The organism is Pseudomonas sp. GW821-FHT07F05 (assembly GCF_059418765.1).
On record NZ_JBWKQL010000003.1, the window covers coordinates 513,545 to 628,887 of the forward strand.

Here is a 115,343-nt window from a genome sequence, read left to right on the forward strand (position 1 = left end):
CTGCCGTTTGCCATGGTCTACGGTCAGGCCGTCACACAGATGCCGGTCGACCTGTACATCCCGCCGGATGCGCTGGAAGTGTTCCTCGAAGCCTTCGAAGGCCCGCTGGATCTGCTGCTTTACCTGATTCGCAAACAGAACATCAACATCCTCGACATCCCCGTGGCGGAAATCACCCGCCAGTACATGGGTTACGTCGAGCTGATGAAAACCGTGCGCCTGGAGCTCGCCGCCGAATACCTGGTCATGGCGGCCATGCTTGCCGAGATCAAATCGCGCATGCTCCTGCCCCGCTCGGAAATGGCCGAGGAAGAAGAGGGCGACCCTCGCGCCGAGCTGATTCGCCGCTTGCAGCAATACGAGCGGTTCAAGGCGGCAGCTGAAGGCATCGACCAGCTGTCCCGCGTGGGCCGTGATGTCTTTATACCCAGGCTTGAGGCGCCCGAAGCGCGGGTGCGCAAGTTACTGCCGGATGTTGCCCTCGAAGAGCTGTTGATGTCGATGGCCGACGTGCTGCGTCGTGGCGACATGTTTGAAAGCCACCAGGTCAGCCGCGAGGCGCTGTCCACCCGCGAGCGCATGAGTGACGTGCTGGAGCGCTTGAAAGGCGCGGGTTTCGTGCCCTTTGCCGAGCTGTTCACAGCAGAAGAGGGGCGGCTGGGCGTGGTGGTGACGTTCATGGCCGTGCTGGAACTGGTCAAGGAGCAACTGGTGGAGCTGGTGCAAAACGAAGCCTTCGCCGTTATTCATGTGCGGGCGCGAGCCGAATAAAGAGCAAGAGCTGATCAATGAACCTGAATGAACCCCGCGATCTGGCGCCGTTGCTCGAAGCGTTTCTGCTTGCCTCCGGAAAACCGCAGTCCCTGGAGCGCCTCTACGAGCTGTTCGAAGAGGGCGAGCGGCCCGAACCTCCGGTCTTCAAGAAGGCCCTGACGCTGCTGGCCAAATCCTGCGATAACCGCGCCTTTGAGCTGAAAGAAGTGGCCACCGGCTACCGCTTGCAGATCCGCGAGAAGTTCGCGCCCTGGGTCGGGCGCTTGTGGGAAGAGCGGCCCCAGCGTTATTCGCGGGCCCTGCTGGAAACCATGGCGCTGATCGCGTACCGCCAGCCGATCACCCGTGGCGAGATCGAGGACGTGCGCGGCGTCGCGGTCAATACCAACATCGTCAAGACCTTGATGGAGCGCGAGTGGATCAGGATCGTCGGCTACCGTGACGTCCCCGGCAAGCCGGCGATGTTCGCCACCACCAAAGCTTTTCTTGATCACTTCAACCTGAAAAACCTCGACGAACTGCCACCGCTGGCCGACCTGCGCGAGATGGAAACCGAGCCGGTGCTGGAATTCGACGACGCGCCGGTGCCCGCGCATTTGCAGGCGTTGGCCGACGCCAGTCTGTCGCTCGATGCTGACGCAGAGTCTGGCGCGGAGCCCGAAGCGCCCCGGGATGAGACCAGTTTCCGCAGCCTGCTGGCCGAGCTGGACACCATGGAGCAGGGCCTGAAAATCGACTTTGACGATTTATTGCTCGATGAGGCCGATAAAGAGTCTGAATTGGAAGAACCGCCGCAGGACGATGAAGATCCGCGGTGACGATGGCTGTGGCGGAAATGTCCGCAGCGCCCAATTCCTCACTCAGGCGAACCCATGAGCACCAAGAATCCCTGCATCAGCCTCTGCAAATTCGACGAGGAAATTTGCCTCGGCTGCGGTCGCAGCAAGCGCGAAATCAAGTCCTGGAAGAAGATGGAGAAGGACGAAAAGCGCTCGGTGCTCGCCGAGTCGGCTCTGCGGCTGATCAAACTCAAGGGCGCCAGTCGGCGGAAAAAGAAGTGAGCCTGAATTTTTCATCTAGTCTCTGGTGCGCAACGCGCGTCAGGCGCGTATGATTCGCGACCTTTTGGCGATCCACACGCGCCAGGGATTTCAGTTTTCTGCCCGTTCCGCTTCAGAGTTGTTCTGATCCGGAGCCGCTCTCGTCCAGAGAGCCGGGCCACAGGCCATGCCCACTCGCGCATGCCCTGATTCGACACACCGGGAGGTGCCCAGATGAGTGAACAAGACAAGCAAGACAAAGAGATCGGCCCAGCAGGCGAAAAACTGCAGAAGGTCCTGGCGCGCATTGGCGTCGGTTCCCGTCGCGACGTTGAAGCCTGGATCGGCGAAGGCCGCATCAAGGTTAATGGTGTTCAGGCCACGCTCGGTCAGCGTGTCGACCTGCACGACGCCATCACGGTCGACGGTCGCGTGATCCGCCGCGAAGAAGCCGCCGAGACCGTTCGCCGCGTCGTCATGTACAACAAGCCAGACGGTGAAATCTGCACCCGTGACGACCCTGAAGGCCGTCCGACTGTATTTGATCGCCTGCCGCGCCCGAAAGAAGGCCGCTGGATCAACATCGGTCGTCTGGACATCAACACCACCGGCCTGCTGATGTTCACCACCGACGGTGAACTGGCCAACCGCCTGATGCACCCCTCGTTCGAAATGGACCGCGAGTACGCCGTGCGCGTCCGTGGCGAAGTCGACGACGACATGCTGGCGCGCCTGAAGGCTGGCGTGGTGCTGGAAGACGGCCCGGCGCGTTTCACCGACATTCAGCAGGCGCCGGGTGGCGAAGGCTTCAACCACTGGTACCACTGCGTGGTCATGGAAGGCCGCAACCGTGAAGTTCGCCGGTTGTGGGAATCCCAGGGGTTGGTGGTCAGCCGCCTGAAGCGCGTGCGTTTCGGTCCGGTGTTCCTCAATTCCGATCTGCCGATGGGTCGCTGGCGCGAAATGAGTCAGCAGGAAGTGGACATCCTCAGCGCCGAGGTCGGCCTGACGCCGGTCGCGATGCCGCAGATGACCGCCAAGACCAAAGACAAGCTGGAGCGTTTGCAGCGCCAGTCGTCCCGTCCGTTGGGCAAAGGCGAACGTGTGCGTCAGGTTCGTCCGGCCAAGGATGCGGTGTCCCCGGATCGTCCGGCCCGCGAGCCGCGTCTGGCTGATGGCGAGCGCCCGGCGCGCAAACCTGCCGAAAGCGGTCGTCCGGCGCGCACGCCGCGTCCGGCCATCGGTGGTCGTGGCGACACTGCCCGTGGCGGCAATCCACGTGGCGACAGCGCCCGCAGCGAAAGCGGTCGTGGCACGCCGGTGGCGGAACGTCCGAGCGACATGAACAAGCGTCCTGCCAAGCCGAAGCCTTCGCGTCCCGGCATCGGTCTGGTAGACGACAAGACCCCGTCCGGCAAACGCCGCGGCCCGCCAAGCGGCTCCGGTCAGCGTCCGGGCTTCGGTCGCCGCAAGCCTGAGTAATGCCGTTGTGAAACACTGAAAGCGGTCTGCACTACGAAAAACGCCAGTCGAGAGACTGGCGTTTTTTTATGCCCGCTTGGGAGTCAGACGACGTAGGCGGTCCCGTCGAACACCACACGCTTGTCCACGGCCAGCGATCCGCTGTTGAAGATCAGGTCCATGTGATGGCTGCCCTTGGCGCCGCCGCCCAGGCCCAGATGCAGCCCGCAGTGGCGCTCTTCGAACCCTGCGTTGCGTGCGTACAGCTGACTGACGCCTTCGTTGGTGCCGATCCCCAATTCCTCGATGCGCCGATTCGAAGGATTGGCGTCCAGGTATTTATTGAAGTCGTGCTCCAGACCCGGCACGTCCGTGGCGATGCGGGTCACCACAGAGTTCTCGATCCACAACTCCAGCGGCGATTCGATGATTCCGTATTTGCGCGCGAAGGGGATGGTGCTGAGAAACGTGCCGAGAAACCGCACATGACCGTTGATGGATTCGCTGTGGGTGGCAATCTCACCGGGGGCCAGGTCGTAGTTGCCGACGCCGTTGATGTTGGTCCACTTCTTCAGCTCGCGCAGCGGGGCCTCGAAGTACGAACCGTGGTCGTCGCTGAAGCTGAGGGTCTCGCCTTGGTTCATGGTGTCGATCAGTGCCGCATTCAGCTGCGCGATGCGCTCGGGCTCAACGCTGAAGGCGTCGTAGAAATAGTCGCCGTAATCTTTGAACAGCAGGGATTTCTTCCATTGGGCCGCCATCACTTCCTGCAATTGGCGTATGAACGGTGGCCCCTCCGCGCGAGGATTGGGCAGCGTTGAGGAATCGTAGAACAGGACGAAGAGATCGGAATCGGTGATGGCTTCTGTCAGTTCGCTGATAGGAGACGTGTCCAGCGGCATCGTGCTGAACCGGAAGAAATCCCGCGCCGTAGCGCTTTCGATGATGCCATTGACGATGCTGCGGTATTCCGGGGTATGTGCTAGTAGTACTTGGGGAGTGTTCATGCCGGTGACGGCGGGGTGGCGTTGCAGGTAATACAGGAAATGTTCGATTGCGCTGCTGTTATCCATAGTGCGCTCCGCTCCGAATGCTTAAAACAAGAGGGCGAACGCGTTAGCCACGTTCGCCCTTCAGCTGTTTTAGAACGGCCACATCGCGGTGCCAAAAGGCACGACGGCGTCAGCCTGCATCATTTCCACAGCGGCATCATGAGTCGGTGCTTCAAACCAATCGTCCAATTGCAGTTCTTCTTCCAGAGCCAGTTCAACTGTTTGCATAGGTGAATCTCCTGAGAATGACGTACTTGCCGAATGCAGCGAGGACGAGAGGGCTGTGCCCCGGGTCCTCGTCATGGAAGCACACTGACCTTCGTGGCCAGCAAGCACTGAAAAAACTAGTGCAATAACCGGAGTGTTGCAAAATAAAAAATGGGAGATAAATGCTGGCATTTCGCCGGAATTATCGAAACTTCCTGCGAAAACAACGTTAGGGAGCTTTCGATTTCGGGGAATTTTTTTTGCGACAGAATTGTGTCGGCAGAGTGATTGAGAGCCCAGTCAATAACAGATTCCCGGCTAAAGCCGGTCCTACTCTTCCGCGCAATCCGGTGTGAGCGGTGTACAATGCGCGCCCGTTTTTTCTGTGATCCACCGGCGTATGGACGCCAATCCCTCGGGGTTACCCACTCCGTTTCCCTCCGCCGCGTCATGAGCGCGTCGGGTTCGATTCCGTCACAGACAAGCGCGCCAAGGTGGTTTGCCAATGAGTGAAAACATGTCCCATTCGGGTGACTTGAAGCGTGGTCTGAAGAACCGTCACATCCAGCTGATCGCCCTCGGTGGCGCGATCGGCACGGGTCTGTTTCTGGGCTCGGCAGGGGTGCTGAAGTCCGCTGGCCCGTCGATGATTCTTGGCTACGCCGTCTGCGGCTTCATCGCCTTCATGATCATGCGCCAGCTCGGCGAAATGATCGTCGAAGAGCCGGTGGCCGGGTCGTTCAGCCATTTCGCCCACAAATACTGGGGCGGCTTTGCCGGTTTCCTGTCGGGCTGGAACTGCTGGGTCCTGTACATTCTGGTGGGCATGTCAGAGCTGACCGCCGTGGGCAAATACATCCAGTACTGGTGGCCGGAAGTCCCGGCGTGGGCCTCGGCCGCGGTGTTCTTCGTGATGATCAACGTGATCAACCTGGCCAACGTAAAAGTCTTTGGCGAGGCTGAATTCTGGTTCGCGATCATCAAGGTCGTGGCGATTCTGGGGATGATTGCCCTGGGCAGTTATCTGCTGGTGAGCGGCGAGGGTGGCCCGCAAGCGTCGGTCAGCAACCTGTGGGATCGGGGCGGCTTCTTCCCCCATGGCGTAAGCGGGCTGGTCATGGCGCTGGCGTTCATCATGTTTTCGTTCGGTGGCCTTGAGATGCTCGGCTTCACCGCTGCGGAAGCGGACCAGCCGCGGACCATCATTCCCAAGGCGATCAATCAGGTCATTTACCGGATTCTGATTTTCTACATCGGCTCGCTGGTGGTGCTGCTGTCGCTGACGCCATGGGACGCCTTGCTGATTGACCTCAATGCCTCCGGCGATGCCTACAGCGGCAGCCCGTTCGTGCATGTGTTCTCGATGCTGGGCAGCACAACGGCGGCGCACATACTCAACTTCGTCGTGCTGACGGCGGCGCTGTCGGTCTACAACAGTGGCACCTATTGCAACGCGCGCATGCTGTTCGGCATGGCCGAGCAGGGCGATGCGCCGCAGTCACTGGCGCGGGTCGATGGTCGGGGAGTTCCGGTGCGGGCGATTCTGGTGTCGGCGGCGGTGACGCTGATTGCCGTGCTGCTCAACTACCTGATGCCGCAAAATGCCCTTGAGCTGCTGATGTCGCTGGTGGTCGCCACGCTGGTGATCAACTGGGCGATGATCAGCTACTCCCACCTCAAGTTCCGCCAGCACCTGACCCGGGTCGGCCAGCAGCCGCTATTCAAGGCGCTGTGGTACCCGTACGGCAACTACGTCTGTCTGGCGTTTGTGGTGCTGATTCTCGGGATCATGCTGATGATTCCCGGCATCCGGATTTCGGTCTACGCGATCCCGGTCTGGCTGGCGGCGATGTGGGTGTTCTACCTGATCAAGAACAAGCGTCGGGCCAGTAGCGAGTCAATGGCCCAGCGGACGTCGATCATCAAATAAGGCGAGAGCTGCCGGTGACGTCGCGGCGGCTTCGAACCAGGAGACAGATTGCCATGCTGATCATTTCCAACAACATCCATCTGCCGGACAGCGACGTCGAGCTGACCGCCATCCGTGCCCAGGGTGCGGGTGGTCAGAACGTCAACAAGGTGTCCAGCGCCATGCACCTGCGCTTCGACATCAACGCCTCGTCGCTGCCGCCGTTCTACAAGGAACGCCTGCTGGCGCTGCGTGACAGCCGCATCACCAGCGACGGCGTGCTGGTCATCAAGGCGCAGCAATACCGGACGCAGGAACAGAACCGGGCCGATGCGCTGGAGCGTTTGAGTGAGCTGATCATCAGTGCGGGGAAGGTCGAGAAGAAGCGTCGGCCGACCAAACCGACCCTGGGCTCGAAGACCCGCCGGCTGGAGTCGAAAACCAAGCGCGGGTCGATCAAGGCAGGGCGGGGCAAGGTCGATTTTTAAACAGCGTTGACGGGATCAGCTGGCGACCGGCTTTTCCCGAGTCTTGTTCGCGTGTTTGTACAGATACACACTCAGCCCCAGCCCGCTCAGCGAAGCCAGCGCGGCGAACAGGAAGATCGACGCAAAGCCGAAACCTGCCGCCACGGCGCCCGCCACCGGCCCGGTAATCCCCAGCGACAGGTCGATGAACAGCGAATAAGCCCCGACTGCCGCACCGCGACTGGCGGGCGGCACCAGATTGACTGCTTCGACGCCGAGCGCCGGGAACACCAGCGAGAAGCCGAAGCCAGTCAGCGCCGCACCGGCCAGCGCCAGATTCGGGTTGGGCGCCAGCCACAGCAGCAGCAACCCCAACGTCTCCACTGACAGGCAGGCAATCGCCACGCGGAAGCCGCCGATGCGGTTGATCAGGTTGCCGAACAGCAGGCGTGCGCCGATGAAGCAGGCGCCGAACAGGCTCAGGCACAACACCGCATTCGGCCAGGTGTGGCTGGCGTAATACAGGGTGATGAAGGTCGCGATGGTGCCGAAGCCGATCGAACCCAGCGCCAGCCCGGTGCCGTGGGGCAGCACGCGGCCGAGCACGTGAAGGAAGGGCAAGCGCTCCCCATGCACCAGCGGCGCCGGGGTTTTCTTCCAGGCCAGGGAAATACCCAGCGCCGCCAGCAGCATGATGCTGACGCCCATGCTCCACAGCCCCAGCGCGTTGACCAGCAACACACCCACCGGCGCGCCGATGGCCAGTGCGCCATAACTGGCGATGCCGTTCCATGAAATCACTTTGGCCGTATTGGCGGCGCCAACGCGGCCGATGCCCCAGCCGATCGAGCCTGAGCCAACCAGGCTCTCTGCGCTGCCGAGCACCAACCGGCCCACGAACAAGCTGATCAGGCTCACCATCGGCCAGGCGTCGAGCCAGTCGGCGAGGAGCATGAACACGCCGCTCAACCCGCAGCCGAACAGGCCGATGATCACCGCTTTCTTCGGGCCCCGGGTGTCGATGATGCGCCCGGCGTAGGGGCGGCTGAGCAGGGTTGCGAGGTATTGCACGCTGATCACCAGCCCGGCGGCGACCGCGCCGAAGCCAAGGTCGGTGTGCACATAACCGGGCAATACGGCCAGCGGGATACCGATGTTCAGGTAGCCGATGAAGGTGAACAGCACGATGGAAACAACCTGCAGCGTGACAGCCATAGGACGTTGAGGGGCAGCGCTCGAAGCGTCTGGCATGGGCATAGATCCACGGTTACGACGGAAAAAGAATAGCGAGGGGGCAATCGGTTTGAAGCGTAGACGCTTGAATCCGCGCGAGGGCACATGATAACGAGGCACGGCGGTTCATGGGAGTGGCGGATGGGTGGATCTGGGTCGGAGTGGAGCAGAGGTGAAGCTTGTCGCGAATGATTCAGCCCTTATGGAAATACACCTTGAAGACGCTCTTCCATAGGGGCTGGACAATTAGCCTTCAGCGCGGGCTTTGGGCTTTGCTGCTCTCGTTGCGTTTACCGCTGGCTTTCATCTCGATCGGCTGACCGAGTTCCTGGCGGGCTGCTGCGCTTTGCTGGGTTTGGCTTGGGAAGGGGAAGTTCGGGATTTCATGCATATCGTCGCTCCTCACAAGTGTGTTGCGGCTGAATTGAACAGCGCGTCCTAAAACGCTCAGGGAGGATACAGCAGTACAAATGACAATCAGACTTTTAAATGCGGGCCGCCGGTCATGTAGTGAGGATGGGTTCCTGCAACATCCGCGCGGCCCGCTAAAAGCGTTGAATCGGTGATCGCCTCAGTCTTTGCAGACCGCCGCAAACGCCGCTGCCAGTTCATCCAGCCGCGTGGCATCAATCCCCGCAACGTTGGCTCGGCCCGCCGCCACCATGTACACGCTGTGCTCGTTGCGCAGACGCGCCACCTGATCGTCGTTCATGCCGGTGTAGGAAAACATGCCGCGCTGCACGGCGATGTGGGCGAAACGCTCACCCAGGCCCAGCGGTGTAAGCGCCTCCACCAGCCCGACGCGTAACTGCGCAATTCGGCTGCGCATCTCTTCCACTTCTTCAGCCCACAGGGCTTTCAATTCAGGATCGCCCAGGATCTCGGCCACGACGGCGGCACCATGATCCGGCGGGTTCGACCACAGATTGCGGGCGGTCGCCGACAGCTGACTGCGCACATCCATCAGCTTCTCGGTGGTGTCAGCGCAGACCAGCAAGGCGCCGGTGCGCTCGCGGTACAGGCCGAAGTTTTTCGAGCACGAACTGGTGATCAGCAGCTCAGGCAGTTCGCCGGCAAACAGACGAACCGCCCAGGCGTCTTCTTCAAGACCGTCGCCAAAACCCTGATACGCGAAGTCGATCAGCGGCAGCAGATTGCGTTGCTTGACGATTTCCAGCACCGCGTACCAGTCATCACGGGACAGGTCGAACCCGGTCGGGTTGTGACAGCACGCATGCAGTAGGACAACGTCGCCTTCCGGAATGGTCTTCAACGTCGCCAGCATGGCCTGCACGTTGAGCGTGTTGTCGCTGCCCACGTAGGGGTAGTGACTGACCTTCAGGCCTGCAGCGGCGTAGATGGTTTCGTGAATCGGCCAGGTCGGATCGCTCAGCCAGATGCCTTTGCCCGGCAGGCAGTTGGCAATGAAGTCGGCGCTCAACCGCAGCGCGCCCGTGCCGCCAGGGGTCTGGGTAGCGCCGACGCGTTTGCTGGCGATCAGCGGTGAATCGGCGCCCATGACCAGCTCACAGATCAGCGTGCCGAAACGCGGTTCGCCATGGCCACCGATGTAGCTCTTGGTGGGCTGGGAATCGACCAGCCGTTGCTCGGCGATTTTCACCGCGCGGGGAATGGTGGTCAGGCCCTGCGCATCTTTATAGACGCCCACGCCCAGGTCGAACTTGTTCGGATTCGGGTCTTTGGCGTAGGCCTGAATCAGGCCCAGGATGGGATCGTCCGGTACGCGCTGGATCTGTGAAAAATGCATTTACTTACGGCCCTCGGCGCTTTTGGCCACCTCGTCTGTGCGGGAGGCCATGATGAAATCGTTGCGGTGCAGCCCCTTGATGGAATGGCTCCACCAGGTCACGGTCACTTTCCCCCATTCGGTCAGCAGACCCGGGTGGTGACCTTCGGCCTCGGCAATTTCGCCGACCGCGTTGGTAAACGCCAGCGCAAATTTGAAATTCTTGAACAGAAAGACTTTTTCCAGCTGCATGACGCCGTCACGCACTTCGATGTTCCAGTCCGGGATCTGCTTGAGCAAATCCGGCAGCTCGGCGTCGCTGACTTGTGGGGCGTCGGCGCGGCAGGCTTCGCATTGGGATTGGTTGAGAGCGGTCATTGAAAGATTCCTTGATCGGGTTCGGGCTGCTTTTTTTGGGGCGGCTTTTGTTTTAAGCGGCTTTATTTTTCGGTGGAAATTTCGGCGCGTGCAGCCCCAGTTCAGCCGCCGTGCGGGCCATGCCCATGATGTCTTCATGGGCTAGGTCGAACAGGCGCTTGAGGTCCGGCAGCACAAAATACACCGGCTGCAGAATGTCGATGCGGTAGGGTGTGCGCATGGCCTCAATCGGGTCGAAGGGCTGATGTTCAGGGGTTGTTGACACGCTGTAAACGGTTTCCTTGGGCGAGGAGAGGATGCCGCCGCCGTAGATCTTGCGCCCCTGGGGCGTGTCGACCAGGCCGAACTCGATGGTCATCCAGTAGAGGCGGGCAAGATACACGCGCTGCTCTTTGCTGGCTGCCAGACCGAGCTTGCCGTAGGTGTGGGTAAATTCTGCAAACCAGGGGTTGGTCAGTAAGGGGCAGTGTCCGAAAACCTCGTGAAAGATGTCGGGCTCTTGCAGGTAGTCGAGCTCTTCTTCGCTGCGAATGAATGTGGCGACCGGAAATCGCTTGCTCGCCAGCAACTCGAAGAAGGTTTGAAAGGGGATCAGCGCCGGCACGCGCTCGACTTGCCACCCCGTGGTCGCGCCCAGCACGCGGTTGATTTCGCCAAGCTGCGGAATACGGTCCTGGGGCAGGGCGAGCTGCTCGATGCCATCCAGATACTCCTGACACGCACGACCTTCGATCACCTTGAGCTGGCGGGTGATGAGGGTGTTCCAGATTCTGTGCTCGGCTTCCGAGTAATCAATGAATCCGGTGGCGTCCGGCTCGCGGGCGACGTACTGCGTACTCATGGGGCTCTCCTGATGGTTTGTTCTTATATGGAGCAATGCGATTGGGGGTAAAACTGATGGGGCTATTGATAGCTGATTTGGCGACTCTCAACTGCAAGGCTCCAGCCCGAGTTGCTGAGTCCTGTCCGATAATTCGTAAAGAAATCGTGACGGTTGATCGGGTTCGCCTGAATACATTCACCCTACCGTCTCGTCTGGCCATTGCGCTGTAACGTATTCTTGACGATAAACTCGGGCCAACCCGAAATCGATGCCACCCCGCGAGCCCTCCATGCGTATCAAAGTCCATTGCCAGAACCGCGTCGGTATCCTGCGCGACATCCTCGAGCTACTGGTGGCCTACGGCGTCAACGTCTCCGGCGGAGAAGTCGGCGGTGAGCATGGCGACGCCATCTATCTGCGCTGCCCAAACCTGATCAATCTGCAGTTCCAGGCGCTGGTGCCGAAATTCGAGACCGTCGCCGGGGTATTTGGCGTCAAGCGTGTGGGATTAATGCCCAGCGAGCGTCGGCACATGGAGCTCAATGCATTGCTCGGCGCACTTGAATTCCCCGTGCTCTCCATCGACATGGGCGGCTCCATCGTCGCGGCCAACCGCGCCGCCGCGCAGTTGCTGGGCGTGCGGGTCGATGAAGTGCCGGGCATTCCGCTGTCCCGTTACGCTGAGGATTTCGACCTGCCGCAACTGGTGCGCGCTAACCGCTCACGCATCAACGGTCTGCGCGTGAAGGTCAAAGGCGACATCTTCCTGGCTGACATCGCGCCCCTGCAATCCGAGCACGAAGACAGCGAAGCCATGGCCGGCGCGGTGCTGACGCTGCACCGCGCCGACCGGGTCGGCGAGCACATCTATAACGTGCGCAAGCAGGAGTTGCGGGGGTTCGACAGCATCTTCCAAAGCTCGAAAGTGATGGCGGCTGTGGTCCGGGAGGCCCGGCGCATGGCGCCGCTGGATGCGCCGTTGCTGATCGAAGGCGAAACCGGAACGGGTAAAGAGCTGCTGGCGCGGGCCTGTCATCTGGCCAGCCCTCGCGGCCAGTCCCCGATGATGGCGCTCAACTGCGCGGGGTTCTCCGAATCCATGGCCGAGACCGAGCTGTTCGGCTACGGCCCCGGCGCGTTCGAAGGTGCCCGCGCCGAAGGCAAGTTGGGGCTGCTGGAGCTGACCTCGGGCGGCACGTTGTTTCTCGACGGCGTTGCGGAAATGAGTGCGCGGTTGCAGGCGAAACTGCTGCGTTATTTGCAGGAAGGCTGCTTTCGACGGGTAGGCAGCGACGAAGAGGTTTACCTGGACGTGCGCATCATCTGCGCGACGCAGGTGGATCTTTCCGAACTTTGCGCCCGGGGTGAATTCCGCCAGGACCTCTACCACCGGCTCAACGTGCTATCGCTGCACATTCCGCCCCTGCGCGACTGCCTGGATGGGCTCGCTCCGCTGGTTGAGCACTTTCTCGATCAGGCCAGCCGACAGATCGGCTGCACTTTGCCCCGGCTGGCGCCAGCGGCAATGGAGCGCCTCAGCCAATACGATTGGCCCGGCAATGTAAGGCAACTGGAAAATGTATTGTTCCAGGCTGTTTCGCTGTGCGACGGCAAATGGGTGAAAGCCGAACATATTCGCCTGCCGGATTACGGCGTGCGCCCACCCTTGGGCGACTTCTCTCTGGAAGGCGGGCTGGAAGATATTGTCGGGCGATTCGAGAAGGCAGTACTTGAGCAACTCTATGCGGCACACCCGAGCAGCCGCTTATTAGGCAAGCGATTGGGTGTTTCCCATACAACTGTCGCCAACAAGTTGAAGCACTATGGAATAGGCCAGAGTTGATAGTGGGTGATGACTGCAGAAGTGCGCTTGCCCGCGAATCGGTAATACTGCTGGCGGATATATAAACTCATGCACCGCAATACACGGGCAAGCACGCTCCTGCAAGTAAGCGGCGCGCTCAACTGATCAACAGAGCGTGCTGATCAACCGTTGCTGCACCCGTTACCCATGACCTGATACTCAAGCACGTGGCGTTTGCCCTGCGAGTCTTCGTAAGTCATGTGCTGCGGGACGACCTGGCAGACGTTAGGCACTTCGTCCACCGAAATGACTTTCGCGATATCCAGTTTAGTGGAATAGGTGTACTCCTCGACACGCTGTTGCTGAGCGGCCACTTTTGCGCCGGATTCTTCTGCCATTGCCATGGCGCTGAAACCACAAAGAGCCATTACAACCAGTGCAGCTTTCATTACTCATTTCCTCTAAGTTGCTTCATTCACACTGCGTCGCAAGAACTGCGGTCGACAGGGTGCACAAAACCTTTTTGGGGCTCTGCGTGAAGCGAATCATGACCGGGTAGGTTTAGTTGATTGACAGTCCAGTGTGGGGGGCTGTTGTTTATCAATCATTTGCCGTGTTGGCGGAACGGATTCTATGCCCCTGTTCTGAATTCATATAGAAACCATTTTGATAAAGTCTATTGAGCGAAACGGCAACAATCGCCGTTGTCGGGTTGCGGCCAGGCGTTCGATGGGTTCTTCAGTCGTAGCCGGGACATGAAGATTTGCCTGGAATCGGGCACTGGACCTGCTTTCGGCGCTATGCTCGGAGTCGGTAAGACCATCGTCGAATGGCCTTTACAGCCATCGGCGGATACAACAGGGTCATAAAACAACAACATTTCCACCGAGGTAAGAAAGATGAGTGCGGCTTCCCTGTACCCCGTCCGCCCTGAAGTGGCAGCCAACACGCTGACTGACGAGGCGACCTACAAGGCGATGTACCAGCAGTCGGTGGTCAATCCCGATGGCTTCTGGCGCGAACAAGCCCAGCGCCTTGACTGGATCAAGCCATTCACCACCGTCAAACAGACCTCCTTCGACGACCACCGCGTCGACATCAAGTGGTTCGCCGACGGCACCCTGAACGTTTCCTACAACTGCCTCGACCGCCATCTGGCCGAGCGCGGCGATTCGATCGCGATCATCTGGGAAGGCGACGATCCTTCCGAGAGCCGCAACATTACCTATCGCGAACTGCACGAAGAAGTCTGCAAGTTCGCCAACGCGCTGCGCGGGCAGGATGTCCATCGCGGCGACGTCGTCACCATCTATATGCCGATGATCCCGGAAGCCGTGGTTGCCATGCTGGCCTGCGCGCGCATCGGTGCGATTCATTCCGTGGTGTTCGGTGGTTTCTCGCCGGAAGCACTGGCCGGTCGCATCATCGACTGCAAATCGAAAGTGGTGATCACCGCTGACGAAGGGCTGCGTGGCGGCAAGAAGACCGCGATGAAAGCCAACGTCGACCGTGCGCTGACCAACCCGGAAACGGCGAGTGTGCAGAAGGTCATCGTGTGCAAACGCACCGGTGGCGACATCGAGTGGAACCGTCATCGCGACATCTGGTACCACTCGCTGCTGGACGTGGCATCGAGCACCTGCGCACCGAAAGAAATGGGCGCCGAAGAATCGCTGTTCATCCTTTACACCTCGGGCTCCACTGGCAAACCAAAGGGCGTGTTGCACACCACCGCAGGTTATCTGCTGTACGCCGCGCTGACCCACGAACGCGTATTCGATTACCGTCCGGGCGAAGTGTACTGGTGCACCGCGGACGTCGGCTGGGTCACCGGCCACAGCTACATCGTCTACGGCCCGCTGGCCAATGGCGCGACCACGCTGTTGTTCGAAGGGGTGCCGAATTACCCGGACATCACCCGCGTGTCGAAAATCGTCGACAAGCACAAGGTCAACATCCTTTACACCGCACCGACCGCCATCCGCGCCATGATGGCCGAGGGCACCAAGGCCGTAGAGGGCGCGGACGGTTCGAGCCTGCGTTTGTTGGGTTCGGTGGGCGAGCCGATCAATCCGGAAGCCTGGAACTGGTACTACAACACGGTCGGCAAGAAGAATTGCCCGATTGTCGACACCTGGTGGCAGACCGAAACCGGCGGCATTCTGATCAGCCCGCTGCCTGGCGCCATTGCCTTGAAGCCGGGTTCGGCGACGCGTCCGTTCTTCGGCGTGATTCCGGCCCTTGTGGATAACCTGGGCAACCTCATCGAAGGCGCAGCGGAGGGCAATCTGGTGATTCTCGACTCGTGGCCGGGTCAGTCGCGCAGCCTGTATGGCGATCATGACCGTTTCGTCGACACTTACTTCAAGACCTTCCGCGGCATGTACTTCACCGGTGACGGTGCCCGTCGTGACGAAGATGGTTACTACTGGATCACCGGCCGCGTCGACGACGTGCTCAACGTGTCCGGCCACCGCATGGGCACCGCCGAGATCGAGAGCGCGATGGTGGCTCACCCGAAAGTCGCCGAGGCGGCCGTCGTGGGTGTGCCTCACGATTTGAAGGGGCAGGGCATCTACGTCTACGTCACCCTTAATGGCGGTGAGGTTCCGGACGAAGCGTTGCGTATCGAATTGCGCAACTGGGTGCGCAAGGAGATCGGTCCTATTGCTTCGCCGGATGTGATTCAGTGGGCGCCGGGTCTGCCGAAGACCCGTTCCGGCAAGATCATGCGACGCATCCTGCGCAAGATCGCCACCGGGGAGTACGACGCGCTGGGCGATATCTCGACGCTGGCCGATCCGAGTGTGGTTGCGCATCTGGTGGAGACCCACAAGACCATGACTGCGGCCTGAAAGCCTTTAACGTCAAGAGCGTCTGCCTGGGGGCAGACGTTTCGCCTTCGGCGAGTTACTTTTAAAAAGCACTAAAAGTAACCAAAAGTGCTTGCTCTCGGTTGGGCCCGACTTCGTCGGGTTCCTTCACTCCGGTCCCGCTCCGTGGGCCCGCGCCGAACGGACATCCATGTCCTGACGGCGCTCTCGCGGCATCCATGCCGCTCGGCCCACTCCTCGAGACCTCCGTTCAGCCTGCACCCAAGTCGCGTTTTGCGGTGTCTGGGCTATCGCGTAGAAGATCAACAGCAAAAGCTTCCCGGCTGAAGCCGGTCCTACAGTCGGAGCCGGTCCTACTGACTGAACGCGCTGCTGTCAGTGGGACCGGCTTTAGCCGGGAAGAGGCCAGTCCAGGCGCCAACAATTTTGCTGATCGCACCCCCTCCCTGTGGTAGCGAGCTTGCTCGCGAATGCTGTATTCCAAGCACCGGATACTCGATGGACGTACCAACCCCTTCGTGAGCAAGCTCACTCCCACAAGTCCATGGCGACTGATCCGCCCTCGATCCGCCCTCGATCCGCCCTCGATCTGCCTTTGATCTGCCTTTGATCTTCATACGCAAGAGGTTCTAACACCGCCAATCGCGACTTTGGTGCAGGCTGAACGCAGGTCTTGCGGAGTGGGTCGAGCCGCATGGATGCGGCGAGAGCGCCGTCAGGACATGGATGTCCGTTCGGCGCGGGCCCACGGAGCAAGGCCGGAGTGAAGGAACCCTGACGAAGGAAGGGCCTAACCGAGAGCAAGCACCTTTGGTTACTTGGGGTGCTTTTCCAAGTAACTCGCCGAAGGCGAAACAGTCCGCCCCCAGGCGGACGCTCTTGATCTTCACGTTTCCCAGACTCAGGATTCGGGAAATATCGATTTGTTACCGCACATCCGCCCCGGTAACCTCCCGCCCCGCTGTGGGGCGTTTCCACCCGAAAACAAAGCATTTCATCGCCCCGAATCAACCCGCTCCCACGCTGGACTTGCCGGATCATAAGGCTTTGCCAATAATGGGCGCGTTATTTGCTTCGTTGATAGGTTTGCCAACTCTGGCACTTGCATAAAGCTTTTTGGATGTCAATTGGCCTGATCGCGATTTCATGTGCTTCTGTAACTAGTTGTCGCATTGAAGAAATATCGACTTTCAGCCTGCCGCTAAAATGCCGACCACTCGCCGAAGGCTTGTCGGGTCCAGAGACCCGCCGGCACCTCGCGTCGCAATTTCTGATTCCTCCTGTTCATTGAGCGTCTCGCTCACTGCCATTTGTCGCGTTATACCGATGGAGTTCCAAGAAATGAAAAAGCTCATGCTGCTGGGTGCGCTGGCACTGACCGTATTGGCACAGCCCGTATTCGCCGATGAAAAGCCCATGAAGATCGGCATCGAAGCGGCATACCCTCCGTTTGCCTCCAAGGCGCCGGACGGCAGCATCGTCGGTTTCGACTACGACATCGGCAACGCCCTGTGCGAAGAAATGAAGGTCAAGTGCGTATGGGTCGAGCAGGAATTCGACGGCCTGATCCCGGCGCTGAAAGTGCGCAAGATCGACGCCATCCTGTCTTCGATGTCCATCACCGAAGACCGCAAGAAGTCCGTCGACTTCACCAACAAGTACTACAACACCCCGGCCCGTCTGGTCATGAAGGAGGGCACCGTCGTCAGCGACGCGCTGACCGAACTCAAGGGCAAGAACATCGGCGTGCAGCGTGGCTCGATCCACGAGCGTTTCGCCCGCGAAGTCCTGGCCCCGCTGGGTGCTGAAATCAAACCGTACAGCTCGCAGAACGAAGTCTATCTGGACATCGCCGCCGGTCGTCTCGATGGCACCGTGGCGGATGCCACCCTGCTGCAGGACGGCTTCCTGAATACCGAATCCGGCAAAGGCTACGCATTCGTCGGCCCGGCCTTCACCGACGTCAACTACTTCGGCGACGGCGTCGGCATTGCCGTGCGCAAGGGCGATAAGGCTGATCTGGACAAGCTCAACGCAGCCATCGCGGCCATTCGTGCCAACGGCAAATACAAAGCCATTCAAGACAAGTACTTCGACTTCGACATCTACGGCAAGTAACGTGGTTTGAAGCCGTCAATGGCGCAAGCAGCCGGTCACCGCACCGACTGATTGCGCCATTTTTCTATCCCGCGCTTGAGGGCCAAACAACATGTTGAAAGGTTACGGAGCCGTCATCCTCGACGGTGCATGGCTGACCTTGCAGCTCGCTCTGTGCTCCATGGCGCTGGCGATCGTGCTCGGCCTGATCGGCGTGGCATTGCGGCTGTCGCCGGTGCGCTGGCTGGCATGGCTGGGCGATCTGTATTCCACCGTGATCCGCGGCATTCCCGATCTGGTTCTGATTCTGCTGATTTTCTACGGCGGTCAGGACCTGCTCAACCGCATCGCGCCGCTGCTCGGTCACGACGACTACATCGACCTTAACCCGCTGGTGGCCGGTATCGGCACGCTGGGTTTCATCTTTGGCGCGTACCTGTCGGAAACCTTCCGTGGCGCGTTCATGGCCATCCCGAAAGGGCAGGCCGAAGCAGGCATGGCCTACGGCATGAGCAGTGGCCGGGTGTTCTTCCGCATTCTGGTGCCGCAGATGATTCGTCTGGCGATCCCCGGGTTCACCAATAACTGGCTGGTACTGACCAAGGCCACCGCGCTGATTTCCGTGGTCGGTCTGCAGGACATGATGTTCAAGGCCAAGCAGGCGGCCGATGCCACCCGCGAACCCTTCACTTTCTTCCTCGCAGTCGCGGCCATGTACCTGGTGATCACCAGCGTCTCGCTGCTGGTACTGCGCTACATCGAAAAACGTTACTCGGCCGGCGTGAGGGTGGCAGACCTATGATTTTCGATTACAACGTCGTCTGGGAAAGCCTTCCGCTGTACTTCGGCGGCCTGCTGATCACCCTCAAACTGCTCGCGCTGTCGCTGTTTTTCGGCCTGCTCGCTGCCCTGCCGCTGGGCCTGATGCGCGTGTCGAAAATCGCCTGGGTCAATCTGCTGGCGTGGAGCTACACCTACGTCATCCGCGGCACGCCGATGCTGGTGCAGTTGTTCCTCATCTACTACGGGCTGGCGCAATTTGAAGCGGTGCGTGAAAGCATCCTGTGGCCGTGGCTGTCGAGTGCGACCTTCTGCGCGTGCCTGGCTTTCGCTATCAACACCAGCGCCTACACCGCTGAAATCATCGCCGGCAGCCTGAAATCCACGCCGCCGGGCGAGATCGAAGCAGCGCGGGCAATCGGCATGTCCAAAGCCAAGATGTACCGCCGGATTTTGCTGCCATCGGCCCTGCGCCGTGCGCTGCCGCAGTACAGCAACGAAGTGATCATGATGCTGCAGACCACCAGTCTGGCCTCGATTGTCACGCTGATGGATATCACCGGTGCGGCGCGCGCGGTCAACGCGCAGTTCTACCTGCCGTTCGAGGCCTACATCACGGCGGGCGTTTTCTACCTCTGCCTGACGTTCATTCTGGTGAAACTGTTCAAGCTGGCCGAGCGCCGCTGGCTCAGTTACCTCGCCCCGAGGAAGCACTGATATGCAGCGCATCGATCACGATCTACCGTGGGGCAATCTCGGCACCCAGCGCACCCTGAGTGTGTTCCGTTTCGGTCAGGGCGAGCGCAAGGCCTACATTCAGGCCAGCCTGCACGCCGACGAGCTGCCGGGCATGCGCACCGCCTGGGAATTGAAGAAACGCCTGACCCAGCTGGAAGAACAGGGCCTGCTCAAGGGCGTCATCGAGCTGGTGCCGGTCGCCAATCCGATCGGTCTGGGCCAGTTGCTGCAGGGCAACCACCAGGGCCGTTTCGAGTACGGCAGCGGCAAGAACTTCAATCGCGATTTCACCGAGCTCAGCGAGCCGGTCGCCCAGGCGCTGGCAGGCAAGCTCGGTGACGACCCCCACGCCAACGTCAAACTGATCCGTCAGGCCATGGCCGACGTGCTCGAGCAATTGCCGCCGGCCGGCAGCGAACTGGCCGGGATGCAGCGCGTCTTGCTCAGTCATGCCTGCAACGCCGACGTGGTGCTGGACCTGCATTGCGACACCGACGCTTCGCTGCACATGTACGCCTTGCCGCAGCACTGGCCGCAGTGGCGTTCGCTGTCGGCGCATCTGGGGGTGACCGTCGCGCTGCTGGCCGAAGATTCCGGCGGCAGCTCGTTCGACGAAGCCTGTTCGCTGCCGTGGTTGCGCTTGTCCAAGCAGTTTCCGGACGCGCAGATACCGCTGGCCTGCCTGGCGACTACCCTCGAACTGGGCGGTCAGGCCAACACCGGCAAGGCCGAAGCTGAGGCCTACGCCGAAGGCATTCTGGCGTTTCTGGCCGAGCAGGGGCTGATCAGTGGCGAGTGGCCGCAACCGAGCCACGAAGCCTGCGAAGGCATGCCGTTCGAAGGCACCGAAATGATTTATGCGCCCCATCCCGGCGTGCTGACTTTCTTGCGTCCAGCGGGGGCCTGGGTCGAGCCCGGCGAGCCGCTGTTCGACGTCATCGACCCGTTGACCGATCGCGCCACCACCGTCTGTGCCGGTACCGCCGGCGTGCTGTTCGCCATCGAAAAGCTGCGTTACGCCCAGCCGGGTTTCTGGATGGCCAAAGTGGCCGGCCGCACACCGTTGCGCAGCGGCCGCCTGCTCAGCGACTGATTACTTGTGAGAACCGACATCATGAACAAACTGGAAGTCCAGGACCTGCACAAGTGCTATGGCAGTCACGAAGTGCTCAAAGGCGTTTCGCTGACCGCCAAGGCCGGCGATGTCATCAGCATCATCGGCTCCAGCGGCTCGGGTAAAAGCACCTTTCTGCGCTGCATCAACTTGCTGGAGCAGCCGAAATCCGGCCGCATTCTGCTCAACAACGAAGAGCTCAAGCTGGTCTCCAACAAGGACGGCGGCCTGAAGGCGGCTGACCCGAAACAGCTGCAGCGCATGCGTTCGCGCCTGTCGATGGTGTTTCAGCACTTCAACCTGTGGTCGCACATGACGGCGATGGAAAACATCATCGAGGCCCCGGTGCATGTATTGGGTGTGCCGAAAAAAGAAGCGCTGGAAAAGGCCGAACATTATCTGAACAAGGTCGGCGTCTATCACCGCAAGGACGCCTACCCGGGGCACATGTCAGGCGGCGAACAGCAGCGCGTGGCGATTGCCCGGGCGCTGGCAGTGGAGCCGGAAGTCATGCTGTTCGACGAACCGACGTCTGCCCTGGACCCAGAGCTGGTCGGTGATGTGCTGAAAGTCATGCAGGCGCTGGCTCAGGAAGGCCGGACCATGGTGGTGGTGACCCACGAAATGGGCTTCGCCCGTGAAGTGTCGAATCAGCTGATCTTCCTGCACAAGGGCCTGGTCGAAGAATCCGGCAATCCCCGTGAAGTGCTGGTCAATCCGAAATCCGAGCGTTTGCAGCAGTTCCTGTCAGGGAGTTTGAAGTAACCCGCCTGCCACGTGAGAGCGGTGCGTTTTGCTTCAGAACGGTTCATGCTGCGCGTCATTCAGGCCGCAGCCATTGACTGAAGGTTACAGAATCCCATCGCATGCCAGGCGTGCGACCCCTTTTAGCGACACGTTTCGGATTGCACGCCATGACTGCCCATCGAATCGGATTTCTCATCTGGCCCGGCACCAAAGCCTTGACCCTGGCGCTGGCGGAGGAAGCCCTGCGTGTTGCTCAGCGCGTTCACCCCGAAGTGGTGTACGAACTGTCGTTTCTGCAGGCCGAACCGCCGATTGATGGCAGCGGTTGGCAATTGCCGGGCGAGCCGTGGGTCGGTCGTCTGGAAGGGTTTCAGAAGCTGTTTCTGCTGGCCGACGAGCCACCGGCGCCGATGTCTTCGGCCCTCGGCGGCGCGCTCAAGCAACTGGTCCGCGCCGGTTGCGTGATTGGTGGGTTGTCGGCGGGTGTGTATCCGCTGGCGCAATTGGGCTTGCTCGACGGGTACCGTGCGGCGGTGCACTGGCGCTGGCAGGACGATTTCGCCGAGCGCTTCCCCAAGGTCATCGCCACCAGCCATTTGTTCGACTGGGATCGCGATCGCCTGACCGCCTGCGGCGGCATGTCGGTGCTGGATCTGTTGCTGGCGGTGCTGGCCCGTGACCACGGCGCCGAGCTGGCCGGCGCGGTGTCGGAAGAACTGGTGGTGGAGCGCATCCGCGAAGGCGGCGAGCGTCAACGGATTCCACTGCAGAACCGTTTGGGTTCCAGTCACCCGAAGCTGACCCAGGCGGTGCTGTTAATGGAAGCCAACATCGAAGAGCCGCTGACCACCGACGAAATCGCCCAGCACGTGTGCGTGTCGCGACGTCAGCTGGAGCGCATCTTCAAGCAGTACCTCAATCGGGTGCCGAGCCAGTATTACCTCGAACTGCGCCTGAACAAGGCGCGGCAGATGCTGATGCAGACGAGCAAATCGATCATTCAGATCGGCCTGTCCTGCGGTTTCTCTTCGGGGCCGCATTTCTCCAGCGCCTACCGTAACTTCTTCGGCGCCACCCCTCGCGAAGACCGCAATCAGCGTCGCAGCAGCAGCCCGTTCGAATTGTCATCGGTGCCCGCCGAGCGCGGTTGAAAATCCAGACGGGTCGCCCTGAAGTCAACAGTGCCCCAACCGCACGCCAGTGTTTAAACTGCGCCTTTGTGACGCAATTTGTCGCATTGCCGAAAACCCCGTAAAAAGCCGGTTTGGCGCTATAAGAAGTTGTCGCTTGGCGGCAAGGCCCGGCCCGAATCAGTCCTTACAATCCTTCCATCGCTCGCCAGTTCCAGGCAGGCGTTCCTCTTCAGGAGACTCCGATGTCCGTTGAGCAAGTACCGGTGCAACGTGCCGATTTCGACCAGGTGATGGTCCCCAACTATGCCCCGGCAGCCTTCATCCCCGTGCGCGGTCAGGGTTCTCGCGTCTGGGATCAGTCGGGTCGCGAACTGGTTGATTTCTCCGGCGGCATCGCGGTCAACGTTCTGGGCCATGCGCACCCTGCGCTGGTCGGCGCGCTCACCGAGCAGGCCAACAAGTTGTGGCATGTCTCCAACGTCTTCACCAACGAACCGGCGCTGCGTTTTGCCAAGAAGCTGGTTGACGCCACCTTCGCCGACCGCGTGTTCTTCTGTAACTCCGGCGCCGAAGCCAACGAAGCCGCTTTCAAACTGGCGCGCCGCGTGGCCCACGATCTGTACGGTCCGGACAAGTACGAAATCGTCGCGGCCCTGAACAGCTTCCACGGCCGCACCCTGTTCACCGTGAGCGTCGGCGGTCAGCCGAAATACTCCGACGGCTTCGGCCCGAAAATCACCGGCATCACCCACGTCCCCTTCAATGACCTGGACGCGCTGAAGGCCGCCGTCTCGGACAAGACCTGCGCGGTGGTGCTCGAGCCGATCCAGGGCGAGGGCGGCGTACTGCCGGCCGAACTCGAATACCTGCAAGGCGCGCGCAAATTGTGCGACGAGCACAACGCGCTGCTGGTCTTCGACGAAGTCCAGAGCGGCATGGGCCGCAGCGGTCACCTGTTTGCGTACATGCATTACGGCGTGACGCCGGACATTCTCTCCAGCGCGAAAAGCATCGGCGGCGGTTTCCCGATGGCGGCCATGCTGACCACTGAAAAACTTGCCAAGCACCTGGCTGTTGGCGTTCACGGCACCACCTACGGCGGCAACCCGCTGGCGTGCGCGGTGGGTGAGGCAGTTATCGACGTGGTCAACACCCCGGAAGTGCTGGCGGGCGTGAAGGCCAAGCATGAAATGTTCAAGGCCCGTCTGGAGAAGATCGGTCAGCAATACGGCGTGTTCAGCCAGGTGCGCGGCATGGGCCTGTTGATCGGCTGCGTATTGACCGACGCCTGGAAAGGCAAGGCAAAGGACTTCTTCAACGCCGCCGAGCAGGAAGGCGTGATGGTGCTTCAGGCCGGTCCCGACGTGGTGCGTTTCGCGCCGAGCCTGGTGGTCGAAGACGCCGACATCGAAGAAGGCCTGAACCGCTTCGAACGTGCGGTTGCCAAGCTGGCCGGGGTGTAAAGCCCTTCGCTAATGGACGCATAACCGCTGTAGGAGTGAGCTTGCTCGCGATAACGGTGTGTCAGCGAAACGCTTGGATCAGACACGCCGCATTCGCGAGCAAGGTTGAGCGCCGCTTCAGCTTTTGTTTTTTCCTGTGCCGGACAACCGGCCCGATTTTTTTCTCAAGGAGTGACACCATGCTGGTGATGCGCCCCGCGCAAATGGCGGATCTGAGCGAGGTTCAACGACTCGCGGCAGACAGCCCGATTGGTGTCACGTCCCTGCCGGATGACGCTGGACGTCTGAGTGACAAGATTGCCGCGTCCGAAGCCTCGTTCGCGGCGGAAGTCAGCTTCAATGGCGAAGAGACCTACTTCTTTGTCCTCGAAGACACCGAATCCGGTCGTCTGGTGGGCTGCTCCGGGATCGTCGCTTCGGCGGGTTATTCCGAGCCGTTCTACAGTTTTCGCAACGAAACCTTCGTCCACGCCTCCCGTGAACTGAAGATCCACAACAAGATCCACGTGCTCTCGCAGTGCCACGACCTCACCGGCAACAGCCTGCTGACCAGCTTCTACGTGCTGCCCGAGCTGGTCGGCACGCTGTGGTCGGAACTCAATTCCCGTGGCCGTCTGCTGTTCGTCGCCAGCCACCCGGAGCGCTTCGCCGATTCGGTGGTGACCGAGATCGTCGGCTACAGCGACGACCACGGCGACTCACCCTTCTGGGACGCCATCGGCCGCAACTTCTTCGACATCAACTACGCCGAAGCCGAGCGCCTGTGCGGGCTGAAAAGCCGGACCTTCCTCGCCGAGCTGATGCCCCATTACCCGATCTACGTGCCGCTGCTGCCCGATGAAGCGCAGGAAGCCATGGGCCAGGTTCATCCGCGTGCCCAGATCACCTTCGACATCCTGATGCGTGAAGGCTTCGAGACCGATCATTACATCGACATCTTCGACGGCGGGCCGACCCTGCACGCGCGGGTGTCCGGCATTCGCTCCATCGCCCAGAGCCGCGTCGTGCCGGTCAAGGTCGACACGGTCAGTACCGGTGATGCGGTCAAGGGAGGGCGGCCTTATCTGGTTTCCAACGGCCAGCTGCAGGATTACCGCGCGGTGATGCTGGAACTGGACTGGGTGCCGGGCAAGCCAGTGGCCCTGAGCCTGGCCGCGGCCGAAGCGCTGGGTGTCGGCGAAGGCGCCAGCGTGCGCATTGTCGCGGTCTGAAAGCCGGGCTCGATGGATGAGATGAGTTGACGGTGATGGGCGCTGCAGTCGCAGGCCGACGCCGTAAAGCAGGTTAGCGAGTTCGCCGGCGGTTGCAGAATCACCGGCATGAGGAGAAAGCATGATCGTTCGTCCCGTACGCAGCAGTGACCTTCCGGCGCTGATCGAGCTGGCGCGCAGCACCGGCGCAGGCCTGACCACATTGCCGGCCAATGAAGAGCGTCTGGCGCACCGGGTCGGCTGGGCCGAGAAAACCTTCCGTGGCGAGGCCGGGCGGGGCGACGCTGATTACCTGTTCGTGCTCGAAGATGACGACGAGAAAGTCGTGGGCATTTCCGCCGTCGCGGGCGCCGTGGGGTTGCGCGAGCCCTGGTACAACTACCGGGTCGGCCTGACGGTCAGCGCTTCTCAAGAGCTGAATATCTACCGGGAGATCCCGACGCTGTTCCTGGCCAACGACCTCACCGGCAACTCCGAGCTGTGCTCGTTGTTTCTCCACGCCGACTACCGCAATGGCCTCAATGGCCGGTTGCTGTCCAAGGCGCGGATGCTGTTCATCGCCGAATTCCCGGAGCTGTTCGGCACCAAGACCATCGCTGAAATGCGCGGCATCTCCGACGAACACGGCCATTCGCCGTTCTGGGAAAGCCTGGGCCGACACTTCTTCAAAATGGAATTTAGCCAGGCCGACTACCTCACCGGGGTCGGCAACCGCGCGTTCATTGCCGAGCTGATGCCGAAGTTTCCGCTGTACAGCTGCTTCCTCTCAGAAGCCGCGCGTGAGGTCATTGGCCGCGTACACGTCAGCACCGAACCGGCGCTGGCCATGCTCAAGGCCGAAGGCTTCAGCTATCAGGGTTACGTCGACATCTTCGACGCCGGCCCGGCCATCGAGTGCGAGACCAGCAAGATCCGCGCAGTCCGCGACAGCCAGGCGCTGGTGCTGGCTGTCGGCACGCCGGGCGATGACGCGACGCCATTCCTTATCCACAACCGCAAGCGCGAAGACTGCCGCGTGACCGCTGCGCCTGCGCGTCTTGCCGCCGGCACGTTGGTGGTCGATCCACAGACTGCCAAGCGCTTGCGTCTCAGCGCCGGTGATCAGGTTCGCGCTGTGCAACTGTCGCCCGCTCGGGAGAGTATTTGATGAACACTTTGTACATTGCCGGTGCCTGGCAGGACGGGCAGGGCGACGCATTCGATTCCCTGAACCCGGTGACCCAGCAGGTGATCTGGTCGGGCCAAAGCGCCACAGCTGAACAGGTTGATGCGGCGGTCAAATCGGCCCGTCAGGCTTTTCCGGCCTGGGCGACGCGCAGTCTGGACGAGCGCATTGCTGTGCTCGAAGCCTTCGCCGCTGCGCTGAAAAACCGCGCCGATGAAATCGCCCGTTGCATCGGTGAGGAAACCGGCAAGCCGCTGTGGGAATCGGCGACAGAAGTGACCAGCATGGCCAACAAGGTGGCGATTTCGATTCAGAGCTACCGCGAGCGGACCGGCGAGAAGAGCGGCCCGCTGGGCGACGCCACCGCCGTGCTGCGACACAAGCCCCACGGTGTGGTGGCGGTGTTCGGTCCTTACAACTTCCCGGGTCACCTGCCTAACGGGCACATCGTGCCAGCGTTGCTGGCGGGCAACACTGTTGTGTTCAAGCCAAGCGAGCTGACCCCCAAAGTTGCCGAACTGACCGTGCAATGCTGGATCGAAGCCGGTCTGCCGGCGGGCGTGCTCAATCTGCTGCAAGGCGCGCGGGACACCGGCATCGCACTGGCCGGCCATTCAGGGATCGACGGGTTGTTCTTCACCGGTTCCAGCCGCACCGGCAATTCCCTGCATCAACAGTTCGCCGGTCGCCCGGACAAGATTCTTGCCCTGGAAATGGGTGGCAATAATCCGCTGGTGGTCGATCAGGTCGCGGACGTCGATGCCGCGGTCTACACCGTGATTCAGTCGGCGTTTATTTCCGCCGGCCAGCGCTGCACCTGTGCCCGCCGCCTGCTGGTGCCCCAGGGTGCCTGGGGCGATGCATTCCTGGCGCGGCTGGTTGAGGTGACCTCGACCATTCAGGTCGGCGCATTCGATCAACAGCCGGCGCCGTTCATGGGCTCGGTGATTTCCCTGGCCGCTGCGCAGGCACTGATCGATGCCCAGGAAGTGATGCTGGCCAACGGCGCAGTTGCCCTGCTCGAAATGACCCAGCCTGCCGCGCAATCGGCGCTGCTGACGCCGGGCATCATCGACGTCAGCGACGTGGCGGATCGTGAGGATGAGGAACTGTTCGGCCCGCTGTTGCAGGTGATTCGCTACGCTGATTTTGACGCAGCCATCGAAGAAGCCAACGCCACGCAGTACGGGTTGGCGGCGGGGCTGTTGTCGGATTCCCAGGCGCGCTATCAGCAGTTCTGGCTGCAGAGCCGTGCAGGCATCGTCAACTGGAACAAGCAACTGACCGGCGCGGCGAGTACGGCACCGTTCGGCGGTGTCGGCGCCTCGGGCAACCATCGCGCCAGCGCCTACTATGCGGCGGATTATTGCGCGTACCCGGTGGCGTCGCTGGAGACCGAAACCCTGGCGCTGCCTGCCAGCCTGACGCCCGGCATCACCCTGAACTGACCGCGCTCCTTGATAGCGCAGCGCACGTCGAAGAATGTGCACATAAAAACAGATCCACGGAGCCTCACCGATGAAATCCTGTGAAGTCAACTTTGACGGTCTAGTGGGCCCGACCCACAACTACGGTGGGCTGTCCTACGGCAACGTCGCGTCCCAGAACAACTGCCAGCAATCCTCGAATCCGCGCGAGGCCGCTTTGCAGGGGCTGGCCAAAATGAAAGCGTTGATGGAGATGGGTTTCACCCAGGGCGTGCTGGCCCCCCAGGAACGTCCCGATGTGGCGGGTCTGCGCAAGCTGGGCTTCAGCGGCAGCGACGCACAGGTCATTGAACGCGCGGCCAAAGAGTCGATGCCGCTGCTGGCCGCCAGCTGCTCGGCGTCGAGCATGTGGGTGGCCAACGCCGCCACGGTCAGCCCGAGCGCCGATACCGCCGATGGCCGCGTGCATTTCACCGCCGCCAACCTCAACTGCAAATACCACCGCAGCATCGAGCACCCGACCACCAGCCGCGTGCTCGGCGCAATGTTCGCCGATCAGCAGCATTTCGCCCACCACGCGGCGCTGCCTGCCGTTGCCCAGTTCGGCGACGAAGGCGCGGCCAACCACACGCGCTTCTGCCGCAGCTACAGTGAGCCCGGCGTCGAGTTTTTCGTCTTCGGCCGCGCCGCGTTCGACAGCCGTTTCCCCGCGCCGCAGAAATACCCGGCCCGCCAGACCCTCGAAGCGTCCCAGGCCGTTGCGCGTCTGCATGGCCTGAGCGCCGAAGGCGTCGTCTTCGCCCAGCAGAACCCGGCCGTGATCGATCAGGGCGTGTTTCATAACGACGTGATCTCGGTGGGCAATGGCGAGGTCCTGTTCTATCACGAGGACGCATTCCTCAATACCGAGCCCATGCTCGCCAAACTGCACAACAAACTCGGTCAACGTGGCGGTCGCTTCCAGGCCATTTGCGTGCCGCGCAGTGAAGTAGCCGTGGAAGACGCGGTGCGTTCGTACCTGTTCAACAGCCAGTTGCTGTCCCGCGCCGACGGTTCGATGCTGCTCATCGTGCCGGAAGAATGCCGCAGCAACGAGCGCGTTTGGCATTACCTGCAGCGTCTGCTGGCGGACGACAGCCCGATCAGTGAGGTCAAGGTATTCGATCTCAAGCAGAGCATGCAGAACGGCGGCGGCCCGGCATGCCTGCGTCTTCGCGTGGCCCTGAATGAAACCGAACTGGCGGCGGTCAATCCAGGCGTTATCATGACCGCGCCGCTGTACGACACGCTGACGCAGTGGGTCGACAAGCACTATCGCGACCGCATGAGCGACAGTGATCTGGCCGATCCCCAACTGCTGATTGAATGCCGTACGGCGCTGGACGAGCTGACGCAGCACCTGAAACTGGGCGCGGTCTATCCTTTCCAGATCAATTGATGCACCCCATCCGTTACGCCTGCGCCCGAGCGGCGTCAGGCGACGATGTTTTTGCTTTTACAGAGAGAGTTTTGCCATGACCGACGCGCTGCGTTTGATCCTCGAAGACACCGACGGCACTCAGCTGGAAACGTCCTGCACCCGTCTTGCCGTTATCTGGCAGGGCAAAGAGGTCTGGATTCAACAGGACGGCCGTGGTCAGTTGCTGATCGGCGTTGACGTCGAAGAAGGCGATGCCGAATACGCCAACCTGCTGCTGCGTCCACTGGCGACTAATCTGGTCAGCCTGCAGCTGGAAATGGAACCGGCTGACATGAGCGGCGACGACGAAGAAGGCCACGTGCACGGCCCAGACTGCACCCACGACTAAGCCTGCGCAGGAAGCTCCCCATGCTCGCCCTCGGCAAACTGCTTGAACTGACCCTCGCGGGTCGCGAACCCGCGGAAAAGACTCAGCTGACCGTCGACGGCGTTCGCATGCGCTGGCTCGCCGAGGGAGCGCTGGAAGTCCGGCCTCCCGAAGCGCGTGACAATGGCACCGACCTGCTGCTGTCCGCCGGCATCCACGGCAATGAAACCGCGCCCATCGAGCTGCTCGACGCGCTGATTCACGCCATCGCCCGGGGCGAACTCAAGCCTCGCGCACGTATTCTGTTCCTGTTCGGCAATCCCGAAGCGATGCGCAGCGGCGGGCGTTACGTCGAGCAGGACGTCAACCGGCTGTTCAATGGCCGTCATGAGCACAGCGGCGGCAGCGAAGCCTTGCGCGCCTGCGAACTCGAGCGTCTGGCCGCCAGCTTCTTCAATATTCCGGGCCGCTACCGCCTGCATTACGACCTGCACACGGCGATTCGCGGTTCGAAGATCGAGCAGTTCGCGCTGTACCCATGGAAGGAGGGTCGCGCTCATTCCCGCCGCGAACTCGCTCGGCTGCGCGCTGCCGGCATGGAAGCGGTGCTGCTGCAGAACAAGTCGTCGATCGTGTTCAGCGCCTACACCTACGACAAGCTCGACGCCGAAGCCTTCACCCTGGAATTGGGCAAGGCACGCCCGTTCGGGCAGAACCAGCAGGTCAATCTCGACAAGCTGAAGTCCTGCCTCGAACGCCTGATCACCGGCACCGAAGCCGATGAGCCTGGGGATCTGAACGGGTTGCAGCTGTTCAGCGTAGCCCGGGAGATCATCAAGCACAGCGACGCCTTCCGTCTGAATTTGCCGGCGGACATCGAGAACTTCACAGAACTTGAAAAAGGCTACGTGCTGGCCGAAGACCTGGCCGACTCACGCTGGGTGATAGAAGAAGAGGGCGCCCGGATCATCTTCCCCAACCCGAACGTCAAGAACGGGCTGCGGGCGGGGATTCTGATCGTGCCAGCGACGGAAGAGACGTTGGCCTGAAGCGACCTGTTCAAACTGCCTTCGCAGAAGCATCTGCCGAACAATGGACTGTGGGAGCCGAGCTTGCTCGCGAAGGCGTCGGTACAGCCGCTAAGTGTCTAGCGACTGGAATGCCACCTTCGTGAGCAAGGTGGAGCGCCACCCCGGTCACTCCCACAGGTGCCGTGTTTCATGCGAGGCGGCGCGACGTCTGGACTACCGAATCTTCAGCAGATGGCATTCCAGACGCATCACATCAACCCGCCGCTTTCTGCCCCTCACTCACCCGACGCACTGCACGCAGTTTTGTCAGCGTGTCCGCGCAGGTCTTGGCCGCTTCCTGACCCTTGTGTACGAAGTGATCGAAGAAGAACTTCTGGTGCTCTTCACCGGCGTGGAAGTGGTGCGGGGTCAGCACGACCGAGAAGACTGGCACTTCGGTTTCCAACTGAACCTGCATCAGCGCGCTGATCACCGATTGCGCGACGAACTCGTGGCGATAGATGCCGCCGTCGACCACAAGACCTGCAGCCACGACACCGCCGTAGCGACCTGACTTGGCCAGCAACTTGGCGTGAAGCGGGATTTCGAACGCGCCGCCGACTTCAAAGAAATCGATGTCGGTCTCGGCGTAACCGTGTTGCGCCATCTCGGCGACAAAGCCCTTACGCGCCTGATCGACGATTTCCTTGTGCCAGCAGGCTTGAATGAAGGCGATGCGCTCGTGAGCGTGAATGGCGGTAGGTTGCATGTGTTCTGACTCCTGTTTAATGAAAAAAACAGGGCGTTTTGGATCGAATGGGATGCCAGGGTACGTGCGAAACCGTCCGCGACGCCAAGCGCCTGGATTGGTCTCGAAACGATCCTGTTGTGCCAGTCCCGTTCTCTCTTCATCCGGACTATACCGTCGGCCCCGGGATCACACCGGGTCTGCTGACCTTGCATTGAGGGTAAGCTCGCTGCAAGCGCTCGCGGGCTAGACGCATTGCGCGCCATTACCGCCGGTGGGGAATCGCACCCCGCCCTGAGAACGTTGCCAACGGCGTTTTTCCGTCGGCGTGCAGTTTGTAACATAGATTTCCGGGATTCGCTTGGAGCCTTTTTGATGGTTTTCATCAGCTTTTCTTATAAGGCGTCTTGGCATTCCAGTCCCAAGCCTTGATTATCGATGCCCCGGGCCTCAGAACTGAGGCTCGACCCTAATGAACGGGAGCTTCATCGTGGCGGTTATCGATCTGCGCAGTGACACCGTGACTCAACCCTCGGCCGGCATGCGCGACGCCATGGCCAGCGCGCCCCTTGGCGATGACGTGTATGGCGAAGACCCGACGGTCAACCGGCTGGAATCGTGGCTGGCGGAGCGTCTCGGTTTTGCCGCCGCGCTGTTCGTGCCGACCGGCACCATGAGCAACCTGCTCGGCCTGATGGCTCACTGCGAGCGCGGTGACGAATACATCGTCGGCCAGCAGGCGCACACCTACAAATACGAAGGCGGCGGCGCGGCGGTGCTGGGCTCGATCCAGCCTCAACCGCTCGACAACCAGGCGGACGGATCGCTGGACCTGAATCAGGTCGCCGCCGCCATCAAGGCCGACGACTTCCATTTCGCCCGCACCCGCTTGCTGGCCCTGGAAAACACCATGCAGGGCAAGGTCCTGCCATTGGAGTATCTCGTGGCGGCCCGGGCATTCACTCGGGAAAAGGGCCTCAGCCTGCACCTCGACGGCGCTCGCCTGTACAACGCCGCCGTCAAGCTGGGCGTGGACGCGCGTGAAATTGCCCGGCATTTCGATTCGGTTTCCGTGTGCTTGTCCAAAGGGCTCGGCGCGCCGGTCGGCTCAGTGCTGTGCGGCTCAAGCGAGTTCATCGCCAAGGCCCGGCGTCTGCGCAAGATGGTCGGCGGCGGCATGCGCCAGGCTGGCATCCTGGCAGCAGCGGGGTTGTACGCGCTGGAGCATCAGGTCGAGCGTCTGGCCGACGACCACGCCAATGCCACCGCCTTGGGCAAAGCGCTTGCGGACCTTGGTTTTGACGTCGAGCCGGTGCAGACCAACATGGTTTACGTACGGATCGGCGATCGCGCCCAGGCGCTCAACGCCCTGTGTGCCGAGCGCGGTATCGTGCTGAGTGCTGCGCCGCGGTTGCGCATGGTCACCCATCTGGATGTGACCGCTGCGCATCTGGACAAGGTGGTTGCGGCATTTGCCGAATTTGGCGTTCGCTGATCGCGTGATCAGCCCGATTGCCGGTTTCTATCGAATAACACGCTGTACCGAGCGTACAACGCCTATATAATGCGGCCCTTTGCCGTCGCTGCGTCGAACGACGCTATGCATGTGCCAGGCCGCAGTTTCCGTGGAAGAACTTATGAAAAGCGCAGAAATCCGTGAAGCCTTCCTTCGCTTCTTCGAAGAGCAAGGCCACACCCGAGTCGCCTCCAGCTCCCTGATCCCGGGCAACGACCCGACCCTGCTGTTCACCAACGCAGGCATGAACCAGTTCAAGGATTGCTTCCTCGGCCAGGAAAAACGGGCCTACACCCGCGCCGTCAGCAGCCAGAAATGTGTGCGTGCCGGTGGCAAGCACAACGACCTGGAAAACGTCGGCTACACCGCGCGTCACCACACCTTCTTCGAGATGCTGGGCAACTTCAGCTTCGGCGACTACTTCAAGCGCGACGCAATCACCTACGCGTGGACCTTCCTCACTGGCGTGCTGAACCTGCCCAAGGAAAAACTCTGGGTCACGGTTTACGCTTCGGACGACGAAGCCTACGACATCTGGACCAAGGAAATCGGCGTGCCGGCCGAGCGCATGGTGCGCATCGGTGACAACAAGGGCGCGCCGTACGCCTCCGACAACTTCTGGACGATGGGCGACACCGGCCCGTGCGGCCCGTGCACCGAGATCTTCTACGACCACGGCGCCGACATCTGGGGTGGCCCGCCGGGTTCGCCGGAAGAAGACGGCGACCGCTACATCGAGATCTGGAACAACGTGTTCATGCAGTTCAACCGCACGGCCGACGGCGTTCTTCACCCGCTGCCAGCGCCATCGGTCGACACCGGCATGGGCCTCGAGCGCGTCAGCGCCGTCCTGCAACACGTCAATTCCAACTACGAAATCGACCTGTTCCAGAGCCTGCTCGCCGCTGCTGCAAAAGCCATCGGTTGCAGCAACGACAATCAGGCGTCCCTGAAAGTCGTCGCCGACCACATCCGTTCGTGCGGCTTCCTGATTGCCGACGGCGTGCTGCCGTCCAATGAAGGCCGTGGCTACGTGCTGCGCCGCATCATTCGTCGCGCTTGCCGTCACGGTAACAAGCTGGGCGCCAAGGGCAGCTTCTTCTACCAGATCGTCGCCGCACTCGTCGCCGAAATGGGCGAAGCCTTCCCTGAGCTGAAAAACCAGCAGGCGCACATCGAGCGCGTGCTCAAGGCCGAAGAAGAGCAGTTCGCCAAAACCCTGGAGCAGGGCTTGAAGATCCTCGAGCAGGATCTCGCCGAACTCAAGGGCACCATCGTCCCCGGCGATGTGGTGTTCAAGCTCTACGACACCTACGGTTTCCCGATGGACCTGACCGGCGACATCGCCCGCGAACGCAACCTGACCCTCGACGAGGCCGGTTTCGAACGTGAGATGGATGCCCAGCGTGAACGTGCGCGTTCCGCCAGTTCCTTCGGCATGGACTACAACAGCCTGGTCAAGGTTGACGTGGCCACGCAGTTCACCGGTTACAAAGCCACCGCAGGCGAGGCCAAGGTCGTCGCCCTGTACAAAGACGGCCTCGCGGTCGAGCAATTGAGTGAAGGCGAGGACGGCGTGGTCATCCTCGACCAGACCCCGTTCTACGCAGAGTCCGGCGGCCAGATTGGCGACAGCGGTTACCTGACCGCGGGCGATGCGCGCTTCGACGTGAGCGACACTACCAAGACCGGCGGCGCGTTCCTGCACCACGGTGTTCAAGTGTCGGGCAGCCTGAAAGTCGGCACCACCGTCAGCACCGAAGTGGCTGCCGAAGTTCGCCAGGCCACGTCGTTGAACCACTCCGCCACGCACTTGCTGCACGCCGCGTTGCGCCAGGTGTTGGGCGATCACGTTCAGCAGAAAGGCTCGCTGGTCGACAGTCAGCGCCTGCGTTTCGACTTCAGCCACTTCGAAGCCATCAAGCCCGAGCAGATCAAGGCGCTTGAAGACATCGTCAACGCCGAAGTCCGCAAGAATACTGCCGTCGAGACTGAAGAAACCGACATCGAGACCGCCAAGAAGAAAGGCGCCATGGCGTTGTTCGGCGAGAAGTATGGCGACAACGTCCGCGTGCTGAGCATGGGCGGCGGTTTCTCGGTCGAGCTGTGCGGTGGCATTCACGCCAACCGTACTGGCGACATCGCGCTGTTCAAGATCATCAGCGAAAGCGGTGTGGCCGCAGGCGTGCGCCGTATCGAAGCGGTCACCGGCGCCGTGGCGCTGGAGTACTTGAACGCGGCTGAAGAACAACTGAAGGAAGCCGCGAACCTGGTCAAAGGCAATCGCGACAACGTTCTGGACAAGCTGTCGGCGGTGCTGGAACGCAATCGTCTGCTGGAAAAACAACTGGAACAACTGCAGGCCAAGGCGGCCAGTGCTGCGGGCGACGATCTGTCGGGCTCGGCAGTGGACGTCAAAGGCGTCAAGGTTCTTGCTGCCCGTCTCGACGGTCAGGATGGCAAGGCGCTGCTGGCCCTGGTTGACCAATTGAAGAACAAGCTCGGCCGCGCAGTGATCCTGCTCGGCGGGGTGCATGAAGACAAGGTCGTGCTGGTGGCAGGCGTCACCAAAGACCTGACTGGCCAACTCAAAGCCGGTGATTTGATGAAGCAAGCGGCTGCCGCTGTAGGCGGTAAAGGCGGCGGTCGTCCTGACATGGCGCAAGGCGGCGGTGTTGATGCTGCCGGACTCGAAGCAGCGCTGGCACTGGCTGTTCCGTTCGCCGAACAAGGTATTTAAGTCGACCCACCCCGGGGCCCGTCGTTCGGGTCCCGGCGCTTCGCGGTTTGAATGATAACGGGCGCCCTTCATGGGCTGAGGCGGCTTTGAGATGGCTTTAATCGTACAAAAGTTTGGCGGCACCTCGGTGGGCTCGGTAGAGCGCATCGAACAGGTGGCCGACAAGGTCAAGAAATTCCGTGATGCGGGCGATGATCTGGTGGTCGTGCTTTCGGCCATGAGCGGCGAAACCAATCGCCTGATCGAACTGGCCCGGCAAATCAGCGACCAACCGGTGCCACGCGAGCTGGACGTCATCGTTTCCACCGGCGAGCAGGTCACTATCGCACTGCTGGCCATGGCGCTGATCAAGCGCGGCGTTCCGGCTGTGTCGTATACCGGCAATCAGGTTCGCATCCTCACCGACAGCGCCCATAACAAGGCGCGGATTCTGCAGATCGATGATCAGAAGATTCGCGCTGACCTGAAGGCCGGTCGTGTGGTGGTGGTCGCCGGTTTCCAGGGCGTCGATGAAGACGGCAACATCACGACCCTGGGTCGTGGCGGTTCCGACACCACTGGCGTGGCGCTGGCTGCGGCATTGAAAGCCGATGAATGCCAGATCTACACCGACGTCGATGGCGTCTATACGACTGACCCGCGTGTTGTGTCGCAGGCCCAGCGGCTGGACAAGATCACCTTCGAAGAAATGCTGGAGATGGCGAGCCTCGGTTCAAAGGTCCTGCAGATCCGCGCGGTCGAATTCGCCGGCAAGTACAACGTCCCGCTGCGCGTACTGCACAGCTTCAAGGAGGGTCCAGGCACCCTCATTACCATTGATGAAGAGGAATCCATGGAACAGCCGATCATTTCGGGCATCGCCTTCAACCGCGACGAAGCCAAGCTGACCATCCGTGGCGTGCCAGACACCCCGGGCGTTGCGTTCAAGATTCTCGGCCCGATCAGCGGCGCGAACATCGAAGTCGACATGATCGTGCAGAACGTTTCGCACGATAACACCACCGATTTCACCTTCACCGTTCACCGCAATGATTACCAGGCCGCGCTGCAGGTTCTGCAGAACACCGCCAACGAAATCGGCGCTCGCGAAGTCATTGGCGACACCAAGATCGCCAAGGTTTCCATCGTCGGTGTCGGCATGCGTTCCCATGCCGGGGTTGCCAGCCGCATGTTCGAAGCACTGGCCAAGGAGAGCATCAACATTCAGATGATCTCGACATCCGAAATCAAGGTCTCGGTGGTGATCGAGGAGAAGTACCTGGAGCTGGCCGTGCGCGCGCTGCACACCGCCTTCGAACTCGACGCACCGCGTCAGGGCGAGTAAGCCTTGGGCAGAGGGCGCGGTTTCTGCTGCGCCTTCTGCGAGTGGATGTGCGCAAGTCGCTATTCTTTTTCCGGCGCTGGTCGATACTGAGGCATGGACCTGCGGCCTCTGGCTCGGGATCATGTCGTTTGTCTGTGCAGACTGTAATCCCTTGAATGTAAGCCGTAAGGAGATAGGTATGCTGATTCTGACTCGCCGGTGCGCGGAAAGTCTGATCATTGGTGATGGTGAAATCACCGTGACCGTGCTCGGCGTAAAAGGCAATCAGGTGCGCATTGGGGTCAACGCGCCCAAGGAAGTGGCTGTTCACCGCGAAGAGATTTACCTGCGTATAAAGAAAGAGAAGGACGAAGAACCAAGCCATTAATTTTTATTGAATTTTTGGTTTGCAAACGGGGAAAAGGGTGGTTATTATACGCCCCGTGTTGCGGAGAGCTGGCCGAGTGGCCGAAGGCGCTCCCCTGCTAAGGGAGTACACCTCAAAAGGGTGTCGGGGGTTCGAATCCCCCGTTCTCCGCCATTATTTGCGTAGTACGTTGTAATCTGGCTTGATCTGTAAGTTGTTGAATTTACTAGAAAAAGTGCTTGACCAAGAGATTTGACGGCCTATAATGCGCGGCAACAAATGCACTCGTAGCTCAGCTGGATAGAGTACTCGGCTACGAACCGAGCGGTCACAGGTTCGAATCCTGTCGAGTGCACCATTTAAGCGTTGTTTGTAGTGATACGAATAACAGTCTTAAGTTAGAAAGAGCCTGGCTTCAACAGGTCTTCGGAAGCACCACTCACTTCCAGAAGTAAAATGCGATGCCCAGAGGTGAACTGGTTTAAAAAGCGCCATCTGCACTCGTAGCTCAGCTGGATAGAGTACTCGGCTACGAACCGAGCGGTCACAGGTTCGAATCCTGTCGAGTGCACCAATAAAACGAAAAGCCCGCATGCAAATGCGGGCTTTTTGCTTTCTAGCGTTTGCCTTTTACACAGCCGTGTTCATCGAATGACACCTGTCTGCTGCGTCCCTTCTTCTCCTCATACACATAACGTACTTCAGCGTTACGGCTGATGATCTTGTCCGGTCGCCCCAGCAAGTTTTCCACGTCGCGTTTGCTCATTCCCGTTGGCGTCTGCTGATTGATAATCGCCTTGCGACGCTGCTCCGCGCTCAGGATATTTCCGCAACCATCATCGCGCTGACCCACGACCACCACTTCGTTACTTTTGCGCTTTTGCAGGGCGTCCGTTTTTGCAGGCGGAGGAGGGAGTGTGAAGGTCGTGCCTGAAGCCGGGTTGATACCCTGCGCCGCTGTCGTGTGCCCGCTGGGGCAAGCCAGTGTGGTGAACGTCACGTTGCCGCTCTGATCCTGGCAGCGATTGACGGTGGTTGCGCCTGCGCCGAGTGGCGAAAACAGCAGCAGGGTGATGAAGAGCTTTTCAGTGTTCAGCGGCATCGCGATGTCCTCCCTGACCAGTGTCCGAGAAGGGTAGCGATGAGGATTTCTCGCGGCGAGCGGGTTTTGTTCACCGGATGTGACCGGGCGTCCTCGCTGACTCGGACAGCGATGAACGTTGTGTTGCAACCGATTGTTTCACGTTGAATTTTTAGCCTCCCGCCACGGCAAGCGGTGTATGATTGCGCCCGTCAGCCCCGCCGGGGCTTGTGGACTACCTCCATGGACTTACCCAGTAGCAACTCAACACTAAGTTTCACCAATCAAGAATCGACTGATTGATCTTCTGGCGGGTTCCACTGCTGGGAGTGGAGTTCGCCTATGACCCAAATCGAAGTAAAAAAGACGCAGGAAAGCCTTCAGGATCGTCTCGCCCAAGTCATCGACTTGCTGCAACGTCAGCGTATCGTCGAAGACCTGACACACCGTCAGGAAGGCCAGCACCAGGATCGCGTCGAGAACCTCGTTCACCGGCAGAACCTCGTCGAGCTGCAGCGTAAGCTCGACGACCTGCACTCCGCCGACGTTGCCTATATCCTCGAAGCACTTCCCCTCGAAGACCGTCTGACGGTCTGGCAGTTGGTGAAGGCCGAGCGTGACGGCGACATCCTTCTCGAAGTGTCCGATTCCGTTCGGGAAACCCTGATCGCCGACATGGACGATCACGAGCTGCTGGCCGCCGCCAAGGAAATGGACGCCGACGAGCTCGCCGACCTTGCGCCAGAGCTGCCGCGCGATGTTGTCCATGAGCTGATGGAGGCGCTGGACAGCCAGCAGCGCGAGCGCGTGCGCTCCGCCCTGTCCTATGACGAGGAGCAGGTCGGCGCCCTGATGGACTTCGAGATGGTGACCATCCGCGAGGATGTCAGCCTGGAAGTCGTTCTGCGCTATCTGCGCCGTCTGAAAGAGCTGCCCGGTCACACTGACAAACTGTTCGTGGTTGACTCCGATGGCGTGCTCAAGGGCGTTCTGCCCATCAAGCGTCTGCTGGTCAACGACCCCGAGAAGCAAGTGTCAGAGGTCATGGCCAGTGATCCGGTGAGTTTCCATCCAGATGGCGATGCCTATGAAGCCGCCCAGGCGTTCGAACGTTACGACTTGATTTCCTCCCCGGTGGTCGACAAGAACGGCAAGCTGATCGGCCGTCTCACCATCGATGAGATGGTCGACCTCATCCGTGAGGAGAGCGAGACCGAAGTGCTCAACATGGCGGGTCTGCGGGAGGAGGAGGACATCTTCGCCTCCGTCTGGCGATCCCTGCGCAACCGCTGGTCCTGGCTGGCCGTCAACCTGATTACTGCCTTTCTCGCCTCGCGGGTGATCGGCCTGTTCGAAGGCTCCATCGAGAAGCTGGTGGCGCTTGCAGCATTGATGCCGATCGTGGCAGGGATTGGGGGTAACTCGGGCAATCAGACCATCACAATGATTGTTCGGGCCATGGCCCTCGATCAGGTCAACACCGGCAATACCTCACGCCTGATGCGCAAGGAGCTGGGCGTCGCGCTCATCAACGGCCTGGTGTGGGGCGGGGTGATAGGGATCGTCGCTTATCTGCTGTATCACAGCTGGTCCCTTGGGGTGGTGATGACCGTCGCCATGACATTGAATCTCCTGCTGGCGGCATTGATGGGTGTGTTGATCCCGATGACCCTCGCGCGGTTCGGTCGCGATCCGGCGATGGGCGCCAGTGTGATGATCACGGCCATGACCGACAGCGGCGGGTTCTTCATCTTTCTCGGGCTGGCGACATTATTTTTACTCTGACCCCCACGGTTCAAACAAAGCCGCCTTCAGGGCGGTTTTTTAATGGGCGCGAAACACCGGCGGCATTAATTTCAGGCACAAAAAAGCCAGCAGAGCGCTGGCTTTCAAGTCTCTGGTTTAAACGACTTATTTGTCGTCGTTTGCCAGGCTAGTGTCGTGTGCAATCAGGGAAACCAGTGCGTTCTGCTGGCGGTGAGCCAACTGACGGAAGCGCTGCAGCAGCTCGCGTTCGTGAAGCGAAAGCTCAGGGCTGTCCAGGCGCAGACTTGGCTCGTCACCCAGTGAACCTTCCTGAATCAGACTCTGCTCAAGACGCGCAATAATTTCCGAGTTCATGCTGCGATGATGATGTTTGGCAACGTCCGCAATACGCTCGCGCATGCCTTCCGGTAGACGAACTACGAACTTGTCAGCTGTGCGACTGGAATAATTGGCCTGTTTCATAGGGCTCATATATTTAACCGAATTAGTTCAAAGAGAGAGGCGGTTCTTGCATTAGGCCGCGAGATGTCATGCTCTGACTGTCTTTTAGCTGAAATGTTCAACCACCCGCATAAAGGACCGCCATCCTGCATCAATACGTCGGATCCTTGGCGTCAAATGTGTGACAAATATTGAACTAGATAAAGGCTTTTAGCCAGCACCAATTATCCGAAATGCGTTCTGGTTTGCAAAGTGGATAATGAACATCCCGACAGCGCTGGACGACGCCGTGATGGCTATCTGTCTCCAGCGTAGTGGGAGAGTGGGGATAATACGAGGGGCCAGTCAAGAAAGAGACGAAGGGTCGAATGCTTCGAGGCAACTCACGCTTCAGGAGAGCCGCCGGAGAGATGGCGATTGCCTTGGCGCCAGATCAGCGAGCGCTCAGGGCTTGGCCTGGCGTAATACCGGATCGAACTTGATACGGCGGCCCACGAACAGCGCTGCCACGAACAGGCTGGCGAAAATACCGGCAGCTGCTTTAGCCAAGGTGCTCAGGGTTTCCATTGACGGATCCATGAGCTGGTCTGCGGCGATAGCCATCAGGGCCAAGATCAGGAACGAAATTGCTGCTTTGGACATAGCTGCTCTCTAATGGGGTGCTCTCTGACAGAGGGCGGGTCGGAGCCGTTGGAATGACTGACAGTGACTGTTGATCAAAACACCCAGCGTTCCGAGCGGATAACCGGCACGGCTTCTTCATTGTCATGGGCCAGAATGGCTTCTGTGCCTTGGCTTGGCATGGCTGCGAACCGCGGGGTCTGTTGCAGGAGGTAATGAGGCTGAGCCTGGACGGCGACGGTCTCTGACTTCACCGCCTCTGACTGGCTGCCATCACCCTGAAAATGAAAAGCGACCAATGCGGCAAGCGCGGCAGCGTTGAGCAGGGACAGTGTCATGTTCATCTCGGGTACCTTCGCTGGGACGGCGTTCAGAGGGTGATTCGCGAAGGTAACTAGTGCAGTCTGCGTGCCAATCTCTATGGCGGATAAATCCCTTATAAACCAATAGCATAGATCGCATTTTAGGGATTGTAGGGTTGCGATTTGCAATATGGCCCATGGCCGCCCTTGCATTCTGCACGATAACCCTCTGATGTGACTGGCAGGCAGCATCCTACGGCCCCTGTTGATAATGACGACATGACAAGCCAGCGCCTTGTCGTTAAGATGCACGCCGTCTGTTTTGGTGTCCTCTTAGTTCAACGGATAGAACGAGCCCCTCCTAAGGGCTAGATGCAGGTTCGATTCCTGCAGGGGACATATCTGATCTACTCCTCCCGCTTCAGCACGTCATCTCTCACATAAAACCTCTCGGTCCCCCGGCCATTCGAACACTCCCTCGTTTATGCGCGCGCGCTCGCTTGAGTGTGCTGATCCGCGTACCACCGATTGCGACCATTATTTTTCGCGTAATAAAGATAGGCATCCGCTGCTTTGATCATACCGGCAGGCGTCGTGTCTTCCATCGCAGGGAACCTGGCTGTGACGCCGGCACTTGCAGTGACAATCTGCTCGGGGTGATCGGCGTGCGCCAGCGCGAGCCCCCGAATGGCCTGCAGAATGTCCTCGGCGAGAAGGCCCGCGCCCTGGATGTCGGTGTCCGGCAGCAGCACGGTGAATTCCTCGCCACCGTAGCGAACGGCGAGGTCGGCAGGGCGTTTCAACACCCCGCTGATGGCCTGCGCGACCTGCTGGAGACAGTCGTCACCTGCCGCATGGCCGTAGCGGTCGTTGAAGCGTTTGAAGTAATCGATGTCGAGCATGATCAAGGCGAGCGGGTAACGCTGTCGTTTTGCGCGGCCGATCTCGCTGTTGAGCGCCATGTCGAGTCGCCGCCGGTTGCCCAGTCGGGTCAGGCTGTCGGTCAGCGCCATGTCTTTGACCGCCTGATGGGCGAGGCGAATCTCGCTCTCCATGGCCATGCGACCGCGCAACTGCGTGAGGACGATGTAGGCAAATCCGATAAACCCGGCGATCAGGACCAACAGCACGAGTCCGGACTTGAGCAGGTCATGACGCCACGGCCCGACGAAGGACTCTCTCGACAGCCCTGCTGCGACCACCAGCGGATAACTCGACAGCGCACGAAAGCCGTACAACCGGTACGTGCCGTCCACCACGGCTTTGATCTCCACAGTCCCTTCATTGGCGGTCGGCAGGTAGCGTTTGAAGATCTCGCTGTCGGCCAGGCTTTGCCCCACCACGGAATCCATGAACGGACGCCTGACCAGGATCGTGCCGTCCCGCATCGCCAGCACCAGCGCGCCGCGATCATCAATCTTGAAGTCGCCGTAATAATCCATGAAGTAGCTGAGCTTGATAGTCCCCAGCAGCACGCCCGCGAACGAGCCATCAGGATTGTTCAGCCGGCGGGAGACGGGGATGATCAACTCGCCGGTGGAGCGGCTCTTGACCACGTTGCTGATGCGCACGCTTTGATCGGTATGGGTGCGGTGATAGTTGAAGTAGTCCCGGTCTGCGTTGTTTGCGGTGTCCGGGGTCACGTCTTTATCGGTCACGATCCATCGCCCGTCGGCGCCGTAGATGAACAACCCGTGAAGCTGAGGCATGAGTCTGGATTGCTGCGCCATCAGGGCGTGGATACGTGGAACGTCGATATTCGCCAGACCATCGCCCTCGACACGCTCCCCGATGGCGTAGGTCAGGATGTCGACCTGCCTGATGGCGTCCTCCGCGTGCTGGGCCGTGGCACGGGCCAGGTTGGTGACCGAGTCCCGGGCGAAGTCGTAGGCGTGGTTGTAATCGCGCCACGCGCGCCACCCCTCAACCGAAACGAACGTCAGCAGCACCAGAATCATGAATGCGAGGGTGAGGCGAAAGACGGCCGTGTTGCGCCCCGGGCCCAGGTCCAATAGATCGAAGGCGCCTGACGGCGGTGGATGCTGTTCGCCTCCTGGCATGCTCACTGGTCTCCTTTGATAGTCAGCTGTGGACACTGCCGACCGCTTTGATCAGCGCGTCTGCCATTTCTTCCGCGCTCAGTTGAGGGCTCAACACGGTTTTGCGCATCGTCTCGATCGGCATGCTGGGCACGGGCGCTTCCTCGGGACGCTGGACGAAACTCAACCCGCCGGCGTTCCTGACCTCTACCGCGCCATCCGCACCATCGGAATCGCCGCCTGACAGCACGAGGCAGATCACCCGCTCGCGAAATACGTCGGCAGCTGTGGCGAACAGGCGATCGGCGGCAGGACGTGCGAGGTGCAGCTTGGGGCCGTCGTCTAGATGAATGATCCCGGGGGAGACGATCTCCAGATGCCGGTCAGGAGGTGCCAGGTACACACGGCCAGGCAGTACCGGCTCGCCTTCTTTGCCGTAGCCGACAGGCAGCGTCGAGTAGCGACCGAGCACCGACGCCATGTAGTCCGGACCTGTCGGGTTCGTGTGAATCACGATGAGCAGGGCAGCGGGAAAATCTTTCGGTAGCTTGACGAGCAGGTGCCGCAGGGCTTCCGTGGCGCCTTGCGCACCACCGATCACGATGACATCCCTCATCACTTGCGTGTTTTTAGCGTCCATACCTTTCTTCCTGAATGGTTCCATAGGATGGACACAGCGCAAGCGCTTGCCGTTCATTTTCACGTCTTCAAGCGCTGATGAACGTCACAACGTGCGTCGGGCGGCCGTGGGCTGTTCACCAGGCAATAAAAAAGCCACGAGACGCGAGGTCTCGTGGCTTTCGTGAACAGCCGCATCAGGGTAGATGCAAACCGGTCAGGCGTTGTTACAGCGCCATGTCGCTGGCGGGCTTGCTTTCAGCAGGCTTGCCCGGCGCGGCAGTGCTGGTGCCGACGCTCTGATCGAGCACTGGCGGTTTGCCCAGTTGCAGCACTTCGGCGGTGTAGTTCCACTCTTGCTGAACAGCGGCTGGCGAGTCATTCAGCTTGGTGCCATAGCTCGGCACGATCTGATGGACCTTCGCTTGCCACTCAGGCGTCGCGAGCTGGGTCTTGAACAGCTTTTCCAGGACGTTGAGCATGATCGGTGCAGCGGTCGACGCGCCTGGCGATGCGCCCAGCAGGGCAGCGATGGTGCCGTCCTGAGAAGAAACGACTTCGGTGCCCAGTTTCAGCACGCCGCCCTTGTCGGCATCACGCTTGATGATCTGCACGCGCTGACCGGCTTGCCACAGGCGCCAGTCTTCTTTCTTGGCGTGCGGGAAGTATTCCTGCAGCGCTTTGAAGCGGTCGTCGTCGGACAGCATCAACTGACCGGCGAGGTACTCCACCAGCGGGTACTGCTCGACGCCCACTTTGGTCATCGGCCAGATGTTGTGGGTGGTCATACTGCTGAACAGGTCGAAGTACGAACCTTCTTTCAGGAACTTGGTGGAGAAGGTCGCAAACGGGCCAAACAGGATCACGCGCTTGCCGTCCAGCACGCGGGTGTCCAGGTGCGGAACCGACATGGGCGGCGCGCCGGTGGAGGCGATGCCGTAGGCCTTGGCCATGTGCTGCATGGCAACGGTCGGGTTCTCGGTCACCAGGAACGAACCACCAACCGGGAAGCCTGCGTAGTCCTGAGCTTCGGGAATGCCGGATTTCTGCAGCAGCTTCAATGCGCCGCCGCCTGCACCGATGAACAGGAACTTGGCGTCGGTACCGGTGGTGGTGCCGTCTTTCAGGTTCTTGTACTCAACGTGCCAAGAGCCGTCGTCGTTGCGGGTGATGTCATTGACTTCGCTGGACAGCTTCAAATCGAAGTTCGGGCGGGTCTGCAGGTAAGACACGTACTGGCGGGTGACTTCACCCCAGTTGACGTCGGTGCCGATCGGCGTCCAGGTGGTCGCCAGCTTCTGCGCAGGATCACGGCCTTCCATCATCAGCGGGACCCACTTGGCGATCTGTGCCGGGTCTTCGGAATACTGCATCGGGCGGAACAGCGGGCTGGCCTGCAGCGCGTCATAACGCTTTTTCAGGAATTTGATGTTGTCATCGCCCCACACGAAGCTCATGTGCGGTGTGGTGTTGATGAACGAAGGCGGGTTCTTCAGGACGTTCTGGCGGACCTGCCAGGACAGGAACTGACGGGTGACCTGGAAGGCTTCGTTGATCTCGATGGCTTTGGAGATGTTGACCTTGCCGTCTTTGTCTTCAGGCGTGTAGTTCAGCTCGGCGAGACCGGAGTGACCGGTGCCGGCGTTGTTCCAGCCGTTGGAGCTTTCTTCGGCGACGGCGTCGAGGCGCTCGACCATTTCCATCGACCAGCTCGGCTCGAGTTCATTGAGCCAGACGCCCAGGGTCGAACTCATGATGCCGCCGCCGATCAGCAGTACATCGACTTTCTTGCTTTCTGCGGCATGGGCTTGCAGGAAGGTGGCCGAAATCGCGAGGCCCAGTAGAGCGGTGCTCGTTTTCTTGAACATCGAATCATCCAATAGATAGAAAGTTATCCGCCTGCAGCAATCGTCGCGCAACGTCCTGCGATGCCGGGCGCCAGTGTGCGGCGCGAACGTCAGACAGGCTTCGCTCTCGGAAAACGAGGAGGAAGGGTCAAAAGGCCAGTGAAAAGGTCGACCTCGTGTTCTATGTCCCTCGGTGCTGTGCTTTTTATTCGATCATTGGAATCAGCAGCTTGAGTAAACATCATCCACCGCAGGACCTGGTCATCAGGTCCATCCCCTGCGGCGGGCGGGGATTGTACCCGAAATGTCATTTTCGACAAATCGGGTGTCAAATTAGTCAATACGCCATTTTGTCTCAGGGTGGCGATTGGCTGGCCGGGCGCCGAAACGCCAAGCCGTTTAAAGGGTGAATTTGCCGACCATGGAGTGGAAGGAAACGGCCAGCCGCGACAACGCCTGACTCGACGCGCTGGTCTGATTGGCGCCGGCTGCGGTTTGGGTCGACAGGTCCTGGATGTTCACCAGGTTGCGGTCCACTTCGCGGGCCGCTTGCGCCTGCTCCTCCGCTGCGCTGGCGATCACCAGGTTGCGTTCGTTCATCTGGCTGACGCCTTCGCTGATGCGTTCCAGCGCGTGGCCGGCTTCGGTGGCCAGTGACTGGGTATGCACGGCGATCGCCTGGCTCTTGCCCATGGCCTGCACGGCTTCGTCGGCGCCATTGCGCACCTTGGTGATCATCGATTCGATTTCGCCGGTGGAGGTTTGAGTGCGGTGGGCGAGGGCACGTACTTCGTCCGCCACCACCGCAAAGCCACGGCCTTGCTCGCCGGCGCGGGCCGCTTCGATGGCCGCATTGAGCGCGAGCAGGTTGGTCTGCTCGGCAATACCGCGGATCACGTCGAGGACTTTGGTGATGTCGCGGATCTGCCCGGCCAGCGCTTCGACGCGTTGGGTCGATTCGGTGATTTCCACGGTCATGGTGTTCATCGCGGTGACAGCCTGCTGCACTTGTTGCTGGCCCTTGATGGCATCTTCGGAGGTCTGCGCAGACACCTGCGAAGCGCTCGCGGCGTTGCGCGCCACTTCTTCCACCGCAGCGGTCATCTCGTTGACGGCCGTGGCGGCTTGCTGGATTTCATCGTTCTGACGCATTAGCCCCCGGGTGCTGTCGTCGGTCACCATGGTCAGTTCTTCAGCGGCGGACGCCAGTTGATCCGAAGCGGTGGCGATTTGCTGAACCGTGCCTTTCAGGCTGCCCTGCATGTTGGACAGCGCCTTGAGCAACTGGCCGGTTTCGTCCTGACCGCCGACCGCGATGGTCTGGCTCAGATCACCGCCCGCCACTCGGGTGGCGCTGGCCACGGATTGATAGATCGGCCGAGTGATCATGCGGGTGACGATCAGCCCCAACGCAATGGCGCACACCACCGCGATCAACGAACCGATGATCAGAATCCACGTCACCTGCTTGTCCGTTTCGATGCCTTGCTGGGCCTGCTCATTGGCTTGCCGCAGGTTGGATTCAATCATGATTTTCAGCTCGCCCATGGTCTTGCGATAGCTAGGCGTTACGCTGGTGGCGGCCAATTTGCTGGCTTGCTCAAGGTCGCCACTCTGCGCCACAGACAGCGCATTGAGGGCGGCGCTGATGTAAGCGGCCCAGTCGCGTTCGAAGTCATCGCCTGCGGCTTTTTCATCCGGATCAAGTGGCGTGGCGCGGTAGGTCCTGAAGTCGGTCTCGGCCTGGGCCTGGTTTTCCTTTAGGGACTGGATGGCTGCGTTGATGTCGTCCGGGTTGGCCTTGAGTGCGCTCAGTCCGATGGCTTTGAAAAAGTCGCGGTTGGTGGCGATGACGTTGGCCTTCACCGAATCGACCTTGGCGATCGACACCAGATTGTCGCTCACCGTGTTTTCAAACAGTTCATACAGCCGGGAAATACCGCTCTGCCCCAGTACACCCACCACCACGGTGATCAGCGCGCACAGACAGAAAGCCGAAAGGAGCTTGGTCTTCAATTTCAGGTCGGTCAGCCAGGACATGGAGTGCACTCGAACGGGGATGGGGTTGCGGCTGGTTGGGTACGCGTTGCATGACTGGATATCGGCTGCACACCCAAGGACTTTACCCGTTGGCGTATGCCTCCTTTCGCGTCGATGCCCTGTCAACACGGCGCGAGGGCGTGATTTTTTCCCGCATGGCGTGCCTAAGCTTTGCCCTGCTGCCGCCGATAACTCGGACAAGTGGCGTCATGCCGCAACTTTATTGGCCCTCTCTGCCCAGACCGGGAACGAGACCGCCGCCCTTGCAAGTGCCTCAGGGCCGACTATTTATCCGGTGACAGGAATCTCGATGCTGGCGTGGAACCAAAAAACCTTTCTGATCGTCGACGATTTTTCCGACTTCCGCAGTTCGGTCCGCTCGATGCTGCGCGAGTTGGGCGTCAAGGCGGTGGACACTGCCGACACCGGCGAGGAGGCGCTGAAGATGTGCGCGCAGAAGCGCTACGACTTCATCCTCCACGACTTCAATCTGGGTGACGGCAAGAAGAACGGCCAGCAGGTGCTCGAAGACCTGATGTCCGATCGACTGATCAGCCACGAAAGCGTGTTCGTCATGGTCACTGCCGAGAACAGCCAGGCGATGGTGATGAGCGCGCTGGAGTGGGAGCCGGATGCGTACCTGACCAAGCCGTTCAACCGTGCGAGCCTGGCTCAGCGTCTGGAGAAGATCTCCCAGCGCAAGACCCTGCTCAAGCCGATCCTGCAAGCGCTTGACCGTGGCAATCCGACCGAGGTGTTGACGGCCTGTGCTGCGCTGACCAAGCAGGACCCACGTTTTGCGCCGCTGTGCCTGCGCTACAAAGCCGATGCACTGCGTGACCTCAATCAGCACGAGCCGCTCGAGGCCTTTCTCAAGTCGATCCTCGCCGACCGCCCGCAACCCTGGGCGTATGTGGCGCTGGGCAAGCTGCTGTTCAAGCGCGGGCGCAACGCTGAAGCGCAGGGCGTGTACGAAGAAGCGATTCGCGCCTTCAATGCCATGCCGGTGCTGTACGACGGGCTGGCCGACGTGTTGGTGGCCAGCGGCGACAACAAGCGTGCGCAGAAGATGCTGGAAGAGGCGGTGCGGTTATCGCCGTATGCGGTGCGCCGTCAGCGTCTGCTGGGCAAGCTGGCGCTGGAAAACGAGGACTTCGATGGTGCTTCGAAGGCCTATCGTCAGGCCGTTTCCCAAGGCCAGTTCTCCCGCTTCAAGGACCCGGAGACCAACCTCGGTTTTGCTCAGGCACTGATCAGCCGTGGCGGCGAGCGCGGGCTGGATGCCCGCACCCGCATCGAGATCAACCAGACCCTCACCGAAGTCGCCAAGGAAAACGGCAACGACGCCGGCCTGCAAGTGCGCGCGCGTCTGATGAAAGCCACCAGCGTCGCGTCCTCCGATCCGGAAATGGCCGCCAAGCTGACCGAGCAGGCAATGGAACGGCTTGAGGGCATGGAGCAGTTTCTCAGCGCCGATGCGGCGCTGGCGGTGGCTTCGCAGCTCAAGGCGCTCGGTCAGGAAGACGCTGGCGCGGGCATTCTGAAAAGCTGTGCCGAAATCTACGGCGACGATCCAGTGGTGATGCAGAACATCGCCAGGCAGACCGACGATCCCGAGATTCTCGGCGCCGGCAAAGCGGCCATCGATTTCAATATCCAGGGCATTCGCTGCTACCGCGCCGGCAAGCTCGGCGAGGCGCAGGACCTGTTCCGTCAGGGCCTGGCCCTGCAACCGAAGAACATCAGTATCGCCCTGAACATGGCGCAGTCATTGCTGCACATGGGCGTCCAGAATCTCGACGCGGCGAGCCTGGCGGAATGCCAGAGCAGTCTCAAGATGGTCGGCAAGATGCCGGAGACCGACCCGCGCTTCGAGCGTTTCCAGAAACTGCGACTCAGGGCTTTCGGCGAATGAAAGATCAGGATCTCGGGCTCGACTTCTCGATGGTGATTGCGTCCACCGTTCACGACATGAAGAACGCGCTGGGGTCGTTGATCCAGGCCCACGGCCAATGGGTCAAGCAGCTCCCGGAGGCCTGTCGTGGTACGCCGGATCAAGGCGTCATCGATTACGAGTTCGCCCACCTCAATGGCATGCTGGTGCAGTTGCTCGGGCTCTACAAGCTGGGGGTGAACCAGCTGCCGATGCGCCCCGATTATCACGAGCTGGATGACTTCATTGAAGCGCAGCTGGCGTTCCATCAGGAAGTGCTCGTCAGTCGTGGCATCACGGCGCGCTATGCGGTAAACGACTTCGGTCTGCCGGGCTTCTTTGATCGCGAGCTGGTCGGTTCAGTGGTGTCCAACGTGGTCATCAACGCCATTCGCTTTGCGCGCAGTGAAGTGTTGATTACGGCAGGGCAGGTCGGCGAGCAACTGGTGATCAGCATCAACGACGACGGACCGGGGTTTCCGCTACGCATGATCGAGGAACAGACCGATTACGTGCTGGGCATCAATCAGAACAGCGGGAGCACCGGGTTGGGCTTGTATTTCGCGGCGAACATCGCCAGACAGCATCAGCGCAAAGGCGTCCATGGCCACATCGAAATCGCCAACGGCGGCGAGCTGGGCGGCGGGCTGTTCAGCATTTATCTGCCCTGAGACTGTGTGCAGTCAGTAGGACCGGCTTCAGCCGGGAAGCCTTTGATCTGCTGTCGAGCTCAGCAAGACGCCCTTATTCGTTTTCACGAGGCTACAACTTCACCCCTTGCCCCAGCACCACATTCAGCGCGTTGCGCGCATCATCCAGTTGCACCAGCGTGGCGTGGTGAGCGCCCAGTGCATCGCGGTTTTCGATGGCGGTGAGGATCGCACGATGGCGTGGCAATGCCAGCTCGTGCAGGTTCGGGCGTTTGTTGGAATGCTTCAACGCCTCGCGCAAGGCCAGCGAGAGCATGTTGCACAAGTGCGCGAGCAAGTCGTTGTGGGTGGCGTCGGCGATGCGGCTGTGGAAATCGAGGTCCGGTTGCAGCACGTCTTCAACGGTCGGCGCGGCAGCCATGCGCTCGTAGGCCTCGCCGATGGCGGTGATGTCTTCAGGGGTCGCGTGTTGCGCGGCGAGGGCGGCGGCGGCCGGTTCGATGATGCTGCGCACGCTGGTGAGCAGGGCAAAAAACTCGTTTTGTGGCGAGCTTTGCATTAGCCAGTGCAGCACGTCGGGGTCGAGGATGTGCCATTCGCGGCGCGGCTTGACCACCGTGCCCACCCGTGGCCGGGAATACACCAGCCCTTTGGCGACCAACACCCGCGTGGCTTCGCGCAGCACAGGACGACTGACGGCATATTCTTCACAGAGCAGGGCTTCGGCGGGGAGTTTGTCATCGGGCTTGAAGCGGCCCGAGACAATCTGCATGCCGATGTCCTGGACAATGCGCGAGTGCATGCTTTTACGGTCGGAGGGCTTACGGTAATCCATGGGGCGCGGGGCAATCCTGAGCGGTGAATGCGGCGCATCATAGCATTGGCGGACAAAGAGACGCGCCGCTCGAAATGACCCGGATTGGTTGCGGCTGAACAAACTGGATTCCCGCGACTGACGCAGATCCTGTGGGAGCGAGCCTGCTCGCGAAAGCGTCAGTCCAGCCGCTGCATCTTTAATGGCGGAAAATCAGCATTCGCGAGCAAGCTCGCTCCCACGAGACCGTGGGTGACTTGAGATTTCGAGCCATGCCGAGGACCTGTGGGAGTGAGCTTGCTCACGAAGAAGCCAGTCCAGCCGCTGGACATCTAGCGGCTGGAAGTCAGCATTCGCGAGCAAGGTGGAGCGCCACCCCGGTCGCTTCCGCAGGGCCGGCGGCGTGGCGCATTCAATCAATGGCTCTCAATCAATGGGAATGCCGTGGCACTTCCGAGCCGCGCATGCCGACCAGGAAGTCGAAGTCGCAACCCTGATCCGCCTGCATCACATGATCGATGTACAGCTGACGATATCCGCCGATCAGCAGCTGTGGCGGTGCCTGCCAATCGGCCAGACGCGCGGCCAGTTCCGCTTCCGGGATGTCCAGGTGCAAGCGGCCGGTCGCGCAATCCAGTTCGATGAAATCGCCTTCCTGCACCACCGCCAACGGACCACCCGCTGCTGCTTCGGGCGCCACGTGCAAAACCACAGTCCCATACGCCGTGCCGCTCATGCGCGCATCGGAAATCCGCACCATGTCGGTTACGCCTTGGGCCAGCAGCTTGGCCGGCAGACCCATGTTCCCGACTTCGGCCATGCCCGGATAACCCTTTGGCCCGCAGTTCTTCATCACCAGAATGCTGCTGGCATCCACGTCCAGATCCGGATCGTTGATGCGCGCCTTGTACATGTCGAAGTTTTCGAACACCACCGCGCGACCCCGGTGCTTCATCAGCGCAGGCGTGGCAGCGGACGGTTTGAGCACCGCACCCAGCGGCGCAAGGTTGCCGCGCAGCACGCAGATACCGCCATCGGCCACTAGCGGATTGTCGATGGCGCGGATCACTTCGTCGTCGCCATAGATCGGCGAGTTCTGCACGTTTTCCCACAGCGTCTTGCCGTTGGCGGTCAAGGCGTCGGGGTGGGGAATCAGGTTGTTCTCGCCGAGACGACGCAACACCGCAGGCAGGCCGCCAGCGTAGTAGAACTCTTCCATCAGGAAGCGCCCGGAAGGCTGCAGGTCCACCAGCGTCGGCGTGCCGCGACCAATGCGGGTCCAGTCGTCCAGTTCCAGGTCCACGCCGATGCGACCGGCGATGGCCTTGAGGTGGATAACAGCGTTGGTCGAACCACCGATGGCCGCGTTGACGCGAATGGCGTTTTCAAAGGCTTCGCGGGTCAGGATTTTCGACAGGCGCAGGTCTTCGTTGACCATTTGCACCGCGCGCATGCCGGACATGTGCGCCAGGACGTAACGGCGTGAATCGACGGCAGGAATCGCCGCGTTGTGCGGCAGCGACGTACCCAGCGCTTCGGCCATGCACGCCATGGTCGAAGCGGTGCCCATGGTGTTGCAGGTACCGGCCGAGCGCGACATGCCGGATTCGGCGGAGAGAAATTCGTCGAGGCTGATCTGCCCGGCTTTATAGGATTCGTGCATCTGCCAGACGATGGTGCCGGCGCCGATGTCCTTGCCCTTGTGCTTGCCGTTGAGCATCGGCCCGCCGGTGACGACGATGGCCGGGATGTCACAGCTGGCAGCGCCCATCAACAGGGCAGGGGTGGTCTTGTCGCAACCGGTCAGCAGCACCACGCCGTCGATGGGATTGCCTCGAATGGCCTCTTCAACGTCCATGCTCGCCAGGTTGCGGGTCAGCATGGCGGTCGGGCGCAGGTTCGATTCGCCGTTGGAGAAGACCGGAAATTCAACCGGGAAACCACCGGCTTCGATCACGCCGCGTTTGACATGTTCGGCGATGGTGCGGAAGTGGGCGTTGCAGGGGGTGAGTTCGGACCAGGTGTTGCAGATGCCGATGATCGGCTTGCCCTGGAACTGATGGTCGGCGATGCCCTGGTTCTTCATCCAGCTGCGGTACATGAAGCCGTTCTTGTCGGCGGTACCGAACCACTGGGCGGAGCGCAGCACGGGTTTCTTGGCGGAATCAGACATAAATCAGCACTCTTATTGTTAGGCTTTATTTGTAAGACTAAAGGCTGCAGGTGCTGACTAAAATAGGCCGAAAATGTCGCGAGTGGAAGAGTTGTAGTCTTAAATAGTAATACTATATAGTCGATCTCAACCGAGGGACGACCCTGCCGGCTTCATCCGCAGCAATGCGCACACGAAGGCAGAGGCGATCCCCGCAGGCTTCCATAACAAAAACAATGAGGACCGCATCCATGAGCCAGGAACTCAGGCTTATTCGTCGCATCACCCTGAAACTCATTCCCTTTCTGATCCTGCTCTACCTGATCGCTTATGTGGATCGCTCCGCCGTCGGCTTCGCCAAGCTGCACATGGGCGCGGACGTCGGCATCGGTGACGCGGCCTATGGCATGGGCGCCGGCCTGTTCTTCATTGGCTACTTCCTGTTGGAAATCCCCAGCAACCTGATGCTCGAACGCTTTGGCGCGCGGCGCTGGTTCGCGCGGATCATGCTCACCTGGGGCGCGATCACCATGGGCATGGCCTTCGTCCAGGGTCCGACCAGCTTCTATGTCATGCGCTTTCTGCTCGGCGGGGCCGAGGCGGGCTTCTTCCCCGGCGTTCTGTACTACATCACCCAATGGTTTCCGGTCCGCCATCGCGGCAAGATCCTCGGCCTGTTCATCCTTTCCCAACCCATCGCGATGATGATCACCGGCCCGATTTCCGGCGGTTTGCTCGGCATGGAAGGCGTGGCCGGTCTGCACGGCTGGCAGTGGCTGTTCCTGTGCATCGGCGCGCCGGCGATCCTGCTGACCTTGCCGGTGTTGCGCTGGTTGCCTGATGGCCCGAAAGACGTGAAGTGGATGGATCCGGTCGAGAAACAATGGCTCGCCGGCGAGCTGAAAAAAGACCTGGAAGAATACGGCCAGACCCGCCACGGCAACCCCTTGCATGCGCTCAAAGACAAACGCGTTCTGCTGCTGGCGCTGTTTTATCTCCCCGTCACGCTGAGCATTTATGGCCTGGGCTTGTGGCTGCCGACGCTGATCAAACAGTTTGGCGGCAGTGACCTGACCACGGGCTTCATTTCTGCGGTGCCGTACATCTTTGGCATCGTCGGCCTGTTGATCGTCCCGCGCAGCTCCGATCGGCTCAATGACCGCTATGGTCATCTGGCGGTGCTGTACGTGATCGGCGCCATCGGTTTGTTCCTCAGCGCTTACCTGACGGTGCCGGTTTTGCAACTGGCGGCGCTGTCGCTGGTGGCGTTCTCGCTGTTTTCCTGCACGGCAGTGTTCTGGACACTGCCCGGTCGTTTCTTCGCCGGCGCCAGTGCCGCAGCGGGCATTGCGCTGATCAACTCGGTGGGCAATCTGGGCGGCTACATCGGGCCCTTCGTCATCGGCTGGCTGAAAGAACTGACCGGCAACCTGGCCAGCGGCTTGTACTTCCTCTCATGCGTGATGATCTGCGGCCTGATTCTGACCGGTGTGGTCTACCGTGTTCTGGAACGCAAGCACGCCTTGCCCGAATCGAAATTTGCCGCCAGCGCGCGCGGCTCTCGTTAACCTCAGGCCGCTCTGTGGGGCGGCCGTGTAGACCCCAAACAGGAGAACCCCATGCATTTAGTACAGTTCGAACTGGGCAACGGCCAGCGTCGCGTCGGTCTGGTGGACGGTCCGCTGGTGCGCGAAATCCAGGGCGCCACCAGCACCCGTGACCTGGCCCTGGCGGCCATCGACAAGAAGATCTCCCTCGCCGAGCAGGTTGACAGCCTGGGCCTGGGGGATAACCACGATTACTCGCAGCTGCGTGCCGATCTGATGATCCTGCCGCCGCTGGATCACCCTGATCCGGCGCACTTGCTGGTCAGCGGCACCGGGCTCACCCATCTGGGCAGCGCGTCGGCGCGGGACAAAATGCACCAGCAGGGCAATGACGAAGCGGGCATGACCGACACCATGCGCATCTTCAAATGGGGCCTGGAAGGCGGCAAGCCAGCAGCCGGTCAGCCAGGCGTGCAGCCGGAGTGGTTCTACAAGGGCGACGGCAGCATCGTCATCCGTCCGGGCGAGTCGTTCCCGCAGCCCCCCTTCTCCGAAGACGCCGGCGAAGAGCCCGAGCTGAGCGGCCTGTACGTGATCGGTCACGACGGCAAGCCTTACCGCCTGGGTTTCGCCATCGGCAATGAATTCTCCGATCACATCATGGAGCGCAAGAACTACCTGTACCTGGCCCATTCCAAGCTGCGCGCCTGCTCCTTCGGCCCGGAGCTGCGGGTCGGCGATCTGCCGCAGAACCTGGCGGGCACCAGCCGCATCCATCGCGACGGGCAGGTGCTGTGGGAGAAGGAGTTCTTGAGCGGCGAGGCCAACATGTGCCACAGCCTGGAAAACCTCGAATACCACCACTTCAAATACGCCCAGTTCCTGCGGCCGGGGGATGTGCATGTGCATTTCTTCGGCACCGCGACGCTGTCGTTTGCCGATGGCATCAAGACGCAGCCGGGGGACAAGTTCGAGATCAGCCAGCATGAGTTTGGTGCGCCGTTGATCAACGGCATTGCGCCGGCCGAGGCGGTTTTCCAGCCGGGTGGCATCAAGCAGCTTTGATGTCCCGCTCTTGCGGAACGCTTGAATGGCCAGGACTGCATGCGTGGTGATTCGCCGCGTTGCAGAAATCCTGTAGGAGTGAGCGTGCTCGCGAAGCGGTGATCCAGTCACTGAAAGGGGTGACCGGAATTTCGCTATCGCGAGCAAGCTCACTCCTACAGTGGCTGGCTGCTGCGCTCGATACGACACCCATAAAAACAAAACGAGGTGCGACCCATGACCGCCACTGCCATCCCGCTGGAACGCCTTGATGCCGACGCCCTCGAGGACAGCATCTACCGCAAGGTGAGCTGGCGAATCGTGCCGTTGTTCATCGCCTGTTTCCTGTTTGCCTACCTGGACCGCGTCAACATCAGCTTTGCCAAGCTGCAGATGGCCAGCGACCTTGGCTTCAGTGAAACCGTTTACGGCCTGGGCGCGAGCCTGTTCTTCGTCGGCTACTTCCTGTTCGAAGTGCCGAGCAACGTGCTGCTGCACAAGATCGGCGCGCGGATCTGGATCGCGCGGATCATGGTCTCGTGGGGCATCGCGTCCGCCTGCATGATGTTCGTGCAGACCGAATTCTGGTTCTACACGCTGCGCTTTCTGATCGGCGTGATGGAAGCCGGCTTCGTCCCCGGCGTCCTGTATTTCTTCACCCAGTGGTATCCGGGCTCACGTCGGGCGCGGGTGAACTCCTACTTCAAAAGCTCCATCTGCCTGTGCGGGATCGTCGGCGGTCCGATTGCCGGGCTGATCCTCGGTCACTTCGACGGCGTCATGGGCCTGGCCGGCTGGCGCTGGCTGTTCCTGATCGAAGGCATCCCGTCCATCCTGCTCGGCGCCGTGGTGTTCTGGCTGGTCAAGGACCGTATCGAAGACGCCACCTGGCTCAGTGATCAGGAGAAACAGGTGGTGCTGGCGCGCATGGCGAAAGAGGCCCAGCCCGTCGTCAAGCAGACCGTCAAAGACATCTGGAAACACCCGACCACCTACGTGATGTCAGGCATTTACCTGTGTCTGGTCATGGCGCTGACCGGGCTGTTGTTCTGGATGCCGCAGCTGATCAAAACCGCTGGCGTGACCGACACCCTGAATATTGGTCTGCTGACAGTGATTCCGTACGTGGGCGCGGTGATCGGCAACCTGCTGATCGGCGCCAGCTCCGACCGCCACGGCGAGCGCCGCTGGCACATGGCGGGCTGCGCGACGCTGACTGCTGCGGGCTATCTGGTCTGTGCGTTGTTTCCCGGGCAACTGGTGCCGTTGATGATCGGCATGACCATGATCATGACTGGCATCATCGCCTGGATGCCGATCTTCTGGACCATCCCGCCGCGCTTCCTCACCGGTATCGCTGCCGCTGCGGGCATCGCGCTCATCAACTCCCTCGGGCAACTGGGCGGGATCATCGCGCCGTTCATGGTCGGCCGCATCAAGGACCTCACCGGCACGGCGACCCCGGCGCTGTTCGCGTTATTCGCCGTCAGCGTGCTGGCCATCGCGCTGATCGTCTGGGGTATCCCGTCCCGCTACTACGTGAAGGAAGCGGTTCAGGACTGAACCTGCGGTCGTCAGACGCCGAGGCCAGCGCTTCGGCGTCTTTTCACCTATCATTCGCGCTTTCACTGATGCGAACCACTGCCATGACCACCACACCGCAATCCCTGCGCACTGAGCTCCAGACCGCGCTGACCGCCCAGAGCATGATCGAAATCGACGGCCTGCACGCTTTCGAATTCACCCTCGATGAAATGCTCCAGATCGAAAGCATGGACGGCCGCGAGCGCAAGGTCTGGTGTTTCTCCCTGGCGCAGATCGACGCCGCCGAATTCGATGCCGCGTTGCAAAGCTGGGTCATCAACGACGGCAACGCCGACCACCGCATTGTCGTGCTGCAAGGGATTGCGGCGAGTGACGAGGATGACGATGAAGAGGGCGAGCAGGAGTAACCGCGCACTATTGGGCTGCAGTGAATATCGAGGGGACTGATTTATTTACAACGCTTCACCGTAAATCAATCTGTCCCCGGGCGCGCGACGCCCAACCATAAATCAATCCAGCCCCGCCAAGCGCCATGTCCCCGCAGTTTCACAGCACCCACTTGGCAACTACTCTACGCAATACGCTGTCATAGCCCGTGACCATCTGCGTGCACGGCGCGCCAACAACTCCAAAAAGAGAACAGCCCAATGACTCCCAGACTTCTGCCGTGGTTAGCGCTCGCCAGCAGCCTTTCCGCGCTCTCCGTTCAGGCCAAACCCATGACTGATTACGACGTACTGGTCGGTTCCTATACCGCCGGCGCCAGCGAAGGCATTTACCGCTTCGGCTTCAACACCCAGACCGGCCAGCTCGACGCCAAACCGCATCAGGTGATCAAGAGCGACAACCCGTCCTGGCTGACGCTCTCCAAAGACCAGCGTCATATGTTCGCGGTCAACGAGAACGGCCCGGGCCAGAAAGACGTCGTCGGCAAGGTCAGCAGCTACGCGATCGACCCCAAGACCCACGCGGTGTCGTTCCTCAATCAGATCGACACCAAGGGCGAAGAGCCGACCCATTCCAGCCTGAGCCTGGACGGGCGTTTCCTCTTCGTCGCCAACTACGCCGTCCACCCGCAACCGGGTGGCGTGCTGGCGGTGGTGCCGGTGGGCAAGGACGGCAAACTGGCGCCTGTGGTGCAGACCACGACCCACGAAGCGAGCAAGGTGAATCCGGAGCGTCAGGCTTCGTCCCACGTTCACGCGGCGGTACCCACGCCCGACGGCAAGTACCTGATCGCCATGGACCTGGGCGCTGACAAGATGTTTGTCTTCAACTACGACGCCAAACAGCCTCAGCCGCTGAAGCCGGCGAAAGTGCCTTCAGTCGACCTGCCACCGGGCAGCGGTCCGCGCCACCTGACCTTCAGCAAAGACGGCAAGCACGCCTGGCTGACGATGGAAATGAGCGCCCAGGTCGCGGTGTTTGATTATCACGACGGCGTGTTCAAGCAGACCCAACTGGTTGACCTCGCCAACAAGGAAGGTCAACAAAACCGTGCCGCGGGTGGCCTGCACCCTTCGCCGGATGGCAAGTTCCTCTACGTTGCCAACCGTGGCGAAGTGAACGAGCTGCTGGTGTTCAGCATCGATGCCGCGAACGGCCAGCTCCAGGAAGTCCAGCGTCGCACCGTGGAAGGCAAGGAACCTCGCGAATTCGCCTTCGACCCGAGCGGCCACTTCGTGCTGATCGCCAACCAGAAAAGCAACCAGATCGTGACCGTCCGCGTTGACCCGAAAACCGGTCTGCTGGGCGACACCGTGCAGAAAGTCGACTTCGATTCGCCGTCCGACTTCCATTTCCTCACCGCACACTGACACCCCGTGACGCTTTGACGCAGGCCCATCCCTTGATTTTCAAGGGCTCTGGGCCTGTATCAATTCAGGTGATAAGGGCTAGTGCCAGAAAAAATTTTTTCCAGAACATCCTCGGGCGTAACTTTCATTCCACGGCCACGACGGTCAAGACTTGAAACGACACACCACAGCGAGGTACCCACCATGAACTTCAATATCTTCTCCATCATTGCCGCGTCCGCCATCTCCGCTACCGTTGCATTGCCTGCCAGTGCCAGTGTCGAAGCGACCGACAAAAAAGTCAGCTCGACCCAGAGTTACACCCCGAAGTACCTGCAACAAAGCGCCAACTTCTACGCCGCTCTGGATCACAAGATTCAACAATGAATAGTATTTCGAAGTGAATCCATTCCCCGTTAACGAACGTATCGTTGCCGGGGAATGGATTTGTAAGAACCTGATGTAAGCTGCAACTTCTTGATAATCGGAAAACGCTTTCGCGAGCAACTTCGTCTTCTACAGGTTGATGCGACCCACTGACCAATGCGTGTCAGGCCATGCATCAAGTGCCGGCGAGCTTGTTCGCGAAAGCGCTGAATTCCTCCCCTTTGATCCCCGTCTGCTGGATAAGTGATGGGGATTTTTTTGTGCATTGGATTCAAGGGGCGATGATGAACTTGTGGGAGCGAGCTTGCTCGCGAAGACTGCATTTCAGCCTCTGGAGATTTGGCGGATGTCCCAGCCTATTCGCGAGCAAGCTCACTCCCACTTGGATTGATGTAAATAGGACCAATGCGTTGGTCTATCAGCCTGATTAATTTCCCAAATAATCAACCCCATCGATCTTTTGAATCGCCAGCCATCGTTTTTTAACCCGCACAACTTCAAGCATTCTGGGCGCCTGAAACAGACACGTCCCGGAGCTTCAATCATGGCCACTGCCATCCTCAATTCAATTAAACACGGCGCATATACCGCCATCGCGTTGTATGTGGTTTTCATCGCAGTGGTTACCGTCATCAGCACGAATCCACAACTCAATGCTGCGTCGCCAATATCGACGCAAACAGCCTCCGTTGAATTCAATCGTGCGGCTGTTCAGTCCCAGGGGCGTGCGTCGTGAAAGGCGCGAACTTCTGGGTGATTGTGTTCTTTGCAGTGATCAACAACGGCTGCTCATTGCTTGGCCATGGCGAAGGGTCGGTGGGCGGTGTGGCGCGCAGCATGGAGTTCAAGACCGAGGTCGCGGAAGCGGTCGAGATGCAGCGCTCGCAGAAGCTCAATACGGGTAATCCGCCGCCACGGCACAGCGAGATGATTTCACCGATCTTTCAGTTGGACGTGGTGTAGCGAAGTGGTGAGGCTATTCAGCAACGCGCTGCAATCAGCGCTTGGCCATTGCATTGATGAACAGGTCCGAGGCGAGGAAGCGCTGTAACCAGCGTTGCAGGTGGGGGTAGGGGCTTTGCCAGAACCAGTCCGCATCCACCGCGCAAAATTGCCGTATGAACGGCGCTATGGCGATGTCGGCCAGGGTCAGTCGATCGGCGATCAGAAAGTCCCGTGACGTCAGTAATTCGTTCAGCCTGCGCAGAAACCTCTCACCCCGCTGGCGGTATTCTTCCTGCGTGAATTCGGGATAACGCACGGCGTATTTGTAGTGATCCAGATCCTGTTTGAAGCGGCTGTCGTTTTCCGCGATCAGCGCGGCGATCTGTTGCTGACCTTCGACGTTGCGTGCGAGGGACCAATCGTCCGGGTCATGCTGCGCCAGCGCCCAGCCCATGATGTCCAGGCTCTGCTCCAGCACCCGGTCTTCCAGCACCAGAACCGGCACAGTGCCCTTTGGTGATCGTTCGAGCATTTCAGCCGGTTTGGCCTTGAGGCTGACTTCCACGGTCTGCACCGGTACGCCGCAATACCCCAGCGCCATGCGAGCGCGCATGGCGTAGGGGCAGCGGCGGAACGAGTAGAGCGTCGGCACCGTCGATTCAGCGTGAGGCGCCGACGTCATGCTCAAGCCTCGGTCAGTTCGCCGCAATCGGCGATGACGACTTTCTTGCTGGTGCGGCCGGATTGCGAACCCAGCGCTTCGATGGCCTTGACCACGTCCATGCCTTCGATGACTTTGCCGAAGACGACGTGTTTGCCGTCCAGCCATTCGGTGACGATCGTGGTGATGAAGAACTGGCTGCCGTTGGTGTTCGGGCCAGCGTTGGCCATCGACAGGTCACCTGGGGCGGTGTGCTTGAGGGTGAAGTTTTCGTCTTCGAACTTGTTGCCGTAGATCGACTTGCCACCGGTGCCGTTGTGGTTAGTGAAATCACCGCCCTGCAGCATGAAGTTCTGGATCACGCGGTGGAAGGACGAACCCTTGTAGCTCAGGCCGTCGCCTTTTTCGCCGGTGCACAGCGCGCGAAAGTTTTCAGCGGTTTTCGGAACGACGTCGTTGTGCAGCTCCATGACGATGCGGCCCATTGGCTCGTCGTTGGCAGTGATGTCGAAGAATACTTTTGAGTTTGCCACGTGGTTTTACCTTCTTTCGAGTTTGGCGCGACTGTCGCGCAAGGGATACAGGGTTGCACAAAAACGCCATCAGGCGCGTCCGTGCGTCGTGAAAAAACGGATTAGCCGCTGCTGACCTCGACGGTGCTCAGGCCATTGCCCTGACGCCGCACCTGAATCTGCACGGGGATTCGCTCGTGCATTTCCTGCACGTGGGAGATTACCCCGACCTTGCGGCCCTGGGCCTGCAGCCCGTCGAGGGCGTCCATGGCCAGTTGCAGGGATTCGGGGTCAAGGCTGCCGAAGCCTTCGTCGATGAACAGCGATTCAATCTTCAGCGTGCTTGAAGCCATGGACGCCAGGCCCAGCGCCAGGGCGAGGGACACCAGGAAGGTTTCACCGCCCGAGAGCGAGTGAACCGAGCGCAGTTCGTCGCCCATTTCGGTGTCCATGACCAGCAGGCCGAGCATGCTGCCGCCGCGTTTCAGGCGATAGCGACGCACCAGCTGCTTGAGCTGCGCGTTGGCGTGGTGCACCAGCAGATCCAGGTTGTAGGCCTGGGCGATCTTGCGGAACGTATCGCCGGTGGCGGAGCCGATCAGCGCATTGAGTCGGGCCCAGCGCAGATATTCAGCATGCGCGTGGGCGATGCGCCCTTGCAGCTCGCTGCTGGCGTCGCGACGGCGGTTGTCTTCGCTGACCTGGGCGCGCAGGTCGGCGCACAGTTGATCTTGAACCACCGATTGCGCCTGCGCTTCGGTCAACGCGGCCAGTAACTGCTCGGCGTCGCCACTGTCGCTGTGCCGGGCCTGATGCTGCTGCAACTGCGCCGCGCGCTCTGCCACAAGAACCCTGGCTTGCTCCAGGGCTTTTTCGCTGGACTGCAATTGCTGACGCAACTCGCCAACGCTGTCGTCGCTCAGCCCCAGCAAGGCCTCAAGCGCGGCATCGTCGAGCTCGCTGTGGCTGCTGCGCCACTCGGCGATCTGCCGTTCGAGTTCTCCCAGCTCCTGTTCAAGGGCCTGCAAGCGGTGTTGCTCACCCTCCAGCTCTGCGGTGAGCTTGATCAGTTCGCTGCGCGCCGCTTGCAGTTCATGGGCGATGGCGTTTTGCGCCTCCCGCGCCTGCTCGACCGCCTGCTCAAGGGCGTGCTGCCAGCGCTCGGGTGACGCGTGGTCGCCGAGGGTCTGCGCCAGTTGCTGTTGCACTGTCTGGTGTTGCTGCTGACCGGCATCGAGTTGAGCCTGCAACTTTTGATGTTCTGCCGCGCGACTTTGCTGGGCAACCTGCTCGCGCTCGAGTTTTTGCGCGCGCTCGCTGTGCTCCTGCTGCTCGGTCTTTTGCTGATCGAGCTGCTCGACACGGGCGGCAATGTCGTTGTCCAGCTGCATGAAGCTCTGGGTCGCCGACTCGCGCCACTGGCTCAGGCTTTCGGCAGGCAGCAGCGGCTCAAACTCCTGCAGCGCCGCTTCGAAGCCCTGATTGTCGAGGGCGATATGGCGTTGCTGATCGTCCAGCAGCTTCATCGCCTGCTGACTGGCCTCGCGCGCATCGAGCACCTGCTGTTGCAGGGACTCGGCGTCCCGCTGCACTTTCAGCAGACGGGTCTGCCGCTGTTCGGCGCTGTGAATGTCCTGGGCCAGCTGATGCAGGCGTTCGCTCAGCCAGTCGCCGCGCAGGTGCTCGGGTTGCTCCAGCAAACGCGGATAGACCGGGTGAGCTTCCAGTTCAGGCGCCAGTCTTTCCAGCTGTTCGGCCAGTTGGTCCTGCTGCGGTTTGGACTGCTTGAGCTGGTTATTGAGTTCAGCGACTTCGGCGCGCAGCTCGGCCAGCTTTTCGCTGAGTTGCCCGACGGTTTGCCGGGCGCGTGCTTCTTCGCCGTCGTCGTGCCCCGACAGCGCTTCAAGCAGCGCGGCGGACTGGTGATAGGGATGTTCTTCGCTGCCGCACACCGGGCACGGTTGCTGATCGACCAATTGCTCGCGCAGTTGCTCGACACTGGCGCTGCGGGCCAGGCGCTGGCGTTGCAGCAGTTCAACGGTGACCTTCAGCGCCTGCTCGGCGGCTTCGTGTTCGGCCTTGAGTTTCAGGCCCTGAGCGATGCTTTGGGCGCGACGCTCGGTGGCCTGCTGCTGGCGGGTTTGCACGTCGAGCAGGCGGCCAGCGACGTCCTGATGCCGCTGCCACAGACGTTCAAGTGAGTCGCTGGCGCCGTGCTGCTGGCGGTTGTCCTGCAGCAGTTGTCCCAGCCGTTCGATCTCGTGGCTGACCGCGTCGGCCTTGACCTCGGCGTCGTCGTACAGCGCCTGCAACGCGCTGCGGCGTTCGCTTAGCGTCTGCTCGGCGAGGGTGGCGCTTTTCTCCAGCTGCGGCAGCTCGGCACGTCCCTGAATCAGGCGCGCGCTGAGCTGCACGGTTTGTTGCAGACGCGGCCGGTAGGCGCTCCACGACTGACTCAGCGTGGTCAGCGACGCGCTCTGCTCCAGCTGCTCGGCGATCGACTGCAAACGCCCTTCGACCTGGCGCTGCTGCTCGGCCAGTTGATCGAGGGTCGACTGACCTTCGGTGCTGGCCTGCTGCGCGGCACGCGTCTGCTCGCCGAGTTGTTGCAGCTCCTGATTCAGATGGTTGAGCTGGGCCTGCTGCTCGAACGCTTCACTCAGGGCCGGCCGCGCATTGAGCAGTTGTTCCTGCGCTTGCTGCAACGCGCCGTCGGCGCTGAGGCGTTTGCTGTCCAGCTCGGCAATGCGCCCATTGAGCCCGGTTTGCTTGAGCTGGTGGGCCTGAATCGCGCCGGTGAGCGGCGCGAGCTGAGCTTGAAGCCTGGACCGCTGACCGAACAGATGCCGCTGCGGCGCCAGACGCTCCAACAGCGCAAGCCGCTGACGATCGGCACTGTGCGCGTCCCACTTCTGCTGGGCGCTGGCGAGCTGTTCGTTGGCCGCCTGATGGCTGTCGCGCAGGCGATTCAATTCCTTGAACCACTGCTGCTTGAGCTCCAGCTGGCGCAGGTGCGCCTGTTGCAGTTTCAGTTGCTGCTGGGCGTCGTTGAAGCGCTGCTCAAGCTCGGCGCGCTGCTCAGGCTCCATCGGCGTCAGCGTGCCGGCCTGGGCCTGAAGGGTTTTCAGCGCTTCTTCGGCTTCCTTGCTTTTGCTGTAGGCGCGGCGGCCCAGCTGGCTGTAGATCGCCGTGTCGGTGAGCTTCTCCAGCAGTTCGCTGCGGTCTTTGTCGTCGGCCTTGAGGAAGGCGCTGAACTCGCTTTGCGCCAGCATCACCGCCCGGGTGAACTGTTCGAAGTTCAGCCCTAGGCGCGCTTCGAGCAGGGTCTTGTACTCGGTCTTGTTCTGCGTGCTGAGAATCTGCTCGCTGTCCAGGTCGATCAGTGTCTGGCGGCTGGCCTGGAGTTTTTTCGTGGCGTTGTCGCGGGCGCGGTTGGCTTCCCAGCGCGCGCGATACCGGCGCTTGTCGATGCCGACGAAATCCACCTCGGCGTAACCGCTGCCGGTGCCGCGACGCAGCAGGTTGCGCGGATCGTTGGTGCTGATATCCCCGTCGATCTCCGGCACGCGGGACTGGCCGATGTTGTTCAGCCGGGGAATCGCGCCGAACAGCGCCAGGCACAGGGCATCCAGCAGCGTGCTCTTGCCCGCGCCGGTGGGGCCGGTGATGGCGAACAGGCCGGCGCTGGCGAGGGGTTCGGCGGTGAAGTCCAGCTCAAACGGGCCAGCCAGCGAGGCGAGGTTTTTCAGGCGAATGGCGAGGATCTTCATGGCTGCTCGCTCTCCAGCTGCACGTCCTGAAGCAGGGTCGCAAAGTCCTGCAGCGTCTGTTCGTCGACCTCGCTGCCGTAGCTGTCCTGCCAGGCACGGCTGAACAGTTCCTGCGGGCTCAGTTGGTCCAGCTCGATCAAGTCTTGATTGGCGTCTTCATCGCGACCGCCCTTGCCGGCGTATTCGGCGGCGATGCGCACCAGTCGCACGGCCTTGCCTTCCAGCGCGGCCTCAATCTGGTTGCGCAGATCCGGCTGCGGCTCGTCAAGGCGCACGCGGACTTCGAGCCACGGTTGACGGTCGACGTCGGCCAGCAGGTCGATGTCCGGGAGATCCCGCAGTTGCAGCAACAGCTCGGCCAAGCTTGCCGGGCCGACCCGTTGCAGGTTCACGGCGCGGGGGATCAGCAGCGGTTTGACGCTGACCAGTGTGTCGCCGTCGCACTCGATTTCGAGGATCTGGTGCTGGTAGCCGATTTCCGAAAACGACAGGGGAATCGGCGAGCCGCAGTAGCGAATGCGGTCTTCGCCATTGATTCGCTGGGGTTTGTGCAGATGACCCAGGGCCACGTAGGTGATGCTCTCGCCGAACAGGCTGGCGGGCAGGGCTTCGGCGTTGCCGATGATCAGGCTGCGTTCGGAGTCTTCCGACACCGAGCCGCCGGCCATGTGCGCGTGGCTGATAGCGATCAGCGCCTGGCCTTTCTTGCGCCGCCGGTTCGCGGCGGCGATGAGCATTTCGTGGACCTGCCCGATGCCGCGCAGATAGTTGTCGCCCAACGCGGCGCCGGTCACTTCGGCGGGGCGCAGGAAAGGCAGCGCCAGGCACCAGCCGACGACTTTGCCCTTGGCATTGCTCAGTGGCAGCAACAGGCGATCGACGTCGAGCACGCCATCGTCGAGCCAGAGCACCCGGCCCAGGGCGTGGGTGCGCAGGCGTCGCATCAGCGGCGCGGGCAGTTCGATGCGCGAGCCCGAGTCGTGGTTGCCGGCGATCATGACGATGGTCAGCTGCGGGTTCTGCTCGTGGGCGCTGACGATGAAATCGTACAGGCGCTCCTGGGATTTGACCGACGGATTGACCGTGTCAAAGATGTCGCCGGCGATCAGCAGGACATCCGGTTTGCGCTCGGCCAGACGGGCCAGCAGCCAGGTCAGAAAGCTGGCGTGTTCGAAATCTCGCTCCTGACCATGAAGGTTCTGGCCGAGGTGCCAGTCGGAGGTGTGGAACAGACGCATGGGGGTACCTTGGTTTAACGATCAGCCTGTTTTCCAGTGTTGCCGGAAAACGCGCTGATCGATGGAAATCATTTTGGATACAGCGGCGGCAGGCTGTCGCCTCCGTTCGGGTCCTGAGGGTTTTCAATGGCGGGCAGCGCCTTCACGGCGCGCCAGAGGTCTTCGCCCAGCCACAGTTTTTCGGTCTCGCTGTACAGCGCGCCATTCAATCCGTCCAGCGCATGGGACAGCGGCACGAAGCGCGCGGCCATGTCGGCCAGGGTTTCCGGTTGTTGACGGGCCCAGGCGTCCAGCGCCTGGCGGGTCGCATGGGGGTCGTTGGCCAGGCACGCGCGTTTCAGGTCGTCGAGCACTGTACGCGGACTCGGCCCCGTTTGCGCGACCCGGGCCAGTGCCGGTTGCCACCGCCCGCGCCACCACAGGCCGAAGCCCAGCAGCGTGGTGAAACTCAACAGCACCGTGCTCAACTGCCACGGCCACACCGGCGGACCGATCACCGTCACATTACCGTTATCGCTCACGGGCGTGTCCACGGCGAACGCCGGATTGAGGCTGACCTGCAAGGTGCGGGCGGGCAGGGCGCTGTGCTCCAGGTGATCTTCCTGGGTGTTCCACCAGACCAGATCGACAGCGGGAATCTCGATGGCGCCGGGACGATTGGGCACCAGCGCCTCGCGCTCCTCGCGCACGCCGGTCAAGCCACGCTCACCGGCCTGATTGCTCAGTTGCGGCTGGTCCGGGTAGCGCCGCAACGCGCTGACGTCGGTGGCAGGCAGCGGCGGCAATTGTGCGCTGGACAGCCCTTCGGCCTTCAATTGCAGGGTGCGGGTGAGGGAATCGCCGACCTGGCTGTGGGCAGGTTCCGGGCTCCAGTTTTCACTGAGGCTGACGCTGCGCGCCGGCAGCCATGGCGTATCGGCGGGGTAGTGCGCCGGTTGCGGCTTGACGTCGAGGGTCAGGGGCAGCGACGTCACGTGCATCAGTCGGCCGGGTTTCGGCCCGCTGGCAATCGCGCCGGGCGCCATGGCGGCGGCCGCAGCGGCGTCGGTGGTGTCCTGAACCAGCGTGGCGCTGAAGGCTTGGGCGGGGATGGTCAGCGCACCGCTGTGCTGCGGGTAAAGCGCATAGCGCATTTCGATCACGCCGTGGCGAATGCCATTGATCTGCTTCTCGTACGTGCGCGTGTCGCCAAGCTTTTCGATGCGCGCGTCGGGCACTTGCAGCGGTGTCAGGCTGCTGTCGTCGAACAGCGACACCGAGTGGTAGATGCGCACGGTGAGCAAGACCTGCGCCTGAACATACACGCTGTCCTGCTCAAGGCTCGCCTCCATGAATACCGGCGCAAGCTTCTGCTCCTGACCCTGGGCGGCGGGGCCGACGTCGACCACTTGCAGCACGATCGGCTGGCTGGTCATTTCGCCCAGCTTCAGCGGAGGGATTTCAATCGAGCCGCTGTGGCGCGGCATCAGCGTGATCAGCCAGCGGGTCGTCGCGTGAACATTGCCTTCCAGCGTGGTCAGGCTGTTGAGCTGGCGGGTGTCGCGGACCTCGAAGTCGGCGTCCAGCGCGCTCATGTCCGGTCGGCCGAAGACGGTCGCGTCGTCGGTTTCAAGGGTCAGTTCGACGGTTTCGCCGGTGTTGACGCGTGTGCGGTCAACGCTGGATTGCAGCGTGGAGCCTGCACTGTCGGCCTGGGCCAACGGCGCCACCAGGGCGAGCAGGCACCACATTCCTGCGATCAGCAACCTGTGCAGACGACTCATCGGGTTTTTTCCTGATGCTGCTGTTGTTCGTACCAGAATTTGCGCCGCAACAGCTCCCCGGGTTCGTCGGGGATCTGCCGCAGCCATTGTTCGAGCGCCTGTTTCTGCTCGCCATCGATCTGTCCGTCGGCCGGTTTGCCGGAGGCACGCGCCGGCTCGTCGCTGTCGGACCCTGCACCGGAAGACTGCTCGTCGGCGGCGCTTTGCTGATCGCTGGCCGAGCGGTCGGCATCGGCATCCTGCTGGGCTGACGGCGCACTCGATGACGACTGTCCGGTATTGCCTTCGCGGGCATTGTCGGCGTTCTCGTCACTCTCCGCCTTCTCGTCCGCTTTCGCCTGGTTCGACGCCTTGTTCTGCTCCAGCACCTTTTCCACCAACGCCTTGTTGGCTGACGCCGCTGGGAAGTCCGGTTGACGCTCCAGCGCCTGTTCATAGGCGTCGATGGCGGCTTCCAGCTCACCGCTTCGGGCCAGTGCATTGCCGCGATTGTAATGGTCGGCGGCGCTGCTGCCCTTGGCAAAGCGCTGGACGGCGCCGGCATAGTCACCGGCCTGATACAGCGCGAAGCCTTGCCACTGCGGGTCTTCGAAATGCCGCGCGGCTTCCGCCGGGTGATGACGCTTGAGCAAGTGTTCGCCCTGTTGGTCGGGGCGGCGCCACAGGTCTTCGAAACCGAAGGCATAGCTGGGTTGCGGCACGGCCATCAGCAACAGCGGCAGGCACAGCAACCAACCGCGTCGCCCGGCGCAACCGGCCAGTAGCAGAAGCGGCAGCAGCAACCAGTAGCCCTGATCGGCCCAGCGGTCGAGCCGCACCTTCTGGCCCTGGCTGATCAGGCTCTTCGGACCGTCGAGCAGACCGAGGTCGTTCAGGTCCTGATTGTCCAGGCGCAGCGAGGCATAGCGACCGCCCATGCTGTCGGCGAAATCCTTGAGCACCGGCCCGTCCAGACGCGGCACAAGGATGCCGCCCTGGGCGTCCTTCAGGAAACCGCCTTTCTCTTGGGTGACCGGCGCGCCTTCCGCGGTGCCGACCCCGAGCATCAGTAAAGGAGGGGCATCGCGTCCGGTCATCGCGGTGCGAATGCCCTGACGCTCGGCGTCGCTGAGGGACGAACCGATCCACAGCAGCCGCCCTTGGCCCAGGTCACCCTGTTCCAGCAAATCCAGCGCCTTGCGCACGGCAAGGTCCGCGCGCTGGCCGGCTTCTGGCATGATCGACGGCTTGATCGCATCCAGCAGGTTTTTGCTGGTCGCCAGATCATCGGACAGCGGCACCAGCGTGTGGGCGCTGCCGGCGTAGACGATGATCGCGGTCTGTGAATCGCTGCGCGCCTGTAACAGATCGAGCAACTTGCGTCGCGCCTGTTCGAGTCGGGTGGGCGGGCTGTCAGCCGCGAGCATTTCCGGGGTCAGCTCCAGCATCACCACCAGTGGATCGACCGGCCGCTGGCTGTTCTGCTCAACCCGCTGCCAGCTCGGCCCGAGCAGTGCCACTAGCGCCAGCAACCAGCCAAGACCCAGCACCACCCACGGCAATTTGCTTTCCCGACCGCCGCCACCACTGAACAGGGCGGAATGAAAGGCGCTGGGAATGATCATCTGCCAGCGCCCGACGCGCTTCTGCCGATTCCATAACCGCCACAACAGCCAGCCGAGCGCCGGCAGCATTAGCAGCCACCCCGGGCGCGACCAATGGGGCCATAGACTGGAAAGGAATTCGATCATGGGCGCCTCGTCAGGCGCTTCAAGTACTGACGCCACTGCGTACGCCACCCAATCGTCGGCCGGCGCGCGAAGAAGCGATAAACCGCGTTGTTCGGCCAGCGCTCCTGAACCACCAGCAGCAGGCTCAACAACAGCGCCATCGTCAGCGGTACGTGATAAAGCGCCCGCGCCGGACGTGCCTGGGTCGGTTGTTGCGTGACAGGCTCCAGCCGGTCCAGCGCCTTGCCGATGCTGGCGAGTTCGGCGCCGTTGCGCGCGCGGAAATACTGCCCACCGCTGACCGCGGCGATTTCCCGCAGCGCGGGCTCGTCCAGATCCAGGCTGGGGTTGAGGCCGAGAATGCTGGTGGCGCCTTTGTCGGGATCGGCGCCGATGCCAATCGGGTAGATTTTCACGCCTTCGCTGGCGGCCAGACGCGCGGCGGTTCGCGGGTCGATCTGGCCCGCGTTGTTGGCACCGTCGGTGACCAGAATCAGCACGCGGCTCTGGGCCGGACGCTGGCGCAGACGCTTCAACGCCAGCCCGATCGCGTCGCCAATGGCGGTGTTCTTGCCGGCAATGCCGATGCGCGCTTCGTCCAGCCAGACCCGCACAGTCTTGCGGTCGAAGGTCAGCGGCGCCTGCAGATACGCCTGACTGCCGAACAGAATCAGGCCGATGCGATCGCCCTGACGGTGCTCAAGAAAGTCCCCCAGCAGCATTTTCACCAGGGTCAGCCGGCTGACCTCGTCGTTTTTCCAGACCATGTCCGGGTAATCCATCGACCCCGACACGTCCACCGCCACCAACAGATCGCGCCCGCTGGCGGCAACCGGCAACGGCTCCCCCAGCCATTGCGGGCGGGCGGCAGCGACCAGCAGCAGGAGCCAGACGGTAATGAACGGCAACTGACGCCGCCAGCCCGGCAAACGGGTTCGGGCGCGGCGACCGGCGAGGCCTTCCAGTTCGGGGAGAAAGCTGATTTTCAACGCCGCTTCGCCGCTGTCTGCGGCGGGTAGCACGAAGCGCATCACCCAGGGCAGGGGGAGGAGGGCGAAAAGCCACGGCCAGGCGAATTCAAACATGCTTGCGAATCCAGGTCTCGACGGACTGGGTCAGGCCATTGATGGCCTTGTCGTCGAGTTTGCATTCGGGCTTGTAGGCGCCCTCGACGAGGATCATCCAGCGCGTGAGGCCGGCGGCCGGGCAGCGGTTGTCAAGAAACGCCAGCCATTTGCGGCCGTTGAGGGTGTGGCTCTGGCTGTAGGGGTAGTGATTGCGGCACAGGCGCTTGAGCAGACCGTTGATCTGTTGCAGCCAGGCACCGGCCGGGGCGCCGTCGTAGGGTTTGGGCATCTGCGCGAGTTCGACCAGCGCGGCCTGGCGCAGCGGGTCCAATGGCTCGACGGTGTCGCTGCTGGCCTTTTTCGGCAGCAGCGTGCGCGCGCGCCACAGGCCGTAGCCCAGCGCCGGCAGCAGGATCAGCAACAGCCACCAGCCCGGCGCGGGCGGCCAGAACCCGACCGGCTCCGGCAGGATCAGCGGTTGCAGCTGGTCCAGCGCACTCATGGCTGTTTCACCGGACGCTGGCCGTTGAGGTATTCGCGCAGCTGCTCGACCATTTCACGCTGGGTGCTCAGCGGCATCATCAGCACGCGCAGCTTCTGCGCCAGCAATTCCCAGCGCGCCTGACGCGCCTCGCCCTGGGCACGGTAGCTCTGACGCAAGTCGGCGTTCAGCGTGTCGAGTTCAAGGTGCGCGCCCCGGTCAGCGAAGCGCAATAAACCGGCGGCGGGCAACGCGTGATCCAGCGGATCGGACAGCGGCAGCAGCAACAGGTCGCAGTGCCGTGACAGCAGAGTCAGCTGTTGTTCTGCGGAGTCGGACAACGCGCGCTCGTCGCACAGGATGATCGCCAGACTGCCCGGACGCATCACTTCCCGCGCGCGGCGCAGCGCCACGCCGAACGTGTCGCGGTCGGCAGCGGCCTCGGTGTGCAGCGACTGATTGACCCGCACCAGCCGGTTCAGCAGTTGGAGCAGGCTTTGTTTGCTGCGTCGCGGTTTGATTTCGTAATGCTCGTTGTCACCAAACACCAGCCCGCCGACCCGGTCGTTGTGGCCCAGCGCAGCCCATCCCACCAACGCGGCGGCCTGGGCGGCGAGAACTGATTTGAACATCAGCCCGGAGCCGAAAAACAGGCGGCGGCTTTGCTCGACCATGATGAAAATCGGCCGCTCGCGTTCTTCGTGAAACAGTTTGGTGTGGGGCTCTTGCGTGCGGGCGGTGACGCGCCAGTCGATGGTCCTGACGTCGTCGCCGGCCTGATACACCCTGACCTGATCGAAGTCGACGCCGCGCCCGCGCAGCTTGGAGTGGTGCAGACCGATCAGCGGGCTGCGCTGGCTGGGCGTTGAAAACAGCTGCACCTCCCGCACGCGATGACGCATCTCAATGAGGTCGGCGAGGCTGATGCGAATGCCCGGTTGGGAGATCAGATAGGGTTGCATGGGCTCAGGCGACGGCCACGACGTCGAGAATGCGCTGGATCACGCGGTCTTGATCGATGCCCGCCGCTTCTGCTTCGAACGACAGGATGATGCGATGACGCAGCACATCGAAGACCATCGCCTGGATGTCTTCGGGGCTGACGAAATCCCGCCCGGCCAGCCACGCATGGGCCCGGGCGCAGCGGTCTAGGGAAATCGAACCCCGGGGGCTGGCGCCGTAACCGATCCACTCGGCCAGCTCGGCATCGAACTTGGCGGGCGTGCGGGTCGCCATCACCAGTTGCACCAGGTATTCCTCGACGGCATCGGCCATGTACAGACCGAGGATTTCCTTGCGCGCGGCGAAAATCGCCTGCTGGCTGACCCGGCGCTCGGGCTTGGTCTCGCCATTGAGCGCTTCGCCCCGGGCCTGCTGGAGAATCTTGCGTTCGACGGTGGCGTCCGGGAAGCCGATTTTGACGTGCATCAGAAAACGATCGAGCTGCGCTTCGGGCAGCGGGTAGGTGCCTTCCTGCTCGATGGGGTTCTGCGTCGCCATCACCAGAAACAGCGGCGACAGGTCGTAGGTACTGCGCCCGACACTGACCTGACGCTCCGCCATGGCTTCCAGCAAGGCAGATTGCACCTTGGCCGGCGCGCGGTTGATTTCGTCGGCGAGCACCAGATTGTGGAAGATAGGGCCTTGCTGAAACACGAAACTGCCGGTTTCCGGACGATAGATCTCGGTGCCGGTGATGTCGGCCGGGAGCAGGTCGGGGGTGAACTGAATGCGATGGAATTGTGCTTCGATGCCTTCCGCCAGCTCTTTGATCGCTTTGGTCTTCGCCAGACCCGGCGCGCCTTCGACCAGCATGTGGCCGTCGGCCAACAGCGCGATCAGCAAGCGCTCAACCAGTTTCTCCTGCCCGAGAATCTGGGTGGAGAGAAAGGTCCGCAGCGCGATCAACGCTTCACGATGTTCCATCGATGACAGTTCCTGGCAGGAGAGGCAGCAGCGCCAAGTGGCGCCGAAGCTGGGGGCGTTACTTTAATCCATCGCAGGGGCGCCGACTAATCGGCCGGCGGGTTTTTTCGGCTTTTCAGCAAAGGACTGGGCTAAAACAAGAACTGTCTTACATTTGCGTCAATTGCCGCCCGGTGCTGCCGGGGTCTCAGTTGATCTGGCTGACGTACGTCCCGACACCGTTGAGGATGATCCGCAACGTGGCGTCCAGGTCGGCCAACTCATTGGCAGGTGTGTTGTGGCTAATGTCGTACGTGGTGTCGCCGCCCAGGGGTTCGGCATCGTTGGCGTCGATCTCGACCAATAGCCGGGTGGCGCTCAGGGTGACGGTGATGTTGTCTTCGACATGGACAGTGTCGTCACGAAACGTGATATCGACCTCATCCTCATCGGGGAAACGCGCGAGCAGAAACAGATCACCGGTGCTGCTGCCATGGCAGCAGGCCAGCGCCATATCATCCTCCTCCTCGTCGCATGGGTTATAGATGAAGCTGTCGGTGGTCATTTGCATGGCGGTAACTCCCGTGGATGGGTTCAGGGCAGGGATGGATTTTGCCAGTCTTGTGGGAGATTTGCTGAAGATTGCGGAGGGTGGTGGGCCGAGTGGTTGAGTGGAGCCTGACCTGATGTGTTCGCTCCATTATTGACAGCGAGCAAGCTGGCCTCTTCCCGGCTAAAGCCGGTCCCACTAAAAAGCACTGCGTACATCCAGTGGGATTGGCGCTGACTGTAGGACCGGCGTTAGCCGGGAAGCTTTGCTTTTGATCTTCGTACGCAAAAAGTCCAGTCACCGCCAATCGCGACTTGGGTGCAGGCTGAACGCAGGTTTCGCGCAGTGGGTCGAGCCGCATGGATGCGGCGAGAGCGCCGTCAGGACATGGATGTCCGTTCGGCGCGGGCCCACGGAGCGAGACCGGAGTGAAGGAACCCTGACGAAGGAAGGGCCAAACCGAGAGCAGGCACTTTTGGTTACTTTTAGTGCTTTTTAAAAGTAACTCGCCGAAGGCGAAACCGAGGCCGCCAGGCCGACGCCCTTGATCCTGGCGCACTAAGCCACGCCGCAGGTCCAGGCCTGCAACCCGATGTCCGAATATGTCGCAGCATCGCAAGCAGATTCAGGGCGCCACTCGTTAAGCTGCACCCACGCCGAACAAATGTGACGGCACACACACCAAAAGCGTTAGTAAAAACAGGCAACGCGAAACGCGACGCCCCCTGTCACGTTATGCTGACTATCATCGACCAGACGCAAACGAGACAAACACACAAGCTCCACCCGACACACGCATCTCTCCTATATAAAAGCTCAAGCCAATCGGAGTACCACAGATGGCGTTCTTCACCGCAGCCAGCAAGTCCGACTTCCAGCACCAACTGCGAGCGGCACTGGCTCAGCACATCAGCGAACAGGCACTGCCACAAGTGGCGCTGTTCGCCGAGCAATTCTTCGGCATCATCTCCCTCGACGAACTCACCCAGCGCAGACTCTCTGACCTGGCCGGTTGCACCCTCTCGGCCTGGCGCCTGCTCGAACGCTTCGAGCACGGCACGCCCCAGGTCCGCGTCTACAACCCCGATTACGAACGTCACGGCTGGCAGTCCACCCACACCGCCGTCGAAGTCCTGCACCACGACCTGCCCTTTCTGGTCGACTCGGTGCGTACCGAACTGAACCGCCGCGGTTACAGCATCCACACGCTGCAGACCACCGTGCTGAGCGTCCGCCGTGACGCGAAAGGCCAGTTGCTCGAACTGCTGCCAAAAGGCACCACCGGCGACGACGTCCTGCAAGAATCGCTGATGTACCTGGAGATCGACCGTTGCGCCAATGCCGCGGAGCTGAACGTGCTCGCCCGCGAACTGGAGCAAGTGCTGGGCGAAGTCCGCGTTGCCGTTGAAGACTTCGAGCCGATGAAAGCCAAGCTCCACGAGCTGCTGTTCGGCATCGACGCCACCGAATACAACATCGACCCCGAGGAGAAATCCGAGGTCAAGGTGTTCCTCGAGTGGCTGGTGAACAACCACTTCACCTTCCTCGGCTATGAAGAATTTACCGTCGACGACGAAGGCGAGGGCGGTCAGCTTCATTACGACCCGTCGTCCTTCCTCGGTCTGACCAAACTGCTGCGCACAGGGCTCACTGCCGAAGACCTGCACATCGAAGGCTATGCAGTGAAGTACCTGCAGGAGCCGACCCTGCTGTCCTTCGCCAAAGCCGCGCACCCGAGCCGCGTGCATCGGCCGGCATACCCGGACTACGTGTCGATCCGCCAGATCGACGCCGACGGCAAGGTCATCAAGGAATCGCGCTTCATGGGCCTGTACACCTCGTCAGTGTATGGCGAAAGCGTGCGCGCCATTCCGTACATCCGCCGCAAGGTTGCCGAAGTCGAGCGCCGTTCCGGCTTCGACGCCAAGGCCCACCTGGGCAAGGAACTGGCGCAGGTGGTTGAAGTGCTGCCCCGCGATGACCTGTTCCAGACCCCGGTGGACGAGCTGTTCACCACCGTCATGTCGATCGTGCAGATCCAGGAGCGCAACAAGATCCGCGTGTTCCTGCGCAAAGACCCCTACGGCCGTTTCTGCTACTGCCTGGCCTACGTGCCGCGCGACGTCTATTCCACCGAAGTCCGTCAGAAGATCCAGCAAGTGCTGATGGATCGTCTGAAGGCGACCGATTGCGAGTTCTGGACCTTCTTCTCCGAGTCGGTACTGGCGCGCGTGCAGCTGATCCTGCGTGTGGACCCGAAAGTCACCCTCGACATCGACCCGCAGCAGCTGGAAAACGAAGTCATCCAGGCCTGCCGTTCGTGGAAAGACGACTACGCCAGTCTGGTCATCGAAAGCTTCGGTGAAGCCCAGGGCACCAATGTCCTGGCCGACTTCCCGAAAGGTTTCCCGGCAGGCTACCGCGAGCGTTTCGCCGCGCATTCCGCCGTGGTCGACATGCAGCACGTGCTGAGCCTGTCCGAAGCCAATCCGCTGGTGATGAGCTTTTACCAGCCGCTGTCGGGCGACAAGGCGCAGTTGCACTGCAAGCTGTACCACGCTGACACGCCGCTGGCGCTGTCCGACGTGCTGCCGATTCTGGAAAACCTTGGACTGCGCGTGCTCGGTGAATTCCCGTACCGCCTGCGCCACACCAATGGCCGCGAATTCTGGATTCACGACTTCGCGTTCACCTACGGCGAAGGTCTGAAACTGGATCTGCAACAGCTCAACGACACGCTGCAGGACGCCTTCGTCCACATCGTCCGTGGCGAAGCCGAAAACGACGCCTTCAACCGTCTGGTGCTGACGGCCGGTCTGCCGTGGCGCGACGTGGCGCTGCTGCGGGCCTACGCGCGTTACCTGAAGCAGATCCGTCTGGGCTTCGACCTGGGTTACATCGCCAGCACGCTGAACAACCACGCTGACATCGCTCGCGAGCTGACGCGTCTGTTCAAGACCCGCTTCTACCTGGCGCGCAAGCTCAGCGGCGGCGACCTCGACGACATGCAGCAGCGTCTGGAGCAGGCGATTCTGACTGCGCTGGACGGCGTGCAAGTGCTCAACGAAGACCGCATCCTGCGTCGCTACCTTGACCTGATCAAGGCGACCATGCGCACCAACTTCTATCAGACCGACGCCAACGGCCAGAGCAAGAGCTACTTCAGCTTCAAGTTCAACCCGCGCTTGATCCCAGAGCTGCCGAAGCCGGTACCGAAGTTCGAAATCTTCGTCTACTCGCCGCGCGTCGAAGGCGTGCACCTGCGCTTTGGCAACGTGGCCCGTGGCGGCCTGCGCTGGTCCGACCGTGAAGAAGATTTCCGCACCGAAGTGCTGGGTCTGGTCAAAGCCCAGCAAGTGAAGAACTCGGTCATCGTGCCGGTCGGTGCCAAGGGCGGCTTCCTGCCCCGTCGTCTGCCGACCACCGGGACCCGCGACGAGATTCAGGCCGAAGCCATCGCTTGCTACCGTCTCTTCATTTCCGGCCTGCTGGACATCACCGACAACCTGAAAGAAGGCGCGCTGGTGCCGCCGGCCAACGTCGTGCGCCACGACGACGATGACCCATACCTGGTCGTCGCCGCCGACAAAGGCACCGCGACCTTCTCCGACATCGCCAACGGCATCGCCATCGACTACGGCTTCTGGCTCGGCGACGCCTTCGCTTCCGGCGGCTCGGCGGGTTACGACCACAAGAAAATGGGCATCACCGCCAAGGGCGCGTGGGTCGGCGTGCAGCGCCACTTCCGCGAGCGCGGCATCAATGTGCAGCAGGACAGCATCAGCGTGATCGGCGTCGGCGACATGGCCGGCGACGTGTTCGGCAACGGCCTGTTGATGTCCGACAAGCTTCAGCTGGTGGCGGCCTTCAACCACCTGCATATCTTCATCGATCCGAATCCGGACCCGGCGAGCAGTTTTGTCGAGCGTCAGCGTCTGTTCGACCTGCCGCGTTCGGCGTGGACCGATTACGACACCAGCCTGATGTCCGAAGGCGGCGGTATCTTCCCGCGCAGCGCGAAAAGCATCGCGATCACCCCGCAGATGAAAGCACGCTTTGACATCACCGCTGACAAGCTGACCCCGACCGAACTGATGCACGCGCTGCTCAAGGCGCCAGTGGATCTGCTGTGGAACGGCGGCATCGGCACCTACGTCAAGGCCAGCACCGAATCCCACGCGGACGTCGGCGACAAGGCCAACGATGCACTGCGCGTCAACGGCAATCAGCTGCGCTGCAAAGTGGTGGGCGAGGGCGGCAACCTCGGCATGACCCAGCTGGGCCGTGTCGAATTCGGCCTGATGGGCGGCGCGACCAACACCGACTTCATCGACAACGCCGGTGGTGTGGACTGCTCCGACCACGAAGTAAACATCAAGATCCTGCTGAACGAAGTGGTCCAGGCCGGCGACATGACCGAGAAGCAGCGCAATCTGCTGCTCGAAAGCATGACCGACGAAGTGGGCAACCTCGTTCTCGGCAACAATTACAAGCAGACCCAGGCCCTGTCCCTGGCGGAGCGCCGTGCCTACGAGCGCATCGCCGAGTACAAACGCCTGATGAGCGACCTGGAAACGCGCGGCAAGCTGGACCGTGCCATCGAGTTCCTGCCGGCGGAAGATCAACTGGCCGAGCGCATCGCCGAGAAGAAGGGCCTGACCCGGGCCGAGCTGTCGGTGCTGATTTCCTACAGCAAGATCGACCTCAAGGAAGCGCTGCTGGAATCCCGCGTTCCGGATGACGACTACCTGGCCCGCGACATGGAAACGGCGTTCCCGCCGTCACTGGGCGCGAAGTTCTCCGAGTCGATGCGTCGTCACCGTCTGAAGCGCGAAATCGTCAGCACGCAGATCGCCAACGACCTGGTCAACCATATGGGCATCACGTTCGTGCAGCGGCTCAAAGAGTCGACCGGCATGACCGCTGCCAACGTGGCTGGGGCTTACGTGATCGTGCGTGACATCTTCCACCTCCCGCACTGGTTCCGTCAGATCGAGGCGCTGGACTACAAGGTCCCGGCCGAGATTCAACTGGCGTTGATGGATGAGCTGATGCGTCTGGGCCGTCGCGCGACGCGCTGGTTCCTGCGCAGCCGTCGCAACGAGCTGGACGCGGCCCGTGATGTGGCGCACTTCGGTCCGCACATCGCGGCGCTGGGTCTGAAGCTGGACGAGTTGCTGGAAGGGCCGACCCGTGAGGTCTGGCAGACGCGTTATCAGGAGTACGTGGCGGCGGGCGTGCCGGAGTTGCTGGCGCGGATGGTGGCGGGTACGAGTCATTTGTACACGCTGTTGCCGATCATCGAGGCGTCTGATGTGACCGGTCAGAATGCAGCGGATGTGGCGAAGGTGTATTTCGCGGTGGGCAGTTCGCTGGATGTGACGTGGTATCTGCAGCAGATCAGTGCGTTGCCGGTGGAGAACAACTGGCAGGCGCTGGCCCGTGAGGCGTTCCGTGATGATATCGATTGGCAGCAGCGGGCGATTACGGTGTCGGTGTTGCAGATGGCGAATGGTCCTGCGGATGTCGAGGAGCGTTTGAGTCTGTGGCTGGAGCAGCATTTGCCGATGGTCGAGCGCTGGCGCGCGATGTTGGTGGAGTTGCGTGCGGCGAGCGGTAACGATTATGCGATGTATGCGGTCGCTAACCGTGAGTTGCTGGATCTGGCAATGAGTGGGCAGACGGCTGTGGTGTGATGGTTTAGTCGTCTGTAACTGGAAGCCCCGCGTTGAGAGACGCGGGGCTTTTTTGTTTTTGCGTTTGGGAGATCAAGGTCAAGGGCGTCTGCCTGGGGGCAGACTGTTTCGCCTTCGGCGAGTTACTTGATAAAGCCCCAGTAACCAAGGGCTTGTGCTCCTGGTTTGGCCCTTCCTTCGTCAGGGTTCCTTCACTCCGGTCCCGCTCCGTGGGCCCGCTGCCATCCGCCATCCATGGCGGGGGCAGCTCTCGCCGCATCCATGCGGCTCGGCCCACTGCGCGAGACCTGCGTTCAGCCTGCACCCAAGTCGCGATCGGCGGTGTTTGGGCTTTTTGTGCACCAAGATCAAAAGCAGATCACAAGCGAAGCAGATCAAAAGCTTCCCGGCTGAAGCCGGTCCTACGGGGTGTACGCGGTGTGCTTTTTGTGGGACCGGCTTCAGCCGGGAAGACGGTCCCACTGAATGCACGCGTCGCTTTTTGTAGGACCGGCTTTAGCCGGGAAGGCGCTCGCTCAGGCAGGCAAAGGTCGATGACACGACACCGTTCCCGTGGGAGCGAGCTTGCTCGCGAATGCTGTTGATCGTGCCACGCTCTGCGTGGGAATGCAGCCTGTGACGCTCTGCGTCGCTCTTCCACAGGCTGAGCGGTTATTTAAAGCGCGCCATGCTGATGGCGTCGACGAGGACGCCGTCGCGTATGGCGTAGTCGCGCAGGCGGCCCTCGGTTTCGAAGCCGAATTTGCGGTAGAGCGCCAGGGCGGCTTCGTTATCGGCAAACACGGTGAGTTCAACCCGGTGCAGGTTCATCCAGTTGTCCGCGACTTCCAGCACGGCGGCCATCAGCCGCGACCCCACCCCTTTGCCCTGCCACCCCGCCGCCACGCCCATGCCGATGGCGCCCACATGACGCTGGCGAATGCGCGCGTATTGTTCCAGACCGATGTTGCCGATCACCTGACCTTGGTGCAAAGCGACCAGCTTCACCGAACGGTCATCCGCCCCCGCCAGCCGTTTGCGCCAGACATCGGCCGACTGATACGGCATCTGAAGCACCTGACGACACACACTGGGGTCGTTATACAACGCAGTGACACCCTCGATATGGGCCTCGGTAAAACGATGGATCACCACCTGATCAACAGCAACATTCACTGGATTCATCCTTTGAAAACAGAAAGAGGGGACAGTCTAAGCGGCTAATTGCGGATGTGGCTACGGTGGCCAGCGCCCAAAAGCATGGATAGCGTGAGTTGTGACGCGGAGCGTCACGGGATGCATGCCCACGCAGAGCGTGGGAACGATCAACAGCATTCGCGAGCAAGCTCGCTCCCACGGGGACGGTGTCGTTTCATCAGTCTTTGCCTGCCTGAGCAGGCGCCTTCCCGGCTAAAGCCAGTCCCACTAACGGCAACGCGTGCATCCAGTGGGATGGCCTTCTCGGCTGAAGCCGGTCCCACTAACAGCAGCAGCGCGTGCACTCAGTGGGACCGTCTTCCCGGCTGAAGCCGGTCCTACAAAAAGCATGCGCTGTGTCGGTAGGACCGGCTTCAGCCGGGAAGCTTTTGATCTGCTTCGCGCTTTTGATCTTCATACGCAAAAAGCCCAGTCACCGCCAAACGCGACTTGGGTGCAGGCTGAACGCAGGTCTCGCTCCATGGGCCGAGCCGCATGGATGCGGCGAGAGCGCCGTCAGGACATGGATGTCCGTTCGGCGCGGGCCCACGGAGCGAGACCGGAGTGAAGGAACCCTGACGAAGGAAGGGCCTAACCAGGAGCAGCACCCTTGGTTACTTGGGGATGGTGCGACTTTCGACTTTTCCAAGTAACTCGCCGAAGGCGAAACGTCTGCCCCCAGGCAGACGCCCTTGATCTTCAAAACAAAAAAAACCCCGCCGAAGCGGGGTTCTCTCAACACGGTCTCAGCTATTAAGCCTGAACAACCGGGATATTAGCGTTCGCTGCAGCCTCACGGAATTCCGCGATCTGATCGAAGCTCAAGTAACGGTAAACATCGGCAGCCATGCTGTCGATCTTGCCCGCGTACTCCATATACTCCTCGACCGTCGGCAGACGACCCAGAATCGACGCCACAGACGCCAACTCAGCCGACGCCAGATACACGTTCGCCCCATCACCCAAACGGTTCGGGAAGTTACGGGTCGACGTCGACACCACTGTCGAATTCGGCTCAACACGCGCCTGGTTACCCATGCACAGCGAACAGCCCGGCATCTCCATGCGCGCGCCAGCCTTGCCGTAGATGCCGTAGTAACCTTCCTCGGTCAACTGATGAGCATCCATCTTCGTCGGCGGCGACAGCCACAGACGCGTCGGCAACTGACCCTTCACCTGCTCCAGCAACTTGCCGGCGGCGCGGAAGTGACCAATGTTGGTCATGCACGACCCGATGAACACCTCGTCGATCTTCTCGCCAGCGACGCTCGACAACAGACGGGCATCGTCCGGGTCGTTCGGCGCGCAGAGCACAGGCTCTTTCACATCGGCCAGATCGATCTCGATGATTTCAGCGTATTCCGCGTCAGCGTCGGCTTCCAGCAGTTCTGGATTGGCCACCCAGGCTTCCATCGCCTGAGCACGACGCTCCAGGGTACGCGGGTCGCCGTAGCCTTCGCCGATCATCCAGCGCAGCAGGGTGATGTTCGACTTCAGGTACTCGGCGATCGACTCTTTCGACAGCTTGATGGTGCAACCGGCGGCAGAGCGTTCGGCCGAAGCGTCGGACAGTTCGAAAGCCTGTTCGACGGTCAGGGTTTCCAGACCTTCGATCTCCAGAATGCGACCGGAGAACGCGTTCTTCTTGCCCTTCTTCTCGACCGTCAGCAGGCCTTTCTGAATGGCGTAGTACGGAATCGCATGAACCAGGTCGCGCAGGGTGACGCCCGGTTGCAGCTTGCCCTTGAAACGAACCAGGATCGACTCCGGCATGTCCAGCGGCATGACGCCAGTGGCAGCGGCGAACGCGACCAGACCGGAACCGGCCGGGAACGAGATACCGATCGGGAAACGGGTGTGGGAGTCGCCACCGGTGCCGACGGTGTCCGGCAGCAGCATGCGGTTCAGCCAGCTGTGGATGATGCCGTCGCCCGGACGCAGGGAAACGCCGCCACGGGTCATGATGAAGTCAGGCAGCGTGTGGTGAGTCTTGACGTCGATCGGCTTCGGATACGCCGCGGTGTGGCAGAACGACTGCATCACCAGATCGGTGGAGAAGCCCAGGCACGCCAGGTCTTTCAGTTCGTCACGGGTCATGGGACCGGTGGTGTCCTGAGAACCGACGGTGGTCATCTTCGGCTCGCAGTAAGTGCCCGGACGGATACCGTCGGTGCCGCAGGCCTTGCCGACCATCTTCTGCGCCAGGGTGAAGCCCTTGGTGCTGGCAGCGGGAACGTCAGGCAGCTTGAACAGCGTCGAAGGCGGCAGGCCCAGTTCGGTGCGGGCCTTGCCGGTCAGGCCACGGCCGATGATCAGCGGAATACGGCCGCCAGCGCGGACTTCGTCAAGCAGCACAGGCGTCTTCAGTTCGAAGGTCGCCAGGACTTCGTCGGTGCCATGTTTGGTGACTTTGCCGGCATACGGGTAAACGTCGATGACGTCGCCCATGTTGATGTTCGATACGTCGAACTCGATCGGCAGGGCGCCCGCATCTTCCATGGTGTTGTAGAAGATCGGTGCGATCTTGCTGCCGAAGCAGAAGCCGCCGGCGCGCTTGTTCGGCACGTTCGGGATGTCGTCGCCGAAGAACCACAGCACCGAGTTGGTGGCCGATTTACGCGAGGAACCGGTACCGACCACGTCACCGACGTAGGCGATAGGGAAACCCTGGCTGCGCATATCTTCGATCTGCTTCATCGGACCGATGGAGCCTTGCACGTCAGGGACGATGCCGTCGCGGGCCATTTTCAGCATGGCCAGGGCGTGCAGCGGGATGTCCGGGCGGGACCAGGCGTCAGGCGCAGGCGACAGGTCGTCGGTGTTGGTTTCGCCGGTGACCTTGAAGACGCGCAGGCTGATCTTTTCGGCCAGGGTCGGACGCTTCTGGAACCACTCGCCGTCAGCCCAGGACTGCAGCACGCCCTTGGCGTGTGCGTTGCCGTTCTTGGCTTTTTCAGCGACGTCGTGGAAGGCATCGAACATCAGCAGGGTGTGCTTCAGTTGCTCTGCAGCGACGGGTGCCAGCTCGGCGTCGTCCAGCAGATCAACCATGGTCACGATGTTGTAGCCGCCCTGCATGGTGCCGAGCAGTTCGACGGCGCGCTTCTTGTCCAGCAGAGGGGAATGAACTTCGCCCTTGGCCAGGGCAGAAAGGAAACCGGCTTTGACGTAGGCAGCTTCGTCAACGCCCGGTGGAACGCGATTGGTGATCAGGTCAAGCAGGAAAGCTTCTTCGCCAGCCGGTGGGTTTTTCAGCAGCTCGACCAGGCCTGCAGTTTGTTCGGCGTTAAGCGGCTGGGGCACGATACCCTGGGCGGCACGCTCTTCGATGTGTTTACGGTAGGCTTCAAGCACAGTATTACCCTCATCAGTGGTCCCAAATGGGTGTCCGGGACGCTCATCCAGAGAAGGTCCGCATCGGCGCTCTCGAACTTTTTAAAGTTTCTTGGCAGGAAGCTGACGATCTCCAACAGAAGCTGTTTTCAAAGTTTTACGCCTGCATGATCGGTCGGGGAGGGGACGCGAGGGACTCGCGTCAAACCGGACTGCGGGGCGGGCTTTGTACGATAAGTGGCTCGCCGGCTTATCGTAAAAAGCCCTGACTGTGCTCGTGACGCTTTGAAAACAGCTTCCAACGGACATTGGCGCCTTAAAAGGCCCGGTGATTCTACGGTAAAAAACCGCTGAAGGTAAGTTAGCCCCTACAGGTTGAAGGGTGTACCTCGTTAGACAAAGGGCTAACATGCCGGCTTGTTTCGTTCGCCGTCGTGTTCCCTTGCCATGCCCAATCAAATCATCAAGACGCCCTGCGTGGGCCTGTGCTCCACCGTCTACGGCGACCTCGTGTGCCGGGGATGCAAGCGCTTTCACCACGAAGTGATCCACTGGAACGGCTACGACGAGGATGCAAAGCGCGCCGTCTGGCTGCGCCTTGAACAGCTGCTGGTGCAAGTGATGGCGGGGAAAGTCGAGGTGTTCGACCCGGCCAGGCTGCGGGCGCAACTGGAGCAGCGCAAGATTCGCTTCGTTCCCCATCAGTCGGAATATTGCTGGGCCTACCAGCTGATTGCCCGGGGCGCGAGGGTGATCAACCAGCTGGACGCCTACGGCATGGTGCTACTGCCGGAGTTTCGCGACTGGTCGCTGCCTGAGCTGCGCGATGCCATTGATCGGGAATTCTTCCTGCTGTCCGAAGCGCACTACGAGCGTTACATCGCGCCCGGCTTCCTCAAGGATGCGATGGGCGCGGTCTGACAGTGGCGTGACTCTCGCGCTCGAGCGGTAAATCCTGCGCTTTTCATCTGCGCACGCTGGCTCTGCCCGTCAGGCTCCGTATAATGCTGCGCCTTGCCCAGCCAGCCATCCGTGAACCCATGCAGATCTATCCAGAAATCGACGCCTTCCTGCTGTGCCCCACGCCCGACAGTTGGGTTCAGGCCGCCTTGCAGAATCTGGATATCCTGCTGATCGATCACGCCAACAATGAAAAGAAGGCCGCCGGCGCGGCGTTTCAGTTCATGTTCCAGTACAACGACAAGTTCGACCTGCTGGCCAAGATGTCCCGGCTGGCGCGCGAAGAGCTGCGTCACTTCGAGCAAGTGATCGGCATCATCAAGAAGCGCGGCATTCCGATGGCCAACATCAGCTCGGCGCGCTATGCCGGGTCGCTGCGCAAACTCGTTCGTACCCACAACCCGTATCGCCTGACCGACGCGCTGGTCGTCGGCGCCATCGTCGAAGCGCGCTCGTGCGAACGTTTCGCCGCGCTGGTGCCGCATCTGGACGAAGACCTGTCGAAGTTCTACGCCAGCCTGCTCAAGTCCGAGGCCCGGCATTTTCAGGACTACCTGAAACTCGCCTACACCTACGGCACTGAAGCGGACGTCGACGCCAAGATCGAAGAAATCCGCCTGGCCGAGCGCGAGCTGATCCTGAGCCCGGATGAAGATTTCCGCTTCCACAGCGGTGTGCCGGCGCTCTAAGCCACTCTAGAAACCTACCCATTCAGCAGGCGAACTACGTTCGTCCGAATTCGCGCACCCTAAATATTGTTTCATTGTGTGTTTACTGCCTAGGCAGTAAGATCCGCTCCATTCACTGCCTAAGCAGATAATGGGTGGCTATCAATGGCGCATTTCACTCCTGAAAATTTTCACGACAGTCTGCTGGGCATGTTGCTGGGCCGGACTGAACAATTGAAAAACCGCATCCTCGACCGGCATCTCGAGCCCCACGGCGTCACTGCGCAGCAGTTCAAAGTGCTGGTGATGATCGCGCGTTTCTGCGCTGAGACCCCGGCCGATATCTGCCGCATGTTGAATCTCGACAGTGGTTCGATGACCCGGATGCTCGACCGTCTGGAGCAGAAAAACCTGCTGTCCCGCGCGCGCTCGGAATCCGATCGGCGTCAGGTGCAACTGGTGCTGACCGAGGAAGGCAAGGCGCTCTCCGACCTGTTGCCGGAAATCGGCGCACACGCGATGAACGAGATGGTCGGCGTGCTGGAAGACAGCGAGCTGCTGGCCCTGGAAAAGATTCTGACGAAAATTCTGGTTGCCTCGGGCGACCCCATTACGATTGCCCGGATTGCCGAACAATGAGCACTCACCTTCAGCGGGGCTCGACCCTGCGCACGTCCCTGAGCCTGATAGTCGTGGCAGTGGTGCTGGCCGGTTGCGCCAGTTCCAAAGGCCTGAAAACCGAAGCCGTCGGCATCGATGCCAACAGTCTGCAGACCGCTCAAAGCCTCAATGGCATCACCCTGTCGCCGGCCGCCTGGCCGAAGCGCGACTGGTGGACCAGCCTGGGCGATCCACAACTCAATAGCCTGATCACCGAAGCACTGCGCGACAGTCCGGACATGCAGATCGCTGCCGCCCGGACCCATCAGGCGACCGCGCAGGCCTATGCCGCCGACGCCGAACGCATGCCGACCGTGGATGCCGACGCCAGCGTCAGCCGTTCGCGCCTGGCCCGTGATCAGGACCCGACCGGGGCAGGCGGGCGCTACAGCACTTTGCGCAGCCTGAGCGCCGGCTTCAATTACAACTTTGACCTGTGGGGCGGCCAGCGTGCTGCCTGGGAAGCGGCGTTGGGCCAGGCCCGTGCCAGTGAAGTCGACCAGCAAGCAGCGCAATTGACCCTCGCCGCCGACGTCGCCCGCGCTTACAGCGACCTGGGCCAGGCCTACATCGTCCGTGACCTGGCGGCCGAAGACCTCAAGCGCACGAGTCAATTGCTTGACCTGGGATCGCGGCGCTTCAAGTCGGGCATCGACAGCGAGTACCAGTACGAGCAGACCCAGAGCCTGGAAGCCAACTCCCGCGAGTCGTTGGCAGACGCGGAAAAAAGCCTGCGCAGCGCCAAGATTCAGCTGGCCGTGCTGATGGGCAAAGGCCCGGACCGCGGCGAACAACTGAGCCGGCCTGCGGTGCTGCAACCTGCTGTCGTGGCCCTGCCTTCGGTGGTGCCTGCGGAATTACTGGGCCGTCGCCCGGATCTGGTAGCCGCGCGCTGGCGGGTTGAAGCGGCGAGCAAAAACATCGACGTCAGCAAGACCAACTTCTACCCGAACCTCAACCTGAGCGCGTCGGCAGGGGTGGAGTCGCTGCTGGGTGATGCGATGTTCGGCTCGGCCAGTCGCTTCTTCAACGTCGCGCCGACGGTGTCGCTGCCGATCTTCGACGGCGGCCGTCGCCGTGCCGATCTGGATGCGCGGGACGCCGACTATGACCTCGCCGTGGCGCAGTACAACAAGACGCTGGTCCGGGCGCTGGGGGATGTCAGCGATGGCATCGGTCAGTTGCGCGACATCCGCCGTCAGATCGAAGCGCGCCAGCAGGCGACCGACGTGATTCAGAAAGCCTACGACACCGTCGTTCAGCGCTACTCATCCGGCATCGGTAATTACCTGGACGTGCTGAGCGTCGAGCAACAACTGCTGCAATCTCAACGCCAACAGGCTGATCTCAACGCGGAACGAATCGATCTTTCGATCCAGTTGATGCAGGCCCTCGGGGGAGGCTTCGAAGACAGCAAGCCCGGCGACAACGCCGCCCCGGTCGTCCCGTCAACTGCTTCGCTGACTCATTAAGGTAATCGTCATGGCCACTGCCACTACCGACAACAACGCTACAAACGAAGAAAAGGACGTCAACGCCTCCGCGCCTGACAAGGCCGCTGACAAGGCCGCCGAGCAGACCAAACCGACCAAGAACCCGCGCAAGCGCAAGCTGCTGTTGCTCGGCCTGCTGCTGGTCGTGGTGCTTGGCGTGCTTGGCGTCTGGGCCTGGTACGAAATGTACGGTCGCTGGAGCGAGAGCACCGACGATGCCTATGTAAACGGCAACGTCGTGGAGATCACCCCGCAAGTCACCGGCACCGTGGTCAGCATCGGCGCCGACGACGGCGATCTGGTCCGCGAGGGGCAGGTGCTGGTGCAGTTCGACCCGAATGACGCCGAAGTGGCGCTGCAAAGTGCCGAAGCCAATCTGGCAAAAGTCGTGCGTCAGGTGCGTGGTCTGTACAGCAATGTCGACGGCATGAAAGCCCAACTGGCGGCCCAGCGCGCCGAAGTGCAGAGAGCCCAGGACAACTTCAACCGTCGTCGCAGTCTGGCGGCCGGCGGGGCGATTTCCCAGGAAGAGCTGTCCCACGCCAAGGATGACCTGACCACCGCGCAGAATGCGTTGACCAACATTCAGCAGCAGCTGGCGACCAGCACTGCGCTGGTGGATGACACCCAGGTGTCCTCGCACCCGGACGTCAAAGCCGCTGCCGCTCAACTGCGTCAGGCCTACCTGAGCAACGCGCGCAGCACGCTGATCGCGCCGGTCACCGGTTACGTCGCCAAGCGCACCGTGCAGCTGGGCCAGCGGGTTCAGCCGGGCACTGCGCTGATGGCGGTGATCCCCCTCGACCAGCTGTGGATCGACGCCAACTTCAAGGAAACCCAGCTCGGCCAGATGCGCATCGGCCAGCCGGTGGACATCGAAGCCGACCTGTATGGCGGCGACGTCAAATACAGCGGCACCGTGGACAGCGTCGGCGCCGGTACCGGCAGTGCGTTTGCATTGTTGCCCGCCCAGAACGCCACCGGTAACTGGATCAAGATCGTCCAGCGTATTCCGGTGCGGATTCACATCAACGCCGACGAGCTGGCCAAGCATCCGCTGCGCATCGGCCTGTCGACCACCGTGGACGTGAACCTTCACGACCAGAGCGGTCCGGTGCTGGCGCAGCAACCGCCGAAGCAGCCGCTGTTCACCACCGATGTCTACGCCAAACAACTGGCCGACGCCGACACGATGATCGCCCGCGTGATCCACGAGAACAGCGCGTCAACCAGCGGCAAGACGGCCCAGCGCTGATTCGCCAATCCATCTGCCACGGCCTGTGTGTACAGGCCGTGGTGATCTTTGAGTGTCAAAGGATTCGCGATGAGTACCAACGCTCCCGCTTCTTTTACGCCGCCAAGCCTGTTGCTGACCACCATCGGCCTGTCGCTGGCGACTTTCATGCAAGTGCTCGACACGACCATCGCCAACGTGGCCTTGCCGACCATCTCCGGCAACCTCGGCGTGAGCTCGGAGCAGGGCACGTGGGTCATCACCTCCTTCGCGGTCAGTAACGCCATCGCGCTGCCGCTGACCGGCTGGCTGAGCCGGCGCTTCGGCGAGGTGAAGCTGTTTCTGTGGGCCACGCTGCTGTTCGTCACCGCCTCGTTTCTCTGCGGCATTTCCACCTCGATGCCTGAGCTGGTGGGCTTTCGAGTGTTGCAGGGCATGGTTGCCGGGCCGTTGTACCCGATGACGCAAACGCTGCTGATCGCCGTTTATCCCCCTGCGAAACGGGGGATGGCATTGGCATTGCTGGCGATGGTGACGGTTGTAGCGCCGATTGCCGGGCCGATTCTCGGCGGCTGGATCACCGACAGTTACAGCTGGCCGTGGATCTTCTTCATCAACGTGCCGATCGGGCTGTTCGCGGCGTTCGTCGTGCGTCAGCAGATGGCTACCCGGCCGGTCAGCACCAGCCGCCAGCCCATGGATTACGTGGGGCTTATCACGCTGATCATCGGCGTGGGCGCGCTGCAGATCGTGCTCGACAAAGGCAATGACCTGGACTGGTTCGAGTCGAACTTCATCATTATCGGCTCGGTGATTTCAGCCATTGGCCTGGCGGCATTTGTCATCTGGGAAATGACGGATGATCACCCGGTGGTCAACCTGCGGCTGTTTGCGTTTCGCAACTTTCGCTACGGGACGATCTGCCTGGTAGCGGGCTACGCGGGGTTCTTCGGGATCAACCTGATTCTGCCCCAGTGGCTGCAAACGCAGATGGGTTACACGGCGACCTATGCGGGGCTGGCGGTGGCGCCACTCGGGGTGCTGCCAGTATTGATGTCGCCCTTCGTGGGACGTTATGCGCATAAATTCGACTTGCGCCTCCTCGCCGGCCTCGCGTTTCTGGGGATTGGCCTGAGTTGCTTCATGCGAGCAAGTTTCACCAGTCAGGTGGATTTCGAGCACATCGCCCTGGTGCAGTTGTTTATGGGTGCGGGCATTGCGTTGTTCTTCATGCCGACCTTGAGCATCCTGCTCTCCGACCTGCCGCCGTCGCAGATCGCCGACGGCTCGGGGCTGGCGACCTTCCTGCGGAACCTGGGGGGCAGCTTCGCGGCCTCCTTGACCACGTGGATCTGGATCCGCCGCGCCGATCAGCACCACGCCTATCTGAGCGAAAGCGTGAACGCCTACGAGCCGACGACGCGACATGCGCTGGAGACCCTGGGTGGGGCGAGCAATCAGGCGTATGCACAGCTCGATTCGATGGTCACCAGCCAGGCGTACATGATGTCCACGGTGGACTACTTCTACATGATGGGCTGGGTGTTCCTGTCGCTGATCCTGATCATCTGGCTGGCCAAACCGCCGTTTACCGCGAAGGCGGCGCCTGGGGGAGGGCATTGATGCTGGGGCAGGTGGGCTGAGTGCGGGATAAGCACCATTGTCCAGACAGCTGCTGTTTTGAGCTGCAAATACAATACTTGTGGGAGTGACCGGGGTGGCGCTCCACCTTGCTCACGAAGACGGTATTTCAGCCGCTGAAGATTCAGCGGATGTACCGGCCCCTTCGCGAGCAAGCTCGCTCCCACAGGTCCCCCGTCCGACAATCATCGGTCCTCAGCCCTGACGGTCAGGCCTCAAACGCAAACGACTCCAGGTGAAAGCCCGACTCATCGATCCGCAGCAACCATCCCTCGCGATCCCAATCCCCCAGCACGATGCGCTGCGCCATGGTCTCACCCAGTGGAACGTCGTGAACCGCAGGGCGATGGGTGTGACCATGGATCAGCGTCTTCACGCCGGACTCGTTCATCACCCGCGGTACTTCTTCGGGCGTGACGTCGACAATGTCGCTGGCCTTCATCCGCGTCTGCGCACGGCTTTCGCTGCGTAGCTTGCGCGCCAGCTTGAGCCGTGTGCTCAACGGCAGATGCCGCAGCACCCACAGCGTCAGCGGATGGCGCAGGTAACGGCGCATACGCATGTAGGCTTCGTCCCGCGTACACAGGCTGTCGCCGTGCATCAGCAGCACCGGTTCGCCATTGAAATTCACGACGCTCGGGTCCTTGAGCAGCGTGCAGCCCGCCGCTTTGCAAAACCCCTGACCGATCATGAAGTCGCGATTGCCATGCATCAGGAACACCCGCGTGCCGCTGTCGCTCAGCGTACGCAGCGCCTGGCAAATCGAGCGCTGAAAGGGCGACATGGCGTCATCGCCAATCCAGGCTTCGAAGAAATCCCCAAGGATGTACAGCGATTCAGCCTCGCGCGCGCGCCCATTCAGCAGACCGAGAAACGCCCGGGTAATGTCCGGGCGTCCTTCTTCCAGGTGCAGATCGGAGATCAGCAATATCACTCAATGATCTCGGCTTTCTCGATGATCACTTCTTCGGCTGGCACGTCCTGGTGACCGGCCTTGGACGTGGTGGCGACGCCCTTGATCTTGTCGACCACATCAGTGCCTTCGACGACGTCAGCGAACACGGCGTAACCCCAACCCTGCACGGTCTTGGCGCTGTGATTGAGGAAGCTGTTGTCGGCGACGTTGATGAAGAACTGCGCCGAGGCTGAATGGGGCTCCATGGTGCGGGCCATGGCCACTGAGTACTTCTTGTTCGGCAGGCCGTTGTCGGCTTCGTTCTGGATGCTCGGGCGCTTGTCTTTCTTCTCTTTCATGCCAGGCTCGAAGCCGCCGCCCTGAATCATGAAATTGCCGATCACGCGGTGAAACACGGTGTTTTCGTAGTGGCCTGCTTTGACGTATTCGATGAAGTTGGCGACAGTCAGCGGCGCCTTTTCTGCGTTCAATTGCAGAACGATTTCACCGTGGTTGGTGGTCAGCTTTACTTTCGACATGGTCAGCTCGCTCTTTGAAGTCGTAATGGGAGGCAGTGATCGCAGCAGTCGGCCATCGGAATGCGAGGCCAGTCCTGCGGATTCACTTCAGGCGCGCAGTTTACAGAGGGTAGCCGTTGCTCGGGTAGTTGCGATTGAGCAGCAGGTTCCGCCGCTGACCGGGCGCCCATCTCGGCAGTTTTGTCACAGCGCGCTGTCAGGGGCTTGACAGCTTCGGCTATGATAGGCGCTTTGATTTAACCGGCCTTCCTGGCCGCGACCCGTACAAGGATCCTATGAGCAAGCCCACTCAAGATGCCGCTGCGAATTCCAAGGCAGGCCCAGCCATTCCAACCAACTTCCTGCGCCCCATCGTGCAGGCTGACCTGGATTCGGGCAAGCACACCCAGATCGTGACCCGCTTCCCGCCGGAGCCCAACGGCTACCTGCACATCGGTCATGCCAAGTCGATTTGCGTCAACTTTGGTCTGGCTCAGGAATTCGGCGGCGTCACGCATCTGCGCTTCGACGACACCAACCCGGCGAAGGAAGACCAGGAATACATCGACGCCATTGAAGCCGACGTCAAATGGCTGGGCTTCGAGTGGTCCGGCGAAGTGCGTTATGCCTCGCAGTACTTCGACCAGCTGTACGCCTGGGCGGTCCATCTGATCGAGACGGGCAAGGCCTACGTCGATGACCTGACCCCCGAGCAGGCTCGCGAATACCGCGGCACCCTGACCGAGCCGGGCAAGAACAGCCCGTTCCGCGATCGTAGCGTCGAAGAAAACCTCGACCTGTTCAGCCGCATGAAGGCCGGCGAGTTCGAAGACGGCGCCCGTGTCCTGCGCGCCAAGATCGACATGGCTTCGCCGAACATGAACCTGCGCGATCCGATCCTCTACCGTATTCGTCACGCCCATCACCACCAGACCGGTGATAAGTGGTGCATCTACCCCATCTACGATTTCACCCACGGTCAATCGGACGCCATCGAAGGCATCACCCACTCGATCTGCACCCTGGAATTCGAGAGCCATCGCCCGCTCTACGAGTGGTTCCTCGATAACCTGCCGGTGCCGTGCAAGCCGCGCCAGTACGAGTTCTCGCGCCTGAACCTGAACTACACCATCACCAGCAAGCGCAAGCTCAAGCAACTGGTCGATGAAAAGCACGTGCACGGCTGGGACGATCCGCGCATGTCGACGCTGTCGGGCTTCCGCCGTCGCGGTTATACACCGGCGTCAATCCGCAATTTCTGCGAAATGATCGGCACCAACCGTTCCGACGGCGTGGTCGATTTCGGCATGCTGGAATTCAGCATCCGTCAGGACCTGGACCACAACGCCCCGCGCGCCATGTGCGTGCTGCGTCCGTTGAAAGTCGTGATCACCAACTACCCGGAAGGCCAGGTCGACCACCTCGAACTGCCGCGCCATCCGCAGAAGGAAGAGCTCGGCGTGCGCAAGCTGCCGTTTTCCCGCGAGATCTACATCGACCGTGACGACTTCATGGAAGAGCCGCCGAAGGGCTACAAGCGCCTGGAGCCGAACGGTGAAGTGCGCCTGCGTGGCAGCTACGTGATTCGCGCCGACGAAGCGATCAAGGACGCCGACGGCAACATCGTCGAGCTGCGTTGCTCCTACGACCCGGAAACCCTGGGCAAGAACCCTGAAGGCCGCAAGGTCAAAGGCGTTGTGCACTGGGTGCCGGCAGCGGAAAGCATCGAATGCGAAGTGCGCTTGTACGACCGTCTGTTCCTGTCGGCAAACCCTGAGAAAGCAGAAGAGGGCAAGACCTTCCTGGACAACATCAACCCAGGCTCCCTGCAGGTGTTGACCGGTTGTCGCGCTGAACCGTCGTTGGCTGACGCTCAGCCGGAAGACCGTTTCCAGTTCGAACGCGAAGGCTATTTCTGCGCGGATCTGAAGGACTCGAAACCCGGTCATCCGGTCTTTAACCGGACTGTGACGCTCCGCGATTCGTGGAGCTAAGGTAGGCAACGTGCTTTCTATCTACAACACGCTCAGCAAGAGCAAAGAAGTCTTCAAACCGCTGGATGGCAACAAGGTGCGCATGTACGTCTGCGGGATGACCGTGTACGACTACTGCCACCTGGGCCACGGCCGCAGCATGGTGGCGTTCGACGTCGTCACCCGCTGGCTGCGTTTCAGCGGCTACGACCTGACCTACGTGCGCAACATCACCGACATCGACGACAAGATCATCAACCGCGCCCGTGAAAACGGTGAAGCGTTCGATGCCCTGACCGCGCGCATGATCGACGCGATGCACGAGGACGAAGCGCGCCTGAACATCCTCAAGCCGGACATGGAGCCGCGCGCCACCGATTACATCGGCGGCATGCACGACATGATCCAGCGCCTGATCGACAAGGGCTATGCCTACGCACCGGGCAATGGCGACGTGTACTACCGCGTCGGCAAATTCCTCGGCTACGGCAAGCTGTCGCGCAAGAAAATCGAAGACCTGCGTATCGGTGCGCGGATCGAAGTCGACGAAGCCAAGGACGACCCCCTGGATTTCGTGCTGTGGAAAGGCGTCAAGCCGGGCGAACCGAGCTGGGAATCGCCGTGGGGCGCCGGGCGTCCGGGCTGGCACATCGAATGCTCGGTGATGTCCACCTGCTGCCTGGGTGAGACCTTCGACATTCATGGTGGCGGTAGCGATCTGGAATTCCCGCACCACGAAAACGAGATTGCCCAGAGCGAAGCCGCAACCGGCAAGACCTACGCCAACGCCTGGTTGCACTGCGGCATGATCCGCATCAATGGCGAGAAGATGTCCAAGTCCTTGAACAACTTCTTCACCATTCGCGACGTGCTGGATAAATACCACCCGGAAGTAGTGCGTTACCTGCTGGTGTCGAGCCACTACCGCAGCGCTATCAACTATTCCGAAGACAGCCTGAAGGAATCGAAAGGCGCGCTGGAGCGGTTCTATCACGCGCTCAAAGGCTTGCCGGTCGCTGAGCCTGCGGGGGGCGAGGCGTTCGTCGAGCGTTTTTCGAATGCCATGAACGACGACTTCGGGACCCCGGAAGCCTGCGCCGTGCTGTTCGAGATGGTCCGCGAGATCAACCGTCTGCGCGACAGCGATGTCAACGCAGCGGCAGGTCTGGCGGCTCGCTTGAAGGAGCTGGCCAGTGTGTTGGGCGTGTTGCAACTGGAAGCCGATGACTTCCTGCGCGCCGGCGCTGAAGGGCGGGTGGATGCCGCCGAAGTCGAAGCCTTGATCGCCGCACGCCTGCAGGCGCGCGCTGACAAGAACTGGGCTGAAGGCGACCGCATCCGCGATCAACTCACCGCCATGGGCGTGGTGCTGGAAGACAGCAAGGGCAGCACGACATGGCGCTTGGCGGATTGATCAGCCGCGCAAACGCTTGATGTGGGAGCGACCGGAGTGGCGCTCCACCTTGCTCGCGAAGGCGGCTTTTCAGCCAATGAAGATGTAGCGACTGTAACCGCCTCTTCGCGAGCAAGCTCGCTCCCACATTTCATCTGTCACCCGTTACATCTGCGGTGATTGTTCCCGTTCTGGGTGGAACAATCAGTCTCACGAAGTTCGTTTGGCAAATTGTTGATGTCGACTGACCTGCTGCTTTTGGCGCCTAAGTGCTTTAGGCCAGAACAGCAAGTGACGTGTACCTGGCAACCATCGCGTCTGACGTAATTAGCTTCATCGGTTCAGTAATGGCGGCAGCAACGATTAGCCTATCGAATGGGTCGCGATGATGGTGTTCCAGATCTTTGACTGCGATTGCATGTTCAACGCTGACAGGGAGCTCGATAAAGCCGCTGTCTCGGCAGTACTCGCGAATCTCCTCGAGATCGGCCGTTAGTTTCCCCAAGCCAATCTTTATCGACATCTCCCAGAACGTGGCGGCGCTGATGTAAACCTCAGTGGCGGTTTCGATCAGTTTTTTTGCTTTGGGAGAAAGCTTCGGGTCGTCAGTCAGAGCCCACAGAAGAATATGAGTATCCAGCAGTATCCTCATGGGCGACTGCCTTCGAAATCATCCAGCACAGAGTCAGAAAGCGGTGCATCGAAGTCGTCCGGTAGTTGAAGAATACCTTTCATAGCACCGATGCGTTTACCGGTGGGCCGTCCGATCGGGACGAGACGCGCCATTGCTCGACCATGTTTAGCGATCGTGATGGTCTGGCCCGCCGCAGCGTCATCTACCAGTTTTGACAGGTTGTCCTTGGCCTCACCGAGGGGGACGATAATCATGACGTATGCTCGCATTCGGAAATATTGGCCAAATATAGCCATATAATTCTTCTTGCCCAAGCCACCGTTACAATTCTGTGCTGATTGTGGAGACGCCCCGCGTGGGAATGCCTCGTCTGACACTCCGCATCCCGGTTTTGCTGGCTCTGCGCGCTAGCGACAAACCCCGATCAAAACCCCTGTTCCCGCAGTCGCTTGTACAGCGTATTCCGGCTCACCCCCAGCCGCTTCGCCAGCTGCGAGATATTTCCGCCTGCCGCCTGCAACAACTCGCTCAGTTCCTCAGGCGTATCCAGCGCAGCCTTGCGGTTGAGCACTGTCTCGGGCTCGACACGTTCACACCCCATCGCCAAGTCCGCAAAAAAGTCTTCCGGCAGATGCTCGGTGGAGATCGGCTGATCGTCGGCGAGCGCCAACGCCACCTGAATCACGTTGCTCAACTGCCGCAGGTTTCCCGGCCACGGGTGCCGTTCAAACAGCTCCATCACCTGAGGCTCGAAGCCCGCTGTCTGCTGCGGTTCGCGGTGCTGTTCCCAGATGGCACGCACCAGCGCGGGTTTATCGCTGCGATCGCGCAACGGCGGCAGCCCCAGGTTCAGGCCACTGATGCGGTAGTACAAATCCTGTCGAAACCGCCCGTTCTGCACATGCTCGCGCAGTGAACAATGGGTCGCGGAAATCACCCGGATGTCTACCGGATACAACTCACTGCTGCCCACCGGCTGCACGCACCGCTCCTGCAACACCCGCAGCAAGCGCGCTTGAACCGGCAGCGGCATGTCGCCGATCTCGTCGAGAAACAGCGTGCCTTTGTCCGCCTTGCGGATCAGCCCGATGCTGCCTTTATGGTGAGCCCCGGTGAACGCGCCTTTTTCGTAGCCAAACAGTTCGGCTTCGACCAGCTCCGACGGGATCGCTGCGCAGTTCACGGCAATCATGGGCTGATCGGCGCGGGAGCTGGCGCGGTGCAGGGCTTTGACGAACACTTCCTTGCCCACACCCGTCTCACCGAGGATCAACAGCGGGACGTTCTTCTCCAGCAGTCGCTGACCCTGGCGCGCGGCTTTCTCAACCCGCTCATCACCCAGCCCTGGCTCAATGGTGCCAACAGTGGCCGACCGAGACGCAACCGATACTTGCACCGGAGTTGGCACCGGCACCGTTCTGAGCTTGAGCACCGGCGCCTTCGGCCGTTTCAGCATGCAATGAAAACGGTTATGGCCCGAGGCCTGAAGCGGAAAGGGCTGGCCTTCCATTTGATCCAGCAGGTCGGTGATCGGCGCCTTGAACAGATTTTCGATGTTGGCATTGAGCAGGCTGACGCCCAGCAGATTGTCGGCACGGCGGTTGGCGCAGAGCACCCGGCCGCTTTCGTCGAACACCAGCAGCCCGGCCCACTGGCTGTCGAGGTTGTTCAGGCCGGTGTTGAACACGAGCTGGAAATGGCTGTGCTGGAACTGGTCGAGGATCAGCCGGTTTTCGATGGTCTGGCCCATCATCTTGACCATCCCCAGGGTGTGGGAGGGCGGCAGGAAGCTGTCGCTGGACACATCGAGCACCGCGATCATTCGCCGTGACGCATCGAAAATCGGCGCTGCCGACCCGGTCATGAAACGGTTGGCCTTGAGAAAGTGTTCATCGTGTTCAATGTGAACAGCCTGTTCACAGGCCAGGGCCGTGCCGATGGCGTTGGTGCCGGCGCCTTGCTCCAGCCAGCTGGCGCCGGCGACGAAACCCGGCTGTTGATCCGGCTCGACGAAGCGCTTGTTGCCCCAGGAATTGAGCACCTGGCCCTGCTGATCGGCGAGCAGGATCAGGCAATTGGAATTGCTCAGGATGTTTTCGTAGAAGGGCAGCACCTGCTGGTGAGTGGTCTGCACCAGTGAATGATGGCGCTCGAGCAGTTGCGAAACCTGCTGATCGGGCAGGCGACCGAAGGACGGGCGTGACTGGTGGTCGAGGCCGAACTCGCGGCAACGGGCCCACGAGTCCTGAATGATGCTGTCGTGGCTGGGGGATGCGCCTGCTGTGGCCATGAAATGGCTCCGTCCGAGTGCTTTTATTTATTGTTGTCGAGATGCCGCTAGGCAGAGCATCCCTGCTCGAAAACGTCCACCCATTGTTGTTCAGGATTGTTCAAAGTCAATGTTCATTTTGTTCAGGTGTTCAGCCTTTCCTGTTCATTTATGTTCATCAACGAATGCCGATCTGTGCGGCAAATTGTCGCAACCGCTCTAGTCCGCGTATTCCAGCCAGAAAGCGCCTGAGCAAGCGGGTTGGCACGATTGTCGCTATCCAACAAGCGGTCAGCACAATCGGTCAACGGATGTCACGACCTGCCATACGGCACACACGCAACACCCCGAACAAAACAAATAAAAAGGGCACGCCATGTCTCTCACGCTTGAGCACGTCAGCCGCTCCGTCGACGGTCAGATCTGGATCGACGATGCTTCGCTGAGCTTTGAACCCGGCTCATTCAACGTATTGCTGGGGCGCACCTTATCAGGCAAAACCAGCCTGATGCGCTTGATGGCCGGTCTGGACAAGCCAGACAGCGGCCGGGTACTGATGAATGGCAAAGATGTCACCCAGGTCGCGGTGCGGCATCGCAACGTCTCCATGGTTTATCAGCAGTTCATCAACTATCCGAGCATGACCGTCTACGACAACATCGCCTCGCCGCTGCGCCAGGCCAAGATGTCGAAGGACGAAATCGACCGCCGGGTTCGCGAAACCGCGAAGATGCTACGCATCGAAAAATTCCTCAGCCGTCACCCCCTCGAATTGTCCGGCGGCCAGCAGCAGCGCACGGCCATGGCGCGGGCGCTGGTCAAGGACGCCGAACTGATTCTGTTCGATGAGCCGCTGGTCAACCTCGACTACAAGCTGCGTGAAGAGCTGCGTCAGGAAATGCGCCAGCTGTTCGAAACGCGCAATACCATCGCTATCTACGCCACCACCGAGCCGAACGAAGCGCTGGCGCTGGGCGGGACCACCACGATTCTGCACGAAGGTCGCGTCATCCAGAGCGGCCGGACGCCCGAGGTCTATCACCAGCCGAAAACCGTGCTGGCCGCCGAGCTGTTCTCCGAGCCGCCGATCAACCTGATGCCCGGCCGCATCGAAGGCAACGAAGTCAGCTTCGCCAACTTCGTGCACTTCCCGCTGAACGTCGACCTGCGCACCATCGGCGACGGCGAGTACCGCTTTGGCGTGCGCCCGAGCCACCTGAGTCTGGTGCCGTCCAACGACGACGACCTCGAGCTGGCGGTGACCGTCGAGCTTGCCGAGATCAGCGGTTCGGAAACCTTCCTGCACGTGCGCAACGAGCATTTCTCGCTGGTGCTGCATCTGCCGGGCGTCCACGAGTACGACGTGGACACGCCGATTCGCGTGTATATCCCGACTCACAAACTGTTCGTATTCGATCAGCAGGGCGGCCTGATTCAGGCGCCGGGCCTGCGCATGGCGAGGGTTGCCTGATGGCCGAGATCCGCTTGCAACAACTCGCGCACAGCTACAGCGCCAATCCGACTGGCCCTGAAGACTATGCCATCCGCGAAATGACCCACATCTGGGAGCAGGGCGGCGCCTATGCCTTGCTCGGCCCGTCCGGCTGCGGCAAGTCGACCCTGCTCAATATCATCTCCGGCCTGCTCAGCCCGTCCGAAGGCAAGGTTCTGTTCGACACCACCTTGGTCAACGACATGTCGCCGGAAGAGCGCAACATCGCTCAGGTTTTCCAGTTCCCGGTGGTCTACGACACCATGACGGTGTACGACAACCTCGCCTTCCCGCTACGCAATCAGGGCATGCCGGAAGCGAAAGTGAAGATCAAGGTGCAGGAAATCGCCGACGTGCTGGATCTGCAGCCCTTGCTGAAGAAGAAAGCCAAAGGCCTCACTGCTGACGAAAAACAGAAAGTCTCCATGGGCCGCGGGCTGGTTCGCGATGACGTGTCGGCGATTCTGTTCGACGAACCGCTGACCGTGATCGACCCGCACCTGAAGTGGAAGCTGCGCCGCAAGCTCAAGCAGATTCACGAGCAGTTCAACATCACCATGGTCTACGTCACCCACGATCAGCTGGAGGCTTCGACCTTCGCCGACAAGATTGCGGTGATGTACGGCGGCCAGATCGTCCAGTTCGGCACCCCGCGCGAACTGTTTGAAAAGCCGCACCACACCTTTGTCGGCTACTTCATCGGCAGCCCCGGCATGAACCTCATCGAGGTCAAGCCTGAAGCCGGCGGCGTGGGCTTTGGCGGGATTCATCTGCCGTTGTCCGAAGCCTTGCAGCAGCGCCTGGCCGCCACTCAGTGGAGCACGTTGAAAGTCGGGATTCGTCCCGAGTTCGTGCACGTCTGGGACGGCCCGGTCGATGACGCCATGCAAGCCGAGGTGACCTACGTCGAGGACCTGGGGACCTACAAGATCCTCACCCTGAAACTGGCCGGCCAGCTGTTGAAAGTGCGCGTGCAGGAAGACAAGCCGGTGCCCCAGGGCCAGGCCTGGATCAGTTTCCCCGCGCAATGGCTGATGCTCTACGCCGATGAATTTCTGCTGGAGGCCGCGGCGAACACACTGCCGGCCAGCGAGGTGTCCCATGACTAAAGTGCAAAACAACAAGGCCTGGTGGCTGGTGCTGCCGGTGTTCCTGCTGGTGGCGTTCAGCGCCATCATTCCGATGATGACCGTGGTCAACTATTCGGTGCAGGACATCTTCGACCAGTCCAGCCGTTATTTCGTCGGCGCCGACTGGTTCCGGCAAGTGCTGCAGGACCCGCGCCTGCATGACTCGCTGCTGCGCCAGTTCATCTACTCCGCCTGCGTGCTGCTGATCGAAATCCCGCTAGGCATCGGCATCGCCCTGACCATGCCGACCAAGGGGCGCTGGTCATCGGTGTGCCTGATCGTCATGACCATTCCGCTGCTGATCCCCTTCAACGTGGTCGGCACCATCTGGCAGATCTTCGGCCGTGGCGACATCGGTCTGCTGGGCTGGATCCTCAACGATGTGCTGGGCATCAGCTACAACTACGCGGCCAATGCGTCGGACGCCTGGGTGACCGTGCTGGTCATCGACGTCTGGCACTGGACCTCGCTGGTGGCGTTGCTGTGCTATTCGGGTCTGCGCGCCATTCCGGACGTGTATTACCAGGCGGCGCGAATTGACCGGGCGTCCAACTGGGCGGTATTCCGACACATCCAGCTGCCAAAGATGAAAAGCGTGCTGCTTATCGCGGTGATGCTGCGCTTCATGGACAGCTTCATGATCTACACCGAGCCATTCGTACTCACCGGTGGCGGTCCGGGCAACTCAACGACCTTCCTCAGCCAGACCCTGACGACCATGGCTCTCGGCCAGTTCGACCTGGGCCCTGCGGCGGCGTTCTCGCTGGTGTATTTCCTGATCATTCTGTTGGTGTCGTGGGTGTTCTACACCGCCATGACCCACAGCGAAAAGAACTGAGGAGCGCCCATGAACAAGCGCGAGAAAGTGTCGTTCAAAAAGCTCATACCGCTGTGGATCTACCTGCTGTTTCTGCTGGTGCCGATCTACTGGCTGATCAACATGTCGTTCAAGACCAACACCGAAATCCTCGGCGGCCTGACCCTGTTCCCACAGGACTTCACGCTGGCGAACTACAAGGTGATCTTCACCGACGAAAGCTGGTACAGCGGCTACATCAACTCGCTGTACTACGTCTGCCTGAATATGGTGATATCGCTGAGCGTCGCATTGCCTGCGGCCTACGCGTTTTCACGCTATCGTTTCCTCGGCGACAAACACCTGTTCTTCTGGCTCCTGACCAACCGGATGGCGCCACCTGCGGTTTTCCTGCTGCCATTCTTCCAGCTGTATTCGTCCATCGGCCTGTTCGACACGCACATTGCGGTAGCGTTGGCGCACTGCCTGTTCAACGTGCCGCTGGCGGTGTGGATTCTGGAAGGCTTCATGTCCGGGGTTCCCAAGGAAATTGACGAAACGGCCTACATCGACGGCTATAGCTTTCCCAAGTTCTTCGGCAAGATTTTCATCCCGCTGATTGGCTCGGGTATCGGTGTGACGGCGTTCTTCTGCTTCATGTTCTCCTGGGTCGAGTTGCTGCTGGCGCGGACGCTGACCTCGGTCAACGCCAAGCCGATCGCAGCGGTCATGACCCGCACCGTTTCGGCGTCGGGGATCGATTGGGGGGTGCTGGCAGCGGCGGGAGTGTTGACCATTCTGCCGGGCATGCTGGTTATCTGGTTCGTTCGTAATCACGTGGTCAAGGGCTTCGCTCTTGGTCGTGTCTGAGGAGTCGAAAAATGGAGTGGATGTCCTGGACCCTGCCAACTGCTATTTTCTTTGCGTCCATCGCTGCGATTCTGGTTGCGATGACGGCCTGGGAACTGCGTTCGGCGAGCATTGAGCGTCGTGGTTTTCTGCCGATTGCCACCACACGCGGAGATCGTCTGTTCATCGGCCTGCTCGGAAGTGCCTACCTGCATCTGCTGGTCATCGGCGCGACGAGCTGGGATATCTGGGTGGCCTCCGGGTTGTCCCTGGTCTGGCTGTTGGTGGTGATGCGTTGGGGTTGAGAAGGTTTAAGCGAAGGTTGAAACGCGGGATCACATAAGAATCAACACAAGAGGTGTCTATGTTCAATAAGAAAAACAAGCTGCGACATAGTGTGACGGTAGCGACGATGGTAATGCTCAGTGGCTTGAGCGTGTCGGCCTGGGCTGATCAGTACGAGGATGCGGCCAAGAAGTGGGCCGACAGCGAGTTCAAGCCGAGCACGCTCTCCGATGCCGAGAAGCTCAAGGAACTGGAGTGGTTCATCAAGGCCGCCGAGCCGTTCCGCGGCATGGACATCAAGGTGGTTTCCGAAACCTTGACCACCCATGAATATGAATCCAAAACCCTGGCCAAGGCGTTCACCGAAATCACCGGCATCAAGGTCACCCACGACCTGCTGCAGGAAGGCGACGTGATCGAGAAGCTGCAGACCGCCATGCAGTCTAACCAGAGTATCTATGACGGCTGGGTCAACGACTCCGACCTGATCGGTACGCACTTCCGCTACGGCAAGGCGATGTCTCTGACAGACCTGATGGCCAGCCCGGAAGGGGCGAAAGTCACTTCTCCGACGCTCGACCTGAAGGACTTCATCGGTACCTCGTTCACCACGTCGCCTGAAGTCAAAGACGCGTCCGGCAAAGTCATCACGCCGGCCAAGCTGTATCAACTGCCTGATCAACAGTTCGCCAACCTGTACTGGTTCCGCGCCGACTGGTTCGAGCGTCCTGACCTGAAAGAGAAATTCAAGGCCAAATACGGCTACGAGCTGGGCGTTCCGGTGAACTGGTCCGCGTATGAAGACATCGCCAAGTTCTTCAGCGAAGACGTCAAAGAGCTCGACGGCAAGAAAGTCTACGGCCATATGGACTACGGCAAGAAAGACCCGTCCCTGGGCTGGCGCTTCACCGATGCCTGGTTCTCCATGGCCGGCAGCGGCGACAAAGGTTTGCCGAATGGTCTGCCGGTCGACGAGTGGGGCATTCGCGTAGAAGACTGCCACCCGGTCGGTTCGAGCATCACCCGTGGCGGCGACACCAACGGCCCGGCCGCTGTGTACGCCACTCAGAAGTACATCGACTGGCTCAAGGCCTACGCGCCGCCTGAAGCGGCGGGCATGACGTTCTCCGAGTCCGGCCCGGTGCCGTCCCAGGGTAACGTCGCTCAGCAGATCTTCTGGTACACCGCTTTCACCGCTGATATGACCAAGCCGGGTCTGCCGGTCATGAACGCCGATGGCACGCCGAAATGGCGGATGGCGCCATCGCCAAAAGGTCCTTACTGGAAAGAGGGCATGAAGCTGGGTTATCAGGACGTGGGCTCCTGGACCTTCCTCAAGTCCACCGAAGAGAAGAAACGCCTGGCCGCCTGGCTCTACGCGCAGTTCGTGACGTCGAAGTCCGTCTCGCTGAAGAAAACCATCGTGGGCCTGACGCCGATTCGCGAATCGGACATCAACTCCAAAGAGATGACCGCCCTGGCACCGAAACTCGGTGGTCTGGTCGAGTTCTATCGCAGCCCGGCCCGCGTGCAATGGTCGCCAACCGGCACCAACGTTCCGGATTATCCGAAGCTGGCGCAGCTGTGGTGGAGTCATGTGGCTGAAGCCGTTACCGGCGAGAAAACCGCGCAGGCGGCCCTCGACGGTCTGGCCAAGGATCAGGATGCAATCATGACCCGCATCGAGCGCTCCAAGGTTCAGGAACCAAGCGGTTGCGCGCCGAAGATGAACCCGGAAACCTCGGCCGAAGAGTGGTACACCAAGGCCGAGAAGAGCAACGGTGCATTCCTCGCACCCCAACGCAAACTGGCCAACGAGAAACCGAAGGGCGAAACCATCGCTTACTCGGACCTCTTGAAGAGCTGGGAAGCCGCGAAGAAGTAACTTGCACGCTTCTACGTTCTGCGCATAAAAAAACGGCACCCTCGGGTGCCGTTTTTCATGTGCGCGCTTTGGCACTCGGGGCTTGGGAAATCAGCCGTGAAGCGTCTCAGCCGCATACAGCGTGTTTTCCAGCAGGCAGGCGCGGGTCATCGGGCCAACGCCGCCTGGTACCGGCGTGATCCAGCCGGCGCGGGGCAGGGCGGTTTCGTACACCACATCGCCCACCAGCTTGCCGTCATCCTGACGGTTGATGCCCACGTCGATGACGATCGCGCCTTCCTTGATCCACTCGCCCTTGACCAGGCCCGGCTTGCCCGCTGCCACGACCACCAGATCGGCACGACCCACGTGTCCGGCCAGATCCTGGGTGAAACGATGGGTCACGGTCACGGTGCAGCCCGCCAGCAGCAGCTCCATCGCCATCGGACGACCGACGATGTTGGACGCGCCCACCACGACAGCGTCCTTGCCATACAGATCGACACCGGTGCTTTCAAGCAGGGTCATGATGCCCTTGGGCGTGCACGGGCGCAGCAGCGGAATGCGCTGGGCCAGCCGGCCTACGTTGTAGGGATGGAAGCCATCGACGTCTTTATCCGGGCGGATGCGCTCCAGCAGGCTGGAGGATTCCAGATGCTCGGGCAGCGGCAGTTGCAGCAGGATGCCGTCGATGGCCGGGTCGTCGTTGAGACGATCGATCAGATCGGTCAGTTCGGTCTGGGTGGTTTCACTGGGCAGGTCATAGGCCTGGGAGATGAAGCCGACCTCTTCGCAGTCTTTGCGTTTGTGCGAGACGTAAACCTGAGAGGCGGGGTCGCTGCCGACCAGGATCACCGCGAGGCCGGGCGTGCGCAGGCCTTGCTCGCGACGCTGGGCGACTCGTTGGGCGATCTGCTGGCGCAGGTTGGCTGCGATCGCTTTGCCGTCTATTAGTTTTGCAGTCATTACGCGTGATTAACCATCGGAAGGGGAGGGAAAAAGAGCGCGCATTCTCGCATGACCTGACGCAAGGGCAAAGACGGTTGGTCCGCTTAATAAGCTAAGCCCTTTAATTAACTGAATTTTTTAGAAAAAAGTGTTGACGACCTTTTGGACCGTCTATAAGATTCGTCGCACTTGTCGGGCACAACCCCACACAGGATAAGCCGGAAGCGGCGGATCAAGTCGAAAGGTTGAATAAGTCAGGTAGAGTTAAGATCGGCTCAGCGTGATTGAAAGCTCTTAATTTGCAGTCTAACGAAGGCAAATGAAATAAGTGCCCGTAGCTCAGCTGGATAGAGCATCCGCCTTCTAAGCGGATGGTCGCAGGTTCGAGTCCTGCCGGGTGCGCCATTAGGCAGCTTTGGCACAAGTAGCATTCAGTTTGAATGCGTCGGTTACAACGCAATATGGTGGGCGTAGCTCAGTTGGTAGAGCACGGGATTGTGACTCCCGTTGTCGAGGGTTCGATCCCCTTCGTCCACCCCATATTCGAAAAGGCGCCAGATTCATAATCTGGCGCCTTTGCTTTAAGCGCTTCAAACGCGGATGTGGTGGAATTGGTAGACACACTGGATTTAGGTTCCAGCGCCGAAAGGTGTGAGAGTTCGAGTCTCTCCGTCCGCACCAGTTAAAGCTCTCGCAACACCTGGGGTGTTGAGGGATGAAAGAAAGCCGCCTTGTGCGGCTTTTTTTGTTTCAGCGTACTGCGTTTTAACGCAGTGCGAGCTTGATGGGCCCATGACACAGGGCTTGTCCGGTGTGCTTCCAGGGACTGGATCATGTTTCGGTCGTCCTTTTGCTTCCTTTATATAGGGGCGTATCAGGTGCGTTCCAGACACCTCCCGCAGGCTGAAACAGTCGTCTGTGATTCCCGGGCTGCATGCCACTTTATTTACCCTTGTTCAGTAGGGTGACTTCTTGAGTTTGACCCACTAGAATGCTTGCCCTTGATTCTGGGGTCGGAAACGGCCGGCTAACGTCTGTGCAACGAGGAATATCCATGCAAGTTTCTGTTGAAAACACTTCCGCTCTCGAGCGCCGCATGACCATTGGCGTGCCCGCTGAGCGCATCGAGACTGAAGTCAACAAGCGTCTGCAGCAGACCGCACGTAAAGCCAAGATCCCGGGCTTCCGCCCAGGCAAAGTGCCTATGAGCGTGATCCGCCAGCGTTACGAAGACGGTGCTCGTCAGGAAGCACTGGGCGACCTGATCCAGGCGACCTTCTACGAAGCCGTCGTCGAGCAAAAGCTGAACCCGGCTGGCGCACCTTCCGTCGAGCCAAAGACCTTCGAAAAGGGCAAGGACCTCGAGTACATCGCTACTTTCGAAGTGTTCCCTGAATTCACCGTTGCCGGTTTCGACTCTATTTCCGTCGAGCGTCTGTCGGCTGACGTCGCTGATTCCGATCTGGACAACATGCTGGAAATCCTGCGCAAGCAGAATGTCAGCTTCGAAGTCGTTGATCGTGCGGCACAAAACGAAGACCAGTTGAACATCGACTTCGTCGGCAAGATCGACGGTGAAGCATTCGCTGGCGGTTCGGCCACCGGTACTCAGCTGGTGCTGGGTTCGGGTCGCATGATCCCGGGCTTCGAAGACGGTCTGGTCGGCGCCAAAGCCGGTGAAGAGAGCGTTCTGAACCTGACCTTCCCTGAGGATTATCAGAATCTTGAACTGGCCGGCAAAACCTCCGAGTTCACCGTCACGGTCAACACCGTGTCGGCACCGACCCTGCCTGAGCTGAACGAAACGTTCTTCAAGCAGTTCGGCATCAAGGAAACCAACCTCGAAGGCTTCCGCACCGAAGTTCGCAAGAACATGGAGCGCGAGCTGCGTCAGGCCATCAAGTCCAAGGTCAAGAATCAGGTAATGGACGGTCTGCTGGCCGCCAACCCGATCGAAGTGCCTAAAGCGCTGCTGGAAAACGAAGTGAACCGTCTGCGCGTTCAGGCTGTTCAGCAGTTCGGCGGCAACATCAAGCCTGACCAGCTGCCGGCAGAGCTGTTCGAGGAGCAGGCCAAGCGCCGCGTCGAACTGGGTCTGATCGTGGCTGAAGTCGTCAAGCAATTCGACCTCAAGCCTGACGACACCCGCGTTCGCGAGCTGATCCAGGAAATGGCTTCCGCTTACCAGGAGCCAGAGCAGGTTGTGGCCTGGTACTACAAGAACGAACAGCAAATGAACGAAGTTCGTTCGGTTGTGCTGGAAGAACAAGTTGTGGATACTGTTTTGCAGAAAGCGAGCGTGACCGACAAAGCGGTCTCGTACGAAGAGGCAGTCAAGCCGGTTGAAGCTCCACAAGCCGACTGATTTCCTTCTCTCGTTCGAAAACACCATAAGCCAGCCTTCGCGCTGGCTTATGCGTATTCAAGACATGACTATTTGGGAGTGAATGCGAGACATGTCCCGCAATTCTTATATTCAGCAGAACTCTGACATCCAGGCCGCTGGCGGCCTGGTCCCGATGGTTATCGAGCAGTCCGCCCGTGGCGAGCGCGCCTATGACATCTACTCCCGCCTGCTCAAGGAACGCGTCATTTTCCTGGTCGGTCCGGTTGAAGATTACATGGCCAACCTCATCTCGGCGCAGCTGCTGTTCCTTGAAGCGGAAAACCCGGACAAGGACATCCATCTTTACATCAACTCCCCAGGCGGTTCGGTGACTGCGGGCATGGCGATCTACGACACCATGCAGTTCATCAAGCCGGACGTTTCCACGACCGTCATGGGTCAGGCGTGCAGCATGGGCGCTTTCCTTTTGGCCGGTGGTGCCAAGGGCAAGCGTTTCGCACTGCCGAACTCCCGCGTCATGATTCACCAGCCGTTGGGCGGTTTTCAGGGCCAGGCGTCGGACATTGATATCCACGCGAAGGAAATCCTGTTCATCCGTCAACGTCTGAACGAACTGCTGGCGCACCACACCGGCCAGACGCTGGAAGCGATCGAGCGCGACACCAACCGCGACAACTTCATGAGCGCCGAACGCGCTGCTGAATACGGTTTGGTGGACTCGGTGATCGACCGGCGTCAAATGACCAAATGATTGCGTGAAGGGCAATAATCCCGGGCGGTTGATACATCCGTGCCGCCTGTGGACTTGAAAAATCGAGCAATTGCCCTCATCTTGTGTTGTAAGCCTACCGGATTGGATCGATCGAATGACTGACACCCGCAACGGCGAGGACAACGGCAAACTGCTTTATTGCTCCTTCTGCGGCAAAAGCCAGCATGAAGTGCGCAAGTTGATTGCCGGCCCCTCGGTATTTGTTTGTGACGAGTGCGTCGACCTGTGCAACGACATCATCCGCGAGGAGGTGCAGGAAGCACAGGCCGAGAGCAGCGCGCATAAACTGCCATCGCCTAAAGAAATCAGCGGCATCCTTGACCAGTACGTCATTGGTCAGGAACGTGCCAAAAAGGTTCTCGCAGTAGCGGTGTACAACCACTACAAGCGGCTGAACCAGCGCGACAAGAAAAACGACGACGTTGAACTGGGCAAGAGCAACATCCTGCTGATCGGCCCGACGGGCTCCGGCAAGACTTTGCTGGCGGAGACGCTCGCTCGTTTGCTCAACGTTCCGTTCACCATTGCCGATGCCACCACCCTGACCGAAGCCGGTTATGTGGGTGAGGACGTCGAGAACATCATTCAAAAGCTGTTGCAGAAGTGCGATTACGATGTCGAGAAGGCCCAGATGGGCATCGTCTACATCGACGAAATCGACAAGATTTCGCGCAAGTCCGACAATCCTTCCATCACCCGTGATGTGTCGGGCGAAGGCGTGCAGCAAGCCTTGCTGAAGCTGATTGAAGGCACCGTGGCTTCCGTTCCGCCTCAAGGTGGTCGCAAGCACCCACAGCAGGAATTCCTGCAGGTTGACACGCGCAATATCCTCTTCATCTGCGGCGGTGCGTTCTCTGGCCTGGAAAAGGTCATCCAGAATCGCTCCACCAAAGGCGGCATCGGCTTTAACGCCGAAGTACGCAGCAAGGAAGAGGGCAAGAAGGTCGGCGAATCCCTGCGTGAAGTCGAGCCTGACGATCTGGTCAAGTTCGGTCTGATCCCGGAGTTCGTGGGTCGTCTGCCTGTTCTGGCGACGCTGGACGAGCTGGACGAAGCTGCTCTGATGCAGATTCTGACCGAGCCGAAGAACGCGCTGACCAAGCAATACGGCAAGCTGTTCGAGATGGAAGGCGTGGACCTTGAGTTCCGCCCGGATGCGCTGAAATCGGTTGCCCGTCGTGCGCTTGAGCGCAAGACCGGTGCTCGCGGTCTGCGCTCCATCCTCGAGGGCGTTCTGCTCGACACCATGTACGAGATCCCGTCGCAGTCCGACGTGAGCAAGGTGGTGATCGACGAGAGCGTGATCGAGGGCACCTCCAAGCCGCTGTTGATTTATGAAAACAGCGAGCCACCTGCCAAGGCGGCACCCGACGCGTAGCCTGCTGGCAACGCACAGGGCGACTGGAAACGAAAAGGGCCCTCGGGCCCTTTTCGCGTTTCCTTCAACGCCGGTCTGCGTTTCCGAGTCCTTTCGCTTTAACTCAAGCCGGCGCTTGTTTTTTTAAGGTTCAACCCCCATCTTGATTTTCAGCTTATTTATATCTGTCCATGGCCTGAAGGCCGCCGTAGAGGCGAAATCATGAAGACGACCATTGAACTGCCTCTCTTGCCACTGCGCGATGTTGTGGTTTACCCGCATATGGTTATCCCGCTGTTCGTGGGGCGCGAGAAGTCGATCGAGGCCCTGGAAGCGGCGATGTCCGGCGACAAGCAGATCCTGCTGCTTGCGCAACGAAACCCGGCCGATGACGATCCCGGTGAAGAGGCGCTGTACAACGTTGGCACCGTTGCCACCGTGCTGCAGTTGCTGAAGCTGCCGGACGGCACTGTGAAGGTTCTGGTCGAAGGCGAGCAGCGTGGCTCGGTCGAGCGCTTCATTGAGGTGGACGGCCACTGCCGCGCCGAGGTTGCGCTGATCGATGAGGTCGACGCGCCGGATCGTGAATCCGAAGTCTTCGTTCGCAGCCTGCTGGCTCAGTTCGAACAATACGTGCAGCTGGGCAAAAAAGTCCCGGCCGAAGTGCTTTCCTCCCTCAACAGCATTGATGAGCCGGGTCGTCTGGTCGACACCATGGCTGCCCACATGGCGCTGAAGATCGAGCAGAAGCAGGAAATTCTCGAAATCATTGACCTGTCGGCCCGTGTTGAGCACGTGCTGGCGTTGCTGGATGCCGAAATCGACTTGCTGCAGGTCGAGAAGCGCATCCGCGGTCGCGTGAAAAAGCAGATGGAGCGCAGTCAGCGCGAGTACTACCTGAATGAGCAGATGAAGGCCATTCAGAAGGAGCTCGGAGACAGCGAGGAAGGCCATAACGAAATCGAGGAGCTGAAAAAGCGCATCGATGCCGCCGGCCTGCCCAAAGACGCGATGACCAAGGCCACCGCCGAGCTGAACAAGCTCAAGCAGATGTCGCCGATGTCTGCCGAGGCCACCGTCGTTCGCTCCTACATCGACTGGCTGGTCCAGGTACCGTGGAAGGCACAGAGCAAGGTCCGTCTGGACCTCGCCCGCGCGGAAGACATCCTCGACGCCGACCACTATGGTCTGGACGAAGTCAAAGAGCGGATCCTCGAATACCTCGCCGTTCAAAAGCGCGTGAAGAAAATTCGTGGCCCGGTGCTGTGCCTGGTCGGTCCTCCTGGTGTGGGTAAAACCTCGCTGGCCGAGTCGATTGCCCACGCGACCAACCGCAAGTTCGTCCGCATGGCCCTTGGCGGCGTGCGCGATGAAGCTGAGATTCGCGGTCACCGTCGTACCTACATCGGTTCGATGCCAGGTCGTCTGATCCAGAAAATGACCAAGGTCGGTGTGCGTAACCCGCTGTTCCTGCTCGATGAAATCGACAAGATGGGCAGCGACATGCGCGGTGACCCGGCGTCGGCGTTGCTGGAAGTGCTCGACCCCGAGCAGAACCACAACTTCAACGACCATTACCTGGAAGTCGATTACGACCTGTCCGACGTGATGTTCCTGTGCACCGCCAACTCGATGAACATTCCGCCGGCGCTGCTCGACCGTATGGAAGTCATTCGTCTGCCCGGCTACACCGAAGACGAGAAGATCAACATCGCGACCAAGTACCTCTCGCCCAAGCAGATTGCTGCCAACGGCTTGAAGAAAGGCGAGATCGAGTTCGAAGTCGAGGCGATTCGCGACATCATCCGGTATTACACCCGTGAAGCCGGCGTGCGTAGCCTCGAACGTCAAATCGCCAAGGTATGCCGCAAGGCGGTCAAGGAACACGCTCACGAGAAGCGTTTTTCCGTGACCGTGACAGCGGACATGCTCGAGAACTTCCTGGGCGTGCGCAAATTCCGTTATGGCCTGGCCGAGCAGCAGGACCAGGTGGGTCAGGTGACCGGTCTGGCGTGGACGCAGGTCGGCGGCGAGCTGCTGACCATCGAAGCGGCAGTTGTTCCGGGCAAGGGTCAATTGATCAAGACCGGTTCGCTGGGTGATGTGATGGTGGAGTCGATCACTGCCGCGCTGACCGTTGTGCGTAGCCGTGCGAAAAGCTTGGGCATCCCTCTGGACTTCCATGAGAAGCGCGACACGCATATCCATATGCCGGAGGGGGCGACGCCAAAAGACGGCCCGAGCGCAGGCGTAGGCATGTGCACGGCGCTGGTGTCGGCACTGACGGGGATTCCGGTCCGCGCCGACGTGGCCATGACGGGTGAAATCACCCTGCGCGGACAGGTACTGGCTATCGGTGGTCTCAAGGAGAAATTGTTGGCCGCTCACCGTGGTGGCATCAAGACAGTGATCATCCCCGAAGAGAACGTGCGAGATCTCAAAGAGATCCCGGACAACATCAAGGCCGACCTGCAGATCAAACCGGTTAAATGGATTGACGAGGTCCTTCAAATTGCGCTGCAATACGCGCCGGAGCCCTTGCCGGACGTGGCTCCCGAGATGGTTGCCAAGGATGAAAAGCGCGAGTCTGACGCCAAGGAGAGGATCAGCACGCATTAGTCTGGGAGGCCTTCCTTGACAGGTTTTTGGAGCCCTTGCTATAAAGCGGCTCTTCAAGCCTGTTCAGGCCGCTCAGTGTTCGTTTGGTTACACCAAAAAAAACTTAGAAATACTCAAATATATAAGGGGACTTAGAGTGAACAAGTCGGAACTGATTGATGCCATCGCCGCATCCGCTGACATCCCGAAAGCTGCTGCTGGCCGTGCGCTGGACGCTGTAATCGAATCCGTCACTGGCGCTCTCAAGGCTGGCGACTCTGTTGTACTGGTAGGCTTCGGCACTTTCTCCGTCACTGATCGTCCTGCCCGTACCGGCCGTAACCCTCAGACCGGTAAAACCCTGGAAATTCCAGCGGCCAAGAAACCAGGCTTCAAAGCCGGTAAAGCTCTGAAAGAAGCCGTCAACTAAGTTTCTTTTTACTTTGCCCGCCCAGGACAGCGTTATCTCTGTTCGGGGCGTGAAGCGGCAAGTGCGGTTGCTCAAGCGCTGGACTGTCACTCGGGGAACGCACATCGAACCCCGTCCGCTTTGCAAGTTACGAGAAGGCGCATCCTCGGATGCGCCTTTCTTCTATCCGGATTCAACCCACGCTCCGCGTTACCGTGTGCAGCAGCCTGGTGAGTCGAGTACAACCCTCTGGGGGATACATGCTGCAGAATATCAGGGACAATTCACAGGGATGGATTGCCAAAACCATCATCGGGGTCATCATCGCTCTGATGGCCCTGACCGGGTTCGATGCCATTTTCCGGGCCACCAGCCACTCGCAGGATGCTGCGAAGGTCAATGGCGAGGAAGTCACCCAGGCAGAACTGGGTCAAGCGGTTGAAATGCAACGCCGCCAGCTGATGCAACAGCTGGGCAAGGATTTCGACCCTGCAATGCTCAACGAAAAGATGCTGCGTGATTCGGCCCTCAAAGGCTTGATCGACCGCAAGCTGTTGTTGCAGGGCGCCGCTGATTCGAAGTTCGGTTTCTCCGAAGCCGCGCTGGATCAACAGATGTTGCTGACCCCTGAATTTCAGGTCGACGGTAAATTCAGCGCTGATCGCTTCGATCAGGTCATTCGCCAGCTCGGTTATTCCCGTCTGCAGTTCCGCCAGATTCTGGGTCAGGAAATGCTGATCGGCCAGATTCGTGCCGGTATCGGCGGCAGTGCGTTCGTCACTGATGCCCAGGTCGACGCCTTCGCCCGCCTCGAAAAGCAGACCCGCGATTTCGCCACCCTGACGTTGCCGGCCGATCCGACCAGCGCGAAAGTCACCGACGACGAGGTCAAGGCGCACTACGATCAGCACGCGAAAGAGTTTTTGAGTCCTGAGCAAGTGGTGCTCGACTACATCGAACTGAAGAAGTCTTCGTTCTTCGACAAGGTGTCGGTGAAGGATGAAGACCTGCAGGCGGCTTATCAGAAAGAGATCGCCAACCTGGCCGAGCAGCGCCGCGCTGCGCACATCCTGATCGAAGTCAACGACAAGACCACGGACGCTCAGGCCAAAGCCAAGATTGAAGAAATCCAGCAGCGCGCGGCCAAAGGTGAAGATTTTGCTGCGCTTGCCAAGGAGTTCTCTCAGGATCCGGGCTCGTCGACCAAGGGCGGTGACTTGGGCTACGCCGGCAAGGGTGTCTATGACCCGGCCTTTGAAGACGCGCTGTACGCGTTGAACAAGGGTCAGGTCTCCGCGCCTGTTCGCAGTCAGTTCGGCTGGCACTTGATCAAGCTGCTGGGCGTTGAAGCGCCGTCGGTACCGACGTTCGCCAGCCTGAAGGAGAAGCTGACCCACGAGCTGAAGTCTCAGCAGGTCGAGCAGAAGTTCGTCGATGCGAGCAAGAAGCTGGAAGATGCGGCGTTCGAAGCGTCCGATCTGTCTCAGCCGGCTCAGGACCTGGGTCTGAAAGTGCAGACGACTGCGCCGTTCGGTCGTGAGGGTGGCGAAGGCATTGCAGCCAACCGTGCGGTGATTCAGGCGGCTTTCAGCCCGGAAGTGATGGAAGAGGGTTCCAACAGTTCTGCACTGGAGCTGGATCCTGAGACTGTGG

The 115,343-nt window shown here is 60.7% G+C and carries 95 protein-coding genes, 7 tRNA genes and 1 riboswitch (1 of these 103 cut by a window edge); of the genes, 64 read left to right on the forward strand and 38 right to left on the reverse strand.

Annotated features, from left to right (window positions below; all coding sequences use genetic code 11):
* Nucleotides 1-12 precede the first annotated feature (12 nt).
* The 4 genes from AC07RO_RS10105 to rluB all read left to right on the forward strand — a co-directional run bounded on the left by AC07RO_RS10105 (nucleotide 13) and on the right by rluB (nucleotide 3,296).
* Complete coding sequence (locus AC07RO_RS10105) at nucleotides 13-771, forward strand: segregation and condensation protein A (RefSeq protein ID WP_495010078.1); 759 nt, start codon at nucleotides 13-15, stop codon at nucleotides 769-771.
* A 17-nt stretch (nucleotides 772-788) separates the two neighbouring features.
* A complete protein-coding gene (gene scpB / locus AC07RO_RS10110; RefSeq protein ID WP_192170985.1) occupies nucleotides 789-1,592 on the forward strand; it encodes an SMC-Scp complex subunit ScpB in 804 nt (267 codons plus the stop codon).
* Between the two features lie 54 nt (nucleotides 1,593-1,646).
* Nucleotides 1,647-1,835, forward strand: coding sequence for a DUF1289 domain-containing protein (locus tag AC07RO_RS10115; protein WP_163022138.1), 189 nt, complete (start codon nucleotides 1,647-1,649; stop codon nucleotides 1,833-1,835).
* 213 nt (nucleotides 1,836-2,048) lie between these two features.
* Nucleotides 2,049-3,296 (forward strand): 23S rRNA pseudouridine(2605) synthase RluB, encoded by a 1,248-nt coding sequence (gene rluB / locus AC07RO_RS10120; RefSeq protein WP_192170986.1) that lies wholly within the window; start codon nucleotides 2,049-2,051, stop codon nucleotides 3,294-3,296.
* Nucleotides 3,297-3,379: 83 nt separating this feature from the next.
* Here rluB and AC07RO_RS10125 read toward each other — a convergent pair whose 3' ends face one another.
* The gene (locus tag AC07RO_RS10125; protein WP_495085938.1) at nucleotides 3,380-4,348 is read right to left on the reverse strand and encodes a CgnE/CgnB domain-containing protein; all 969 of its coding nucleotides are present in this window, start codon (nucleotides 4,346-4,348) and stop codon (nucleotides 3,380-3,382) included.
* Nucleotides 4,349-4,417: 69 nt separating this feature from the next.
* The gene (locus AC07RO_RS10130; RefSeq protein WP_163022139.1) at nucleotides 4,418-4,555 is read right to left on the reverse strand and encodes a hypothetical protein; all 138 of its coding nucleotides are present in this window, start codon (nucleotides 4,553-4,555) and stop codon (nucleotides 4,418-4,420) included.
* Nucleotides 4,556-5,039: 484 nt separating this feature from the next.
* Here AC07RO_RS10130 and AC07RO_RS10135 point away from each other — a divergent pair, with 484 nt between their 5' ends.
* Both AC07RO_RS10135 and arfB read left to right on the forward strand, forming a co-directional pair.
* Nucleotides 5,040-6,464, forward strand: coding sequence for an amino acid permease (locus AC07RO_RS10135; protein ID WP_192170988.1), 1,425 nt, complete (start codon nucleotides 5,040-5,042; stop codon nucleotides 6,462-6,464).
* A gap of 53 nt (nucleotides 6,465-6,517) precedes the next feature.
* Nucleotides 6,518-6,931: an alternative ribosome rescue aminoacyl-tRNA hydrolase ArfB gene (gene arfB, locus AC07RO_RS10140; RefSeq protein WP_065986956.1), complete on the forward strand. Its 414-nt coding sequence runs from the start codon at nucleotides 6,518-6,520 to the stop codon at nucleotides 6,929-6,931.
* Between the two features lie 15 nt (nucleotides 6,932-6,946).
* On the opposite strand, the gene AC07RO_RS10145 is transcribed toward arfB, so the two are convergent.
* From AC07RO_RS10145 to phhA, 5 genes are all read right to left on the reverse strand, one after another.
* A complete protein-coding gene (locus tag AC07RO_RS10145) occupies nucleotides 6,947-8,161 on the reverse strand; it encodes an MFS transporter (protein WP_282371096.1) in 1,215 nt (404 codons plus the stop codon).
* Nucleotides 8,162-8,396: 235 nt separating this feature from the next.
* Complete coding sequence (locus AC07RO_RS10150) at nucleotides 8,397-8,534, reverse strand: hypothetical protein (protein WP_192170990.1); 138 nt, start codon at nucleotides 8,532-8,534, stop codon at nucleotides 8,397-8,399.
* Between the two features lie 180 nt (nucleotides 8,535-8,714).
* A complete protein-coding gene (locus tag AC07RO_RS10155) occupies nucleotides 8,715-9,911 on the reverse strand; it encodes an amino acid aminotransferase (RefSeq protein ID WP_346625434.1) in 1,197 nt (398 codons plus the stop codon).
* Entirely contained in the window at nucleotides 9,912-10,268 is a 357-nt protein-coding gene (locus tag AC07RO_RS10160; protein ID WP_074890313.1) for a 4a-hydroxytetrahydrobiopterin dehydratase, read from the reverse strand.
* A 52-nt stretch (nucleotides 10,269-10,320) separates the two neighbouring features.
* Nucleotides 10,321-11,109 carry a phenylalanine 4-monooxygenase gene (gene phhA / locus AC07RO_RS10165; RefSeq protein ID WP_495085939.1) on the reverse strand — a complete coding sequence of 263 codons (789 nt, stop codon included), beginning with the start codon at nucleotides 11,107-11,109 and terminating at the stop codon, nucleotides 10,321-10,323.
* Between the two features lie 271 nt (nucleotides 11,110-11,380).
* On the opposite strand from phhA, the gene AC07RO_RS10170 reads away from it, so the two are divergent.
* Nucleotides 11,381-12,934: a sigma-54-dependent transcriptional regulator gene (locus AC07RO_RS10170; RefSeq protein WP_346631111.1), complete on the forward strand. Its 1,554-nt coding sequence runs from the start codon at nucleotides 11,381-11,383 to the stop codon at nucleotides 12,932-12,934.
* A 143-nt stretch (nucleotides 12,935-13,077) separates the two neighbouring features.
* Here AC07RO_RS10170 and AC07RO_RS10175 read toward each other — a convergent pair whose 3' ends face one another.
* On the reverse strand, nucleotides 13,078-13,344 hold the full coding sequence (locus AC07RO_RS10175) for a DUF2790 domain-containing protein (RefSeq protein ID WP_133773333.1): 267 nt from the start codon (nucleotides 13,342-13,344) through the stop codon (nucleotides 13,078-13,080).
* Between the two features lie 450 nt (nucleotides 13,345-13,794).
* Between AC07RO_RS10175 and acs the strand changes: the two genes are divergently transcribed.
* From acs to astE, 14 genes are all read left to right on the forward strand, one after another.
* A complete protein-coding gene (gene acs, locus AC07RO_RS10180) occupies nucleotides 13,795-15,750 on the forward strand; it encodes an acetate--CoA ligase (RefSeq protein WP_122624629.1) in 1,956 nt (651 codons plus the stop codon).
* A gap of 1,320 nt (nucleotides 15,751-17,070) precedes the next feature.
* Nucleotides 17,071-17,847, forward strand: coding sequence for an ABC transporter substrate-binding protein (locus AC07RO_RS10185; RefSeq protein WP_495085940.1), 777 nt, complete (start codon nucleotides 17,071-17,073; stop codon nucleotides 17,845-17,847).
* A 91-nt stretch (nucleotides 17,848-17,938) separates the two neighbouring features.
* Nucleotides 17,939-18,628: an ABC transporter permease gene (locus tag AC07RO_RS10190; protein ID WP_065986205.1), complete on the forward strand. Its 690-nt coding sequence runs from the start codon at nucleotides 17,939-17,941 to the stop codon at nucleotides 18,626-18,628.
* Nucleotides 18,625-19,323 (forward strand): ABC transporter permease, encoded by a 699-nt coding sequence (locus AC07RO_RS10195; RefSeq protein ID WP_133773343.1) that lies wholly within the window; start codon nucleotides 18,625-18,627, stop codon nucleotides 19,321-19,323. The genes AC07RO_RS10190 and AC07RO_RS10195 overlap by 4 nt, the downstream gene beginning before the upstream one ends.
* A 1-nt stretch (nucleotide 19,324) precedes the next feature.
* Entirely contained in the window at nucleotides 19,325-20,437 is a 1,113-nt protein-coding gene (locus AC07RO_RS10200) for a succinylglutamate desuccinylase/aspartoacylase family protein (protein WP_495085941.1), read from the forward strand.
* A 21-nt stretch (nucleotides 20,438-20,458) separates the two neighbouring features.
* Entirely contained in the window at nucleotides 20,459-21,223 is a 765-nt protein-coding gene (locus AC07RO_RS10205) for an ABC transporter ATP-binding protein (protein WP_192170999.1), read from the forward strand.
* A 149-nt stretch (nucleotides 21,224-21,372) separates the two neighbouring features.
* Complete coding sequence (argR, locus tag AC07RO_RS10210) at nucleotides 21,373-22,356, forward strand: transcriptional regulator ArgR (protein ID WP_192171000.1); 984 nt, start codon at nucleotides 21,373-21,375, stop codon at nucleotides 22,354-22,356.
* Nucleotides 22,357-22,580: 224 nt separating this feature from the next.
* A complete protein-coding gene (locus AC07RO_RS10215; RefSeq protein WP_423572673.1) occupies nucleotides 22,581-23,801 on the forward strand; it encodes an aspartate aminotransferase family protein in 1,221 nt (406 codons plus the stop codon).
* A gap of 179 nt (nucleotides 23,802-23,980) precedes the next feature.
* A complete protein-coding gene (gene aruF, locus AC07RO_RS10220) occupies nucleotides 23,981-25,012 on the forward strand; it encodes an arginine/ornithine succinyltransferase subunit alpha (protein ID WP_192171002.1) in 1,032 nt (343 codons plus the stop codon).
* Between the two features lie 121 nt (nucleotides 25,013-25,133).
* Nucleotides 25,134-26,159: an arginine N-succinyltransferase gene (astA, locus tag AC07RO_RS10225; RefSeq protein ID WP_282372439.1), complete on the forward strand. Its 1,026-nt coding sequence runs from the start codon at nucleotides 25,134-25,136 to the stop codon at nucleotides 26,157-26,159.
* Complete coding sequence (gene astD / locus AC07RO_RS10230; RefSeq protein WP_463582457.1) at nucleotides 26,156-27,625, forward strand: succinylglutamate-semialdehyde dehydrogenase; 1,470 nt, start codon at nucleotides 26,156-26,158, stop codon at nucleotides 27,623-27,625. Before astA ends, astD begins: the two co-directional genes overlap by 4 nt.
* A 70-nt stretch (nucleotides 27,626-27,695) precedes the next feature.
* The gene (gene astB, locus AC07RO_RS10235) at nucleotides 27,696-29,042 is read left to right on the forward strand and encodes an N-succinylarginine dihydrolase (protein ID WP_495085942.1); all 1,347 of its coding nucleotides are present in this window, start codon (nucleotides 27,696-27,698) and stop codon (nucleotides 29,040-29,042) included.
* Nucleotides 29,043-29,118: 76 nt separating this feature from the next.
* Nucleotides 29,119-29,412, forward strand: a complete 294-nt coding sequence (locus tag AC07RO_RS10240; RefSeq protein ID WP_065986195.1) for a topoisomerase II — start codon at nucleotides 29,119-29,121, stop codon at nucleotides 29,410-29,412.
* 20 nt (nucleotides 29,413-29,432) lie between these two features.
* On the forward strand, nucleotides 29,433-30,440 hold the full coding sequence (gene astE, locus AC07RO_RS10245; RefSeq protein WP_495085943.1) for a succinylglutamate desuccinylase: 1,008 nt from the start codon (nucleotides 29,433-29,435) through the stop codon (nucleotides 30,438-30,440).
* Between the two features lie 235 nt (nucleotides 30,441-30,675).
* Here the strand turns inward: astE and AC07RO_RS10250 are convergent, their stop codons facing one another.
* Nucleotides 30,676-31,170, reverse strand: coding sequence for a 6,7-dimethyl-8-ribityllumazine synthase (locus AC07RO_RS10250; RefSeq protein ID WP_192171006.1), 495 nt, complete (start codon nucleotides 31,168-31,170; stop codon nucleotides 30,676-30,678).
* A gap of 126 nt (nucleotides 31,171-31,296) precedes the next feature.
* Nucleotides 31,297-31,455, reverse strand: a riboswitch (FMN riboswitch).
* Between the two features lie 184 nt (nucleotides 31,456-31,639).
* On the opposite strand from AC07RO_RS10250, the gene ltaE reads away from it, so the two are divergent.
* From ltaE to AC07RO_RS10285, 7 genes are all read left to right on the forward strand, one after another.
* Entirely contained in the window at nucleotides 31,640-32,644 is a 1,005-nt protein-coding gene (gene ltaE / locus AC07RO_RS10255; RefSeq protein WP_495085944.1) for a low-specificity L-threonine aldolase, read from the forward strand.
* A 142-nt stretch (nucleotides 32,645-32,786) separates the two neighbouring features.
* Complete coding sequence (alaS, locus tag AC07RO_RS10260; protein WP_282372434.1) at nucleotides 32,787-35,405, forward strand: alanine--tRNA ligase; 2,619 nt, start codon at nucleotides 32,787-32,789, stop codon at nucleotides 35,403-35,405.
* Nucleotides 35,406-35,496: 91 nt separating this feature from the next.
* Nucleotides 35,497-36,729: an aspartate kinase gene (locus AC07RO_RS10265; RefSeq protein WP_065986190.1), complete on the forward strand. Its 1,233-nt coding sequence runs from the start codon at nucleotides 35,497-35,499 to the stop codon at nucleotides 36,727-36,729.
* Between the two features lie 178 nt (nucleotides 36,730-36,907).
* Nucleotides 36,908-37,096, forward strand: coding sequence for a carbon storage regulator CsrA (gene csrA, locus AC07RO_RS10270; protein ID WP_002554426.1), 189 nt, complete (start codon nucleotides 36,908-36,910; stop codon nucleotides 37,094-37,096).
* A gap of 62 nt (nucleotides 37,097-37,158) precedes the next feature.
* A tRNA-Ser gene (locus AC07RO_RS10275) sits at nucleotides 37,159-37,249 on the forward strand.
* Between the two features lie 107 nt (nucleotides 37,250-37,356).
* Nucleotides 37,357-37,433, forward strand: a tRNA-Arg gene (locus tag AC07RO_RS10280).
* A 139-nt stretch (nucleotides 37,434-37,572) separates the two neighbouring features.
* Nucleotides 37,573-37,649: transfer RNA gene (locus AC07RO_RS10285), tRNA-Arg, on the forward strand.
* Between the two features lie 42 nt (nucleotides 37,650-37,691).
* On the opposite strand, the gene AC07RO_RS10290 is transcribed toward AC07RO_RS10285, so the two are convergent.
* Nucleotides 37,692-38,177, reverse strand: coding sequence for a DUF4124 domain-containing protein (locus tag AC07RO_RS10290; RefSeq protein ID WP_282372441.1), 486 nt, complete (start codon nucleotides 38,175-38,177; stop codon nucleotides 37,692-37,694).
* Nucleotides 38,178-38,498: 321 nt separating this feature from the next.
* On the opposite strand from AC07RO_RS10290, the gene mgtE reads away from it, so the two are divergent.
* Nucleotides 38,499-39,941: a magnesium transporter gene (gene mgtE / locus AC07RO_RS10295; protein ID WP_192171009.1), complete on the forward strand. Its 1,443-nt coding sequence runs from the start codon at nucleotides 38,499-38,501 to the stop codon at nucleotides 39,939-39,941.
* A 126-nt stretch (nucleotides 39,942-40,067) separates the two neighbouring features.
* On the opposite strand, the gene AC07RO_RS10300 is transcribed toward mgtE, so the two are convergent.
* From AC07RO_RS10300 to AC07RO_RS10310, 3 genes are all read right to left on the reverse strand, one after another.
* Nucleotides 40,068-40,394: an Arc family DNA-binding protein gene (locus tag AC07RO_RS10300; protein ID WP_192171010.1), complete on the reverse strand. Its 327-nt coding sequence runs from the start codon at nucleotides 40,392-40,394 to the stop codon at nucleotides 40,068-40,070.
* 414 nt (nucleotides 40,395-40,808) lie between these two features.
* Nucleotides 40,809-41,006: a PA3371 family protein gene (locus tag AC07RO_RS10305; protein WP_192171011.1), complete on the reverse strand. Its 198-nt coding sequence runs from the start codon at nucleotides 41,004-41,006 to the stop codon at nucleotides 40,809-40,811.
* A 74-nt stretch (nucleotides 41,007-41,080) separates the two neighbouring features.
* Nucleotides 41,081-41,329 (reverse strand): hypothetical protein, encoded by a 249-nt coding sequence (locus tag AC07RO_RS10310; RefSeq protein ID WP_192171012.1) that lies wholly within the window; start codon nucleotides 41,327-41,329, stop codon nucleotides 41,081-41,083.
* 285 nt (nucleotides 41,330-41,614) lie between these two features.
* On the opposite strand from AC07RO_RS10310, the gene AC07RO_RS10315 reads away from it, so the two are divergent.
* Nucleotides 41,615-41,686: transfer RNA gene (locus AC07RO_RS10315), tRNA-Arg, on the forward strand.
* Nucleotides 41,687-41,769: 83 nt separating this feature from the next.
* Here the strand turns inward: AC07RO_RS10315 and AC07RO_RS10320 are convergent.
* The 4 genes from AC07RO_RS10320 to AC07RO_RS10335 form a co-directional block, all read right to left on the reverse strand.
* Nucleotides 41,770-43,347, reverse strand: coding sequence for a sensor domain-containing diguanylate cyclase (locus AC07RO_RS10320; RefSeq protein ID WP_192171013.1), 1,578 nt, complete (start codon nucleotides 43,345-43,347; stop codon nucleotides 41,770-41,772).
* A gap of 22 nt (nucleotides 43,348-43,369) precedes the next feature.
* Complete coding sequence (locus tag AC07RO_RS10325; RefSeq protein WP_192171014.1) at nucleotides 43,370-43,966, reverse strand: chemotaxis protein CheB; 597 nt, start codon at nucleotides 43,964-43,966, stop codon at nucleotides 43,370-43,372.
* Between the two features lie 205 nt (nucleotides 43,967-44,171).
* The gene (gene mqo / locus AC07RO_RS10330) at nucleotides 44,172-45,812 is read right to left on the reverse strand and encodes a malate dehydrogenase (quinone) (RefSeq protein ID WP_495010007.1); all 1,641 of its coding nucleotides are present in this window, start codon (nucleotides 45,810-45,812) and stop codon (nucleotides 44,172-44,174) included.
* Between the two features lie 378 nt (nucleotides 45,813-46,190).
* Entirely contained in the window at nucleotides 46,191-47,831 is a 1,641-nt protein-coding gene (locus AC07RO_RS10335; protein ID WP_495085945.1) for a methyl-accepting chemotaxis protein, read from the reverse strand.
* Between the two features lie 310 nt (nucleotides 47,832-48,141).
* Here AC07RO_RS10335 and AC07RO_RS10340 point away from each other — a divergent pair, with 310 nt between their 5' ends.
* Nucleotides 48,142-49,746, forward strand: a complete 1,605-nt coding sequence (locus AC07RO_RS10340) for a response regulator (RefSeq protein WP_495085946.1) — start codon at nucleotides 48,142-48,144, stop codon at nucleotides 49,744-49,746.
* Complete coding sequence (locus AC07RO_RS10345) at nucleotides 49,743-50,435, forward strand: sensor histidine kinase (RefSeq protein ID WP_282372427.1); 693 nt, start codon at nucleotides 49,743-49,745, stop codon at nucleotides 50,433-50,435. The genes AC07RO_RS10340 and AC07RO_RS10345 overlap by 4 nt, the downstream gene beginning before the upstream one ends.
* Nucleotides 50,436-50,526: 91 nt before the next feature.
* On the opposite strand, the gene AC07RO_RS10350 is transcribed toward AC07RO_RS10345, so the two are convergent.
* Together AC07RO_RS10350 and AC07RO_RS10355 are read right to left on the reverse strand one after the other, a co-directional pair.
* Entirely contained in the window at nucleotides 50,527-51,249 is a 723-nt protein-coding gene (locus AC07RO_RS10350) for a FadR/GntR family transcriptional regulator (protein ID WP_133773389.1), read from the reverse strand.
* 409 nt (nucleotides 51,250-51,658) lie between these two features.
* Nucleotides 51,659-53,401: an IlvD/Edd family dehydratase gene (locus tag AC07RO_RS10355; protein WP_346625420.1), complete on the reverse strand. Its 1,743-nt coding sequence runs from the start codon at nucleotides 53,399-53,401 to the stop codon at nucleotides 51,659-51,661.
* Between the two features lie 230 nt (nucleotides 53,402-53,631).
* Between AC07RO_RS10355 and AC07RO_RS10360 the strand changes: the two genes are divergently transcribed.
* The 8 genes from AC07RO_RS10360 (at nucleotide 53,632) to AC07RO_RS10395 (ending at nucleotide 60,662) form a co-directional block, all read left to right on the forward strand.
* Entirely contained in the window at nucleotides 53,632-54,948 is a 1,317-nt protein-coding gene (locus tag AC07RO_RS10360; RefSeq protein WP_495085947.1) for an MFS transporter, read from the forward strand.
* Nucleotides 54,949-54,999: 51 nt separating this feature from the next.
* Nucleotides 55,000-55,992: an AraD1 family protein gene (gene araD1 / locus AC07RO_RS10365; RefSeq protein ID WP_192171021.1), complete on the forward strand. Its 993-nt coding sequence runs from the start codon at nucleotides 55,000-55,002 to the stop codon at nucleotides 55,990-55,992.
* Nucleotides 55,993-56,208: 216 nt separating this feature from the next.
* The gene (locus tag AC07RO_RS10370) at nucleotides 56,209-57,534 is read left to right on the forward strand and encodes an MFS transporter (protein WP_423572652.1); all 1,326 of its coding nucleotides are present in this window, start codon (nucleotides 56,209-56,211) and stop codon (nucleotides 57,532-57,534) included.
* Nucleotides 57,535-57,617: 83 nt separating this feature from the next.
* Nucleotides 57,618-57,923, forward strand: a complete 306-nt coding sequence (locus AC07RO_RS10375) for a DUF5629 family protein (protein WP_495085948.1) — start codon at nucleotides 57,618-57,620, stop codon at nucleotides 57,921-57,923.
* A 240-nt stretch (nucleotides 57,924-58,163) separates the two neighbouring features.
* Nucleotides 58,164-59,333, forward strand: a complete 1,170-nt coding sequence (locus AC07RO_RS10380) for a lactonase family protein (RefSeq protein ID WP_495085949.1) — start codon at nucleotides 58,164-58,166, stop codon at nucleotides 59,331-59,333.
* A 183-nt stretch (nucleotides 59,334-59,516) separates the two neighbouring features.
* Entirely contained in the window at nucleotides 59,517-59,699 is a 183-nt protein-coding gene (locus AC07RO_RS10385) for a hypothetical protein (protein ID WP_074890378.1), read from the forward strand.
* 544 nt (nucleotides 59,700-60,243) lie between these two features.
* Entirely contained in the window at nucleotides 60,244-60,435 is a 192-nt protein-coding gene (locus tag AC07RO_RS10390) for a hypothetical protein (protein ID WP_346625416.1), read from the forward strand.
* Nucleotides 60,432-60,662 (forward strand): hypothetical protein, encoded by a 231-nt coding sequence (locus tag AC07RO_RS10395; RefSeq protein ID WP_346631101.1) that lies wholly within the window; start codon nucleotides 60,432-60,434, stop codon nucleotides 60,660-60,662. Before AC07RO_RS10390 ends, AC07RO_RS10395 begins: the two co-directional genes overlap by 4 nt.
* A gap of 34 nt (nucleotides 60,663-60,696) precedes the next feature.
* On the opposite strand, the gene AC07RO_RS10400 is transcribed toward AC07RO_RS10395, so the two are convergent.
* The 11 genes from AC07RO_RS10400 to AC07RO_RS10450 form a co-directional block, all read right to left on the reverse strand.
* Nucleotides 60,697-61,326, reverse strand: coding sequence for a glutathione S-transferase (locus AC07RO_RS10400; protein WP_495085950.1), 630 nt, complete (start codon nucleotides 61,324-61,326; stop codon nucleotides 60,697-60,699).
* Between the two features lie 2 nt (nucleotides 61,327-61,328).
* The gene (locus AC07RO_RS10405) at nucleotides 61,329-61,838 is read right to left on the reverse strand and encodes a peptidylprolyl isomerase (RefSeq protein ID WP_037013702.1); all 510 of its coding nucleotides are present in this window, start codon (nucleotides 61,836-61,838) and stop codon (nucleotides 61,329-61,331) included.
* A 101-nt stretch (nucleotides 61,839-61,939) separates the two neighbouring features.
* The gene (locus AC07RO_RS10410; RefSeq protein WP_495085951.1) at nucleotides 61,940-65,587 is read right to left on the reverse strand and encodes an AAA family ATPase; all 3,648 of its coding nucleotides are present in this window, start codon (nucleotides 65,585-65,587) and stop codon (nucleotides 61,940-61,942) included.
* Nucleotides 65,584-66,825, reverse strand: a complete 1,242-nt coding sequence (locus tag AC07RO_RS10415) for an exonuclease SbcCD subunit D C-terminal domain-containing protein (RefSeq protein ID WP_495085952.1) — start codon at nucleotides 66,823-66,825, stop codon at nucleotides 65,584-65,586. Before AC07RO_RS10415 ends, AC07RO_RS10410 begins: the two co-directional genes overlap by 4 nt.
* A 68-nt stretch (nucleotides 66,826-66,893) precedes the next feature.
* Nucleotides 66,894-68,588, reverse strand: a complete 1,695-nt coding sequence (locus AC07RO_RS10420; RefSeq protein WP_495085953.1) for a BatD family protein — start codon at nucleotides 68,586-68,588, stop codon at nucleotides 66,894-66,896.
* On the reverse strand, nucleotides 68,585-70,318 hold the full coding sequence (locus tag AC07RO_RS10425; protein WP_495085954.1) for a VWA domain-containing protein: 1,734 nt from the start codon (nucleotides 70,316-70,318) through the stop codon (nucleotides 68,585-68,587). Before AC07RO_RS10425 ends, AC07RO_RS10420 begins: the two co-directional genes overlap by 4 nt.
* Nucleotides 70,315-71,382 carry a vWA domain-containing protein gene (locus AC07RO_RS10430; RefSeq protein WP_495085955.1) on the reverse strand — a complete coding sequence of 356 codons (1,068 nt, stop codon included), beginning with the start codon at nucleotides 71,380-71,382 and terminating at the stop codon, nucleotides 70,315-70,317. The genes AC07RO_RS10425 and AC07RO_RS10430 overlap by 4 nt, the downstream gene beginning before the upstream one ends.
* On the reverse strand, nucleotides 71,375-71,866 hold the full coding sequence (locus AC07RO_RS10435) for a DUF4381 domain-containing protein (RefSeq protein ID WP_282372201.1): 492 nt from the start codon (nucleotides 71,864-71,866) through the stop codon (nucleotides 71,375-71,377). The genes AC07RO_RS10430 and AC07RO_RS10435 overlap by 8 nt, the downstream gene beginning before the upstream one ends.
* The gene (locus AC07RO_RS10440; protein ID WP_172611290.1) at nucleotides 71,863-72,807 is read right to left on the reverse strand and encodes a DUF58 domain-containing protein; all 945 of its coding nucleotides are present in this window, start codon (nucleotides 72,805-72,807) and stop codon (nucleotides 71,863-71,865) included. Before AC07RO_RS10440 ends, AC07RO_RS10435 begins: the two co-directional genes overlap by 4 nt.
* A 4-nt stretch (nucleotides 72,808-72,811) precedes the next feature.
* Complete coding sequence (locus AC07RO_RS10445; RefSeq protein ID WP_037013687.1) at nucleotides 72,812-73,771, reverse strand: AAA family ATPase; 960 nt, start codon at nucleotides 73,769-73,771, stop codon at nucleotides 72,812-72,814.
* A gap of 187 nt (nucleotides 73,772-73,958) precedes the next feature.
* Nucleotides 73,959-74,321 (reverse strand): hypothetical protein, encoded by a 363-nt coding sequence (locus AC07RO_RS10450; RefSeq protein WP_495085956.1) that lies wholly within the window; start codon nucleotides 74,319-74,321, stop codon nucleotides 73,959-73,961.
* Nucleotides 74,322-75,139: 818 nt separating this feature from the next.
* Here AC07RO_RS10450 and AC07RO_RS10455 point away from each other — a divergent pair.
* The gene (locus AC07RO_RS10455; RefSeq protein ID WP_495085957.1) at nucleotides 75,140-79,996 is read left to right on the forward strand and encodes an NAD-glutamate dehydrogenase; all 4,857 of its coding nucleotides are present in this window, start codon (nucleotides 75,140-75,142) and stop codon (nucleotides 79,994-79,996) included.
* A gap of 651 nt (nucleotides 79,997-80,647) precedes the next feature.
* Here AC07RO_RS10455 and AC07RO_RS10460 read toward each other — a convergent pair.
* Both AC07RO_RS10460 and acnB read right to left on the reverse strand, forming a co-directional pair.
* A complete protein-coding gene (locus AC07RO_RS10460; RefSeq protein WP_495085958.1) occupies nucleotides 80,648-81,151 on the reverse strand; it encodes a GNAT family N-acetyltransferase in 504 nt (167 codons plus the stop codon).
* 774 nt (nucleotides 81,152-81,925) lie between these two features.
* On the reverse strand, nucleotides 81,926-84,526 hold the full coding sequence (gene acnB / locus AC07RO_RS10465) for a bifunctional aconitate hydratase 2/2-methylisocitrate dehydratase (RefSeq protein WP_346625405.1): 2,601 nt from the start codon (nucleotides 84,524-84,526) through the stop codon (nucleotides 81,926-81,928).
* 426 nt (nucleotides 84,527-84,952) lie between these two features.
* Here acnB and AC07RO_RS10470 point away from each other — a divergent pair, with 426 nt between their 5' ends.
* From AC07RO_RS10470 to AC07RO_RS10495, 6 genes are all read left to right on the forward strand, one after another.
* The gene (locus tag AC07RO_RS10470; RefSeq protein ID WP_065986417.1) at nucleotides 84,953-85,426 is read left to right on the forward strand and encodes a DUF1289 domain-containing protein; all 474 of its coding nucleotides are present in this window, start codon (nucleotides 84,953-84,955) and stop codon (nucleotides 85,424-85,426) included.
* Nucleotides 85,427-85,545: 119 nt separating this feature from the next.
* On the forward strand, nucleotides 85,546-86,154 hold the full coding sequence (locus tag AC07RO_RS10475; protein WP_122537832.1) for a MiaE family protein: 609 nt from the start codon (nucleotides 85,546-85,548) through the stop codon (nucleotides 86,152-86,154).
* Nucleotides 86,155-86,298: 144 nt separating this feature from the next.
* Nucleotides 86,299-86,772: a MarR family winged helix-turn-helix transcriptional regulator gene (locus tag AC07RO_RS10480; protein ID WP_192174116.1), complete on the forward strand. Its 474-nt coding sequence runs from the start codon at nucleotides 86,299-86,301 to the stop codon at nucleotides 86,770-86,772.
* On the forward strand, nucleotides 86,769-88,265 hold the full coding sequence (locus tag AC07RO_RS10485) for an efflux transporter outer membrane subunit (RefSeq protein WP_495085959.1): 1,497 nt from the start codon (nucleotides 86,769-86,771) through the stop codon (nucleotides 88,263-88,265). The genes AC07RO_RS10480 and AC07RO_RS10485 overlap by 4 nt, the downstream gene beginning before the upstream one ends.
* 10 nt (nucleotides 88,266-88,275) lie before the next feature.
* A complete protein-coding gene (locus AC07RO_RS10490; RefSeq protein WP_495085960.1) occupies nucleotides 88,276-89,541 on the forward strand; it encodes an HlyD family secretion protein in 1,266 nt (421 codons plus the stop codon).
* Nucleotides 89,542-89,610: 69 nt separating this feature from the next.
* A complete protein-coding gene (locus AC07RO_RS10495) occupies nucleotides 89,611-91,143 on the forward strand; it encodes a DHA2 family efflux MFS transporter permease subunit (RefSeq protein WP_133773439.1) in 1,533 nt (510 codons plus the stop codon).
* A gap of 226 nt (nucleotides 91,144-91,369) precedes the next feature.
* Here AC07RO_RS10495 and AC07RO_RS10500 read toward each other — a convergent pair whose 3' ends face one another.
* Together AC07RO_RS10500 and AC07RO_RS10505 are read right to left on the reverse strand one after the other, a co-directional pair.
* Nucleotides 91,370-92,095: a UDP-2,3-diacylglucosamine diphosphatase gene (locus AC07RO_RS10500; protein ID WP_495085961.1), complete on the reverse strand. Its 726-nt coding sequence runs from the start codon at nucleotides 92,093-92,095 to the stop codon at nucleotides 91,370-91,372.
* Nucleotides 92,092-92,595, reverse strand: a complete 504-nt coding sequence (locus tag AC07RO_RS10505; protein WP_495085962.1) for a peptidylprolyl isomerase — start codon at nucleotides 92,593-92,595, stop codon at nucleotides 92,092-92,094. Before AC07RO_RS10505 ends, AC07RO_RS10500 begins: the two co-directional genes overlap by 4 nt.
* Before the next feature lie 275 nt (nucleotides 92,596-92,870).
* On the opposite strand from AC07RO_RS10505, the gene AC07RO_RS10510 reads away from it, so the two are divergent.
* Together AC07RO_RS10510 and cysS are read left to right on the forward strand one after the other, a co-directional pair.
* Nucleotides 92,871-94,568 (forward strand): glutamine--tRNA ligase/YqeY domain fusion protein, encoded by a 1,698-nt coding sequence (locus AC07RO_RS10510; RefSeq protein ID WP_192174110.1) that lies wholly within the window; start codon nucleotides 92,871-92,873, stop codon nucleotides 94,566-94,568.
* Nucleotides 94,569-94,578: 10 nt separating this feature from the next.
* Nucleotides 94,579-95,961, forward strand: a complete 1,383-nt coding sequence (cysS, locus tag AC07RO_RS10515; RefSeq protein ID WP_192174109.1) for a cysteine--tRNA ligase — start codon at nucleotides 94,579-94,581, stop codon at nucleotides 95,959-95,961.
* 253 nt (nucleotides 95,962-96,214) lie between these two features.
* Here cysS and AC07RO_RS10520 read toward each other — a convergent pair whose 3' ends face one another.
* The 3 genes from AC07RO_RS10520 to AC07RO_RS10530 all read right to left on the reverse strand — a co-directional run bounded on the left by AC07RO_RS10520 (nucleotide 96,215) and on the right by AC07RO_RS10530 (nucleotide 98,864).
* Nucleotides 96,215-96,592, reverse strand: a complete 378-nt coding sequence (locus tag AC07RO_RS10520) for a type II toxin-antitoxin system VapC family toxin (protein ID WP_074892086.1) — start codon at nucleotides 96,590-96,592, stop codon at nucleotides 96,215-96,217.
* Nucleotides 96,589-96,828, reverse strand: coding sequence for a type II toxin-antitoxin system Phd/YefM family antitoxin (locus tag AC07RO_RS10525; RefSeq protein WP_065986546.1), 240 nt, complete (start codon nucleotides 96,826-96,828; stop codon nucleotides 96,589-96,591). Before AC07RO_RS10525 ends, AC07RO_RS10520 begins: the two co-directional genes overlap by 4 nt.
* A gap of 170 nt (nucleotides 96,829-96,998) precedes the next feature.
* Nucleotides 96,999-98,864: a sigma-54-dependent Fis family transcriptional regulator gene (locus AC07RO_RS10530; RefSeq protein ID WP_495085963.1), complete on the reverse strand. Its 1,866-nt coding sequence runs from the start codon at nucleotides 98,862-98,864 to the stop codon at nucleotides 96,999-97,001.
* A gap of 355 nt (nucleotides 98,865-99,219) precedes the next feature.
* Here AC07RO_RS10530 and AC07RO_RS10535 point away from each other — a divergent pair, with 355 nt between their 5' ends.
* From AC07RO_RS10535 to AC07RO_RS10560, 6 genes are read left to right on the forward strand one after another with little or no spacing between them, the layout of a single operon-like run.
* Complete coding sequence (locus tag AC07RO_RS10535; RefSeq protein ID WP_423572627.1) at nucleotides 99,220-100,314, forward strand: ABC transporter ATP-binding protein; 1,095 nt, start codon at nucleotides 99,220-99,222, stop codon at nucleotides 100,312-100,314.
* A complete protein-coding gene (locus AC07RO_RS10540) occupies nucleotides 100,314-101,444 on the forward strand; it encodes an ABC transporter ATP-binding protein (protein WP_495085964.1) in 1,131 nt (376 codons plus the stop codon). Before AC07RO_RS10535 ends, AC07RO_RS10540 begins: the two co-directional genes overlap by 1 nt.
* Nucleotides 101,437-102,303 carry a carbohydrate ABC transporter permease gene (locus AC07RO_RS10545; RefSeq protein ID WP_122537610.1) on the forward strand — a complete coding sequence of 289 codons (867 nt, stop codon included), beginning with the start codon at nucleotides 101,437-101,439 and terminating at the stop codon, nucleotides 102,301-102,303. Before AC07RO_RS10540 ends, AC07RO_RS10545 begins: the two co-directional genes overlap by 8 nt.
* A gap of 27 nt (nucleotides 102,304-102,330) precedes the next feature.
* Nucleotides 102,331-103,131, forward strand: a complete 801-nt coding sequence (locus AC07RO_RS10550; protein WP_122537834.1) for a carbohydrate ABC transporter permease — start codon at nucleotides 102,331-102,333, stop codon at nucleotides 103,129-103,131.
* 11 nt (nucleotides 103,132-103,142) lie between these two features.
* Nucleotides 103,143-103,415, forward strand: a complete 273-nt coding sequence (locus tag AC07RO_RS10555; protein ID WP_065986436.1) for a DUF2160 domain-containing protein — start codon at nucleotides 103,143-103,145, stop codon at nucleotides 103,413-103,415.
* A 59-nt stretch (nucleotides 103,416-103,474) separates the two neighbouring features.
* Entirely contained in the window at nucleotides 103,475-105,280 is a 1,806-nt protein-coding gene (locus AC07RO_RS10560; protein WP_192174105.1) for an ABC transporter substrate-binding protein, read from the forward strand.
* Between the two features lie 90 nt (nucleotides 105,281-105,370).
* On the opposite strand, the gene folD is transcribed toward AC07RO_RS10560, so the two are convergent.
* Entirely contained in the window at nucleotides 105,371-106,225 is an 855-nt protein-coding gene (gene folD / locus AC07RO_RS10565; RefSeq protein ID WP_133776580.1) for a bifunctional methylenetetrahydrofolate dehydrogenase/methenyltetrahydrofolate cyclohydrolase FolD, read from the reverse strand.
* Nucleotides 106,226-106,535: 310 nt separating this feature from the next.
* Between folD and AC07RO_RS10570 the strand changes: the two genes are divergently transcribed.
* The 9 genes from AC07RO_RS10570 to AC07RO_RS10610 all read left to right on the forward strand — a co-directional run.
* Nucleotides 106,536-106,612 (forward strand) — tRNA-Arg (locus AC07RO_RS10570).
* 59 nt (nucleotides 106,613-106,671) lie between these two features.
* Nucleotides 106,672-106,747, forward strand: a tRNA-His gene (locus AC07RO_RS10575).
* A 56-nt stretch (nucleotides 106,748-106,803) separates the two neighbouring features.
* A tRNA-Leu gene (locus AC07RO_RS10580) sits at nucleotides 106,804-106,888 on the forward strand.
* Between the two features lie 373 nt (nucleotides 106,889-107,261).
* Nucleotides 107,262-108,572, forward strand: coding sequence for a trigger factor (tig, locus tag AC07RO_RS10585; protein ID WP_495085965.1), 1,311 nt, complete (start codon nucleotides 107,262-107,264; stop codon nucleotides 108,570-108,572).
* A 91-nt stretch (nucleotides 108,573-108,663) separates the two neighbouring features.
* Nucleotides 108,664-109,305, forward strand: a complete 642-nt coding sequence (gene clpP, locus AC07RO_RS10590) for an ATP-dependent Clp endopeptidase proteolytic subunit ClpP (protein ID WP_122537614.1) — start codon at nucleotides 108,664-108,666, stop codon at nucleotides 109,303-109,305.
* Nucleotides 109,306-109,420: 115 nt separating this feature from the next.
* A complete protein-coding gene (clpX, locus tag AC07RO_RS10595) occupies nucleotides 109,421-110,704 on the forward strand; it encodes an ATP-dependent Clp protease ATP-binding subunit ClpX (protein ID WP_037013640.1) in 1,284 nt (427 codons plus the stop codon).
* 201 nt (nucleotides 110,705-110,905) lie between these two features.
* On the forward strand, nucleotides 110,906-113,302 hold the full coding sequence (gene lon / locus AC07RO_RS10600) for an endopeptidase La (protein WP_192174103.1): 2,397 nt from the start codon (nucleotides 110,906-110,908) through the stop codon (nucleotides 113,300-113,302).
* Nucleotides 113,303-113,423: 121 nt separating this feature from the next.
* Nucleotides 113,424-113,711, forward strand: coding sequence for an HU family DNA-binding protein (locus tag AC07RO_RS10605; protein WP_272631174.1), 288 nt, complete (start codon nucleotides 113,424-113,426; stop codon nucleotides 113,709-113,711).
* Between the two features lie 239 nt (nucleotides 113,712-113,950).
* Nucleotides 113,951-115,343, forward strand: the 5' portion of a protein-coding gene (locus tag AC07RO_RS10610) for a SurA N-terminal domain-containing protein (protein ID WP_495085966.1). 482 nt of this gene lie beyond the right edge of the window; only the first 1,393 of its 1,875 coding nucleotides appear in the window; its start codon is at nucleotides 113,951-113,953; its stop codon lies off the right edge, out of view.

Coding starts and splice junctions, on each gene's coding strand:
- AC07RO_RS10105 (WP_495010078.1), top strand. CDS start 13: ATGGTCTACGGTCAGGCCGTCACACAGATGCCGGTCGACCTGTACATC.
- scpB (WP_192170985.1), top strand. CDS start 789: ATGAACCTGAATGAACCCCGCGATCTGGCGCCGTTGCTCGAAGCGTTT.
- AC07RO_RS10115 (WP_163022138.1), top strand. CDS start 1,647: ATGAGCACCAAGAATCCCTGCATCAGCCTCTGCAAATTCGACGAGGAA.
- rluB (WP_192170986.1), top strand. CDS start 2,049: ATGAGTGAACAAGACAAGCAAGACAAAGAGATCGGCCCAGCAGGCGAA.
- AC07RO_RS10125 (WP_495085938.1), bottom strand. CDS start 4,348: ATGGATAACAGCAGCGCAATCGAACATTTCCTGTATTACCTGCAACGC.
- AC07RO_RS10130 (WP_163022139.1), bottom strand. CDS start 4,555: ATGCAAACAGTTGAACTGGCTCTGGAAGAAGAACTGCAATTGGACGAT.
- AC07RO_RS10135 (WP_192170988.1), top strand. CDS start 5,040: ATGAGTGAAAACATGTCCCATTCGGGTGACTTGAAGCGTGGTCTGAAG.
- arfB (WP_065986956.1), top strand. CDS start 6,518: ATGCTGATCATTTCCAACAACATCCATCTGCCGGACAGCGACGTCGAG.
- AC07RO_RS10145 (WP_282371096.1), bottom strand. CDS start 8,161: ATGCCAGACGCTTCGAGCGCTGCCCCTCAACGTCCTATGGCTGTCACG.
- AC07RO_RS10150 (WP_192170990.1), bottom strand. CDS start 8,534: ATGCATGAAATCCCGAACTTCCCCTTCCCAAGCCAAACCCAGCAAAGC.
- AC07RO_RS10155 (WP_346625434.1), bottom strand. CDS start 9,911: ATGCATTTTTCACAGATCCAGCGCGTACCGGACGATCCCATCCTGGGC.
- AC07RO_RS10160 (WP_074890313.1), bottom strand. CDS start 10,268: ATGACCGCTCTCAACCAATCCCAATGCGAAGCCTGCCGCGCCGACGCC.
- phhA (WP_495085939.1), bottom strand. CDS start 11,109: ATGAGTACGCAGTACGTCGCCCGCGAGCCGGACGCCACCGGATTCATT.
- AC07RO_RS10170 (WP_346631111.1), top strand. CDS start 11,381: ATGCGTATCAAAGTCCATTGCCAGAACCGCGTCGGTATCCTGCGCGAC.
- AC07RO_RS10175 (WP_133773333.1), bottom strand. CDS start 13,344: ATGAAAGCTGCACTGGTTGTAATGGCTCTTTGTGGTTTCAGCGCCATG.
- acs (WP_122624629.1), top strand. CDS start 13,795: ATGAGTGCGGCTTCCCTGTACCCCGTCCGCCCTGAAGTGGCAGCCAAC.
- AC07RO_RS10185 (WP_495085940.1), top strand. CDS start 17,071: ATGAAAAAGCTCATGCTGCTGGGTGCGCTGGCACTGACCGTATTGGCA.
- AC07RO_RS10190 (WP_065986205.1), top strand. CDS start 17,939: ATGTTGAAAGGTTACGGAGCCGTCATCCTCGACGGTGCATGGCTGACC.
- AC07RO_RS10195 (WP_133773343.1), top strand. CDS start 18,625: ATGATTTTCGATTACAACGTCGTCTGGGAAAGCCTTCCGCTGTACTTC.
- AC07RO_RS10200 (WP_495085941.1), top strand. CDS start 19,325: ATGCAGCGCATCGATCACGATCTACCGTGGGGCAATCTCGGCACCCAG.
- AC07RO_RS10205 (WP_192170999.1), top strand. CDS start 20,459: ATGAACAAACTGGAAGTCCAGGACCTGCACAAGTGCTATGGCAGTCAC.
- argR (WP_192171000.1), top strand. CDS start 21,373: ATGACTGCCCATCGAATCGGATTTCTCATCTGGCCCGGCACCAAAGCC.
- AC07RO_RS10215 (WP_423572673.1), top strand. CDS start 22,581: ATGTCCGTTGAGCAAGTACCGGTGCAACGTGCCGATTTCGACCAGGTG.
- aruF (WP_192171002.1), top strand. CDS start 23,981: ATGCTGGTGATGCGCCCCGCGCAAATGGCGGATCTGAGCGAGGTTCAA.
- astA (WP_282372439.1), top strand. CDS start 25,134: ATGATCGTTCGTCCCGTACGCAGCAGTGACCTTCCGGCGCTGATCGAG.
- astB (WP_495085942.1), top strand. CDS start 27,696: ATGAAATCCTGTGAAGTCAACTTTGACGGTCTAGTGGGCCCGACCCAC.
- AC07RO_RS10240 (WP_065986195.1), top strand. CDS start 29,119: ATGACCGACGCGCTGCGTTTGATCCTCGAAGACACCGACGGCACTCAG.
- astE (WP_495085943.1), top strand. CDS start 29,433: ATGCTCGCCCTCGGCAAACTGCTTGAACTGACCCTCGCGGGTCGCGAA.
- AC07RO_RS10250 (WP_192171006.1), bottom strand. CDS start 31,170: ATGCAACCTACCGCCATTCACGCTCACGAGCGCATCGCCTTCATTCAA.
- alaS (WP_282372434.1), top strand. CDS start 32,787: ATGAAAAGCGCAGAAATCCGTGAAGCCTTCCTTCGCTTCTTCGAAGAG.
- AC07RO_RS10265 (WP_065986190.1), top strand. CDS start 35,497: ATGGCTTTAATCGTACAAAAGTTTGGCGGCACCTCGGTGGGCTCGGTA.
- csrA (WP_002554426.1), top strand. CDS start 36,908: ATGCTGATTCTGACTCGCCGGTGCGCGGAAAGTCTGATCATTGGTGAT.
- AC07RO_RS10290 (WP_282372441.1), bottom strand. CDS start 38,177: ATGCCGCTGAACACTGAAAAGCTCTTCATCACCCTGCTGCTGTTTTCG.
- mgtE (WP_192171009.1), top strand. CDS start 38,499: ATGACCCAAATCGAAGTAAAAAAGACGCAGGAAAGCCTTCAGGATCGT.
- AC07RO_RS10300 (WP_192171010.1), bottom strand. CDS start 40,394: ATGAGCCCTATGAAACAGGCCAATTATTCCAGTCGCACAGCTGACAAG.
- AC07RO_RS10305 (WP_192171011.1), bottom strand. CDS start 41,006: ATGTCCAAAGCAGCAATTTCGTTCCTGATCTTGGCCCTGATGGCTATC.
- AC07RO_RS10310 (WP_192171012.1), bottom strand. CDS start 41,329: ATGAACATGACACTGTCCCTGCTCAACGCTGCCGCGCTTGCCGCATTG.
- AC07RO_RS10320 (WP_192171013.1), bottom strand. CDS start 43,347: ATGCCAGGAGGCGAACAGCATCCACCGCCGTCAGGCGCCTTCGATCTA.
- AC07RO_RS10325 (WP_192171014.1), bottom strand. CDS start 43,966: ATGGACGCTAAAAACACGCAAGTGATGAGGGATGTCATCGTGATCGGT.
- mqo (WP_495010007.1), bottom strand. CDS start 45,812: ATGTTCAAGAAAACGAGCACCGCTCTACTGGGCCTCGCGATTTCGGCC.
- AC07RO_RS10335 (WP_495085945.1), bottom strand. CDS start 47,831: ATGTCCTGGCTGACCGACCTGAAATTGAAGACCAAGCTCCTTTCGGCT.
- AC07RO_RS10340 (WP_495085946.1), top strand. CDS start 48,142: ATGCTGGCGTGGAACCAAAAAACCTTTCTGATCGTCGACGATTTTTCC.
- AC07RO_RS10345 (WP_282372427.1), top strand. CDS start 49,743: ATGAAAGATCAGGATCTCGGGCTCGACTTCTCGATGGTGATTGCGTCC.
- AC07RO_RS10350 (WP_133773389.1), bottom strand. CDS start 51,249: ATGGATTACCGTAAGCCCTCCGACCGTAAAAGCATGCACTCGCGCATT.
- AC07RO_RS10355 (WP_346625420.1), bottom strand. CDS start 53,401: ATGTCTGATTCCGCCAAGAAACCCGTGCTGCGCTCCGCCCAGTGGTTC.
- AC07RO_RS10360 (WP_495085947.1), top strand. CDS start 53,632: ATGAGCCAGGAACTCAGGCTTATTCGTCGCATCACCCTGAAACTCATT.
- araD1 (WP_192171021.1), top strand. CDS start 55,000: ATGCATTTAGTACAGTTCGAACTGGGCAACGGCCAGCGTCGCGTCGGT.
- AC07RO_RS10370 (WP_423572652.1), top strand. CDS start 56,209: ATGACCGCCACTGCCATCCCGCTGGAACGCCTTGATGCCGACGCCCTC.
- AC07RO_RS10375 (WP_495085948.1), top strand. CDS start 57,618: ATGACCACCACACCGCAATCCCTGCGCACTGAGCTCCAGACCGCGCTG.
- AC07RO_RS10380 (WP_495085949.1), top strand. CDS start 58,164: ATGACTCCCAGACTTCTGCCGTGGTTAGCGCTCGCCAGCAGCCTTTCC.
- AC07RO_RS10385 (WP_074890378.1), top strand. CDS start 59,517: ATGAACTTCAATATCTTCTCCATCATTGCCGCGTCCGCCATCTCCGCT.
- AC07RO_RS10390 (WP_346625416.1), top strand. CDS start 60,244: ATGGCCACTGCCATCCTCAATTCAATTAAACACGGCGCATATACCGCC.
- AC07RO_RS10400 (WP_495085950.1), bottom strand. CDS start 61,326: ATGACGTCGGCGCCTCACGCTGAATCGACGGTGCCGACGCTCTACTCG.
- AC07RO_RS10410 (WP_495085951.1), bottom strand. CDS start 65,587: ATGAAGATCCTCGCCATTCGCCTGAAAAACCTCGCCTCGCTGGCTGGC.
- AC07RO_RS10415 (WP_495085952.1), bottom strand. CDS start 66,825: ATGCGTCTGTTCCACACCTCCGACTGGCACCTCGGCCAGAACCTTCAT.
- AC07RO_RS10420 (WP_495085953.1), bottom strand. CDS start 68,588: ATGAGTCGTCTGCACAGGTTGCTGATCGCAGGAATGTGGTGCCTGCTC.
- AC07RO_RS10425 (WP_495085954.1), bottom strand. CDS start 70,318: ATGATCGAATTCCTTTCCAGTCTATGGCCCCATTGGTCGCGCCCGGGG.
- AC07RO_RS10430 (WP_495085955.1), bottom strand. CDS start 71,382: ATGTTTGAATTCGCCTGGCCGTGGCTTTTCGCCCTCCTCCCCCTGCCC.
- AC07RO_RS10435 (WP_282372201.1), bottom strand. CDS start 71,866: ATGAGTGCGCTGGACCAGCTGCAACCGCTGATCCTGCCGGAGCCGGTC.
- AC07RO_RS10440 (WP_172611290.1), bottom strand. CDS start 72,807: ATGCAACCCTATCTGATCTCCCAACCGGGCATTCGCATCAGCCTCGCC.
- AC07RO_RS10445 (WP_037013687.1), bottom strand. CDS start 73,771: ATGGAACATCGTGAAGCGTTGATCGCGCTGCGGACCTTTCTCTCCACC.
- AC07RO_RS10450 (WP_495085956.1), bottom strand. CDS start 74,321: ATGCAAATGACCACCGACAGCTTCATCTATAACCCATGCGACGAGGAG.
- AC07RO_RS10455 (WP_495085957.1), top strand. CDS start 75,140: ATGGCGTTCTTCACCGCAGCCAGCAAGTCCGACTTCCAGCACCAACTG.
- AC07RO_RS10470 (WP_065986417.1), top strand. CDS start 84,953: ATGCCCAATCAAATCATCAAGACGCCCTGCGTGGGCCTGTGCTCCACC.
- AC07RO_RS10475 (WP_122537832.1), top strand. CDS start 85,546: ATGCAGATCTATCCAGAAATCGACGCCTTCCTGCTGTGCCCCACGCCC.
- AC07RO_RS10480 (WP_192174116.1), top strand. CDS start 86,299: ATGGCGCATTTCACTCCTGAAAATTTTCACGACAGTCTGCTGGGCATG.
- AC07RO_RS10485 (WP_495085959.1), top strand. CDS start 86,769: ATGAGCACTCACCTTCAGCGGGGCTCGACCCTGCGCACGTCCCTGAGC.
- AC07RO_RS10490 (WP_495085960.1), top strand. CDS start 88,276: ATGGCCACTGCCACTACCGACAACAACGCTACAAACGAAGAAAAGGAC.
- AC07RO_RS10495 (WP_133773439.1), top strand. CDS start 89,611: ATGAGTACCAACGCTCCCGCTTCTTTTACGCCGCCAAGCCTGTTGCTG.
- AC07RO_RS10505 (WP_495085962.1), bottom strand. CDS start 92,595: ATGTCGAAAGTAAAGCTGACCACCAACCACGGTGAAATCGTTCTGCAA.
- AC07RO_RS10510 (WP_192174110.1), top strand. CDS start 92,871: ATGAGCAAGCCCACTCAAGATGCCGCTGCGAATTCCAAGGCAGGCCCA.
- AC07RO_RS10520 (WP_074892086.1), bottom strand. CDS start 96,592: ATGAGGATACTGCTGGATACTCATATTCTTCTGTGGGCTCTGACTGAC.
- AC07RO_RS10525 (WP_065986546.1), bottom strand. CDS start 96,828: ATGATTATCGTCCCCCTCGGTGAGGCCAAGGACAACCTGTCAAAACTG.
- AC07RO_RS10530 (WP_495085963.1), bottom strand. CDS start 98,864: ATGGCCACAGCAGGCGCATCCCCCAGCCACGACAGCATCATTCAGGAC.
- AC07RO_RS10535 (WP_423572627.1), top strand. CDS start 99,220: ATGTCTCTCACGCTTGAGCACGTCAGCCGCTCCGTCGACGGTCAGATC.
- AC07RO_RS10540 (WP_495085964.1), top strand. CDS start 100,314: ATGGCCGAGATCCGCTTGCAACAACTCGCGCACAGCTACAGCGCCAAT.
- AC07RO_RS10545 (WP_122537610.1), top strand. CDS start 101,437: ATGACTAAAGTGCAAAACAACAAGGCCTGGTGGCTGGTGCTGCCGGTG.
- AC07RO_RS10555 (WP_065986436.1), top strand. CDS start 103,143: ATGGAGTGGATGTCCTGGACCCTGCCAACTGCTATTTTCTTTGCGTCC.
- AC07RO_RS10560 (WP_192174105.1), top strand. CDS start 103,475: ATGTTCAATAAGAAAAACAAGCTGCGACATAGTGTGACGGTAGCGACG.
- folD (WP_133776580.1), bottom strand. CDS start 106,225: ATGACTGCAAAACTAATAGACGGCAAAGCGATCGCAGCCAACCTGCGC.
- tig (WP_495085965.1), top strand. CDS start 107,262: ATGCAAGTTTCTGTTGAAAACACTTCCGCTCTCGAGCGCCGCATGACC.
- clpP (WP_122537614.1), top strand. CDS start 108,664: ATGTCCCGCAATTCTTATATTCAGCAGAACTCTGACATCCAGGCCGCT.
- clpX (WP_037013640.1), top strand. CDS start 109,421: ATGACTGACACCCGCAACGGCGAGGACAACGGCAAACTGCTTTATTGC.
- lon (WP_192174103.1), top strand. CDS start 110,906: ATGAAGACGACCATTGAACTGCCTCTCTTGCCACTGCGCGATGTTGTG.